Genomic DNA, 115,343 nt, shown 5'->3' with positions numbered 1-115,343 from the left:
TAACAACCATCGAAGATGCTGCATTTTTTGATTGTTATAGTGTTAAGAATGTGACGATAAAAGGAACTGATATTACATTTGGATCAAATGTGTTTTATAATTGTTCAGGGCTGACATTACGCGGAACAGTCGGTTCTGCTGTTGAGACTTATGCAAATGAAAATGGAATTGCATTCAGAGATATTCAGGAACCTCCAAAGAATGGGTTGTATCAGGAAGGGGATTCCTGGAACTATTATGTGGATGATGAGATTGCAGAAGACGTTACTACGCTGGTAGCCTACAACGGTGACTGGTGGTATGTAGAAGATGGAAGAATTAATTTTAATAAATGGGGATTGTATGAATATAACGGAAGTCTATGGTACATTGAGAATGGAAAAGTAAACTTTTCTGAGACGACAATCTGTTATTATGAAGGAGAAGACTGGTATGTAAAAAATGGTTGTGCGGATCCTCAGTACAATGACGTGATTTGTATGAATGACGATTGGCTGGCAGTCAGAAACGGAAGGATTGATTCGAGTTTTAACGGGATTGCAAGCAATGCATCCGGAGAATGGTATTGTGAATATGGCCAGGTACAGTTTGCTGCAAGCGGCCTTGTAAAATCGGAGAATGACGCATTTGACGGCTGGTATTATGTTCGGAATGGCTGTGTGCAGAAAGGCCAGGAGACCGTAGTGCAAAACAGCAGTGGCTGGTGGTATATCGGAACAGACGGAAAGGTTGATTTTCATAAGAATACAGTAGCACCGAATGAGTATGGCTGGTGGGCTGTGCGAAACGGAGCAGTAGATTTTCAATTGAACGGAATCGCATCCAATGAGTCTGGAGACTGGTATTGCAGAGGAGGTCAGGTAGATTTTGGCGCAGCCGGTGTGCTGGAATCAGAAACAGAAGGATTCAGTGGCTGGTATTATATTCAGAATGGCTGTGTGCAGAAAGGGCAGGAGACAGTAAAACAAAACAGTAATGGCTGGTGGTATATCGGAACAGATGGAAAGGTTGATTTTCATAAGAATACAGTAGCACCGAATGAGTATGGCTGGTGGGCTGTGCGAAACGGAGCAGTAGATTTTCAATTGAACGGAATCGCATCCAATGAGTCTGGAGACTGGTATTGCAGAGGAGGTCAGGTAGATTTTGGCGCAGCCGGTGTGCTGGAATCAGAAACAGAAGGATTCTGCGGCTGGTATTATATTCAGAATGGCTGTGTGCAGAAAGGGCAGGAGACAGTAAAACAAAATAGTAATGGCTGGTGGTCTATCGGAACAGATGGAAAAGTTGATTTTGGATTTTCTGGAATTGCATCCAACGAAAACGGTACCTGGTATATTGAAAATGGAAAGGTTAATTTTACTTACTCCGGTACTTATGAAGATGAGAATGGACGGATTTATGACATTAAATCTGGCAATGTAGCCTGACGGAAATTTTGTGTAGAACCGGATTTGTCCCTTGCGAAGTTTTCACAGATTATGTATAATGATATTGTTAATCAATCAAAATATTTGATATGCAAAATATTGGAGGAGCGCATTGGAAGGATACGATACACTTCATGACCTGCTGGTCAAATTATTTAATGAAATTATGAATATTGAGGAAAAGGCAATCATCACGGAGGAGTTCAAAGATATTTCCAATAATGATATGCATATCATTGAGGCAATCGGTTTGGATGAACCGCGGAGCATGTCTTCGGTAGCAAAGGATTTGTCTGTTACTGTGGGAACACTGACGATTGCGATCAATAATCTGGTGAAAAAAGCTTATGTCAAACGTGTCAGAAGTGAGAAAGATCGTCGTGTTGTTCTGATCTCTCTGACAGAAAAAGGTGTGAAGGCATACCACCATCATGCAGAGTTCCACGATGAGATGATAAAAGCTACACTGAATGGCCTTGACGAAGAACAGACAAAAGTGCTGGTTAAAGCATTGACGAATCTGAGCACATTTTTCCGCACCTATGGAAAATAATAGGCGCATTGGAACTCGCAGTCAGACCGTCTGTAAAAACTGTTTCAGGTGGATTTGTGAGTATGGAAAGATAAAACAGTAATAAGTGTTTGTGATTCAGCATACGTTGTTAGAAAGCCCGGAAGGGAACTGACAGCGTATGCTGAATTTTTTATGGATTTTTATGATTCTGGCAGGAATTGTATATGCGGCATTCACCGGTAATCTGCCGGCAGTAACGGACGCGGCACTGGATGCAGCGCAGCAGGCGGTGACGCTGTGTATCACCATGGCGGGAGTGCTGGCGTTCTGGGTCGGTCTTATGCGGATCGCAGAAAATGCCGGGATGATGCAGCGGGCGGCAGACCGGATCTACCCGTTGCTTCATTTTTTGTTTCCGCGTATTCCGCGGGAACATGCAGCATGCAAATCCATTGCAGCCAACTGTATCGCCAATTTTTTCGGACTGGGCTGGGCGGCGACGCCGGCGGGGCTGCGGGCTATGGAAGATCTGGATGAACTGGAAAAGGAACGGACGCTGTTACAGGCAGTTCATCAGCCTTATCGGAAAAAATTTGATTTTACTTCCGACCGTATCCGGCACACACATGTAAAGCAGGAAAAAGTGGCTTCCACAGAAATGTGTACATTTCTGGTGCTGAATATTTCGTCACTTCAGCTGATTCCGGTGACCGTGATTGCTTATCGCAGCCAGTACGGCTCACCGAATCCGACGGGTATTGTGGGAGCAGCCATTGTGGCTACGGCATTTTCTACGCTGGCGGGAATTATCTTTGCAAAGATCATGTCAGCAGCAGACCGGAAACGGGGATATTGAACGCAGATAAAAAAATCAAAAGATGTGGATGAGTGAGGACTGGATGTTATAAAAAACAGAAGGGATGGAGATACTATTTGTATATGCAGCGTATATTACTGTTTCTGTCAGATGTTATCATTCCACTTTTTATTGTGGTGATTCTTATGGCCGGACTGCTGAACCGGCGGAATGCCTATGAAGATTTCGTAAAAGGTGCGAGAGACGGTCTGAAGACGGCGGTGGATATTTTACCCACCCTTGCCGGTCTGATGGTTGCTGTAGGCATTCTGCGCGCTTCCGGTCTGCTTGATGCACTGGCCGGAGTACTTGGAAACTGTGTAGACCGTATTGGATTTCCGTCACAGCTGGTTCCACTTGCGGTGGTGCGGATGTTTTCTTCCTCAGCCGCCACCGGCTTGCTGCTGGATGTCTATGAGCAGTTCGGAACCGATTCCAGACTGGGGCGGATCGCATCGGTCATGATGAGCAGCAGTGAGACGATATTCTATACGATGAGCATTTATTTTATGATAGTAAAAGTGAAAAAGACACGCTGGACTCTGGCCGGGGCATTGGTAGCGACCGTGGCCGGGATCATGGCCAGCGTGTTGCTGGTTGGGTGAAAGAAGAATATGTCAGGTGTGCAAAATTGTAAAGCGGACATTCGCAATCCGCTTTCGCTACTTGCTTATTCTGCGTTCAAATTATACCGTCAGCTCCTGCATCAGTTTTGGTACTGTAGTGATTTCCCGGATTTCGCCCACCCGGGAACCACAGAAGATCAGACCGTTATCAAGATCGCCCACAACGGCATTGACCAGTGCCTGCGTGATGCAGTAAGGGGCTGTGGCCGGATTGCATGCTTTCAGACAGTTGAAGCAGTGGGAGATTTTGTCCGGTGCTGCAAGCATACGCTGGATAAACGCATTTTTGATAGCGCGGCCGGGCATTCCCACCGGGCTTTTGATAATGATAACATCTTCTTCGGAGGCGTTGACGTAAGCTTGCTTGTAAGCATCACTGGCATCACATTCCTCAGTGGCTACGAAACGTGTGGCAGCCTGAATGCCATCGGCACCGAGTTCCAGGACATGTTTTACATCTTCGGCAGTGAACATACCTCCGGCGACAAATACCGGAATTGCAGTCTGATACTTTTCTTCATATGTTTGTTTTAATGTAATGATATTTCGGATCTCGGTGTCATAATCAAGTCCCGGAATATCCTCCAGCTGTTCTCTGGAAAAACCGAGATGTCCGCCGGCCAGTGGTCCTTCAATGACCAGAAAGTCGGCGGTGCGATGGTACTTTTTATCCCAGAATTTCAAGATAACATTGGCAGATTTTGTACTCGAAACGATGGGTGCCAGTGCGACATCATATCCTTCTGCAAATTTCGGGAGTTCTGTCGGGAGTCCTGCTCCGGAGATGATGGCATCCACACCGGCGGCACAGGCGGTTTTGACATAGGTTTCATACAACTGTGTAACGGCCATGATATTGACAGCGACCATACCGTTGCCGCCGGCGATTTCTTTCGCTTTTCTGATCTGCTCCGGCAGTACACGCAGATTTGTTTCTTCCGGATGTTTCGTAAAATCTGGATCGTCATAACCAATCTGGGCGGTTGAGAGTACCCCCATGCCACCTTCTTTTGCAACTGCACCGGCCAGACGACAGCGGCTGACTCCGATGCCCATGCCTCCCTGAATGATCGGGAGTTTCAGGAACTTATCTTTCAGATTCAGTGATTTCATTAATTTCATCTTTAAAATCTCACTTTCCATTAATAATACTATGATCATATGTGTGTTACGGTTCTTCTTTTTATATAAAAAAGTTTGATAATCAAAGTAAAATTATTTTACATCAGACGACAGAGCAAGTCAATACAAAAAGGATGAAAAACGAGCAGAAGTAGTATTAAATACCAGATGCAGATTTTGACGAATTACTTGTCATTTCATGGAAAATAGTATATGATATCATACAGATTTATAGGAAATCTTCGGGTAAATGTGTTGGGAGGTTATTTGGATAGTATGGAACAGGATAAGACGTTTCTGGGAACAGAACCAATAGGAAAATTGTTGATGAAGCTGGCGGTTCCGACGGTTATCGCACAGCTGGTAAATATGTTGTACAACATCATAGACCGGGTTTATATCGGTCATATTCCGGGAGAGGGCAGCATGGCGCTGACCGGCGTAGGGGTGTGCATGCCGCTGATCCTGATCATTGCGGCATTTGCGGCGCTGGTAGGATCTGGTGGTTCTCCGAGAGCATCTATTTACATGGGAAAAGGCGAGCACGATACGGCAGAAAAAATCCTGACAGGCTGTCTGAGTCTTCAGATCATCGTTTCCATTATTCTGACCGTGATCTTGCTGATCTGGAACGAAAATCTGTTACTCATGTTTGGTGCCAGTGAAAATACGATTTCTTATGCGACGGCATATATGAATATTTACGCGATTGGTACGATTTTTGTACAGATTACCCTTGGTATGAATACATTTATCACTGCCCAGGGAAAAGCCATCACAGGTATGATGACGGTTCTGATCGGAGCGGTTGCGAATATTATACTGGATCCGATTTTTATCTTCGGGATGCATATGGGAGTGCGCGGCGCAGCACTGGCAACCGTGATTTCACAGGCTTTGTCCTGCATCTGGGTGTTGTCTTTCCTCTCCGGGAAAAAGACGCTGCTTCGGATCAAAAAAGAAAATATTATGCCGGGACTTCAGCTGGTTCCGCCATGCGTGGCACTTGGTGCATCCATGTTTGTTATGCAGGCCAGTGAGAGTGTGATTTCCGTCTGCTTTAATTCATCGCTGCTAAAATATGGCGGAGATATTGCGGTGGGAGCCATGACGATCCTTACCAGTGTCATGCAGTTTGCCATGCTTCCTCTGCAGGGAATCGCCCAGGGGGCGCAGCCGATCACCAGTTACAATTATGGTGCAAAAAAATTGTCCAGAGTAAAGCAGAGTTACAAGATCCTGCTTTGTGTCTGTGTTATTTATTCCGTTGTTCTGTGGGCAATTATCATGGCATTTCCACAGGTATTTGCAAAATTGTTTACCACAGATGCTGCACTGATCGATTTTACGGCAAAGGCACTTCGGATTTACTGTCGTGTATTGTTTGTGTTCGGTATACAGATCGCCTGCCAGATGACCTTTGTGTCCATAGGGAATGCACCGTGTTCCATTATCGTGGCAATCCTGCGGAAATTCATATTGCTGATTCCATTGATCTACATATTACCGCATGTTATGGAAAATAAAACCTATGCCGTGTATATGGCAGAACCGGTGGCTGACATCATAGCGGTGAGCTGTACGTTGATTCTGTTTATGGTACAGTTTCGGAAATCTTTGCGGCGTTTGACGGAATAGCTGGTTGTCGGATTTGGCTAAAATTTGATTTTTAATACGAAAACGAAGCATCCTGTCGGGACGCTAGACGCTCACTACCCTCGTTTCACATCGTTTTCATCGCGCTCGTTCCCACGCCTGAAAAAGAGGTCGTTCCCACTCGCGCAAAAACTCGTGAAACTCGGTCGTTTGCTTAATCGCTTACCCTGACAGGATGCTTCGTTTTCTCTATTTACACTGTGAAATTAAAAACAGTTTTCATCTTCCTGCTAAGTTTTGCAACGTAAATCTGCGTGCGAGTTCGCGGGAGGAGGCGGAGATAAGCGGCACGCAGTGCAGTGCGGCTGAAAATTTATGATAAACAAAACTTAAAAGAACGCCAGTCAGGCAATCTTTCCTCGGCAAGCGATTGCTAGCTGCAGAGGTAAGATTGATGACTGGCGTTTTCACAGATTAAATTTTCAGCTACACAAACAAGACTTTACTTGCGTTTCCGCAGAAACATCCAGATCGCAATGACCACCACAATGAGAATCAGGAAAATATCCCAGAATCTCTGTGTCAGATTCAGATGAAGTGCTTCGATCATACCGATAAAGATGACAAATGCACCGAGGATCAGCTGCAGCATGGAGCGTTGAACCAGTCCGGCTTCATTGCTGCCGCGGGACTGCAGAAGTCCGAAAATACCGTATACAAGGCAGAGAGCACCCAGAACCGGAAGTACATATATGGTGTCGATGGCATCAGTAAAAATAATGGCAAAGATAACTACGACGCCGATCAGTGTGACATAAGTGCCCCAGTTAAAGGGATTCTTTTTTTTCATAAGTATAAACCTTTCTGTTGATTTCTGTTACTAAGATGAAAAACGCTGCTTCAATGTGAAGCAGCGTTTCTATATGGCTTAACTTTCTTTCACTACGAAGATAATTGTCGAAAATGATGTTGGTTTATGCCAGTCCCGGTGCAACAGTAAGGATGACAGCACAGAGGATTGTTCCAACTAATGTCATGATAACTGTCTGTAAGAACATCGGTAAGTATGCATCTTTGATCTTAACCTGAGCAAGTCCGGTTGTGATTAGGATCAGTCCGTTAACCGGCAGTGTCTCGAATGTGGAAACTGCGATAGCAGCACAACGAGCAAGTGCGTTCGGATTCAAAATCGGGTTAGCTGTCCAGATATAAGCTGCAGCAACCATCGGAAGTGCAATACTTAAAGCTGCTGGCGGTGAAGATGTAAATGCTACTACGATGATAGCAAGTACGATACCGATTACTAACGGAGAAGCTTTCATGCCAAAGAGGATTCCAACGAAACCGTTGAAAGCATCTGTGTGCTGTACAACTGCTGCGAAACCAGCTGCAGCTGTCAGAGTCATGATTGCGCTTGCACCATTTGCAGCACCAATGTTTAAGGAATTGAGAACGTTTCCTGCCCATGCCGGAAAGCCTTTTTTCTCATTGTCTTTGAAGTGCGGAGCCATCAGGATGATTACTGCTGCGATACCGGATACCAGAGCTAAGGAAGCAATCTGTACGATAGCGAAAAGCAGGAATACAACTACTAACGGAATCATAGCAAGTGCAAAATGCGGAAGTTTTTTTGCATTGTCATCTGGAATCGGCTCACAGTTACCATAATCAAATGTCTCGCCTTTTCTCATCTCTTTGATGATGAAGGTGGAGCAGATGAAGTATACACCAACTTCGATTACGATGAAGGAAATAAATCCCGGGATTGGAGCAGCACCCGGGCTTGTCTGCAGGATGCTCATACAAATGATGTTATTGATACTTAATACGAATGGAGCAGAGTTAGCACCACAGCTTAAAGCCAGCATAGCCGGAACCATACGTCTCGGAATACCAATGCGGCTTGCCATGTACATACAGATCGGGAATGTAGCGAAGATAGCTACGAAACCATCTACACCACCGTATGTAAGGATACACTCGATAAGTAACATAATTAAAACGGCACGTTTTGCCTGTTTTTCTTTATTGTTTACCGGCATAACGAATTTGTTTACTAATGTGGAAGCGATAGACTGAGCAGCACCACTGTCAGCTAATACTTTACCAAATAAACCGCCTAAGAATACAGTCGGGAAAATTGCTGTGATCATTCCGCAGACACCGCCGATTTCCCATACGCCGGTTGCTGCATTTTCTTCAACGGCACCAACATACAGAGATGTGAATGCATCGTTTGCGTTCAATCCGTTTGTTACTGCTACAATAACGCCGCAGAGCGGAGCCAGATACAGTACGGATACGTTTTTGTAGGCGCCATACAGGAAAATAGCAAGAGCGACTACAATACCAATAATACCTAAAGCCATAAATCAAACCCTCCTAAATTTTAAAAAAGTTAAGCAAATGTGAAATTCATAAAGAAAATATAAATTCCATGAGCTTATTATACATAGATGGTAAGACCATGTCAATAAAAACACACAAAATGCACAATAAAAAGTGCAAATGAAAGTGATAAGTTGGACAAAATGCTTTGAAATGTTGCAAAAGTATCGTTCTATGAAGAATGATTTGTAAAAAGTGTTTAGAAAGTGTGCAACATAACATCGAAAAGTGTTGCATGATAGTATAGAATTACTAAAATATGGAAAGATACAGTTCAAGTCGAACGCACGTGAGACTTGGTGCGTGATTCTGGTCAGCGTAAGCTGACATATTCTTCTCAGAATCACTGCACATCCTCGCGGAGCGTTTATCTCAGTCGGAGATTGTACTCCCACTGAGAAAGACTTGTTATTACTCACCACTTGCAGAAGTGGGAGTCTTCTCGACTGAGATAAAAAGACCTGAGAACTGTCGGAAAAGACAGATGCTCAGGTCTTAACATAGCAGGAAATTACTGATTCATGAAAAAGACAGAGGAATCACGGTTATTCCGGTCAATCAGTGAATTGTATACAAGGCAATGGTACTGATAGAGCAGGTCATCGTATTTGCTGTTTTCGGAATGCGTATAGTAATTGTTATCTGCATCCACATAACCAACCGTGTTAATGATAGGAAGCTTCTGATACAGGGAGGCCAGATAACGATTGTACTGCGTCAGTGGAAGTCCGGCAGTCTGAAGTACCAGTGTAGACAGATAGTTTGCACTGATCTGATTCAGTGTCGCTTCCGGAATATCATAATTTGCCCAGATCACAAATGGTGTGGTGTAACGAAGCTGTTGCTGTTCCGTGGTCAGATGATCGAGACTGGTACCGAACAGTTCTTCATAAAATCCATCTTCAATGGAGGGCAGATGATCCCCGAACATACAGAGGATGGTCGGTTCTGACACGTTGCTGAAATAATCTACCAGCTCCTGAAATGCTTCATCAGAGCGTTTTACCAGGGACAGATAGCGGTTAGCCTTTGGGTAGATGCCATTCATGTTTGTGACATATATTTCCTGTGAAAAGTTTGTATAGGACATGGCGTAGCCGCCGTGGTTCTGCATGGTGACGTTAAAAAGGAAGAACGGTTTGGATGTATCCCGATTCTCATACATGTTTTCTACCATGGAATAATCATAGCTGTCACTGACAAAACGACGCAGCAGCATGTTGCGGTCCGGATACCGTTCATTCAGCAGCATCTCATACTCGGTGACGTCATTGTTCTGCTTGTAAGTATCCAGAATGTCCTGATCGACAAAATCTTCGATACTGATATAGTTTTCAAATCCCAGCAGTGGATATACATTCCTGCGGTTCCAGCCTTCGCCGTAATACGGATGAAAAGCGGTCCTGGAATAACCAAGTGCACCAAGGGTGGATACCAGGGAAGGAACAGTATCCTTTACATAGGACTGATATACGTTGCACCCGGTGGGCAGGAAGGAGATGGAATCTCCGGATAAAAATTCAAATTCACTGTTACTTGTTCCTGCACCGAATACCGGCATGGACAGGGAACCTTTGATGGTATTTTCTGTCAGACTGTGAATGAATGGCATGTAGTCTTCATTGGTTTCCAGATTGCCGAGAGCACCTGGATCAGACAGAGATTCATTCATGATACAAATGATATTCGGCATGGTGCCATCCGTATTTGCTGTGTAATCGTTCTGGCCGGTCAGCAGATTGGTGCTGACCGTATGATCATCAGGATCTACGCCGGCATCTTTCAGCGTTTCTGCCACATAGTCGCTGACATTGGCGGCATTGTAGTCAGAGGGCTTCCGGATAATAAGATACTTGGTGTTCAGACAGAAATTAAAGAAGGAACCTGTGCGGTGATAGCCTCTGGACTGATCCCAGAAATCCGGTTTGTATCCGAGATTTGCAGCATAATCCGTAAAAAAGAGGGAAATTACAACAACTGCGATATAAGCTGCCGGAGCAAGTTTTGCCAGCAGTTTGAATTTTAATTTTTTCGGTTTGATGTTGACACTTTTTTTGTTTACCAGATAGATCAGGAAAAACATGATAGAACCGAGGATCAGTTTCCAACTAAGCTCATAAGTATAACCGTCTGATACACTCAGACCAGTGCCGAAACTCAGTACGTCCAGCGGAACAAAAGGAGAACCGCGGAACAGTTCAATGAAATAATTCAGCAATGACCATACATATAAAGAAATATTTACAATCAGCCCTACCATATGATAACGTCCGGTGATCAGATAAAAGAACAGGTAGAACACCAGGTAAATCATATAGTTTGCGAGGAAAGTTGGTACAGAAAACCACCATATATAGTTTTCGTTAAATACCTCTACCATCTGGATGGTAAGAACCGGCATGATAAAAAACAATGCCGTGTTGGCCAGTGCTTTATATTTGTCATCCACGGATGGTTTGAATATAATGAGAAATCCAGCAACCGGTCCTGCCAGAAGAGACAGAACAAACAGAATGGTCCCACATGTCAGATCCAGTGTCGGATCCAGATAGAGCCGCCAGTTGGCGGATACAAAAATAATCATAAAAATAGTGACCGCAAGTGCAAGCAGCCGGATTTTTTTTCCTGCGAATGAAATATGCATGTTTTTATCTTCCCGTTTCTATAATATAGTGTGATGACAGGTCGCAAAGCGACTGCGTTCATGAGCAAGTAGCGAAAGCGGATTGCGAATGTCCGCTTTACATCACGATGTGCAGACACAGTCGGATACAGATTTTCCGGCATTGTAATCCTATTATGTTAATTGCCGCTAAGATATATTAAATATCACGAAAGAAAATATGTCAACTGTTAAAAGTGTGAAGAAATTATGAAAAAACATTTTACGAATGGTGCGTGTGGACTGCAAGAATGCCAGGTGGGGATTTTTGTACTTGCGAAGGTGCGGATAAAATGGAGTTGCTATTTTTTTTCACGCAGTATACTATAAAAACAGAAACGAAGTGCAGTGTACAGTGATTCTGAGAGGAATCATTTTGGAAGGAGCGGAACAGATGGAAAAATCAGAATTATTAAGACAGTGGATCGCAGATTCAGATAATATCGTGTTTTTCGGGGGAGCCGGTGTGTCAACAGAGAGCGGAATACCGGATTTCCGAAGTGTGGACGGTCTGTATCATCAGAAATATGATTATCCACCGGAGACAATTCTGAGTCATACTTTTTATATGGAAAAAACAGAAGAGTTTTATCGGTTTTACCGGGATAAAATGCTGGCCCTGGATGCAAAACCAAATGCGGCACATTTAAAACTTGCCGAACTGGAAGCAAAAGGAAAGTTAAAGGCAGTGGTTACACAGAATATCGACGGACTTCATCAGGCGGCAGGCAGCAAAAATGTGCTGGAACTTCACGGCAGCGTACACCGCAATTACTGCAGAAAATGCGGAAAATTGTATGATGCACAGTATATCAAGAATTCTGCCGGGGTTCCGATGTGCAGTTGCGGTGGTCAGATCAAACCGGATGTCGTATTATATGAGGAAGGACTGGATTCTTCCACGATGCAGGCAGCCATCCACGCGATCAGCCAGGCAGAAGTGTTGATCATTGGAGGAACAAGCCTCGCAGTATATCCGGCAGCGGGACTTATCGACTATTACAGAGGTAATAAGCTGGTACTGATCAACAAATCCGCAACCCCATTGGACAGCCGTGCCGATCTGGTCATCCAGGCACCGATCGGAGAGGTTTTTTCGGCAGTATGTTAAAATCAGATGGGAAACTGCGTTCGACTTGAATAAAATTATAAAAGAATCGTGGAGTATAAAAGTAGAGTGAGGTGACAGAATGACATATCAATATGAAGTGGGAGATATTGTAAAACTGAAAAAGAAACATCCCTGCGGCAGTTTTGAATGGGAAATCCTGCGTGTCGGGGCAGATTTCCGGTTGAAATGTCAGGGGTGCGGTCATCAGATCATGGTGGCACGAAAGATTGTAGAAAAAAACACAAAAGATTTAAAAAAGCACTTGCCTGAAGCGTAAAAATATGGTAGTATTGAAAATCGTGATATACAATATCCTTGCTCTCTACAGGATGAGCAGAGGGCCAAAAGACCACAAGGAGGTAAGAATAGCATGAACAAGTATGAATTAGCATTAATTGTTAGTGCCAAGATCGAAGATGACGCCAGAGCAGCAGTTGTTGAGAAAGCAAAAGAGTATATTACTCGTTTTGGCGGTACAGTAACAGAAGTTGAGGATTGGGGTAAGAAAAAATTAGCTTACGACATCCAGAAAATGAGCGAAGGCTTCTATTACTTCATTCAGTTCGATGCTGCAGCAGAAGTACCTGCTGAGTTAGAGCAGAGTGTTCGTATCATGGACAATGTGCTGAGATTTTTATGCGTTAGAAAAGACGAGGCATAATTTCACAGTAGAGAAGGAGTTATCCTTATGAATAAAGTAATTTTGATGGGACGTTTGACCCGTGATCCTGAGGTTCGTTATTCTCAGGGTGAACAGGCAACCGCAATCGCAAGATATACAGTTGCAGTAGATCGTAGATTCCGTCGTGACGGCGACAGCCAGACAGCAGATTTTATCGGTTGTGTAGCATTCGGACGTCAGGCAGAGTTCGCAGAGAAATATCTGCGCAAAGGAACTAAGATTGCCCTTACAGGCAGAATTCAGACAGGCAGCTATACCAACCGTGACGGACAGAAAGTTTACACCACGGACGTAGTTGTTGAGGAGCAGGAGTTCGCAGAGAGCAAAGCAGCAAGCGCTGAGCATGCAGCAAATTTTGCACCGGCAGACAGACCTTCCCCAAGCAATGCGGTAAGCGATGGCTTTATGAATATTCCGGACGGAATTGATGAGGAATTACCATTTAACTAAACAGGAGGTAAACTATCATGGCTTATAATAAAGATGGAAAAAGCGATTCTCCGATGAAGAGAAGAGGCGGCCGCAGAAGAAAAAAAGTTTGTGTATTCTGTGGAAAAGACAATGTGATTGATTACAAGGATACAAATAAATTAAAGAGATACATCTCTGAGAGAGGAAAAATCCTTCCGAGAAGAATCACAGGAAACTGTGCAAAACATCAGAGAGCTATCACAGTAGCAATCAAGAGAGCACGCCACGTAGCATTAATGCCATACGTACAGGATTAATTTTGACAACAGACTCCCCGGATTTTTCCGGGGAGTTTTCTGTATTCTTCAGAGACAAATATGAAAAAAATAAAGAACGTTTTTCGTTACTTGCATTACACATTCGGATTATTAAAATTGAATATAGGCACGCTTCTTGTGTTTGAACTTTTATATAAATTTGCATCTATGGCGGTATTTAAACCGTTACTTACGGGAGTAATGAAGCTGGCACTGAAGGCACAGGGGCTGAGTTATTTGTCAGATGAAACCATCGGAACTTTTATCCGGTCCCCGCTGACCTGGTTTTTTCTGCTTTTGATCGTGCTGGGAATGGCATTTTTTACGCTGTTTGATATCTGCTGTATCATTACCTGCATCCATGCCTCTTTCCGGAAGCAGGCGATGCCGCTGCTGGCACTGATGCGAAAGGGATTGAAAACGTCTTTGCGGGTCATCTATCAGAGAAATATCGTGATGATCCTCTATCTGCTGATCATTATCCCCATGACCCATGCATTGGTAATCTCCGGTTATATTACAAAATTTACGGTGCCGCAGTTTATTGTGGATTATATTATGTCCCATACCTGGCTGGCGATTTTATATATTGGATTCTGGATTTATATCGGACTTCGCTCCTTTCATTGGATTTACAGTCTGCATTATTTCTGCCTGGAAAACTGTAACTTCAAGCAGGCGAGAAAGCGCAGCTGGAAACTGCAGAAAAATCATTACTGGACGGATCTGATCATTGTGCTGGGATGGAGTGCAGCCTGCATCGGTATTTATTACGGCGTGATCCTCTCTGGATCCTGGCTGGTGTCCAGAGTCAATCAGGCGTTACCGACACAGGATCTGTTCAGCAGTCTGACCCTTTCCGGGATTTCTTTGCTGATGGATGTGTGCGGTGCACTGTTTTTCTGTTTTGATCTTCCGTTATTTTTTATCTGCATCAGTCTGTTGTTCTATTATCGTAAGGCTGCCGCCGGTGAGCGGATTCCACGGGTTTTCCGGGATCTGGACAATGCTTACCGGGTTACCAATACGAGATGGGTAAAGAAAATTTATATGTATCGGAAACGGATCATTGCCCTCAGCATCGTAGTGGTGATCGGGGTCAATTTTGCATACAATTTTGCAGACCGGCGCGGTGTATTACATATGGGGCTGGGCAATCCGGTGGAAGTGACGGCGCATCGCGGGTATTCTGCAGCCTATCCGGAGAATACAATTCCGGCATTCAAGGGAGCCATTCAGGTGGGAGCTGACTGGGCGGAACTGGATGTACAGCAGACAGCAGACGGTGAAGTGATCGTTATGCATGATTCTAATCTGAAACGGACGACAGGACTGGATAAGGAAGTCTGGCAGGTGACCTGGGATGAAATCAAAGACCTGGATAATGGCAGCTGGTTTGATAAAAAATATCAGACTGTGCGGATTCCGACACTGGAAGAAGTGCTGAAAGTCTGCCGTGGCAAGATCCATTTGAATATCGAGATCAAGCCCAGCGGACATGACAAGGATCTGGAGGAGCAGGTGGCGAAACTGCTGAAAAAGTATCATATGAGGGATACTTGTGTGGTTTCTTCCCTGAAGTATGATTCTCTGCGCAAGATCAAGGAGGCGGACGATTCCATCGAAACCGCATATATTACATCTGTATCGTATGGAAACTTTACAGACCTGGAATATGCAGACGGTTACAGTGTGGAGTCAACACTGCTGAGCAAGAGTTTCGTAAATAAGGCACAGAAGGCCGGGAAACAGATCTATGTCTGGACAGTGAATTCGGAAGAACGCCTGGAAAAAGTCGTAGGTATGGGAATTGACAATGTGATCACGGATGATCCTGTCATGGCAAAAGAACTGATCTATGAACAGGAACACAGCACGTTCTGGGACAGATATGTGAAACAGCTGCTTCAGATAGGAAAGTAGTGATGTGTGGATTGAGAATGTCCGCTTTACTACATATGATGAGTGAACTGTAACGAAACATATGAACAGTTAGCAATATAAAACAGGGGCTTTCTAATGAGGGGGAAATGTGGTATACTATGTTGAATAGTATCGGTTTTGTATACCGGCCGGAAGAATAATTTCGGCAGTATAAAGGAGTTAGCATGAGACAGGATGTTAAGTTGAAGGGTAAATTAAAAGGATATACACAGACACCGCTGGTACTGACGGCACTGTTTGGAGCCATGGATGTCTGGATGTATGTGCTGAATATCAAGGCGGGTGTTCTGGGAAGTGTTTTCGTAGGCATTTATTTTTTTGTGATGCTGTTTGTGTACTGGCGGAACAAACCGATCCTGATGAATGAGCTGATCGATTTTGCCACACAGTACGGTACGGTACAGAAACGTCTGCTGAATGAGTTTGAAGTGCCGTATGCGGTGATGGATGCCACGGGAAAACTGTTGTGGATGAACCGTCAGTTTGAAGCATTATCGGAAAAAAATAAAGGATATCACAAATCCATCACGACGATTTTTCCACAGATCACAAGAGAACTGATGGAGAAAGAGGATGAGTTGGAGCTTGTTGTGGAGCGGGAAGAATGTGTGTACCGCGCTTCTGTGCACAAGATTCATTTTACAGATATTCTGCATGAGAGCAGCAGTATTGAGCTGACAGAGAAAGTGCAGTATCTGCAGGTCATCTATCTCTTTGATGAGACGCAGCTGACCCGGTACCGCATTGAAAACCAGGAAATGCAGATGGTACCTGCGTTAGTATATATTGATAATTATGACGAAGTCCTGGATACCGTGGAAGAGGTAAAGAAATCTCTGCTGGTCGCACTGGTAGACCGTAAGGTGACCAAATTTTTTGCATCCATCGACGGTCTGGTAAAAAAGACTGAGAACGACAAGTACTTTGTCGTGTTCCAGCATAAATATCTGGAAAAAATGGAAGAGGAAAAATTCAGCCTTCTGGAGGATGTCAAAAGTATCAAGGTTGGAAATGAGATGTCTGTCACTCTCAGTATGGGAATCGGTTATGTGGGAAATGATTATACGAAGAATTACGAGTATTCCCGTATGGCCATTGACCTGGCACTGGGACGCGGCGGAGATCAGGTGGTCGTAAAGACCAGAGATAAAATATCTTATTTTGGCGGAAGCAACCGTCAGGTAGACAAATCTACCCGTGTAAAGGCCAGAGTGAAAGCACTGGCGCTGCGCGAAATTATGATCACCCGTGACAAATTCTTTGTCATGGGACATAAGATTGCAGACATTGATTCTTTTGGTGCGGCCATTGGCATTTACTGTGCAGCCCGTCAGCTGGGCAAAAAGGCACAGATTGTAATTGATGAGGTCAATACGACACTGCGTCCGCTGAAGGAATGTTTTACACCGGAGAATGGCTATCCGGACGACATGTTTATCCCGAGCCAGCTGGCACTGGATGAGATTGATTCCCACACGGCATTGATCGTGGTGGATACAAACCGGCCGAGTTATACGGAATGTCCGAATCTGCTGAACCGGGCAAAGGCTATCGTTGTCTTTGATCATCATCGTCAGTGTGAGGATGTGGTGAAAAATGCGGTGCTTTCCTACACGGAGCCGTATGCTTCCTCCACCTGCGAGATGATCGCGGAAGTGTTACAGTATTTTGATGAAGATATCAAACTTTCCACACAGGAGGCAGATGCTATTTATGCGGGAATTTTGATTGATACCAATAATTTTGTATCCAAAACAGGTGTCCGTACTTTTGAGGCAGCAGCATATCTGCGCCGGTGCGGAGCAGAGGTTACCAGAGTGCGCAAGATGCTCCGGAATGATATGGATGCGTACAAAGCGAGAGCGGAAGCCGTGCGGCATGCAGAAGTGTTTCACAATATGTTTGCTATCAGCGTGTGCCCGGCGGACAATATTGAGAGCCCGACGGTGGCGTGTGCACAGGCGGCGAATGAGCTGCTGAATATCATCGGTATCAAGGCTTCTTTTGTGCTGACGGAGTACCATGACCGGATTTATATCAGCGCGCGGTCGATTGATGAAATCAATGTGCAGCTCGTTATGGAACGTCTGGGCGGCGGCGGTCATATGAATTCCGCAGGAGCGCAGCTCACCGGCTGTACGCTGGAGGATGCGAAGCGGACCATAGAAAATACACTTGATGAGATGATCAGGGAAGGAGATATTAAGTAAATGAAAGTGATTTTATTACAGGATGTAAAGTCTCTCGGTAAAAAGGGAGAGATTGTAAACGTAAGTGATGCTTATGCAAGAAACGTTATTTTTGCAAAAAAACTGGGGCTGGAAGCAACCGGAAAGAATTTAAATGATCTGAAGCTTCAGAATAAACATGCAGAGAAAGTTGCAGAAGAACAGCTGGAAGCAGCTCAGGAACTTGCCAAGGATCTGGAAGATAAATTTGTGGAAGTTAAGATGAAAGCCGGTGAGGGCGGACGTACCTTTGGTTCTGTTTCCACAAAAGAGATTTCTGCAGCAGTTAAAGAACAGCTTGGTCTGGATATTGACAAAAAGAAAATGTCTCTGAACATCCCGATTAAATCCTTTGGAACTTTTGATGTGGTTATCAAACTGCATGCAAAAGTAACCGGATCGCTGAGAGTGAAAGTAACAGAGGCATAACGCAGTTAAGCCATAACTGTATCGGCAGTGTCGGAAATGATGCCGGTGATACGAAAAAGAAAATGTCACTCATATAGAAAGGAATGGCAGAATATATGGAAGAGGCTCTGGTAAAACGGATCATGCCTCACAGCCTGGAGGCAGAACAGTCCGTCATCGGATCCATGATCATGGACCGGGATGCGATCCTTACGGCCTCTGAACAGCTGGTGAAGGATGATTTTTATCATCAGCAATATGGAATCCTGTTTGAGACGATTACGGAGCTGTTCAACAGTGGTGCACCGGTGGATCTGATTACTCTTCAGAACCGTCTGCGGGAGAAGAATGTACCGCCGGAGATCAGCAGTCTGGAATATGTCGGTGATCTGGTAACTACAGTTCCGACGTCTGCAAACGTAAAATATTATGCGGAGATCGTAAAAGAGAAAGCGGTGCTTCGCAAACTGATCAAAATCAACGAACAGATCGCAGATACCTGCTATCTGGGAAACGAAAGTCTGGAAGTAATTCTGGAAGAGACCGAGAAAAGCATTTTCAATCTGCTTCAGAGCCGGAGCAACAGTGATTATGTACCGATCAAACAGGTGGTGTTAAATGCTCTGGACAAGATTGAAATTGCATCCAGGACCCAGGGAAATGTCACTGGCATTCCTACCGGTTTTGTGGATCTGGACTACAAATTGTCCGGTCTGCAGCCGTCAGATATGATACTGGTGGCAGCACGACCGTCTATGGGTAAAACAGCCTTTGTGTTGAATATTGCCCAGTATGCAGCATTTCATGAGGATATGGCCACTGCAATCTTCAGCCTGGAGATGTCAAAAGAGCAGCTGGTAAATCGTCTGTTTTCACTGGAATCCCGGGTGGATGCACAGCTGCTCCGTTCCGGTAACCTGTCCGACGCAGACTGGGAGAAGCTCATCGAAGGCGCGGGAACCATTGGAAAATCACATCTGATCATCGACGATACGCCTGGTATCTCAATCTCAGAGCTTCGCAGCAAGTGCAGAAAATATAAACTGGAACATGATCTGAAGCTGGTTATCATCGATTACCTGCAGCTGATGTCCGGATCCGGCAGAAGCGATTCGCGCCAGCAGGAGATTTCAGATATCTCCCGTTCATTAAAGCAGCTGGCCAGGGAGTTGAACGTACCGGTTATCGCACTGTCACAGCTGAGCCGACAGGTAGAGCAGCGTCCGGATCACAGACCGATGCTTTCGGATCTGCGAGAGTCCGGAGCCATCGAGCAGGATGCCGATGTGGTTATGTTTATCTATCGAGACGATTATTACAATAAAGATTCAGAGAATAAAGGAATTGCGGAGATCATCATCGCCAAGCAGCGTAACGGTCCGATCGGAACAGTCAATCTCGTATGGCTGCCGCAGTATACGAAATTTGCAAACATGGAGAAATAAAAAAACAACAGGGAGGTATAGGGAATGCAAATTCATCAGTCAGCAGAAGATTATCTGGAGTGTATTTTAAAATTAAGCAAACAGCGTCCGGTGGTTCGTTCCATTGATATTGCCAATGATATGAACTACTCCAAACCGAGTATCAGTGTTGCAATGAAAAATCTGCGTTTAAACGGTTATATCAACGTGGATGAGAGCGGATTTATCACACTGACAGACAGTGGTATGGAGATCGCTTCCAATATTTATGACCGTCATCTCATTCTGAGAAAATGGCTGGAATTCCTGGGAATTTCACCGGAGACGGCAGAACAGGATGCGTGCAAGATTGAGCATACGCTGAGCAAGGAGACGTATGCAGCACTGCGTAAACACATCATCGAAGAGATGGGCGAAGAGTAAGAAACGGCAAAACGCATATTGATAAAAGCAAGGAAAGACTTTGGGCTTGTGCATAATAATGCATGGTCACAAGGTCTTTTTTTGTGGAAAAAGAAACGGAAATCAGATAGAAATTTTTGTACTGCACAACAAAAATGTTGTGCTGGATGATGGAAAATGTTTCAGATTATGCAAAAAACGTGTACAAACACGTCTGAATGTGAAGAAAATGACAAAATTGAAAAAAAATGTTGCACAATCCTTCATAACATAATAAAATAACTACGTTGAGATTATTAAAAAAAAGGAGATACGAGATGAGCTACGTAGACGAAGTACTCGCACGAGTAAAAACAAAAAATGCTGCTGAACCGGAATTCCTTCAGGCAGTAGACGAAGTATTGGAATCCATCAGACCAGTTGTAGAAGCTAATGAGGAGCTTTACAAGAAAGAAGCAATCTTAGAGCGTATTACAGAGCCGGACAGACAGTTCAAGTTCCGTGTGGCATGGGTTGATGACAATGGTCAGGTACAGGTAAACACAGGTTACCGTGTACAGTTTAATAACGCAATTGGACCGTACAAAGGTGGTCTGCGTCTGCATCCATCTGTATATCTTGGAATTATTAAATTCCTTGGTTTCGAGCAGGTTTTCAAGAACTCCTTAACAGGTCTTCCAATCGGAGGCGGTAAAGGTGGATCTGATTTCGATCCTAAGGGTAAATCTGATCGTGAAGTTATGGCATTTTGCCAGAGTTTTATGACAGAACTTTCCAAATACATCGGAGCTGATGTCGATGTACCGGCTGGTGATATCGGAACAGGTGCAAGAGAGATCGGTTACCTGTATGGTCAGTACAAGAGAATCACAGGCCTGTATGAAGGCGTTCTGACAGGTAAAGGACTTTCTTATGGCGGATCCCTTGCACGTACAGAAGCAACAGGTTATGGTCTGTTATACATGACAGAAGAACTTCTGAAATCCCATGGACAGGATATCGCAGGCAAGACATGTGTTGTATCCGGTGCCGGTAATGTTGCTATCTATGCAATCCAGAAAGCACATCAGTTAGGCGCTAAATGCGTAACATGCTCTGATTCCACAGGCTGGATTTATGATCCGGAAGGAATTGATGTAGATTTACTGAAAGAGGTTAAAGAAGTAAAACGTGCACGTCTGACAGAGTACGCAGCAGCAAGACCAAGTGCTGAGTATCATGAAGGCCGTGGCGTATGGAGCGTAAAATGCGATATCGCACTTCCATGTGCTACACAGAACGAGCTGCTTATCGATGATGCAAAAGCATTAGTTGCAAACGGCTGTATCGCAGTTTGCGAAGGTGCTAACATGCCTACAACGCTTGACGCTACACAGTACTTACAGCAGAACGGTGTATACTTTGTTCCTGGTAAGGCTGCAAACGCAGGTGGTGTTGCTACATCCGCACTTGAGATGTCTCAGAACAGCGAGCGTTTAAGCTGGACATTTGAAGAAGTAGATGCAAAACTGAACCAGATCATGGTAAACATCTACCACAACATCGACGATGCTGCAAAACGTTATGGCAAAGAGGGCGACTATGTAGCAGGTGCTAACATCGCAGGCTTTGAGAAAGTCGTAGATGCTATGCTTGCACAGGGTGTATGCTAATACAGGATTACAAAGAGAAAAATTTTCCTGATTGGCATGTGATTTGCTTAATGAATAAGTGAAAAGGTTATGGGACAAGACGATTGTTCCATAACCTTTTTTTGAGAAAAAAAACGACTAAGAAATAATGAAAAATGCGTGACAATTCAGTAAAAGTAACGGTTTTTGAAAAGATGCTTGTAAAATTGCGGAATAAGGGCTAAACTACAATAGTATTAGACGGAGGTTAGGAAAAGCGTATGAGTAAGAAAGAAATTGTCATTGCAGATGTCGTAGACAAGTACGATAATCCAATTGCAGAGCTGGTACAGGTAGCCTGCCAGTTTTCAAGCTCACTGTATTTAGTACGGGGAAATCATCGGATTAATGCAAAAAGCATTATGGGAATTATGGCATTTAACCCGCACAATGGTGTAGAAGTTGAGATTGAAGCTGATGGAGCAGATGAGGCAGAGGCATTGACTGCCATGGAGAAATTTTTGCTCTGCATGTAACTTATAGTATATCAACAGTTTAAAAAAGCATCAGAATGTCTGATGCTTTTTTTGTTTGAGAGGAAATTATGATAAATTTCCTCTCAAACAAAAGCACTTCGTGCAAACATAAAAAAAGAGCACCTTGACAGTGCTCTTTTTATATATGTGCTTTTTGATTCTGTTCGGATTACTCTTCCGCAGGAATCTCACCCTTGTATTTTGCAACCAGAGTCTGGATTCTCTGATATGGATCAAGCAGATCGCTGATGGATGCATCATGATTTAAGGTATCAATGATGTAAGCAATGTATTTGCTCATGTCACAGCTGATGTAGTAATCTCTGCTTAACAGTTCCGGTGTCTGGTATGCAAGGTTTGTAGTAACCACTTTATAGATCAGTCCGTCTTCTACCGCTTTGTCGAATTTCTCAAGACCGTTTGTGAACAGACCGAAAGTAGCGATTACAAAGATTCTTCCGGCATTTCTCTTCTTTAATTCACGGGCAACATCGATCATACTTCCGCCGGAAGAGATCATGTCATCTACAACCCATACATCCTTGCCATCCAGAGAAGAACCAAGGAATTCGTGAGCAACAATTGGGTTGGTACCGTCTACGATATGACTGTAATCACGACGTTTGTAGAACATACCCATATCTACGCCAAGTACGCTGGCAAGGAATACAGCACGGCTGGTAGCTCCCTCATCCGGGCTGATGATCATCAGATGATCATTGTCGATCTTTAAGTCATCTACAGCATTCAGGATACCTTTTACAAACTGGTAAGCTGGCTGAACAGTGTCAAATCCGTGAAGCGGGATTGCATTCTGTACACGAGGATCATGTGCATCGAAAGTGATGATGTTGTCAACACCCATGCCGATCAGCTCCTGAAGTGCAAGTGCACAGTCCATGGACTCTCTTGCGGTACGTCTGTGCTGACGGCTCTCATACAGGAATGGCATGATAACTGTGATTCTTCTTGCTTTACCGTTTGCAGCAGCGATCATACGTTTCAGATCCTGATAGTGATCATCCGGTGACATGTGGTTCTCATGTCCACAGAGTTTGTAAGTCAGGGAGTAGTTGGTTACATCTGTCATGATGTAAAGGTCATATCCACGAACGGATTCATGGATCATACCTTTTGCTTCGCCACTTCCGAAACGCGGGCAGGATGCATCGATAATATAGGAGTCACGCAGGTAGCCTTTGAACGCGATGTCGTTCTCATGCTCGTGCTCACGTACACATCTCCATTTTACAAGATATTTGTCTACTTTTTCACCGATCTCACGGCAGCTCTCCAGCGGAATCATTCCGAGAGCGCCGGCCGGGATTGTTTCTAAGTTTCTCTGATCGTTATGCATTAGAAAAGTTCCCTCCATCAAATCTTTTCATTTGTTTTTATAAATACGAAGGCATTATAGCACTGAATCCCCTGTTATGACAAGGGATTTCTTGTGATATGGGCATTTGCACATATAATTAAGGAAAAAATCTTATTTTTCGGTTAGTTTTTTGCAAAGTCGGATATCATTGCCAAACAGATGCAGGATGATAAAGCTGTTCGAAATCCGGGAAAAGATACGTTCCGAATAAATAGATGCAATATCGAAGAGCTCCAGATTCGTGGAAATCAGCGTGGATTTCTGCTTGCGGATCCGCTCATTCAGGCATACAAAAAATTGTGATGTCGTGAAGGTGTTGGTCAGCTCTGTACCCAGATCATCGATGATGAGCAGATCACAATCGAAGATATTGCGGTAACTTTCTGCTGCCTGCGGTTCTCTGGTAAAGGTTTTCTGAGCCAGCAGTTCAAACAGGTGGTGAGCGGAAAAATAAATTACAGAGTGACCGGTATCCAGCAGCTCTTTTGCGACGCAGTTGGACAAAAAAGTTTTGCCGACGCCGGTGTCACCGAAAAGCAGCAGATTCTCAAAGGTATCATCAAAGGTATCTACAAAACGATGGCATTGAACTACGGCGTTTCTGGCAGCTTCCAGGGAGGAAAGTTGTGTGTTGTCGTAAATGTCATCGGCATAATAGTCGTAGGAAAACGTGTCAAAATTTTCCTTTTCCAGAATGCCCTGCAGATTGGACTGGGTGTAGACCAGGTCAATGGCGGCCTGCTTCAGACAGTGGCAGCGTTTCTGGCCGATATAGCCGGTGTCCTGACAGTCCGGGCAGGTATAGGGTGGCTGAAAGTAATCTGCCGGATAACCGGCATTTTGCAGACATTCCTGTTTACGGGCAGAAAGGGTCTGGATTTGATCGTGCAGATCCGTCAGGGCAGAGGCATCGCCATCCAACAGCTGTCTGGCCCGTCTGACGCTTAAAGATGCGATCTGTGCATCCAGTTCGGTAATCTTTGGAATCTTTGCGGCAATCTCTTCCCGACGGGTATCGATGAGCTGCTGGCGTTTTAACTGCCGGTCCTGATAGCCCCGCATGATCTGATCATATTGTGTATTGGTAAGTGGCATAATATTTTTCCTTTATAGTTGGTCTAGGATTGTGGTTTGTTTTCGGTAGCAGACATGGATTTCTGAAGCAGTTGCTGCTGCAGATCCTGATAATTGTTATTCCGCTGTTTGAAATTTGTAAACTGGCTGGCTGTGGCCGGCTGCTGCGAACGTTCCGGTCTGGATTTTTGCTGCTGATATACCTCATCCGCTTTTGCCACCGCGTCCATGGTATGGATCCCCGCTTTGTGCCATTTCTCGAGAATGGAATTTGCATATCCAAAGTTCGGTTCATGGATGGCACGGATGGTTCGGCTGCATGCTTCTGCAATCAGTTCTTCCGGAAAACCAAATTTTGTACTCCACTGTTTCAAAAAGTTCATTTCAGGAGGTACAAGGTTACGTCCGCGGATACCGAAGGCTTTTATGACGGTATGGTACAGAGAACTGTCCTGGTTGAGCATCTGTCTGGCCTCTTCCACGGTACGGATATTGTGATCAGCAAAATCTTCTGCGATACGCTGCATATAATGAAGGCTGGTGTGTCCTTTGGAAACACAGTTTTCAATGAGAAATTCAATGAGTTCTGTGGAAAAATGCAGTTCATCGTACCAGAAGAAGATCATATTCAGATCGTTTTGGTTCAGTGTGCGTCCCAGATATTTTTCAGTGATAAAGATCAGTTCCCGGACATCGGATTTTTCACAGAACGCACGGGTGTCATCCAACGTGTAAGCTGGGCGTTTGCGGGTTGCTGCCTGAATAAAATGATCTGTGACGTTTTCAGTGGAAGCACTCTGCTCCTGAGCGGTATTCTTTTTCGGATAAGGTGTTGAAATATTCTGCCGGTTGGATACGACAGGGGAAGGAGATATTTTTTTCTCCTGCTGAGCAAGGTCTGCCGTGTCGTTCACCTGTGCAGCAGAGTACGCACTGTTAAGCATCCGGATGCCGGAGAGGTTGTCATTGGCATCGTATTCCAGATGGAACAGCCGCAGCTTTTCCCAGTATTTTAAAGCCCGGAGAATATCCCGTTCTGTGCAGTCGAAATGATCTGCCAGACCGGAAAGGGAAAAATCCGCAGAGGGCTGCGCAAAACAGCGGAGCAGGTACAGATAGATTTTAACGTACTCTCCGTTGGCGCGGGTCATGTATTGATCAATAAAAATATTCGGCACGCAGGTTGCTGCCGCCGACTGGTCATGATATAACGTAATTTTTGCCATAGTTGTATCTCACTTTCGCCTTGAAGTATATCATATCGATTTGAAAAAGAGAAGAAAAAGATATCCACATCACAGCGGGGATAATCCCGTCTGAAATGTGGATATCGTATTTTGAACGCAGTCGCTTTGCGACCTGCGTTCATGAGCAGGTAGCGAAAGCGGATTGCGAATGTCCGCTTTGCTTTAGCGTCTGCCCAGCAGATGCTCGCCCACCTGATAAATGTCGCCGGCTCCCATGGTAAGGATCAGATCGTTGTCGGTACATGTCTCCAGCAGGAAGTTTTCGATGGCATCAAAGGACGGGAAGTAGTAACTTTCCGTTCCTTTGCGGCGGATGTCGTCTGCCAGATCTTCGCAGTGAATTCCGAGAGTATCTGTCTCCCGGGCTGCATATACATCAGCAAGGACAACCACATCAGCCAGAGTCAGAGCATCGGAGAACTGATTCCAGAATGCTTTGGTACGGGTATAAGTATGCGGCTGGAAGACACAGATAATACGACCGTGCGGATAATTGCGTGCAGCAGTCAGTGTTGCAGCAATCTCTGTCGGATGATGTGCATAATCATCAATGATAGTGATGCCGCCGAGTTTTCCTTTGTATTCGAATCTTCTGGCAGTACCGCCGAAAGCCTGCAGACCGCGGATGATGGTGTCTGTATCAATACCGGCTTCTGTCGCAAATGCGATAGCAGCCAGTGCGTTGGCGATATTGTGTCTGCCCGGAACGTTTAAGGTCACATGTCCGGCAGCCTGTCCGCGTACCAGGAACGTAAAGGATGGGCAGGCAGCTTCATTATAAGTAATGTCAGAAGCAGAGTAATCTGCCTCTTCTGTCAGTCCGAACGTAACGACACGTTCTTTTAAGTCTGCGATAATCTCTTCCGGATGCTCAATGGCTGCGTTCAGGATCAGGACACCATCTGCAGCTGTATTCTGAGCAAATTTATGGAACGAATTCCGAATGTCATTGATATCCTTGAAGAAGTCCATATGATCTTCTTCGATGTTCAGGATAATGCTGTATTTCGGATGGAAATTCAGGAAACTGTTGGTGTATTCGCAGGCTTCTGTCAGAAATACATCTGAACCGCCCACGCGGATATTTCCTCCGATGGCTTCCAGCATACCACCCACAGAGATGGTCGGATCAGTTTTGGCTTCCAGCAGAATGTGGGAGATCATGGATGTTGTGGTTGTCTTTCCGTGGGTACCGCTGACAGCGATGGATTTGGCATAGTTGTCCATGAGCTGTCCCAGGAACTGGGCACGGGTCAGCATGGGGATGCCTGCGTCATTTGCGGCTTTCCACTCGGCATTGTCCGGATGGATGGCTGCCGTGTAAACGACCAGCTGAATGTCCTTTGTGATATTGGCTGCGCGTTGACCGATGAAAATCTTTGCGCCATTTTTTTCCAGCTGTTCTGTCAGAGCGGAGGCTTTATTGTCAGAACCGGATACGGTAAAGCCTTCCTTTAATAAAATTTCAGCGAGACCGCTCATGCTGATGCCGCCGATTCCTATAAAATGAATGTGAATAGGTTTTTCGAAATCAATTTTGTACATATTTATCTACCACCTGTATATAAAAGATGTGTTATGGAAAAAGATTACTTTCGCATTGTGGTTTTCCGGATAACACGGATTATTACTTTAAAATATTATACCCCATTGATGGTGGATTGGCAACGCTTTTGCATTCGAGTCGAAAATATCTGTTTCGGAAGTTCGGGAGTAGTTGCATTCAAGTTGAATTTTAGGTTTACTCGGAGACATGGTATTACCGCTTGTGAGATTTGTCAAAAATTACCGATAATTTACATAAAAATTGTTAAATGTGTGGTGTACAGCAACGAAAAATATGTTATAATTCTGATATCAAATTTAATTTTTAAATAGCAGTGTGTCTGATCATGCTGTTATTGGCAAGAGGTGATTTACATGATTCGAAAGGAAATGATTGCGATGCTTCTGGCGGGAGGTCAGGGAAGCCGTCTCGGCGTGCTGACTGCAAATGTTGCAAAACCGGCAGTTGCATTCGGAGGTAAATATCGTATTATCGATTTTCCGCTCAGTAACTGTATTAATTCCGGAATCGACACAGTCGGTGTACTGACCCAGTACCAGCCGCTTCGGTTAAATACGCATATCGGTATTGGTATTCCGTGGGATCTGGATCGTAATAACGGTGGTGTTACGATTTTGCAGCCATATGAGAAAAGTGGCGGAAGTGAATGGTATTCCGGTACAGCGAATGCTATTTATCAGAATATGAAATACATAGACAGTTACAATCCGGAATATGTACTGATCTTGTCCGGAGACCATATCTATAAGATGGACTATGAAGTGATGCTTGATTTCCATAAGCAGAACAATGCGGATGTTACCATCGCAGTTATGCCGGTGCCGATGGAGGAGGCAAGCCGTTTTGGTATCGTAGTGGCCGATGAGGAGAACCGTATTTGTGAGTTCCAGGAGAAACCGGCAGAGCCAAAGAGCAATCTTGCGTCCATGGGAATTTATATTTTCAGCTGGAAAGCACTGAAAGAAGCGCTCATTGCAAACGAGGATGTGGAGAACTGTGACTTTGGTATGCATGTGATCCCATACTGCTTTGATAAGGGGGAGCGTATTTTTGCATACGAATACAACGGATACTGGAAAGATGTAGGAACCCTTGGTTCTTACTGGGAAGCTAATATGGAGCTCATCGATCTGATTCCGGAGTTTAATCTGTATGAAGAATACTGGAAAATCTATACCAAGAGTGATGTCCTTGCACCACAGTATATTGCTGCTGATGCAAAAGTGGACAAGAGTATCATTGGTGAGGGTACGGAAGTGTACGGTGAAGTACATAGCTGTGTCATCGGTGCTAACGTAACCATCGGAAAAGGAAGCGTTGTCCGTGATTCCATTCTTATGGAAGGTGTGACCATCGGAGAGAATGTTGTGATCGACAAGGCGATCATCGCAGAGGATACCCTGATCGGAGACAATGCTGTGCTTGGTGTTGGTGAGGAAAAACCGAACAAATTAAAAGAGAGCGTTTATGCATTTGGCCTTGTGACCATCGGAGAAAAATCCGTGATTCCGCCAGATGTAAAAATCGGCAAAAATACTGCAATTTCAGGTGTGACAACACCGGAAGATTATCCGGATGGATTGCTTGACAGCGGGGAATATATTGTTAAGGCAGGTGGCAAATAATGAAAGCATTAGGTATTATTTTAGCAGGTGGTAATAATTACAGAATGAGAGAGCTTTCCGAAAAGAGAGCCATTGCTGCAATGCCGGTAGGCGGTGGATTCCGTGCCATTGACTTTGCACTGAGCAATATGAGCAATTCTCATATCCAGCGTGTTGCGGTTCTGACCCAGTATAATTCCCGTTCCTTAAATGAGCATCTGAACTCTTCTAAATGGTGGGATTTCGGACGTAAGCAGGGTGGCCTGTATATTTTTACACCGACGATTACGGCAGAGAACGGAAACTGGTACCGCGGAACAGCGGATGCCCTGGCACAGAACATTGATTTTCTGAAGCGCAGCCATGAACCGTATGTTATTGTGGCAGGCGGCGACTGCGTATACAAACTGGATTATAATAAGGTACTGGATTATCATATCCAGAAGAAAGCGGACATCACCATTGTGTGCAAAGATGTACCGATGACAGAGGATGTCAGCCGATTTGGTGTTGTTCAGATGAATGAAGAATCCCGTATCGTGGATTTCGAGGAAAAACCGATGGTGGCTCAGTCCCATACAGTTTCCACCGGTATTTATGTGCTACGCAGAAGACAGCTCATTGAGATGCTGGAGAAGAGTATGCAGGAGCACCGGTTTGATTTTGTTACAGATATCCTGATCCGTTACAAGAATCTGAAGCAGATTTACGGATACAAACTGGAAAATTACTGGAGCAATATCGCCAGTGTGGAATCTTATTATCAGACAAACATGGATTTCCTGAAACCGGAGATCCGCAATTATTTCTTCCATCAGGAACCATATATATATTCCAAGGTGGATGATTTGGCTCCGGCAAAATATAATACGGGAGCAGAAGTCCGCAACAGTCTTGTGGCGAGCGGATGTATTATCAATGGAACAGTGGAGAACTCCGTACTGTTCAAACAGGTATTTGTAGGCAAGAACTGCGTAATTAAAAATTCTATTATTTTGAACGATGTTTACATCGGTGACAATACGCATATTGAGAATTGTATCGTGGAGAGCCGTGATACAATTTGTGCCAATACTTATTTATGCGGCGAAGATGAGGTGAAAATTGTGCGCGGGCACAATGAACGTTATATCATGTAGTCACGCTGTACGCGGCAGAGGGGAAAAGACCGGCATTGATGTGACAGCTCAGCATACGAACCGACCTGCTGTGAAGAAAGAAATATACACAGGGGAAAAGAAGTATGAACATTACAGATGTGAGAATTCGAAAAGTTGACAAAGAAGGAAAAATGAAGGCTGTTGTATCGATCACGATTGATAACGAATTTGCAGTGCATGACATTAAGATCATCGAGGGTGAGAAGGGTGTATTCATTGCAATGCCAAGCCGGAAAAACGCAGAAGGGGAGTATAGAGATGTAGCCCATCCGATCAATTCTGATACAAGAACACAACTTCAGGAAATGATCATGGAAAAATATCGTGAAGAAATTGCGGAAGCATAAATAATTGTGGTATACTATCCACAACTGCACAGAAGGAGAATCCTGCATTGCACAGGATTCTTTCTTTTTGATTTGCAAGAAATAAAGAAAAAATAAAGATGCGACCAAAAAGAAACAGGAGGAAAAATAGAAATGTACCTCATCGTAGGACTTGGAAATCCAACCGCAAAATATGAAAAAACACGGCACAATGCAGGTTTTGATGTTATTGATGCCATTGCAGATAAATATGGAATTGAACTGAATTTACGAAAAGGGAAAGCTTTTTGCGGAACCGGTTATATTGAAGGGCAGAAAGTGATGCTGGCAAAACCGCAGACGTATATGAACCTCAGTGGTGACAGTGTCAGTGCCCTGGTGAATTTTTACAAGCTGGATCCGATGGAAGATCTGATTGTTGTTTTTGACGATATCAGTCTGGTCCCGGGCAATCTGCGGATCCGGAAAAAAGGAAGTGCGGGCGGACACAACGGTATCAAAGATATTATTGCAAAAACCGGGACGGATCAGTTTGCCCGGGTTAAAGTCGGTGTGGGAGAAAAGCCGGCAGGCTGGGATCTGGCAGATCATGTGCTGGGACGGTTTTCGCCGGAGGACAGAGAAAAATTCGACGATGCAGTGAAAGAGGCTGTGGATGCTGTTACGTTAATGGTTCAGGACAGAACTGATGAGGCAATGAACCGATATAATCGGAAGAAATAACGAGAGTGTAGACTTGCAGAGATGCACAGAAAAATATGTCATGCATTGCATGACGTGCATCTCGCAGTAAGAATGCCGGGGGCATTCTTGAATAAATGTAAAGGAGGAATGACATGGATGCTTTTGTAAGTCCGCTGCATGAACTGGGCAGTTTTGAGGAACTGGAGCGGGCCTCGGCAGAGGAGGGCACGGTGCTCTCGGCAACCGGCTGTATGGATGCACAAAAACCACATATGATGTACGGATGGAACAATGGCAGGGGTATGCGTGTCATTGTTACTTTTAATGAACAGAAGGCACGGGAACTGCTGGATGCTTACCGGTATTTTGACCGGAAAGCGGTATATTTTCCGGCAAAGGATATTCTGTTCTATCAGTCGGATATCCGTGGTAATGCACTGACGCAGGAGCGGATGCAGGCATTCAGGACCTTGTTTGAGGAAAAGGATGCGGCCATCATCACTACTTTTGATGCATTGTTGGACCGACTGGTGCGGCCGGAAGTGCTGCGTGGATTTTTGCTGCGGCTGAAGAATGAGGATACGGTAGATCTGGAGGTGCTGCGCAGACGTTTGGTAGGGCTGGGTTATGAAAGTGTCTATCAGGTAGAAACACCAGGCGAATTTGCCATCCGTGGCGGTATCGTGGATATTTTTGCACTGACGGAGGAACTCCCTTACCGTATCGAACTGTGGGGGGATGAGGTAGATTCCATCCGTACTTTTGATCCGGACAGCCAGCGTTCCGTGGATACCATGGAAGAGATCGTGGTGTATCCGGCAGCGGAACTTGTGCTGACAGGGGAGCAGAAAAGTGAAGGATTGGACCGCATTATAAAGGATGGAAAAAAAATCACAGAACGTTTCCGAAAGGAGATGAAAACCCAGGAAGCACACCGGTTACAGGAAGCGGTAGATTTGCTGAAAGAGCAGGTGGAGGAACTTGGAAGCCTCAGGGCGGCAGAGAGTTATCTGACGTATTTTTATCAGGATACTGTGGGATTTCTGGAGTTTGCCTCCCGTTGTGCCAAGGCACAGGAGCAGAAACTGCTGATCTTTATAGATGAACCGGCTCGCTGTCTGGAGAAAGCGTCTGCAGTGGAAAAAGAATTTTCCCAGAGTATGACGCAGCGTCTGGAGAAAGGCTATATTTTGCCGGGACAGGCAGATATTCTATATACCCATCAGACGGTGACAGCACAGATACAGCAGTTTGGCTGTATCCTGATCTCGGCCATGGAACTGCGGGCAGAGGGACTGACACCGGCGCAAAGCTGCTTTTTCCAGGTGCATTCTGTCAATGCTTACAACAGCAGTTTTGAACTGCTTTCCAAAGATCTGAAAAGTTATAAAAAACGCAAATACCGGGTGATCCTCATGTGCAGCTCCCGGACCCGTGCGGAGCGTATGGCGGAGGATCTGCGACAGGAGGAACTGAATGCATTTTTTACGACTGATACAGACCGTGCGGTGCAGCCGGGAGAAGTCATGGTGCTGTATGGCAAGCTGAAACGCGGATTTGAATATCCGGATATCAAATTCGTCGTGCTGACAGAGACCGACATTTTTGGTGGGGAAAAGAAGAAACGGAAAAAGAAAAAGAAGATTTACGAGGGTGAGCATATCCAGAGTTTCTCCGAACTGAAACCGGGAGATTATGTGGTGCATGAGAATCACGGTCTCGGTATTTTCCGCGGCATAGAGAAAATCGAAGTCGACAAGACCATGCGGGATTACATGAAGATTGAGTATGACAAAGGCGGCAATCTGTATGTGTTGGCGACACAGCTTGATCTGATCCAGAAATATGCCGGTGCGGATGCGAAGAAACCGAAGCTGAACCGTCTGGGCGGACAGGAGTGGACAAAGACCCGGCATCGGGTACAGAAAGCGGTACAGGAAGTGGCGCAGGAACTGGTGGAATTGTATGCCATCCGGCAAAGTAAGGAAGGCTATGAGTATGGACCGGATACGGTATGGCAGCGGGAATTTGAGGAAATGTTTCCATATGATGAGACGGAGGATCAGCGTCTTGCCATCGAAGCGACGAAGGCGGATATGGAAAGCAGGAAGATCATGGATCGTCTGATCTGCGGTGACGTTGGTTTTGGCAAGACAGAGGTGGCAATCCGAGCGGCTTTCAAAGCAGCGCAGGAGGAAAAACAGGTTATTTATCTGGTGCCGACGACGATTCTGGCACAGCAGCATTACAATACATTTGCACAGCGGATGAAGGATTTTCCGATCAATGTGGAACTGATGTGCCGGTTCCGTACTCCGAAGCAGCAGAAAGCGACTCTGGAGGGGCTGAAGCGTGGAACCGTGGATATCGTGATCGGAACCCACCGCCTGCTGTCTAAGGATGTGGAGTGCAAAAATCTCGGTCTGCTGATCATTGATGAGGAACAGCGGTTTGGCGTGACACATAAAGAAAAGATCAAACAGATGAAAAAGGATGTGGATGTGCTGACGCTGACAGCAACCCCGATTCCGAGAACGCTGCATATGAGTCTGATCGGTATCCGTGACATGAGTGTATTGGAAGAGCCGCCTCAGGATCGTATGCCGATCCAGACTTATGTTATGGAATATGATGAAGAAATGATCCGGGAAGCCATTGAGCGTGAAATGGCCAGGGACGGTCAGGTGTACTATGTATTCAACCGGGTCAACCAGATTGCAGAAGTGGCAGCAAGGATTGCAGAACTGGTGCCGGATGCAGAAGTGGCATATGCGCACGGTCAGATGAGTGAGCGGGAACTGGAGCGCGTGATGTATCAGTTCATGAACGGGGAAGTGGATGTGCTAGTGTCGACTACTATTATTGAAACCGGACTGGATATCGGAAATGTCAATACTATGATCATTCACGATGCGGATAATCTGGGACTATCCCAGTTGTATCAGCTGCGAGGAAGGATTGGACGTTCCAACCGGACAGCCTATGCGTTCCTGATGTACCGCAGAAATAAGATGCTGAAAGAAGTGGCAGAGAAACGGCTGTCTGCCATCCGGGAATTTACCGATCTGGGAAGCGGGTTCAAGATTGCCATGAAAGATCTTGAAATCCGGGGGGCCGGGAATCTGCTGGGTGAGCAGCAGCATGGTCATATGGAAGCCGTCGGATATGATCTGTACTGCAAGATGTTGAATGAAGCGGTAAAAACGGCAAAGGGAGAAGCAGTGGAAGAATCCTTTGAGACATCCATCGATATTGAGCTGGATGCCTATATTCCAAACGGTTATATCGCAAATGAATATCAGAAGCTGGATATTTACAAGCGGATCGCAGCCATTGAAAATGAGGAAGAAAAGGATGAGATGCTGGATGAACTGATCGACCGTTTTGGAGAACCGCCGCGGCCGGTACAGAATCTGCTGCGAGTGGCACAGTTGAAAGCAGAAGCTCACAGCCTGTATTTTGTGGAAATCAAAGAGTCTTCCAATGACATTATCTTCCGGATGTTTGAACGTGCGAAAGTAAATGGAAGCAACATTCCGCTGGTGGTGGAGAAAAATAAACCATTGTTGTCTTTTGTTCCGGATAAAAAAGAACCGTATTTTTATTATCGAAAACAAAAAAACAGTCCTGATACGATTGAGGTGATCTGTCGTGTGCTGGCAGACTGCCGGGAATTGTTGACGGAGCAGGATTTGTAATGTAAAAATACCTTGCGGTGACGGGGAATCTACGTTATACTTGACAAATGAAAGTATCCGCTATGTGCAGTGATTCTGAGAGGAATATGTCAGATTACGCTGACCAGAGTGATGCACCAGGTTTCACGTGCGTTCGACTTGAATCATTATATCATGCACAGGCCGGATATCGGAAAACAGACAGAATTTAATTATAAATAGTATTAAGAGACATAATATCACATGCGGTACAGATTTTCGGTGGAAACATACGAGGAAGCTGATGACCGTTATAGATGGAGGAAACCATGAGATTTAAGAAATTTGCTGCAATTATCCTGATGAGTACCATGATTGGAACGATGAGTCTGAGCGGATGCGGTGGCGTGAACAAAGATGCAGTGGCAATTACGATGACAAGTGATGACAAAGATGCCATCGAAGTGACAATGGGATATGCAAACTTTGCGGCACGTATTCAGCAGGCCGGTTATGACAGTGTTTTTGCTTCTTATTATGGAGATGACTACTGGACAAATGACTCCTATGCAAAGGATGGAAAGAACATGCAGGAATCTATAAAGGATAGTGTACTGGAAAGCATTGAGACACAGTATCTGCTGGAGAAACATATGTCAGATTACGGTGTGGAGATCACAGAGGAAGATCAGGCAGCCATCAAAAAAGCAGCAGAGCAGTTTATGTCTGACAACTCCAAAGCAGCACTCAAAGAAGTGGGAGCTACACAGGAGTATGTAGAGCGTTATCTGTATCTGCAGACAGTAGAGAAGAGAATGAAGGCAGCCATCAGCGCGACTGCTGATACAAACGTATCCGATGAGGAAGCAGCACAGAGAACATTCAGTTATATGAAGATCAGTCTGACAACTTATACGGATGAGAGCGGCAAACAGCAGACTTATAGCGCAGATGAGACCACTGTAGTGAAGAAAAATGCAGACGATGCAGCACAAAAAGCACAGAGCGATTTTGATGGAACCGCACAAGAATATTCCTATGATGTAAAGACATATTCTTATGGAAGCGATGAAAAGAGCGAGGCAGATGGCGGTTTCTGTGATGCGGTCATCGCAGCGGCAAACAGCATGACAGCCGGACAGGTATCCGGTCTGATCGAGGGTGCCGACTGTTATTATATCATCCGACTGGACAGCGAGTTTGATGCAGATGCAACAGAAAAGAAGAAAGAAAGTATCATCAGTGACCGTCAGGATCAGCTTTATCAGGATGTAACGGATGGATACAAAGACGCTGTAAAGATCAAAGTTGATGAGGATGAGTGGGCGAAAGTGAAATTTGATAATATCTTTACTGCACCGCCTGCTGCGGACAACAGCGATTCCAGCGCGACAGCAGAATAAGATGCCGGTTTTACAGATCAGAAGGTGTACATTGGAAAGATCATAGACCGGATATCAGAAATTCAGATAAAACAGACAGAGCGGACATTTGTCCGCTTTGTTTCACGGGTTACAGGATAGAAGTTTACAGAGAAAGATTTAGTTGAGAGATGAAAAAGGAAAATATTGTTTTAATAGGCATGCCGGGTGTTGGAAAAAGTACCATCGGTGTCGTTCTGGCAAAAGTTCTTGGATATGAGTTTATTGATGCAGATCTGCTGATCCAGAAAGCAGAGGGCAAGCTGCTCCGGGAAATCATCGAGGAGAAGGGAACGGACGGTTTTATCGAAGTGGAGAACCGTGTAAACAGCCAGATCCGGACAACACACAGTGTGATTGCGACCGGCGGAAGCGTCGTGTATGGAAAAGAAGCGATGGAGCATCTTGGTTCCATCGGAACAATCGTATATCTAAAACAGAATCTGAAGCCACTGGAGCGTCGGCTGCGCAACATCAAAGGACGTGGCGTTGTATTGAAACCGGGTCAGACATTAGCCGGACTGTACAAAGAGCGTGTGGTCTTATATGAAAAATATGCCGACATCATTGTGGATGAATATAAACTGAATGTAGAACAGACATTAGATGCTGTTTTACAGGCATTAAAAGAAAAGAATGGAACCGAAAAGGCTGAAGATGAATAAAATAAAGCAAAGTTTCTTTTCTAAGAGAGAATTTCATGATACAATAGGTGAAAATGAAAGATTTTCTTGACAATTTTTTTAAGATATAGTTATAATAGCGTGTTTAAATATATAGCATAGAGGTGCAAAATGGATCAATATGTAATTAAAGGTGGAAATCCGTTAGTCGGAGATGTGGCAATCGGCGGGGCAAAGAATGCAGCGCTGGCGATTCTTGCCGCAGCAGTGATGACGGACGAAACCGTTACAATAGATAATTTACCAAATGTCCGTGATATCAATGTCATGCTTCAGGCAATCGAGAACATTGGTGCGACTGTCGAGCGGATCGACGTTCACACGGTAAAGATCAACGGCTCAACCATTCATGAAACGAGCGTTGATAATGAATACATCAGAAAAATCCGTGCGTCCTATTATCTTCTGGGCGCCTTACTTGGAAAATATAAAGATGCAGAAGTAGCACTGCCGGGCGGATGTGCGATCGGAAGCCGTCCGATCGACCTGCATCTGAAAGGATTCCGTGCTATGGGTGCGGAGATTGACATTCACCATGGTCTGGTAGCAGCGAAGGCAGACCGCCTTTGTGGTACCCATATTTATATGGATAAGGTTTCCGTAGGAGCCACCATCAATATCATGATGGCAGCAGCTATGGCAGAGGGAAAGACGATCATCGAGAATGCAGCGAAAGAGCCGCATGTCGTTGATGTGGCAAATTTCCTGAACCGAATGGGAGCTAATATCCGCGGAGCCGGAACAGATGTGATCCGTATTTCCGGTGTTGAGAAACTGCACAAGACGGAATATTCTATCATTCCGGATCAGATCGAGGCAGGTACATTTATGTTTGCGGCAGCCGCAACACATGGTGATGTCACAGTAAAAAATGTCATTCCGAAGCATCTGGAGGCAACCAGTGCGAAATTGATCGAAGTGGGATGTGAGATTCAGGAGTTTGATGATGCAGTGCGTGTCATCGCAAAGAATCCACTGCATCATACGCAGGTGACTACACTGCCGTATCCGGGCTTCCCGACAGATATGCAGCCACAGATGGGTGTGGTACTGGGTGTTTCCGAGGGAACAAGCACCATTACCGAGAGCATTTTCGAGAACCGTTTCAAATATGTGGATGAACTGGAGAAGATGGGTGCCAATATCAAAGTGGAAGGTAATATCGCGATCATCAACGGTGTGGAGCGTTATACCGGCGCGAGAGTCAGCGCACCGGATCTTCGTGCAGGCGCAGCTCTGGTCATTGCAGGACTGGCAGGCGACGGCATCACTATCGTAGACGACATCTACTATATTGAACGTGGATATGAGGCGTTTGATGAGAAATTCAGAGGCCTTGGCGGCATGATGGAAAAGGTAAGTTCTGAGAAAGAGATTCAGCAGTTCCGGTTAAAAATCTGATCCGTGACAGAAGACTGATATCCGGCAGAAGTGAGAAAAATGAATAGCAGGCGGGCGGGCAATATGGACTGCCCGCTTTTTATTTGATAGGAAATTACGTTGAATTTCCTATCAAATAAAAGCACTTCGTGCAAACAATGCACACTCGCACGAGAAGAAATGATTGCTTCGCAAGCGTGCTCGGCGCGGACAAGAAAGATGTGCTGTTGATGCTTTTGTCCGCGAGAGTGTGTGATAGCACACTTTCTTGTGTCTCCATATAGATCAGATGAAAAAATATGGATTTTTCCAGCTTTTTGACGATTTGTTCAACATTTTCGGGGGAATCTGTTGGTTGACTTTTGCTACTTTCGAATGTATGATACATAAAGTATGACTGCAATAACGTGAACAGTGGGAGTTCACATGTTTCAATTTAGATTAGAATGAGAGAGAAAGAACGGAGGATAATTATGGAAAAATTATTATTTACTTCTGAGTCAGTTACAGAGGGACATCCGGACAAAGTCTGCGATGCCGTATCTGATGCAATTCTGGATGCCTGCATGGCACAGGATCCGATGAGCCGTGTTGCCTGCGAGACAGCTGCTTGTACAGGTTTCGTATTAGTAACAGGTGAGATCACTACAAAAGCACAGCTTGATATCCCGTCTATCGTTCGTCAGACTGTAAACGAGATTGGTTACAATGATGCAAAGACAGGTTTCGATGGAAATACATGTGCAGTTATGGTTGCTCTGGATCAGCAGTCCGCTGATATCGCTATGGGTGTTGACAAAGCACTGGAAGCAAAAGAGGGTGCACTGACTGACGATCTGGATACAGGTGCCGGCGATCAGGGTATGATGTTCGGTTATGCAACAAACGAGACACCGGAGTTAATGCCTTACCCGATCTCTCTTGCTCACAAAATGGCTCTTCAGCTTACAAAAGTTCGTAAAGACGGCACATTAAGCTACTTAAGACCAGACGGAAAAACTCAGGTTTCCGTAGAGTACGATGAGAACGGTGCACCGAAGAGATTAGAGGCTGTTGTTCTTTCCACACAGCATGATGATGATGTAACTCAGGAGCAGATCCATGAGGATATCAAAAAATATGTATTCGATCCGATCCTTCCGGCAGAGCTGATCGATGATGAGACAAAATTCTTCATCAACCCGACAGGACGTTTCGTAATCGGTGGACCGCACGGTGATGCAGGTCTGACAGGACGTAAGATCATCGTTGATACATACGGTGGAATGGCTCGTCACGGCGGCGGAGCTTTCTCCGGAAAAGACTGTACAAAAGTAGACCGTTCTGCAGCATATGCAGCACGTTATGTTGCAAAGAATATCGTTGCAGCAGGTCTGGCTGACAAATGCGAGATCCAGCTTTCCTACGCAATCGGTGTAGCACAGCCGACATCCATTATGGTAGATACATTCGGAACAGGCAAACTGTCTGATGAGAAACTGGTTGAGATCGTTCGTGAGAACTTCGATCTTCGTCCGGCTGGAATCATCAAAATGCTTGACTTAAGAAGACCGATCTACAAAGCAACAGCTGCTTACGGACACTTCGGACGTACAGATGTAGATCTTCCTTGGGAAGCAACTGACAAAGTTGATGTATTAAAGAAATATCTGTAAGATAAATAATTATGGAATGAGATAAAAATCTCCGTCGTTTGTTGAAAAACAGCGGCGGAGATTTTTTTACGTTCTATATCAGAATCTGAGAAAAACAGATTATCCATCGGCCTCATAAGCGGAAATGTCTTCTTCAGATACTGATCAGTTAACGATTGATATATTCAATTGGAATCTGATAAACCTATGTTGCAGATTTGTAGTTAGCAGTTAAAAATGAAAAGTCGTTACATTTTGATATAAAGATATATCGGAATGTAGCGATTTTTCCTTTTTCCAGACTTTTGATTTGAGAGTGTCTATGCTACAATAGTTAGCAGAAGAAGTAGCAGAAGATTTTTTGCGTCAGGAGGCTATACGATGGGAACATATCTGAATCCGGATAACAGTAAATTTCAGGAAAGTATTAATTCTGATATTTATGTAGATAAAACGGGATTGATTACCTATACCAATTCTGTGATACACACGCAGCAAAAATGTATCTGTGTCAGCCGGCCACGCCGGTTTGGAAAATCTATGGCCGCCAATATGCTTTCAGCATATTACAGCCGTGGCTGTGATTCAAAAGAATTATTTCAAAATCTTGAGATCGCTGAGGATGATCAGTTTGAAACATATCTGAATCAGTATGATGTGATTTTCCTGAATGTGCAGGAGTTTCTGAGTCAGAGTAAAAATATCGATGAAATGATCTCTCTGATTCGCAGAAGCGTATTGTGGGATTTGTTGGGGGAATATCCGGAGTTTCGGTATTTTGATACTTCCAATCTGACACGGACGATGCAGGATGTTTATCAGCAGACGAAATGCCCGTTTGTAGTGATCATCGATGAGTGGGATTGTGTGTTCCGGGAATATAAAACAGATCGGGAGACGCAGGAATGGTATCTTGATTTCTTACGGGATCTGCTGAAAGATAAAGGATATATTCATCTGGTCTATATGACAGGAATCTTACCGATAAAAAAATATGGAACACATTCTGCATTGAATATGTTTGATGAGTTTTCGATGATTGAGCCGGGACCATTGGCGTCTTATGTTGGTTTTACAGAAACAGAAGTTCAGAAACTGTGCGGTCAGTACGACATGGAGCTTGAGGAAGTGAAAAACTGGTACGATGGATATTCTTTTGATAAAGCTTTATCAGTGTACAGTCCGCGTTCGGTTGTAAGCTGTATGCGTCTCGGAAAGATAGGGAATTACTGGAATCAGACGGAGACATTTGAGGCATTGCAGGTGTATATTGATATGAATTTTGACGGCCTGAAAGATGATGTACTCAGTATGATTGCGGGAAATCAGGTTCCTGTCAATATCGGAAGTTTTACGAATGACATGACGACATTCCGGTCGGAAGATGATGTGCTGACATTGCTGATTCATCTTGGCTATCTCGGATATGACAGCGATAATAAAGCTGTATTTATTCCAAATGGAGAGATTCGGTCAGAGTATGTGAATGCAGTGTCTGTATCTGACTGGGGAGAAGTCTCCAAAGGTTTGAAAAATTCTGCGGACACGCTGCAGGCTATCTGGGAAAATCGACCGTTGCAGGTGGCAGAAGGAATTCGGCAGGCGCATTTTGAAACATCACATATCCAATATAATGATGAGAATGCTCTGAGTTATACGGTATCGCTTGCTTTGTATGCAGCAAGAAATTTTTATACGGTGCACAGAGAATTTCCTGGTGGAAAAGGATTTGCAGATCTTGTGTTTATTCCACGGAAGAAGTTTTCGGAGAAACCGGCACTGGTCGTGGAATTGAAATGGGATAAGACTGCCAGAGGGGCGATCACGCAGATAAAAGAAAAAGAGTATTGCCGCAGTCTGGAAGAATATCACGGAAATCTGTTGCTGGTAGGAATTAATTATGACCGTAAAACCAGAGAACATACATGTTGCATAGAAGAAATGGAGCGATAGAAATTGCAACCTTTTGATTTCGTATTTTCTATGCTATAATGAAAAAACAAGTGAAAATTAATGGTTTAGAAAAAGGAAAGGAGAGAGAAGACATGAAAAAAAGAAACAGAAGACTGCTTGCCGTATTGTGTGCTGTCGTTACTGCGGCAGGTATCGCAGCACCGGCGATGACTCCGGTGTACGCGGCACAGAATGAAGTAACGAATGAAGAAGCTGTAAATGCTGAAGTTATGAGTGCCGGAAACACGAAGGATGATGTGGATGACTCCGGAAAAGCGGATGAACAGGAGGATGTTTATTCGCTGAAATATATCACTGTGGATGGTCGTACAACATGGTATTATGCAAATGAAAAAGGCGAAGTGGATAAGGATTACATCGGTGTGACAGATAATGACTATGGCTGGTGGTACGTCAAAAACGGAGAAGTTGATTTCTCCTATACCGGACTTGGCTTTAATGATGCAGGCTGCTGGAGAATCGTGGATGGAGCCGTGGATTTTGGCTGTACCAGTGTGGTAGACAGTGAGTATGGCTGGTGGTATGTCCGTGACGGTCACGTAGACTATTCTTACACAGGAATTGCACCGAATGAGTATGGTTGGTGGAGAATCGTCAACGGTCAGGTTGATTTTACCTGCAACAGCGTTGAGTCAAATGAATATGGCTGGTTTTATCTCAGAAACGGTCAGGTTGATTTTTCTTATACAGGGCTCGGATTCAATGATGCTGGATGCTGGCGTATTGTAAACGGAGCAGTTGATTTTGGCTGTACCGGCGTGGTAGACAGTGAATATGGCTGGTGGTATGTGCGGAATGGTCAGGTGGACTATTCTTATACCGGAATTGCTCCGAATGAGTATGGCTGGTGGAGAATCGTCAACGGTCAGGTTGATTTCAACTGTAACAGTGTTGAGTGCAATGATGCAGGCTGGTTCTGCATCCGTGGTGGCAAAGTAGACTTTGATTTTAACGGAATCGCATCTAACAGTTCAGGAAACTGGTGTATCTGGGGCGGCAAGGTCAACTTTGGCTACGACGGTGGCGTGAAATATCTGGGAAGTACTTATCTCGTTCTGGATGGAGAGGCTTTCTGTATAGATGAACAGATCGGAAAAGGCAGTGTGGGATTTCTGGAGCTGATCAATCCGACGATTAGCGGCCTGTTTAAATGTGGTTATGCTTATGATCAGTATACGGTCATAGGAGCAGCAGATGATGCGACATCTCTGGAGAATATGAGACAGGCGCTTTACGGAATCTTAGAGTGCAATGAGCTGAGAAAGGCTCATGGTCTTCAGGAACTAAAAATATCAAATAGCCTGATGGCAATTGCAGAGTATGATACCAATGCATCTGCATATGCGATGGATCATATCGGAGTCTTTAACGTTGGAGAGAACCTTGCATGGGGACCTTCCTTCTGGGATCCGTTTGACGGATGGTATACACAGGAAAAAGCGGACTTCGATCAGGGCAATTATGCGAATGTAGGACATTATCTGAATATTATTGATGACAGTTATACGATTACCGGATTTGCCGTAAATCAGAAAAGTGCATATGGTAACACATATGGTCAGGTATTTTCTGGTATGGAATATGAGGGTGACAGCTTCAGCGTAGATGATTATTGTGGATTTTTTATGCTTTATTACAATGCAGTTTATAACCCGGTAGTACTTGGTTAATCAGTCTGTGATTCTGAGAACAATACATGCAGCAGACAGTATAGAACAGATCTTACATAGACAGTAGAAAGGGCAGCCTTTTGTATCAGTATGATACGTGAAGGCTGTCCTTTCCAAGTCATTTTATAAAAAGTTTACGATTGCAGAATGTAAATCATCGAATATCCGTGTTATAATGAAAAAAGCAATGAGCAGTGCTATATGAATGAAAATAGAGTACGTAATAGATATTCATGAAAGACTGCAGAGGTGGAGAATACGATGAAACTGAAAACACGTTTGATGGTTGCATTTTGCATTATTATCATTTTGCCGATCGCATTGGCCGGAGCGGCAATTCTCGGATTATACCGGATACAGACAAAGGCGATCCAGAAAAATTATGGTCTGGAGGCATCGGATACCCAGGGGGTATTGTCGAATTCCCTGCAGCTGATGAGCCGCTATACGAAAACGGAATATGATGAGATCTGCAAACAGGCAAAAGCAGATCCGGAAAAACTCGAATCTGTCAGTTATCTGACGGAAGTAAATACAAAACTGCAGGAGAAGAGCTCTTATCTGATTTTTTGCAAAAACGGAATTCTGGTTTACAATGGATATCATGGAGATTCAAGCATCAGTGACGAGCAGTGGGAAAAACAGCTCCCTTCCTATGGCGAGGGTGACAGCAGCACAGGTGCGGCATATTATGTGGACAATGATGCGCAGTCGCTGCTAAAACAGGTTGACTTTGAAAGCAGCAGGGGAGATCAATGCAGTGTCTATATCATTACATCATCAGAGAGTATACAGCCGGAGATTAAGAAACTGATGATAGACATTGGTTTGTCGGTACTTCTGATCCTTGCATTGACTGCCGGGGTGATGACAATCTGGATCTATCGGGGAACGATGGTTCCGATTAAAAAGCTTCAGGTTGCCACAAAAAATATCAAAGAAGGAAATCTGGATTTTACCATTGACTATGATGAACCGGATGAGATGGGAGATCTGTGCCGGAATTTTGAGGATATGCGTAAGCGGCTGAAGGAATCGACGGAAGAGAAGATGGCAGCTGAGAAGGAAAACCGTGCATTGATCAGTAATATCGCCCATGACCTGAAGACTCCGATCACAGCGGTGAAAGGATATTCCGAAGGTATTCTGGATGGTGTGGCAGATACACCGGAGAAACAGGAGCGTTACATCCGCACGATTTATAATAAAGCAAATGAGATGGATCGTCTGTTGAACGAACTGACGCTGTATTCGAAAATTGATACAAACCGTATCCCATACAATTTCAAGAAGATCAATGTGTCAGATTATTTCAATGACTGTATCGAGGAAATTGGTCTGGATCTGGAGACCAGGGGTATTGGTCTGACTTATTTTAATTATGCGGATGAGAATATTGTGATCATTGCAGATCCGGAGCAGCTGATGCGTGTGGTTAACAACATCGTGACAAATGCGATCAAATATATGGACAAGCAGAAGGGACAGATCAATGTCCGGATCAAAGATGTAGGTGATTTTATCCAGGTTGAGATCGAGGATAATGGAAAAGGCATTTCGGCCCGTGATCTGCCGTATATTTTTGACCGTTTTTACCGGACGGATTCTTCGAGAAATTCTTCCACCGGAGGCAGCGGTATCGGTCTGTCTATCGTAAAGAAGATTATTGAGGATCACGGTGGAAAAATCTGGGCGACAAGTAAAGAAAAGACAGGTACAACTATGTACTTTGTCATTCGAAAATATCAGGAGGTACCAAATGAGTAAGATTTTAATAGTAGAAGATGAAGAGGCAATCGCAGATCTGGAGAAAGATTATCTGGAGCTGAGCGGCTTTGATGTGGAGATAGAGAATGACGGAACCAGCGGTATGGAGCGGGCGCTGAATGAAGATTTTGATATGTTTATCCTGGACCTCATGCTGCCGGGGACAGACGGATTTGAAATTTGTCGAAAAATACGTGAGAAAAAAAACACACCGGTGCTGATGGTTTCTGCGAAAAAAGATGATATTGATAAAATCCGCGGACTCGGACTTGGTGCGGATGATTATATCACAAAGCCATTTTCGCCGAGCGAACTGGTTGCCCGGGTAAAAGCACATCTGGCACGGTATGAACGCCTGATCGGCAGTACGGCACAGAAAAATGATATCATTGAGATCCGTGGCATCCGTATTGATAAAACTGCCCGTCGTGTATGGGTCAACGAAGAAGAAAAACAGTTTACTACGAAAGAGTTTGACCTGCTGACATTTCTGGCAGAGAATCCGAACCATGTATTTACCAAAGATGAACTGTTTTCCAAAATCTGGGATATGGAATCCATCGGTGATATTGCAACCGTTACTGTCCATATCAAGAAGATCCGTGAAAAAATTGAGTTCAACACTGCAAAACCACAGTATATTGAGACAATCTGGGGTGTTGGATACAGATTCAAATTGTAAAGAATAATGTATATTGGGACGGACAGATTTACAAAAACAGGGGTAGATACTGTCCGTTCTGTTTATCAGAAAAAAGATAGGAATACATGGAAGATGAGAGTAAAACAACCGGAAATTATTTTTGAGGATGACGCAGTCATTGTCTGCCGCAAGGAGGCCGGTGTGGCGGTTCAGACTGCCCGGGCCGGACAGGCAGATATGGTGAGTCTGCTGAAGAATTATCGGGCGAAAAAGAAAGAGGAGCCTTATATCGGTCTGATCCACCGTCTGGACCAGCCGGTGGAAGGTGTGATGGTGTTTGCCAAGACAAAGCAGGCAGCGGCGAAGCTGTCAGTTCAGGTGAGCAGCCGAAGTATGGAAAAAGAATATCTGGCAGTGACAGAAGGCATTCCGCAGCCGTCAGAAGGAGAACTCTGTGACTGGCTGCTGCGGAACGGACGTACAAACACTTCACAGGTGGTAGAGCCGGGGACACCACAGGCAAAGGACGCAAAATTGCGTTATCAGGTGGAGCAGACGGATGAGGAGCAGCAGAAAGCGCTGGTGCATATCTGGCTTCACACCGGGCGGCATCATCAGATCCGGGTACAGTTTGCACATGCGGGATATCCGTTGATGGGCGATACAAAATACGGAAGAGAAGCAGTTGCTGGCAGATACTGTCCGGTGGCGCTGTGTTCCTGCCGGATTGCTTTTATACATCCGGTGACGGGAAAAGAGATGGAATTTACGATCCGGCCCAAGGGAAACGTGTTTACGCAGATGGCGTGAAAAGTAATATGAAATATGGTCGTAAGACTTGCATTTTACCAGTGCTTTATTGTATGATAAAAAATACAAAACATGTAAAGAATATGTGTCATAGGGGTATGAAAAATGGAGATCAAAAGTGTTACGATTTTACAGGAGACAGATCAGGCAGGCTTATTTATCAGCGGAAGTGCAGCCGGACGGAATGTGTTGTATACCTGCGAGGAACTGGAGCGACAGGAAAAAAATAAGTGCTGCCGTTTTTCTGTTTATGATAATCATGAAGATGCGGAAAGCAAGGATATTGAGGAAGGGCGTGGTTTCCCGCTGCAGAACTATCTGGATGCTGCATGTGTGACAGATACCGAGGAAATTCGTCTGAAAAGTGTAGATGGGTTTGAATCAATTGTGACAGAACTGAAGTCAAAAAGGTATTATTTCCCGAAACTGAGAGAGGGGATGTCAGAGGGACGGGAGCCACGTGAGGCTTTTATTTCTTTCTATAAAAACGGTATACCAGTGAAATACTATCCGCATCCCACAATTATGTTTGGACAGCAGGGACTGGATGACAAAAACAAAGACTATTTTTCGAAAGGAATCCGTATGCTGGTGGCAGGAAGTCAGGAGCAGGGATTCTGGGTGCGTGGAAACGGACTGCGTTGTAACCGCTATTTTTCACTGGGCAGTTTTTTTGAATTAAATAGAGCGGAGGCAGGAACCATATACTGGATGGAATTGAAGTATGCAGACGGAAGTCATCAAAAGGCTCCGGCAATCCGGCTGACGCGATCCTTCTGGGAGGAGCAGGCAGAGTGTGCGCCGGAATATATGGATCAGCTGCGTGCAGTGGATCATGCGGGAGAAACCATCGGAAACGTAACGGATGCGATATGGCTGTTTTTGCTGGATGAAACATATAAAAGGATCGGATATTATGATGGAACTACGGTTTCAGAAGATTTTGCAGGTATCGTGGCTGGCGAATTGGAGCCGATAGTTTCCCGGTGTGAAAAACGTGTGCCGCAGACAACGGTAAAGGATAGTGATTTTTACATCCGGATCCGACGACAGGGTCAGGAATTGGCAACCTGGTATTACAGCTTTGCAGAACTCCAATCTGCATACGGTGATGTTGCATCTGAGGAAGAATATTGTTATTATAATCATAATATGAACAACGGCCGGGGCGGACAGCGCAAGGTAACGGCACATGGATGGCTGTTATTGAACTTGCTGGAGTTTTTGCCGCAGATTCCGGACCGTGAGGAGATTGAAAACGGATCGGTGTTGTTTCAGATTTTTACCAATGACAATTACAAGGAAAAAATTGTGCTTTCAGCGGACGAACTTTCGGCGTATCGTTTTATCCTGGCTTATGAACAGGATCAGCGGACGCAGACAGGAGCGGAACCTGGTGATACCAGTCTGTGGGAGGATGCAGAAAGACGGTTTGTACCAATCAGGGGTACAACGCCATTCCGTGTGTACTGTGGAAAAGAAAGTGCAAATCCTTCTGTATATAAGAACGTGGCTGGGATGCAGGTGGAACTGTTGTTCTGAACGCAGGACAACTGATGGCTGAAGATATGGATTCAGTGGAAAGGAGAGGATGTATGATTACGGATCATTACAATAGAAATATTGATTATATCAGAATATCCATTACGGACCGCTGTAATCTGAGATGCAGATATTGCATGCCGGAGGATATTTCATTTGTCGGACATGACAAGATTTTACGTTACGAGGAAATTACACAGATTGTGCAGATTCTGGCGCAGCGGGGGATTACAAAGGTAAAGATTACCGGTGGGGAGCCGTTGGTGCGGCACGGATGTACGGATCTGATCCGTGAGATTAAGGAAATACCGGGCATTGAGATGGTGACGCTGACAACCAATGGGATTTTACTGCAGTCCATGCTGCCGAAGCTTCTGGAAGCAGGCGTGGATGCGGTGAATGTCAGTCTGGACACATTTCAGAGGGCACGGTATGAGCATCTGACCGGAAAAGATGCTTATGAGATGGTGCTTGCCGGAATTCAGGATGCATACAAAAGCGGAATTCCGTTAAAACTAAACTGTGTTCCAATCGAGGGGGAAAATACGGATGAATTGTCAGAATTCTTTTCCTGGGCGAAGAGGAAACAGATTGCAGTACGTTTTATTGAGATGATGCCTATCGGATATGGAAAGACCTATAAATCAGTTCCGTCGGATGAGATTCTGCGGCAATTTTTTGAAGCATATCCGGATGCCTATCGTCTGGAAAAATCGCTGGGAAATGGTCCGGCTGTATATTACAGTGCACCTGGTTTTGCAGGGGAAATCGGTGTGATCGGAGCAATTCATGAGAAATTTTGCAATACATGCAATCGGATCCGGCTGACATCAGAAGGATTTTTGAAATTGTGTCTGTATTCCGGGGAAGGACTGGACCTGAGAGCTATGCTGCGGGGTGGTTGTTCCGATGAGGAGATTGCGGAGGCTGTTACAAAGGTGATTGAGCGAAAACCAAAGGAACATCATTTTACAGAAGATGGACTGCATTTGCCGGGAATCGGACCGGCAGATGCGGATACCCGGAAGATGTCACAGATCGGAGGGTAAATAATCATTGCATATTTTACAGAAACGTATTATACTACGCTTAGTAAAAAATAAGGAGGTACAATAGAATGGCACAGATTACCAAAGACACCATGATCGGTGAATTATTACGTGATCAGGAGCATATCGACAGCATTGCAGAAGTATTATTCGGTATTGGTATGCATTGCCTGGGCTGCCCGTCTTCCCAGATGGAGACAATCGAGCAGGCTGCTATGGTGCATGGCATTGAGCCGCAGGAATTAGTAGACCGCCTCAATGATGTTGTAGCATAAGGCTGCGTTCGGCTTGAAATAATTTAAAAAAAGAATGGTTCTGATAAGAGCCATTCTTTTTGTTTGTATACAGAAAATTGCTGTCAATTTCCTGTAGGTCCTGTCGATTTACAATATTATCAAGTAATCTTGCCAAGCTGCTGTAAAGCATTTCCGCGGATGATCTTCTGGAAATGTTCCTCATAAAAAGCTTGAAGTCCTGCCGTATATTTCTGTGGTTTCAGATAGGAACAGATCAGGTTGATTACACGGTTAAACTCAGAAATCGTATGCTGACTCTGATGTACGATCAGATGATAGGTGTGTTCCTGAGGATTTTTGTATAATGTATTTTTGCCCTGATAAAAACCATGCAGTGCCTCAGCAGCCAGAATAATGGCATCGAGATCAGCACAGGTGAACATGCGGACCAGATTGGATGGCAGTTCTCTGTCTGTTTCTGTCGTTTCTTTTTCTTCTGTTTTGGAAGCATTCTGTTCCTGTCTCAGACGCTGCAGAAGCTGCAGAAACTGCGTTGCAGTGTCATCAACATCGGATGTATCAATGGAATCGGCATCCAGATCAAGCGGAAGACCGTCGTCTGATTCATCTTCCTCGGTCTCAAATTGCGTAAAGTTTGAGAATCGTGTATCCAGTTCATCCGGAGATTCTACTTTTGTGATGATGACAACAATTTTTTCAGAGGAAAGCGGAATGGCTTCTACCATTAATGGAATATCCTCTGCCTCAAATCCAAAATCCATGGCAGCCTGCTGCATCATATCCCGGAATAAAGCGCGGGTCTTTTCTGAGCCATAGGCGAGTTCACTTAATTTTATATTGCGTGTAGCCAGATCTTCGCTGGTAAGTGTGCAGCGAATCTGATGATCGTTCATTTTTTCAATTTTCATGCTATCACTTCCTTTTACCTGTTAGAAAAGTATATATAATCTTGTGTTTTTCGTCAAGCATCCATTCATAAACAATCTATGAAATTACTGCCAGATTTATCTTGGTTCAAGAAGGCAAATGTTTACGCTGCTACGTTTGCTCATAAAAAAAGGTGCTCCCTTCATCATAATGTATCCAAAGATATAAAAATATATAAAAACGACGAAAACAGTTGAATTTTTAATATACATGTGGTATATATATTACATGAGTTATCCGTGTATACGGACAGAGAGACCACATAGTGCGGCAGTTTTTCTTAAAGTCAATGCATCGTACAATTCTGTACATTAAAAGATGCAGCTGTTGCAGAGGGATTTTCCCGTTGATCGATCTAAGGTGATACACCTTTCTAAGTTTTTCCAGAATTTGTGTAGAAAATAGTTTGAGAGGCAGATTTTTGCTGTTTTTGTTATGGGCAGATTACAGGCAGGAATATCATAGTTTTCGTTGGATTATCTGACCATACAGCCTGATATCTGCAGGAAAAAACGCTGTCTGTACCGGAGGACTCTTTCAGAACAGTTTTTGTTAGTATATGTGAAAATCACAGAACTGACAATCGAGGAAAGGGGGAATGTACGGCACTGAGCTGCATGCAGAGCAAAAGCCGGTGGAAGAAAAAATCCTGCAGGTTTTGCAGGTACTAAAAAATACGGAGGTAAAAGGAAAGATAAAGACGAAGACAGTATCAGAGCCGGTGGCGTTCCAGGGGCAGGACAGTGCATTCACACACAGCAAGACCGGTAAAATCAAGTGAAAGAATAATTGGCGGATTTGTATATCACGACTTACTTCCGCACAGGTCAGAGAAGAGGTATTTTTATGCAGCAAAGATATGCAGATTCCGGACAGACTCTTCTGATCGAACTCCAAAATTATGAACAACAAGGCATTTCTATCTGGCTGGAGGGGTTTCCCAGCAGTTCTGTGGAAGTGTCAGAGGTCATGTGTGTCCGGGAAGACACGAATTATATGAGGGATTATGTGTTCCGGCAGGGTGCACTGTCCCAAGTGAGATTTGACAAAATTACAAAAAAATAAAAAGCAGGATTTCTCAAATACCGGAAAACCCTGCAAAACAGGAAAAAAGGCGCATGTTACCATAAAACAGTGGACTTTTTGAGTGCTATATCGAACCCGTGGAGGGAAAACTAAAGCATTTATCTCAGTCTGAGTTGACACTCCCACTTTTGCAAGTGGAGAGTAATAGCAAATCATTCTCAGTGGGAGTTCAATCTCCGACTGAGATAAACGCTCCGCGAGAATGTGCAGTGATTCTGAGATGAATATGTCAGTTTACGCTGCCCAGAATCACGCACCAAGTCTCACGAGCGTTCGACTTAAATAAGTCTGGGTCAGAAAGGTTGCATCGCCTTTTTTTTTCATGTATACTGATTGCAAAGACTTTGTAACAGGCAGACATATTCCGAAACTTTTTCGGAGGAAATCTGGTAATATATGCAGAAGAAAAGGAGGAAGCAATGGCTTCGCAGAGACAGGCGCACAATAGAAAGAGACAGAAAGCAATTCTGGTGATGGCAGTGGCGCTGCTGATCATTGTGGTGATCGCGATCATCGGACTGACCACTTTTTTGAAAAAATATTCGGCTTCCAAGGAAGTTACAGATTACAGCAAGTATTACAAACTGGAGCAGGAGGACGAAATGTTTGTCGTTTTCGACAATGAAAAGATGGAGCAGAAAGCAATCCTGCAGAATGATGAAGTGTATATGGATTACCGGATTGTACACAAATATCTGAACAAACGGTTTTACTGGGATGCGACAGAGCAGGTGCTGCGTTATGTTACGCCGGAAGGACTTATCAATGTGACACCGGATACAGCGTCCTATCTGCTGGGGAAGGCGGCGCAGACAGCAGATCACGTGATCGCTTTGGTGCGGGACGGTGAGATGTATCTGTCCATGAGCTTTGTACAAAAATATACGGATATCCATTATGAATCCTATGAGGATCCGAATCGTGTTGTGATCTCGGATCATTGGGATGATGTGACATATCAGAGCATTAAGAAAAAGACTCAGATCCGGCAGAAGGGCGGCGTGAAGAGTCCTATCCTGACAGAAGTGAAGAAAGGCGATCTGGTGACTGTACTGGATACTGCCGGCTCCTGGAGCAAGGTATGCAGCCAGGACGGATTTATCGGTTATGTAAAATCCAAGACCATAGGCGGAGAACAGGATGTGCTGTATGATCATAATTTTACGGAGCCGGTATTTTCCCATATCAGTCGTGAATCACGGATCAATATGGCATGGCATCAGGTAACGACGCAGGCCGCGAATGCAAATGTAGCAGCGGTGCTTGGCAAGACCAAGGGTGTGAATGTGATCTCACCGACCTGGTTTTATCTGAATGACAACAATGGCGGTATTATGTCTCTGTGTAGCCAGGATTATGTAAATTACTGTCATCAGCAGGGGATAGAAGTCTGGGGACTGGTCAGCAATCTGGAAAACCAGGATGTGGACGATACCAGTGTGTTTAGTCTGACATCCAGCAGAGATAATCTGGTCAATAATCTGGTGGCAGAGGCAATAAAATACGATCTGGATGGCATCAATCTGGACTTTGAACTGCTTCCGGCAGAGGCAGCGGACGGATATCTGGAGTTTATCCGCGAACTGTCCATCAAGTGTGAAAATAATGATCTGGTGCTGTCTGTGGACAATTATGTACCGGCAGCTTATAACGCCTATTATGACAGGGAAGAACAGGCTGTGTTTGCAGATTATATCGTTGTGATGGCATATGATGAGCATTATAACGGATCAGAGGAAGGTTCCGTGGCATCCATCGGATTTGTAGAGCAGGGAATCAAGGATACGCTGGAGGAAGTTCCGGCAGAGCAGGTGATCCTTGGTGTGCCGTTCTACACCAGAGTCTGGGAGCTGACACCGGTGGCTGAAGGTACGGATGCGGAAATCAGTGAGGAAGATGCATTAAGAGGTTATTCGATCAGCAGTGAAGCGGTAAGTATGAGCGAAGTGGACAGCCGCGTGGCAGCAAACGGTGTCAATCTGGAATGGCTGGAAGACTGTGGACAGTATTACGCAGAGTATCAGTATGATGGAAAAACCTACAAAATCTGGGTGGAGGATCAGAAATCCATCGGAGAAAAACTGAATGTGATGAAAGAGAATCATCTGGCAGGCGCATCCTTCTGGAAGCTTGGATATGAAAAAAATACCATTTGGGATACGATCGCGGAAGCAATGCAGCAGTAAGAATTCTAGTGTGTATTTGACAGGAAGCCAGTTTGCGAAGATGTGTATAGATGAAAGATTCCCCGAATACATTGTAAGTAAGATTACAGGTATTCGGGGTTTTTTTGAAAAGAAAGATTAGCATAGGAATTTTATTGACCGTGCTGGTGATTGCGGGAATCCGCATGTCCGGGTCGGCACAGTTCGCAGTTATGACAAAGAAGGCGGAACGGGCAGAATATACGGTATGTATAGACAGCGGACATGGCGGAAACGATCCGGGGAAGATCGGTGTCGCGGGAACAAAGGAAAAAGAAGTCAATCTGACGATCGCTTTGAAGTTGAAGAAGCACCTTGAGAGGCAGAATATCCGGGTCATCATGACCCGGACCGATGATCGGAATCTGGCAGATGCGAATGCAACAAATGAAAAAATATCGGACATGAAGCAGCGTGTAGCAAAGATGAATTCCGAACAGCCGGATGCAGTGATCAGTATCCATCAGAATAGCTACACAGACAGTTCTGTAAAAGGAGCGCAGGTGTTTTATTACGAAGGATCGAAAGAAGGAAAAATGCTTGCGGAACTATTGCAAAAGAGTCTGATCGACAATGTGGATCCACAGAATCATCGAGTGGCAAAAGCAAACTCCGGTTATTATATTCTGAAAAATACTTCCGCACCGACGGTGATCGTGGAATGCGGCTTCCTCTCAAACCCGGAAGAAGAAAGCCTTCTGATAAGTGCCGCATACCAGGAAAAACTGGTGGAAGCCTTGCAGAAGGGGATCTGCGCGTATCTGGTGGAGCATTAATAAAAGTTCTGTCAGGGGCAGTGAACGTCTAGCGACCTGACAGAAATTTTCATTTTCGTATTAAGATATTAAAGTTTCAGCCAATACCCTAATATTCCCAGGAGTGTTTCTCATACGCATTGATGATCTGGGTATTGTTATACTGCATAGTGCGATGCAGGGAATGATCATACTGCAGATGCATATGTCCATGTACCATATATTTGGGCTGATACTTGTCCAGCAGCCCCAGAAATGTCTGATATCCCTGATGAGCATGATCATCGCCGTCTCCCAATCCCTGTGCAGGCGCATGGGTCAGCAGGATATCAAAGCCCCGGTAGAAGATCAGCTGATGTTTGATATGTAACAGGCGTCGTTTCATTTCTTTCTCTGTATACATATATTTTCCCGGTTTGTAGGGCATGCATCCACCCAGTCCGAGGATGCGGATGCCCTCGTGTACATATATTTTATCATCAATGCAGATGCATCCTTCCGGTGGTGTCTGATCATATTTCTCGTCATGGTTGCCGTGCACATACAGCAGCGGGAGATTCGTGCAGCTGACAAGAAAGGACAGGTATTGCGGATTCAAATCCCCGCAGGAGAGGATGAGATCGGTATTGGTGATCTTATTACTGTTATAGTGATCCCAAAGTGCTGTGGATTCTGTGTCTGAAACAGCTAAAATTCTCATGTCGTAGGTTCCTCCTTGCGAATGCCTTCCTGACGTACCACATTCTGTGCATCTTCCCGCAGCTCGTTGGCAGTCGGAATCCGGCCAATGATGTTATCGAGCAGCCAGTCAATGGAAATGATTTCCCGTGGAGTCAGTGCGTGATTGGCATCCTTTGAAATCAGTCCCTGTTGTGCATGAAGGATTCCATCAAATGGGTTGAAATCGTAATTCCGGATGGCATTGCGCAATGTATCCAGCAGATGGCGGGTTTCGTCAGGGACTGCGGAAGACCAGATTACATCAATGACATCTGCGGACATGCCCCACCAGTAGTGAAGTGCTTTGTTTGCATCAGATTTTTCCTCTGTATTCCAGATACCGTTCTGCACATTACGGATGATACGTTCATAATATTTTCCCCAGTTCCATGCAGGAAATGCCAGGTTTACCGGTGTTTCACCATTGACCCGGAACAGTCCGAACTGGCGGGAGATTTTTCGTGGAATGATCATATCCTGATGGGAGATATACGTTGCACCCATGGAATATAACTTTGCAGTGAGATCAATATGTTCATTTTCCTTCAGCGTGGACCATTCCAGATAAATTTTTGCTTTTGGATTGACCATTTTGACACCCAGGGCAAACGCGTTGATATTGGCTGTCATGCCGAAGATCGGATAATCTGCAATATAACCGATTTTGTTCGTGTCTGTCATCACACCGGCCAGAACGCCGATGAGAAATTTTGCCTCATACATTCGTCCATAATAAGTACGGATATATTTGTGGGAGGCATTCAGGGAACAGTTTAGGATCTTGATTTCCGGATGGTTAACTGCTACCCGCAGGCTGGCACTTAAAAATTCCGGTGAGGTGGTGAAAATCATTTCATTTCCGTCTGCAATGGCCTGTTCGATAGCTGCCACAGCATCTTCGGTATCAGAAATATTGTCGTAGGCTTTCGTGCGTACACGGCCATGGAACGCATCTTTCAAATAGAGTCGTCCAAGTTCATGGGCATATGTCCAGCTGGAGGTCTCCGGTGTTTTCTTGTTGATAAATGCAATGTGTGTGACATTTTCTTCCTCAGAGGCTGTCAGAAATTTGGCCAGGATATTCTTCTTTTGTTCCGGTGCCGGATCAAATTTGACGGAAGGTTTTTCCTGGGCATTTTTCAGCTCAAATTCCGCCCACATTTTCCGCAGGTTTTCCTTGATCGCGGAAGGTGTCTCATCCACCAGCTGGCTGTAATCGAACAGATCCAGATAGATGAGCAGTGCGTCGCCGGTAGTCATGTTCAGTTTGTCACCGCCAAGTTCCTTGAAAGCGTCAGCAAAGCGGTTGTAGCAGGAGCGGAACAGAATCCGGTCATCCATGCTCCAGCGTTCATATCGGCGGTGGCCAAGGTGAAAGGCAAGATGTGCATAGGAGCCTTCCTTGCTGAAAAACAAGTAGTTGATATTTGTGGCATTGTAAAAATCAAGAAATTCGTAGTAAATACGGCTTTCCGGTGTATCCTCACGGGCAGGAATGATGCGGGTCACATAGCCCGGAATGCTGATGGCATCAAAATATTTCAGGACACTGACACGCTTGTTGCCCTCCTGGATATAATAATGATTCATGTATTCGTATGCCACGATAGGATCACGGATACCTTCCTTTAAGTGTGCATCACACAGGGAAGACCATTTAGCCGCAAACTCTGTGTTTTCTCCAAGGATCGGCATAAAGTTGGGCGCAAAAGAAGAAGCGCGCCCACAGGTCTTTGTACCGACAATGAGTTCTGTAGGAATATCTACCAGTCCGAGAGGGACTTCACCACTGATGTCTACATGTTCCAGAATAGCATCCAGAGCAGGCATTTCAACAGGAAGTTTCTGTGAAGTCCGTGTTTGCAAGTCTTTTTTTCCTGCCTTTTGGGCAGCACGATAATGTTCCATTGACATCAAAAATCACTCCTTATCGTTTGGAAGATGTTACGGAAAAATGAAATAATGTTTTTGATTTAAAGGTATCCCCTGCTTTCAAAATAACAGAAGGGAAATTCGGGTGGCTGGTTGCATTCGGAAAATGCTGTGTCTCCAGGCATGCACTTCCGTAAGCCGGGTAAGCAATGCCGTTTTTACCATGCTCAGCAGGAGACTGCGCCGGTACATACAACTGTACCCCAGGCTGATCCGTAAAGCAGGTCAGACGGATGCCGGATTCCTTTGCATATAAAGTGGCAGCCTCTTTTAAACCACTGCCGTTTAATACAAAGTTGTGATCGTATGTTTTGGAATATTTTAGCTGCGGATGCGCGGCAAAGATATCCTGCCCGATCGGTTTTGGTGTTCGGAAATCAAATGGTGTACCGGTTACATCGGTGATCACGCCGGTGGTGAGATCATTCTCGTCCGTCTCAGTGAATGAATCTGCATTGATCATCAGAAGATGTTCCAACACAGAACCGGATGCTTCACCATTTAAATTAAAATAGGAATGGTTGGTTGTGTTGAATACGGTATCCTGGTCACTGGATGCTTCGTAGGAAATGGAAAGTTCATTATCTTCACTCCAGGAATAAGTGACGCTCATGGTCAGTGTCCCCGGATAACCTTCTTCACCGTCCGGTGAGACACGGGTAAAACGGACAGAATTGCCGGACTGTGCGGATTCCCAGTTGTAATAATGGAAACCACGGATACCACCATGCAGATGGTTTGGTCCATTGTTGACGGCAAGGTGATAAGTTTTATCATTTAAAATAAAGACACCTTTTTCAATGCGGTTTGCATGTCTTCCTACTACGGCACCAAAGCTTGCGGTGTCCTTTTCATATTCTGCAAGTGTGTCATAGCCAAGGCAGACATCACGTAATTCGCCCTCTCTGTCCGGTACGCAGATGCTGACAATGCGGCAACCGAAGCTGGTAATGGTCACATAAGCACCGGATGTGTTTTCCAGACGATAAAGAAACGCTTCTTCGCCGTCATTTGTGATTCCAAAAGAACTTTTTGTAATAGCCATTTCAAAACCCTCATTCTTTCTTTAAAAAATTAATTCAGACGCGCGTTACACTTCTCTTTTGTGTACGAGCATACCTAGAGTATACTCGCAGGTGACAGGTGCTGACAAGTAAAATCTTTTGTGGTATACTGTTTCCTATGAGTACATTAAATGATCATCAGGAAAATAAAATTCTGACACAGGTAAAAAAAGTGGATGCACAGCATCCGGATATGACTATTATACGGGAAGCCGCTGAAATTATCCGTACAGGCGGGCTGGTTGGTTTTCCGACAGAAACGGTATATGGACTGGGAGCAGACGCATTACTGCCGGAAGGGGCGAAAAGAATTTATGCAGCAAAAGGGCGTCCGTCTGACAATCCATTGATTGTACATATTGCTGAATTTGAGGCGTTGGATAAGATCACTGCGGATATTCCGCCGCAGGCAAAGGCACTGGCAGATGCATTTTGGCCGGGACCGCTGACCATGATCTTCCGGAAAAGCGAAGCGGTGCCATATGAGACCACCGGTGGACTGGATACGGTGGCTGTCCGTATGCCATCCCATCCGACTGCACTGGCGTTGATCCGTGAAAGTGGCGGTTATATCGCTGCACCGAGCGCGAATACATCCGGCAGACCAAGCCCGACACTGGCGGAACATGTCTATGAGGATCTCAACGGCAAGATTCCGATGATCCTGGATGGCGGAGCCGTAGGTATCGGCATTGAGTCTACGATCATCGATCTGAGTGAAGAAATTCCGATGATCCTGCGTCCGGGTTATATTACAAAAGATATGTTGGCGGAGGTGATCGGTGCAGTAAAGGACGATCCGGGATTTGTAAGTACGGATCCGAATGTACATCCGAAGGCTCCGGGGATGAAGTATCGCCATTATGCACCGAAAGCAAATTTGATCATTGTCTCCGGTGAGGCAGAGGCTGTTGTGATGCGTATCAATGAACTGACCGGAGAATACCGGAAAAAAGGCGAAAAGGTCGGCATCATCTGTACGGATGAAAGCCGGGCACAGTATATCGGTGATGTGATCGAGAGCATTGGAAGCCGTCAGGATGAGGACAGTATCGCACAGCATCTGTATGCAATCCTGCGTGATTTTGACGAGATGGATGTCAATGTCATTTTCTCAGAAAGTTTTGCAACACCGCGGATCGGACATGCGATCATGAACCGTCTGCTGAAGGCAGCCGGACATCAGGTGATTGAAGTATAGAGAGCAATTTATAGTCTGAAAAGAGGTGGAAGTTTGGATAGAATCGAGAAGATAATTTTTGTGGGGAAACGTGCAATCTGTCGGGAACCGATGGCTGCTGCGATCCTGCAGCGGGAACATCTGAATTTCCCGGTGAAGATACTGGCACGGGGATTTGTGGTATTATTTCCGGAGCCACTGAATCAGAAAGCGGAGGCTGTGATGATCAGCAACGGTATTGCACTGGAAAATTATATGTCCAGTCAGCTGGAACCGACAGATTTTGGGGATACGACGCTGATACTGACCTTTGATCAGGCAGCGAAAGAAAAAGTGTTGGAGATGGAAGGTGCACAGAATGTGGAAGTGCTGACAGATCTGACCGGCGATGAGCTGGAGATTCTGGATCCGTATGGGGCGGAGCTGGTGACTTACGGCATCTGCTATGAGACCTTGTCCAACACGATACATAAGCTGGCAGAGTTATTAAACGAAGAAAATATGGAAGTTTAGTGGACCTGAACATAGGATATTAAATTTTTGCTTGTAAGAAAAAAGGAGTTGGCACTCAATGAATGGTGTGTGTCAGCTCCTTCTTTTTCATAACTATTTTTGTTTAAAGATGTAACGATTAATCAAATAAAAAATAACATTGAATGTTAAGTTTTCTGCGAATTTTTGCAGAAAAATAGTAATTAATATCATTGGTTTTATCTCCTTCCGAATTTTTTGCATGTTCAAATGCACAATAAATATGAAAGATAAAAAATTTTTGACTGAAAAAATGTTGTTGAACAAATGAGATGCAAAATCAATACAAATGTATTGAAGTATATATTATATAGATATATAATTAAGAAAAATTGGAAAGGAGTAGATAGAATGGCAAGTACAATACAGGTAAGAGTTGATGATGATATAAAAACAAAAGCAGATATGTTGTTTAAAGATCTTGGAATGGACACTACAACTGCGATTAGAATATTTTTGGTGCAGGCAATAGCAAATGACGGATTCCCCTTTGAGATAAAGAAAAAAACGATTAATCCGTATAGGACTCTTTCTGAAAGTGAATTTATGGATAAACTTGAGATTTCACGTATGCATGCAAACCAGGGTGATTATCGTGATGCGGATGATGTGATTGCAGAAATGAGGAATCGGTATGGGTTATAAAGTTGTTGTTACATCAGATGCAGAAAAGGATTTTGATCGGTTTATCCAGTACCTGCTTTTTGAAAAGAAAAACGTTCAGGCAGCACAAAGTGTTCTGAATGATTTTGAAGCAACAAAAAAGAGTTTGGCACAAGTGGTAGGAAGTCTTAAATTATGTGAAAATCCACGTTTACAAATGTTTGGGTATAGGCGTATTAATTTTTTGTCACATCGGTATTTTATGTTATATCGAATAGAGGAAGACATTGTATTTATTGATAATATTTTCCACGAATTACAAGACTATGAAAATCGTATGATGTAGTTGATGTTATAGGGCATAAATGAAAAGAGCTAATTATTTTGCTGTACGCTATATTGTATTTTTTAAAAACTGCCATGTAAAAGTATAAATATAAAACGTAAATAGAAGAGAGCAGGCTGTTTTTTCTCAAGGAGCGATTGCTAGCGACTGAGACAAAACAGCCTGCTCTCTTTTTCAAAATCTACAACTTAGCCACAAAAGAAGCTAGAAAATCAAAGCACACGTTCCAGACCATACAGTGCCGCACCCAGCGCCCCGACGATCTCCGGTTCACCGGAGATATAAAGCGGTGCTTTCAGCTGTTCTTCCAGCACTTTGACCACACCCGGATTCTTGGCGACGCCACCGGTCATCATATAACCCGGTTCCAGTCCGACGCGGCGCATCAGGGAAATCGCTTTTGCGGCAATAGCCATATGGATGCCGTGCGCGATATCTGATGTCTCCTTGTTCTGCGCGATCAGGGAAATGACTTCGGATTCTGCAAATACGGAGCACATACTGCTGATTTCGATGTTTTCTGTGGACTTCAGAGACAGCACTCCAAGATCTTCAATATCAACTTCCAGTGTGCGTGCCATCATTTCCAGAAAACGACCGGTTCCGGCTGCACATTTGTCGTTCATGACAAAATCGGTGACATCTCCTTTTTCATTCAGATGGATGGCTTTACTGTCCTGTCCTCCGATATCGAGAATGGTGCGGATCTGCGGATTCAGATAATGAGCTCCCTTTCCGTGACAGCTGATCTCGGTTACGTTTTCATCGGCAAAAGGAATGCTGACACGGCCGTAACCGGTGGACACAATTTTTATCAGGTCAGAGCGTTGCAGTCCGGCTTTTTCTAAAATCTCTTTCAAAATGCGCTGTGCACTTTCGCCGCTTTTGGCACCGGTGCGGATGACGGCAGATGCGATCAGTTCCCTGTTCTGGTTTAAAATCACTGCATTGGTGGACGTGGAGCCGCTGTCAATGCCCATGACATAGACCGGTGCAGAAGCGGAAGCTGCTGCGGGATGGTCTGCGGCTGCAGTTTTATTATTTGAACTGTTATCAGCTGTCTGCCGGGGAATGCCTTTGCTCTCCGGCGACTGTCGTTTGCTTCTAAATAACATGTTTTCTCCTTTTTTTACACGAAGGGATTCTAAAAATGCTTCCAGACGGGTCAGAATCTGACCGGCGCATTGAGCGGTGGCATCAGTTTCTATTTTCAGAATCGGCAGATCGGAGGTCTCGTGCAGTTTTGTATATTCATAGGCGTAGATATCACAGAATTTGACGGTGTGATAGATAATGCCGTCTATGCGTTTTTCATAAGCTTCCAGAATCCTCTGCCGGTTGGAGGCTGCAGCCATGCGCATGCAGGGAAGCTGATCCAGCAGGGCATGTGCGTAGGCGGGGAGGATTTGTGCTGCATGCAGGTCATAGTTGCGCTGAATGCCGGTGCAGGTCAGATCCAGAATGACTTTAGCCTGATGATCTGCGATCAGTTGCCGAATCTCGGATCCGGGGCGGGCACCGGCCAGGGCAATGTGGAGTTTGCCATCCTGTGAAGATGTGGACGAGTCATTCGTTGAAATTGTTGGGGCTGGTGAATGATCAACAATAGCTGCTGATCGCCAGGCGGATGCATCAAAATCCCGAGAAACATTTGTACGTTTCTGCTCTGTGGCACGTTTCCTGCAGATTTCCAGAAGTTTCTCTTCAGAAAATGTTTTCCCGGAAAAAGCAGTGTAAGCCTCAATAAGCTTTTCCAGCTGCCGGGTGTAAAGCGTGACGGCAAAGTCATTGATCTTGCGGGGCAGATCCAGGCAGAAGAAAAATTTGTCCGGAAACAGGTGACGGAGAATATCATAAAGGCGGCGGGAACTGTCACAACAGGAGGTGAAGATCATTCCGTCATAATCCTGTTTTTCAAATTCTTCCAGAACCGCTTTGGAAAAAGAGCACATATTCGGATGCATCAGGGCATCTGCCTGGGTGAAAGTTGTGACATGAGGTTCCATGCAGGTGATGTTCGTACCGAAAGCCTGAAATAATTCTTCCGGAACATATTTGCAAAAATAAGCCAGCATTATGCTTCCTCCTTTCTTTGTCGAAGTACTTCGAGAAATGCCTCAAAGCGGGTGCGGATCTGACCGTCGTGGCTGTTGCGGCGATCCATGCCATCGCCGTCCAGAACCAGGAGCGGAATATTTTGCCGGTCCAGTTCTTCTTTCAACAGCATGACTCCGCCGGAGGACTGCTTGCAGCCCCAGTGACAGAAATTGATGACACCGTCAGAATGCAGATCCTGTGCCAGTTCAGATACCAGTTTTGCTTTGCGTTCATATGGTCCGTTGTAGATATTCTGAACCATTTTTTCCGCCAGTGCATCCAGTGGATGTTCCGTGTTCAGTGGTGTGCGGTAATCCAGGTTCATCTCAATGGCCTGAATCTGGTAATTATCCGACAGATTGAAGTATTCCCGTAATGTTTCCTGATAGTAAGGCAGCAGATGCACCCAGAGAATATTAGTTCCGTGAAATTCCGGAGCAGCGGCCGCTTCAGCTTCCATCTGCTGATAAAAATGCAGGATTTCCGGTGTTCCGATATTCATGTGGGAGGCAAACAGCATATACATCTGCAGTGTCAGTGTGGACGGATAATGGTGGGTCTGCATGTGCTTTAAAAACCGTTCATAGCAGGCTTTCGATTCATTTTCCCGCTGCAGTACAGCGGTCAGTTCTTCCGGTTGGAATTTTTTGTGGAAGGTATCCTCCAGCATGGAGACCAGTTCTTTTAATTGCCCGGTAACGTATGCTGCCGCATCTGGTGTATCACATTGTGGGATATCCAGCAGAAAAGACGGTACATGATGCTTTTCAGACAGATGTCGGAACGTGTTGACGTTTCCGTCACAGATGGTTGACGTGGTGACCGCAAAGGCCGCCGGCGGGATGATGCCGCTGTCGATGGCACCAATGAAATTTTTGTGATAAGAGCACAGTGTGGAGGCCAGTCCTTCATTTTCCGCATAGTCAAGGAAATAGTCCTCAATGGTAAATCCGGACAGAAATGAAGACAGACATTCGATGGACAGGCTGTGCAGACCAAAGCATTGCAGCAGCTCCACCGGGGCAAAAATATTTGCCCAGACGGAAGTTTCCGGATGTTTCAGTGCTTCCAGTACTTCCCCTACGGCATAGGTGTTCAGATACTGGTAAGCACCTGGCAATTTCTTATCAGCAAGGTTCCGGCTGCGAAATTGCTCCAGTGCCAGACCGGCTTTGATCATGCGAAAAGCGGCCAGTGGATGATCCGGAGCATATTTTTTTATGATATTTCCATAAGTACGAATGATTTCCATAAATTTGGGTTCTCTTTCTGTTTCATATTAAAACAATATTGAAAATGATTTCCATAGCATTATACAGGAAAACATCTTTTTTGGCGAGAAATACTTCTGAGGTGTAGCGGTGCAGTGATTCTGAGATGAATATGTCAGCTTACGCTGGCCAGAATTACGCACCAGGTCTCACATGCGTTCGACTTGAAGATAACGTCAAATGGGGATGGAGTTAAGAAAATTTTAACTGTAAAGAAAAGAGCGATTATGGTAAACTGAAAGTGGATGTCACTTCCCAAAAAATATTGATCTCAGTCTGAGTTGAGACTCCCACTTCTGCAAGTGGTGAGTAATAACAAATCTTTCTCAGTGGGAGTTCAATCTCCGACTGAGATAAACGCTCCGCGAGGATGTGCAGTGATTCTGAGAAGAATATGTCAGCTTTCGCTGACCAGAATCACGCACCAAGTCTCACGTGCGTTCGACTTGATTATACGGATTGCTAAGTGCATCTATTAAGCGAGGAGTTAGAACAATGGAAAAATCAAAAGTATATTTCACATCATTTAAAACAAGTTTTACAGAAAATCTGATGCAGAAGCTGGCACGGCTGGTAAAGACTGCTGGTATCGAAAACATTGATTTTCAGGATCATTATGCAGCAATCAAAATTCATTTTGGAGAATATGGAAATCTGGCATTTCTGCGTCCGAATTATGCAAAAGTCATTGCAGATATCGTAAAAGAACAGGGTGGAAAAGCGTTTCTGACAGATTGTAATACACTGTATGTAGGAAGCCGTAAAAATGCGGTAGATCATCTGGAGACTGCATATATGAATGGATTTACTCCGTATGCTACCGGCTGCCCGGTTATCATCGCGGACGGACTGAAAGGTACCGATGAGGTACTTGTTCCGGTGGAGGGCGAGTATGTCAAAGAGGCAAAGATCGGCCGTGCGCTGATGGATGCGGATATCCTGATCTCCCTGACCCATTTCAAAGGACATGAGTCAACCGGTTTCGGCGGTGCCATCAAAAATATCGGTATGGGCGGCGGATCCCGGGCAGGAAAAATGGAGCAGCACAGTGCAGGCAAGCCATATGTGAACAAAAGACTCTGTGTGGGCTGCGGTATGTGTACGAGAGTATGTGCCCACGATGCCATTACCATTGACGAACGCAAAGCACAGATCAATCATGATAAATGTGTGGGCTGCGGCAGATGTGTTGGTGTCTGTCCGAAAGATGCAGTGACACCGGGGCTTTCCGAGTCCAATGATATCTTAAACTGCAAAATGGCAGAGTACACGCTGGCAATCTGCAAGGATCGTCCGTGTTTCCATATTTCACTGATTTGTGATGTGTCACCGAACTGTGACTGTCATCCAGAAAATGACCGCCCGATCATTCCGAACGTTGGTATGTTGGCATCTTTTGATCCGGTGGCTCTGGACATGGCTTGCGCGGATTTGTGTAATCAGCAGCCGGTATTGTCAAACAGTGTGCTGGCTGAAAATATAGAGCAGCATAAACATGAGCACGGAGAATGTGACTGCGGACACGGACACGATCATTTCTATTTTACACATCCGGATACAAACTGGAGAAGCTGCATCGAGCATGCGGTCAAGATTGGTCTTGGTACTGACCAGTATGAACTGATCGAAGTATAAAAATTCAAGTAGAAAAGAAGAAGGAATGAGGACAGGAAACTATGAGCCCACAAGATAAAGTAGAGCGGGTATTAAAAGAAATCCATGTGGCATTTTCAAAAAGTGAAACATACAATGGACACCCGGATAAAGTAATCATAGACCGCAAGCAGTTTTTGAATCTGTTGGATCGGCTGAATCAGGGGATTTACGATATGATGGATCAGTATGAGCAGACACGGCAGAGCAGAAGCAATGCGGAGCGGGCTTTTCGTAAAAAAGGGGATGAAATCATTGAGGCGGCCAATGCAAACGCGGAGGATGTGTATGCTGCATCTGTCATTTATACGGCAGATATGATCGGTGCGATCCGGGAACTGATGGATCATACCAACGATTCCATGAATGATTTGTTTTTGCAGTTCCGGAAAGATCTGCGGGAACAGAAGGACAAGCTGCAGGCACATGAAAACGAATTGCAGGGGCAACTGGCGGATCTGACGGACACAAAGAAATACCTGTCCATTATTGATGATATCAATAAAGAGCGGGCACGAAAAAAAAGGGATTTGGATGCTGAGCGGGAAACCGGAGTACAGTATGCAAAAAACATGATCTACACACCGCCTTCCAGTCCGGAAATCAAAGTGAATGAGCAGTATTTTGAAAATTCCGGAACAAAGAAACCGGAGGATATACTGTGCGAACCGGCACCGGCGGAAAAACCGGATATTAAGATCAATACAAATGCAGCTTATTTTAAATGGCGGGAAAGTCAGAACGCAAAAGCGGATGGTCAGGAGCAGACAGCAGATGCAGCGGATGGTTCCGGAGGAGAGAGCGTGCATCCAAATCCGGAATTTCCGGATGAAGAATCCATCCGTCAGGCGGTTCTGGCAGATGAATTTGCGGCAGAGCAGGCACAGAATACAGCCCGGAAAAAGGAAAAACGGGATGCAGGTTCGCTGTTGAAAGATCTGATTTTTGGAAAGGAGTAGGAGAGATTTTGTTGAACAACATATTAGTGTGTGATGATGATACAGCAATTGTAGATTCCATTGAGATTTATCTCCAGCAGGAAGGATATCATGTGATTAAGGCGTATGATGGTGTGCAGGCTCTGGAGGTACTTCACAAGGAAGAGATACAGCTTGTCATCATCGATGTAATGATGCCGCGTCTGGACGGAATCCGTGCAATCTTAAAAATCCGGGAAGAGAGTAATATGCCAATCATCGTGCTGTCAGCAAAGACAGCAGATTCAGACAAGATTCTCGGATTGAATGTAGGAGCGGATGATTATGTCTCAAAGCCATTTAATCCGCTGGCACTGGTGGCAAGGGTCAATTCCCAGATGCGCCGTTATACAAAGCTGGGCAACGCGGCAGAGTCCAGCAAAGTATTTCAGAGCGGCGGACTGGCGATCAATGACGATCTGAAGTCCGTCAGTGTGGATGGAGAGGCAGTCCGTCTGACTCCGATTGAATATAACATTTTACTGCTTCTGGTGAAAAATCAGGGCAAGGTATTTTCTATTAATCAGATTTACGAAAATATATGGAATGAAGAAGCCATCGGAGCGGACAATACGGTAGCGGTACATATCCGCCACATCAGAGAAAAAATAGAGATTAATCCAAAGGATCCGCAGTATCTGAAAGTGGTCTGGGGAGTTGGATACAAGATTGAAAAAATAGAACCGAGGTAATCGATGGAACAGAACAGAAAGCGCTATTCATCACTGGCAAAAGCCATTGTGATCGGTCTGCAGATGATTGCGGCGGTGGTGGCCTCAGTCAGTATCGTGTTGTTCAGTACCTGTGTCAATCAGAATATGCTGAATATGGGGGATCTGCAAAATTCTTCTTTCGTGGAATCCGGTTATTTTGAGCGGACGTTTTCGAAACAGATGATGCAGCTGCTGGATTATCTGAATCTGCGGGAAGCGTTTGAAACGGACGGAGTATTTGATGAGAACCGTCCGGAGACCGTGAACGCATCACCGGAAAAAATTGCGGATTACAAAGTTTACAACAACAAATATGACCAGAATAATACCAATGTATATTACTGGCTGGGTGATCTCAGGGATAATACATATGTGACAAATATGAAAGAAACCAAAACGCAGGAAGATGCCTATGATCAGGCGGTAAAATACGGACGGTATCTGAGTTATAACAACAAAACGTTCCGCTTTGAGACAAACATTGGCGGAATGGAAAATAACTATTATCAGAACATGGCACAGTATAACGAACTGCAGAAAGGCGACTTCAGTCTGATCGTAGCGGTGGATGTGAAATTCCCACAGGAGGATGATCTGGCTGTGGCAAAGCGGGAGTTTGATAAATTGTATCCCTGGGCGCAGCGGAGTCTTGTGCTGGCAGCAGTCGGTATTGTGGTGTGGCTGATCGGACTGTGTTATATGACAGTAGCTGCGGCAAAACGGAGTGAAGATAAGGAAGTGCATCTGACGAATTTTGACAAGATCCGGACGGAGCTTCCCATTGCGTTGTTATTTGTGTTCAGTATCTGCCTGACGGCACTTGGCATGCGGGTGCACAGCCAGAGTTATGGTGTTATGAGCCGTATGGTTATAGTAGGAACCTTTGCCGTATTAGCGGATTGCTGTTTTATGGGCATGTACCTGAGCCTGGTGCGTCGGGTAAAGGCAGATACATTTTTTGAAAACAGTTACCTGCACTGGCTGCTGGTCAATTTGAAAGACACTATGCATAACCGTTATCTGGGCAACCGGATGACTCTGGTAATCTGGGGGATTGTACTGTCAAATGTCGCCATAGCCTATCTGGCTTTTCACTGTGGGTACATCTGGGCATACATTCTGCTGGCAATCTTCCTGGTGTTCACGCTGATCTATTTTTCACAACGTGTGATACAGCGAAGGAAGATTCTGGAAGGTATTGAACAGATCACCCAGGGAAAATTTGATTATAAGCTGAATCTGAGTGAATATCAGGGCGATGAATATCAGCTGGCGGAAGGCATCAATCATATTGGCGAGGGTCTGGCCAATGCCATCGGTGAAAGCGTACGGGATGAGCGGATGAAAGCGAATATGATCACGAATATTTCCCATGATATCAAGACACCGCTTACATCCATCATTAATTATATAGGTCTGCTGCGCCGGGAAAAAATCGATAATCCAAGTGCGGAATCCTATATAGAAGTATTGGAATCGAAAGCGATGCGCTTAAAACAGTTAATGGAAGATCTGTTGGATGTGTCCCGTATTTCTTCCGGAAATATTACACTGCAGATGGATGACATTGATCTGGTGGAACTGGTGCGTCAGACCGGTGGTGAATTTAATGAAAAACTGGAGCAGAAAGGGCTGAATGTCATCAGTAAATTCCCAAAGGAAGCGGTGATGATCTATGCAGATGGAAGACAGCTGTGGCGTGTCATCGGAAATTTGTATAATAATACAGCAAAGTATGCGATGCCGGACACACGGGTGTATGCGGAGGTGGCTAAGGATGGCTATGAGGCAACCTTTACCATGAAAAATATTTCTGAAAAACTGCTGAATGTGGATGCAGATACGCTGGCGGAGCGGTTTGTGCGGGGAGATGAATCCCGCAGTACCGAAGGAAGCGGTCTGGGACTTTCCATCTCAAAAATGCTGACGGAACTTATGGGCGGCAAATTTGAGATTGATCTGGAGGATGATCTCTTCCGGGTGAAGCTTACGTTCCGCTGTAAGGAATAACATTAATGGTACGATTTACAACTTTAATTGACTGAAGTGAAAAACCTTGCTTTTTATGAGGCACCTTATTATAATAGAGAAGAATTATTGTCAAAATCACTGACAGAACAACAGAGAGTGTAAAAAAGAATTTTCTAAGGAGGGCACAGAACCATGAAATTACATGAGAATGGTGTATATCTGCTCAATGGAACGGAGATTATCGAAGATAATCAGGAGGCTGCTGCATGTCTTGCGGCAAAAACAGGAAAAACAGTGACCGCTGCAGAAGCTGCAACGGGTACAATGGCATATCGTATTTTGAAAGCACATAATACTTCCGGAAATATGGAACAGCTGCAGATTAAATTTGATAAGCTGACTTCCCATGACATTACTTTTGTCGGTATCATTCAGACTGCCCGTGCATCAGGTCTGGAGAAATTTCCGGTTCCGTATGTACTGACAAACTGTCACAACAGTTTATGCGCTGTTGGTGGAACCATCAACGAGGATGACCATATGTTTGGTCTGAGCTGTGCAAAGCGATATGGTGGAATTTATGTACCGCCTCATCAGGCAGTCATCCATCAGTTTGCCCGTGAAATGCTGGCAGGCGGCGGAAAAATGATTCTTGGTTCTGATTCTCATACAAGATATGGTGCACTGGGTACCATGGCAATGGGCGAGGGTGGACCGGAGCTGGTAAAACAGCTGCTCTGCAAAACATATGACATCAAAATGCCGGGTGTGGTAGCGATCTATCTGACCGGTGAGCCGATGAAAGGTGTCGGACCGCAGGATGTGGCTCTGGCAATTATCGGTGCCGTATTTAAAAACGGTTATGTGAATAATAAAGTTATGGAGTTTGTCGGACCTGGTGTGGCATCTTTGAGTGCTGATTTCCGTATCGGCGTGGACGTTATGACCACAGAGACCACCTGCCTGTCCTCCATCTGGGTAACGGATGACAAAATCAGAGAATTTTATGATATCCATGGCAGATCTGCAGATTATGCAGAACTGAAACCAGAGAAAGTTGCTTATTATGATGGCTGTGTAGAAGTGAACTTAAGCGAAATCAAACCAATGATCGCTATGCCATTTCATCCGAGCAATACATATACGATTGAAGAAGTAAATGCAAACCTGGAAGACGTTCTGGCAGAGGTTGAGAAGAACGCGTTGGTAAGTCTGGACGGAGCCGTAGAATATAAACTGCGTGACAAGATCCGCAATGGAAAACTGTATGTAGATCAGGGTATTATCGCAGGATGTGCCGGCGGTGGATTTGAAAACATCTGTGCAGCAGCAGACATTCTGAATGGCAAGAGTATCGGACCGGATGAGTTTACCTTAAGTGTATATCCGGCAAGTATGCCTGTTTATATGGAACTGGTAAAAAATGGTGCAGCAGCGAAGATCATGGAGACCGGTGCGATCATGAAAACTGCATTCTGTGGACCATGCTTCGGAGCTGGTGATACACCGAACAACAATGGATTCAGTATCCGTCATACAACGAGAAACTTCCCGAACCGGGAAGGCTCCAAACTGCAGAACGGTCAGATCGCTTCCGTAGCACTGATGGATGCACGTTCCATCGCTGCAACCGCTGCAAACAAAGGATATCTGACACCGGCAACGGATCTGGATGTAGAATATACAGGACCGAAATATTTCTTTGATAAATCAATTTATGAAAACCGTGTATTTGACAGCAAGGGTGTAGCTGATCCGGATCAGGAACTGAAATTCGGACCGAACATCAAAGACTGGCCGGCAATGAGTGCACTGACAGACAACCTGGTACTGAAAGTAGTATCTGAGATCCACGATCCGGTTACTACAACAGATGAGCTGATTCCGTCCGGCGAGACTTCTTCCTACCGTTCCAATCCGCTGGCACTGGCTGAGTTTGCCCTGTCCAGAAAGGATCCGGAATATGTCGGCCGTGCGAAAGAAGTACAGAAGGCAGAGAAAGCAAGAGTCAACGGTGAAAAACCGACGGAAGCATTACCGGAACTTGCACCGGTGATCGAGACAATCAAGACAAAATATCCGGATCTGAACCGTGAAAACTTTGGTATCGGAAGTACGATTTTTGCAGTAAAACCGGGTGACGGTTCCGCCAGAGAGCAGGCTGCTTCCTGTCAGAAAGTATTAGGCGGATGGGCGAATATTGCAAATGAATATGCAACAAAACGTTACCGTTCCAACCTGATCAACTGGGGTATGCTTCCATTCCTGATTCCGGAAGGAGACCTGCCATTTGCAAACGGTGATTATCTGTTTGTCCCGAATGTACGCAAAGCCATTGAGGACAAGCTGACAGATATCGAGGCATACGTGGTAAAAGACGGCGGGTTAAAATCGTTCACACTGAAAATGGGTGATCTGACAGACGATGAGAGAACCATTATTCTGAAAGGCTGCCTGATCAATTATTACAGAGATTAAGATCCTCAAACAGAAAAGAAACGAAAGTGTAGAGTACAGTGATTCTGAGAAGAATATGTCAGCTTTCGCTGACCAGAATCACGCACCAAGTCTCACGTGCGTTCGACTTGAAAAATATCTGATGAATAAAGTCAAAAAGAATCCTGGAAACGGGATTCTTTTGATTTTTTTGTGAACAATTCTGTTATGTACAGAAAAAGTATGGTATACTTATTTCATATTTTCAGTGGAGTCTGCAACCGGATTCCCGGATTTTTAGAAAGGCAGTTTTAGCATGCAGGAAGAGACAAAAAAAGAATATACTGCAACTCAGAAACAACCGGAGAAAAAGAAAGTAAATCTGGATATCCGCCCTTACCTGGCAATTGGTCTGACGGCCATTCTGGTGGTAATGGTGTGTATCGCAATCTTTTTTGTGGTATTGAGATTTGACGGGTTATTTTCCGGTTTTCAGGAGATTTTTCAAAGTCTTCAGGCTATTATTGTGGGATTGATCGTGGCATATCTGCTCAATCCGATCATGAAATGGTTTGAACGTTTTTTATATAAAAAAAGCAGACAGAAGTCAGAAGAACTGACACATAAGCAGTGTCAGAAAATACGAGCTGCATCGGTAGCGTTTGCCATGGCGGTATTTCTGACAATCATTGTAGTGCTGATCTGGCTGATCATACCGCAGCTGATCGTATGTATCGAGGATATTGTCCTGAGCATGAATGAAAAAGTGCAGAACCTGACCGAGTGGGTAGACCGCTTCTTAAAACAGGACAGCCCACTGGCCGGTCCGCTGGATACATTTATCGCAGATGCGTCCAAATATCTGGAGGAATGGCTGCGCAAGAGTGTACTGCAGCAGTCTGATTTTATTGCGAGTATTACGACCGGTGTCTATAACGTGGTGAAAGCTATATTTAATGTGATCATTGGATTTATCGTTTCCGTATATGTCCTGATGACAAAGGAAAAATTTATCGGGCAGTTAAAGAAAATCATTTATGCAATTTTCCGTCCACGTTACGGCAACGTAGTGATGGAAGTTGTCCGGAAAGCAGACGAGGTGTTTGGTGGATTTTTTATCGGAAAGATCATTGATTCCCTGATCATCGGGTGTATCTGCTTTGCAAGTCTGGCAATTTTGCGGATGCCGTATGTGGCACTTGTCAGTGTAATTGTCGGTGTGACAAATGTCATTCCGTTTTTCGGACCGTATATCGGAGCTATTCCAAGTGCAATCCTGATTTTTCTGGTAGATCCGATGAAGGGAATTTACTTCATTATCTACATTATCATTTTGCAGCAGGTGGACGGAAATGTCATCGGACCGAAAATCCTTGGCAACACGACGGGACTGTCACCGTTCTGGGTTATTTTTGCAATTCTGCTTTTCGGCGGAAGTTTCGGTGTAATAGGAATGCTGTTTGGTGTACCGATTTTTGCGGTACTGTACTATATCATAAAACGAGTGGTAGAACATGTGCTGAGAAAACGGCAGCTGCCGGAGCAGACGAAGGAATATATCGAGCTTGATACGGTGGATACCGTGACTAATCAGGTGAAGATGAAAGATCCAGAGAAAGAATTTGCAGAAAAAGCAGAAGAAAAAGAGTCAAAAACAAAGCATATCAATTTTAAAAAGAAAAAATAACATCTGAAAAATCAATAAAATACAGACATGAGGTGAATAACGGTGGATAAGTATGAGTATAAACTGAAACTGGAGCAGATTCAGAATCTGTTCGCAGCAGGAGATTATCTAACAGCAGCGGAGATGGCAGATACCATCAATTGGAAAAAGGTCCGCAGCAGCACAACGCTGTGCATGGTTGGCGAGATTTATGAAAAAACAGGCAAATACGATGCATGCCGTGAAGTATTGCTGCAGGCATATGATCATTCTCCGATTGGCAGAAATATCGTGTGCCAGCTGGCAGAGGTAGCCATTAAGGCAAAACATGTGGATGAGGCAGAGGAATATTACAACGAATTCCTTGAGATTGCACCGAAAGATAATATGCGTTATGTGCTGGCTTATGAGATTAGCTGTCTGAAAGATCAGCCACTGACAGACCGTATTGCAATCCTGGAAGAACTCAAAGAACATGAATATACAGAAAAATGGGCTTATGAGTTGGCAGTTCTGTACGGACAGGCAGAACTGCGGGACAAGTGTGTGGAAACCTGCGATGAACTGATCCTTTGGTTCGGCGATGGTGAATACGTGGAGAAAGCACTGGATCTGAAGCGTCTGTATCAGCCGTTGACTCCGGCACAGGAGGATAAATACAAGCAGTTCCGTGAGAAAAAAGGCATGGTGGAGATCAGTCTGCCGCAGAGTACAGAGCGGAAAAATGTCATCAAAGAGATGGTAAAGACAGCGGAGTGCGCATCCGAAGAAGCATCGGAGACAACTGTAACGGCAAGTAAATTTAATACTTCCAAGCTGCAGGAAGAACTGGCGAAAAGCATGCGTCAGATCATGAATGCTACAGAAAAAGAAACCGTTGCCGATACGATGGAAAATATCAAAAAGATTGTCAGTGATATTCCATATCTGAATGGCGAGCATGAAGAAGAGGCAGAGCATGCTTTTGATCAGGAAAAAATCAACGCCCAGGTAGACCGTTCCCTGAAAAAAGATTTCCATGCTTTAATGAAGGAACAGGAAGAATCGGAAAAAGAAGAGCAGGAGACTCAAAAGCAGGATATTGCAAAAGAAGAAGTAAGAGAAAATGCAGATGATACACAAAGTGAGATAAAAGAAATCAAACATGCCGGTGAAAAGGCAGATGCCGAGGAAGTCGCTTCTGCACAGGCAAGTATTGAGGAAGTACTGGAAGAGTGGAAGAAGACAAAGCGTGCGGCGGAAGCTGCCATGGCAGCAGCAGATCAGAAGAAGCTGGAAATGTCCAAAGAAAATGCATTGTTGGAAGCCGGTCAGATCATGGAGCGTCTGAAGACACTGATCCCGATTCTGTCTGCGACACCGGGAGAAGATCTTCCGGTTCCGGAAGATACCGTAGCTGCAAAACTTGCTTCTGGTGATGCGATGAAGGCAGCCGATGAAGAAGCGGCAGAAAATGAGAGCGCAGCAGCTCCTGAAGAGACAGAAAACGTTGAAGCATCGGATGATATATCGTCTGAAGATGAAACGGCAACAGCAAAAGCAGAATCCACAGATTCTGATGTTGATGCAGTTATGAAATCTACATCCGCAGAAAACAACGCTGATCAGGCAGAGACTTCCGTTGTTGAGGAAGCTGATTCTGATTTTGCAAGAGAAATGGCACAGGAAAACAGTGAAGCGGATGATACAGCCGATGATACGGTATCTACAGATACATCTGATTCTGTAGTAGAAGAGGATATTGCAGCAGCTGCATCAGCTGATATTTCCGGTGTTACAAGGGAAATGCCCGACCTTTCTGCATATCAGAACAGAGTGAGTGCAGAAACTCCGGATGAGTCTGGACATACAGAAGCAGGAGATGCAGAAACTACAGACACAGAAGCTGCGTCAGAAACAGTATCTGTATCCATGGAGGATCAAGCAGATGAGGATGAACTGCATGTGGTAGAATCTGCGCCGGATGAAGAACTGGAGAAAATGCTGGCACAGGCGACACAAATGTTTGTGGAGAATGCCAATGTGGAAGTACCGGTAGGCGAAGCAGCAGCGGTTTCACAGGATACCGGTGTTTTGCCGGAGATCAAACTGCCGGATGATCTGAAAGAAGAGCAGAAAGCATATGAGCTGACGGAAGAACAGAAAGAACTGTTCTCTTATTTCCTTCCGGTTCCGGGTATGGAAGATCAGATCAGCCAGATTTTACTGGGAACAAAATCCAGACTTGGTAATTCGGTTACATCTTTGACAGGCAACATTCTGATCCAGGGTGAGGAAGGCAGCGGTAAGACCGTATTTGCCACCAGCCTGATCAAAGCTATTGAGAAAGAAGTTGGAAATGAAGATGCCAAGATTGGTAAGATCAGTGCATCATCATTGAATGGAAAAGATTTTGCGGCACTGATTCCGCAGATCGACGGTGGTTATCTGATCATTGATAAAGCAGGAGAACTGAACCGTGAGACCGCACTCCGTATGTCTCAGTTGATGGAACAGAATACAAGAGGTATGGTGATCCTTCTGGAGGATACGAGAGCTGGAATCCGCAAGGCAATGCAGCTGGATTTTGGTTTTGCAAAGAAATTTACCGAGAAAGTGGACATCCCTATTTTTACGATCGATGAACTGGTAGAATTCGGAAAATCTTATGCAAAAGAGATGGAGTGCACCATTGACCAGATGGGGGTACTCGCTTTATACAATCGTATCAACAATATCCAAAAACTGGAGCGTGCAACCACACTGGCCGAGGTCAAGGATATTGTGGATGAGGCGATTGAAAATGCAGAAGGCGGCGGAATCAAGAAGGCGTTTGGTTCTATTTTCTCAAAGAAATATAATGAGAATGATTATCTGATTCTTCATGAAAAAGATTTTGAATAATCGCAATAAAAGTGAGTGGTTTTTAAGGAGGAAAACACTATGGGGAACATTTCTGAGTATGATATGTATCTGTTCGGCGCAGGTGTACATTATGACATGTATATGAAACTGGGGGCGCATCCATGTAAAAAGGGCAGATGGCAGGGTGTCAACTTTGCGGTATGGGCACCAAATGCAAAACGTGTATGGGTCATTGGTTCTTTCAATGACTGGAATGAGACCTCTCATGAAATGAAACGTCTGGAGCCAAATGGAATTTATGAACTGTTTATCAGCAATGTAAAGATTGGTGATATGTACAAATATCTCATTGAAACCCAGGATGGCAGAAAACTTTATAAGGCAGATCCTTATGCAAACTATGCGGAACTGCGTCCGGGCACTGCATCAAAAGTCGCAGATATCAGTAAGCTGAAATGGTCCGATGAAAAATGGATGGAAGCACGTGCGGCACATAAGGATGACGAGGTGTACCGTCAGCCAATGTCCATTTATGAAGTGCATCCGGGTTCCTGGAAACGTCATGCAGGCTATGAGGAAGACACCGGCTTTTATACATACCGTGAACTGGCAGTAGAACTGACAAAATATGTAAAGGAAATGGGTTACACCCATGTAGAAATGATGGGAATTTCCGAGTATCCGTTTGACGGTTCCTGGGGATATCAGGTAACAGGATATTTTGCACCGACGTCCCGCTACGGAACACCGGAGGATTTTGCATATATGATCAATTACCTGCACAGACATAAGATCGGTGTTATCCTGGACTGGGTTCCGGCGCATTTTCCGCGGGATGCCCACGGACTGGCTGAGTTTGACGGAACTTGCCTCTATGAGTACGCGGATCCGAGAAAAGGTGAGCATCCGGACTGGGGAACCAAGATTTTTGACTATGGTAAGACTGAGGTCAAGAATTTCCTTCTGAACTCTGCATTACTGTGGGTAGAGAAGTATCATATTGATGGTCTTCGTGTGGATGCGGTTGCTTCCATGCTGTATCTGGATTATGGTAAAGAAGCCGGACAATGGGTTCCAAATCAATACGGTGAAAATAAAAACCTGGAAGCGATTGAATTTTTCCGCCATCTGAATACACTGGTCTGCGGCAGAAATCCGGGAGCAGTTATGATCGCAGAGGAATCCACCGCATGGCCGATGGTAACCGGAAAAGCCGAGGACGGCGGACTGGATTTCACTTATAAATGGAACATGGGATGGATGCATGATTTTCTGGATTACATGAAACTGGATCCATATTTCCGCAAAGACAATCATAATAAGATGACATTTGCCATGAGTTACAATTATAGTGAGAAATACATTCTCGTACTTTCTCACGATGAGGTTGTTCATCTGAAATGTTCCATGTTGAATAAAATGCCGGGACTTGGCATTGACAAATACCGCAATCTGATGGCAGGATATGCGTTTATGATGGGACATCCGGGCAAAAAGCTGCTGTTCATGGGTCAGGACTTCGGACAGCTCCGGGAGTGGAGCGAAAAACGGGAACTTGACTGGGAACTTTTAAACGATGAAAATCACAGCCATTTACAGGCATTTGTAAAAGAACTGCTGACTATTTATAAAAAATATCCGGCAATGTATGAACTGGATGATCAGCCGGACGGATTTGAATGGATCAATCCGAATGACGGATATCGCAGTATTTTCAGTTTTGTTCGTCACGGAAAATCCGGCAGAAACAACCTGTTGTTTGTATGCAATTTTACACCGATGGCACGTCCGGATTATCGTGTGGGTGTACCGAAAAAGAAAAAATATACGTTATTGCTGAACAGCGATGATGCAAAATTCGGTGGCGAGGGCACAGAACGTCCGACTGTTTATCAGTCTGAAAAATCAGAATGTGACGGAAGACCGTATTCCTTCGCATACGAACTCCCACCATACGGAGTGGCAATCTTTAAATTCTGATAAATATTATGGAGTCCCACTGATACCTGCTTTTGTACAGTGGGACTTTCTTTACTGGAAAATTACGGTGAAGTGTGTGATAGCACACGTTTTTTATTGATAAAACAATCTGGAAAGGAAAGAGAGCAATGATAACGCTGGATACCGTTATTCAACAATTACATATATGGGATGGGCAGATTCTGCTTTTTATTCAGGAACATCTGCGTATGGAAGCACTGAATCCGATTGTGATCGCCATCACGAATCTTGGCAACACGGGAATCGTATGGATCGTGTTATCCATTGTTCTGCTGTTTCCCAAAAAGACCAGACGTGCGGGACTCCTTTCTCTGCTGGCATTATTGGGTTCCCTCTGCGTGACGAACTTCCTGCTGAAGAATTATGTGGCACGGGTCCGTCCTTATGAAGTGGTAGCAGGATTGCAGTGCCTGATCGCAGCACAGCCGGACTGGTCATTCCCTTCCGGTCATGCATCTGCTTCTTTTGCATCGGCAGTTGTGATCTATAAAAGCTGTCCGCGTGGAATCGGTGTGCCGGCATTGGTTCTGGCTTTTGCAATTTCGCTGTCCAGACTCTATGTGGGCGTGCATTATCCGAGCGATGTCATTGTGGGCATGGTGATCGGAACACTGATCGCACTGATCCTGTTCTGGATCTTCGGCGAGAAGAAATATAAGGCGCGGGCACGGCGACGTTAAGAGGCATGGCGTAAAAATTTTTGCATTGTAACGTAAATGCGTCCCATTTTATTTTTTCTTGGCAAGCGATTGCTAGCTGACAAGAAAAAATAAAATGGGACGCTTTCATTATTTTAAAGTTTTAGCCATGCAAACAAATTAGCATTTTTCCGGTTCCGGATAATCTACACCAAATGTCTCAACGGTTACTTTTGCCATTTTCTGCTGAGCCATTGGGCGGTCACTGTAATCGCAGCGAACTTCTGCGATCTTATTTACATTTTCCATACCTTCGATGACCTTACCGAAGCCTGCATATTCGCCATCAAGATGCGGAGCAGCTGCATGCATGATGAAGAACTGGCTTCCGGCGGAGTTTGGCATCATAGTACGTGCCATGGAAAGAACACCCGGTGTATGTTTCAGGTTGTTTGTGAAACCATTGTTGGAGAATTCGCCGTGGATGCTGTATCCCGGTCCGCCGATACCGGTTCCTTCCGGATCTCCGCCCTGGATCATGAAACCTCTGATGACACGGTGGAAGATCACACCGTCATAAAATCCTTTGTTTACCAGAGAGATGAAATTATTTACTGTATTTGGGGCGATTTCCGGATAAAGCTCTGCTTTGATGATATCGCCGTTTTCCATTTCAATTGTTACGATTGGATTCTGTGCCATAATTGCCTCCTTATCATTGCCAAAAATTATAGTAAATTGGCGTTTCTACTAAGCATTGTATCTGAAAAGTAGTTTGTTTTCAAGAAAATTCAAAAAAATGGCTATTTTTTTGTAAAATCGTGTGATACTCTAAAAAGTAACAATTAAGTTACCGTCGGTATGGCGTTGATGGCGGTAACAAGCAGCATCTGCATTTGGAAAGCGTTGCAATTTATAATAAATTTCATTATAATGTTGGAATAGGTGGGATCGAGATGGAAACAAAAGAAAAAAAGATAATTTCAGAAAACAATAACATACCGCGGACGAAAATGCAGATTGATGAAGCTGCGCTTCAGTCAATTGAGCCGGCAGCCGTTCTGGACTCAGCGATCGTTCCAATCAGGGATTTTGTCAGTCCGGAGGAATTGCATCGGGATCTGATTGAGATTATACAGAAATATCATCCGTCAGCAGATATTTCCATGGTGGAAAAGGCATATCAGATTGCTGCGGAAGCACATAAGACGCAGGTGCGTAAATCCGGAGAACCGTATATTATCCATCCATTATATGTGGCCATTATTTTGGCGGAGCTTGAGATGGATAAGGAAACAATCGTGGCGGGACTGCTTCATGACGTAGTGGAAGATACGGTCATGACTGATGAGGAGATCAAAGAAGAATTTGGCCCGGAAGTGGCATTGTTGGTGGATGGTGTGACAAAGCTGGGACAGATTGCCTATGATGCGGATAAGATTGAAGTGCAGGCAGAAAATCTGCGAAAAATGTTCCTTGCCATGGCAAAGGATATCCGTGTCATTATTATCAAGCTGGCAGACCGTCTGCACAATATGCGTACGCTGAAATATATGAAGCCGGAGAAACAGAAGGAAAAAGCCCGTGAGACCATGGATATCTATGCACCGATCGCACAGCGGCTCGGTATTTCCAAGATCAAGATCGAGCTGGAGGATCTGTCGTTAAAGTATCTGGAGCCGGAAGCGTATTATGATCTGGTAGAAAAAATTGCTGTCCGGAAATCTGCCAGAGATGCGTATGTCCACAGACTGATGAATGATGTGGAGGCCTGTCTGAAGGATGCGGGTATCAAGGCTACGGTTATGGGAAGGGCAAAACATTTTTTCAGTATTTACAAGAAAATGGTAAACCAGAACAAAACCCTGGATCAGATCTATGATCTGTTTGCAATCCGTATTATTGTGGATGATGTCAAGGACTGTTATGCAGCACTGGGTGTGATCCATGAGAAATACAAACCGATTCCGGGACGTTTCAAAGATTATATCGCAATGCCGAAGCCAAATATGTATCAGTCTCTGCATACGACGCTGATCGGACCAACCGGTCAGCCATTTGAGATTCAGATCCGTACAGAAGAGATGCATCGTACTTCTGAATACGGTATTGCTGCTCATTGGAAATACAAAGAAGCAAATAACGGAAACAGCATCAACGGTGAGGAAGAAAAGTTAAGCTGGCTGCGCCAGATCCTTGAATGGCAGCGTGACATGTCCGATAACCGGGAGTTTATGAGCCTGTTAAAGAGTGATCTGGATCTGTTTTCTGACAGTGTATTCTGTTTTACGCCAAGCGGTGATGTTAAGAGTCTTCCGAAAGGCTCCACACCGATTGATTTTGCCTATGGGATCCATTCGGCCGTGGGCAATAAGATGATCGGAGCCAAGGTAAACGGACGGCTGGTAACCATAGATTATAATATCCGCAACGGTGACCGGATCGAGATTTTGACGTCGGCAAATTCCAAGGGCCCGAGCCGTGACTGGTTAAATCTGGTAAAAAGTACCCAGGCGAAGAATAAGATCAATCAGTGGTTCCGTAATCAGTTTAAAGAAGAAAATATCATCAAGGGCAAGGAGTTATTAACGAATTACTGTAAAACGAAAGGCATTAATTTTGGTGATATCAATAAGCCGGATTATCAGGCAAAGGTACAGCGGAAATATGGTTTCCGTGACTGGGAATCTGTGCTGGCTGCTGTGGGACATGGTGGTCTGACGGAATCACAGATCATAAACCGTATGATGGAAGAGTACCGTAAGGAGCATGCACAACAACTGACCGATGCACAGGTAGTGGAAAATGCTTCCGAGCAGAAAGAGAAACATGCGGAAGTCGAGCGGACAACCCACAAGAAGAGTGGTATTATTGTCAAAGGTCTGACGGATGTGGCAGTACATTTTTCCAAATGCTGCAGTCCGGTTCCGGGAGACGAGATCGTCGGATTCGTGACCAGAGGCCGTGGTGTGTCCATTCACAGAACAGACTGTGTTAATATCATGCAGCTGCCGGATTTTGACAGGCAGCGTCTCATTGAGGCAGAGTGGCAACAGGGAGCATCAGACGAAGAAAACGGCGGACATGGCCGTTACCTTGCAGAACTTAAAATTTTTGGAAACAATCGTACCGGCTTGTTGGTAGATATTTCAAAAGTGTTTACGGAGCGTGGCATTGATATTGATTCGATCAATTCACGGACCAGTAAGAAAGGAATTGCAACGATCGTGGTTTCCTTCTATACCAAAGGAAAAGATGAGCTGAGTATGCTGAGCGAAAAGCTGCGCCAGATTGAAAGTGTATTTGAGATTGAACGTACCACAGGCTGATAAATACAATGAAATAGGAGTGTATATGGCAGATTTAAGAATTGAAGAATATAATGTTGGCGATATCGGAACAAACTGTTACTTTATCGTAAACGCAGATACAAAAGAGATGGTGATCATTGATCCGGGTGGAGACGGTGCAGACCTGATCCGCCGCATCAAAGAGCGCGGGTTGAAACTGCAGGCAGTATTGCTGACACATGGACATTATGATCACGCACATCATGCACGGATGGTGGCAGATGCCTTTGGCGTTCCGGTGTATGCAAGCGAGAAAGAAGAAGCTACCATGCACGACATTCAGAAAAATGTATCTGCAATGTTTGGCAACCCGGAGACATATGATGCTGATGTGTATGCAAAAGACGGTGATGTACTTGATCTGGCAGGATTTAAGATCAAAGTGATTTCTACACCGGGGCATACCGAGGGTGGATGTTGCTATTATTTTGATGGAAACAAAGTGCTGGCAAGCGGAGATACGCTGTTTTGCGGCTCCGTCGGCAGAACGGATTTCAAAGGTGGCAGCATGTCGGAACTGGTGCGTTCCGTGAAAGAAAAACTGTTTTTACTTCCAAATGATACGGCTGTCCTTCCGGGACATGAGGCACGTACTACGATTGGATACGAGAAACAGTATAATATGTACTTAGCATAATGATTTTAAAAGGAATTTTCATAATTATGAAAATTCCTTTTATCACGAAAGGGTATAAAGATGATCACAGTACAATTAAATGAACCAAATTTTGAATATGATATTCATTCTCTGGTAAAAGCATTTTATCCACAGCATGATGTGCTTGTAAAAGCCATGCCGCGGGAGGAGTTTCCGGAAAGTGTATTTCATCTTGTGGTGAATTATGACCGGAAAAACCACATGATTGATTTTAAGTTTTTTGAACATAATCAGAAAGAAACTCAGGAAGAGGATGATGTAGCAAAAGAAGAAACCGTTGCACAGGATCATGAGAATCGTGCAATGAAAGAAAAAATAGCACTGGACGGTAGTGTTCAGGTTGATTTTGAAGATCGGAAAAAGACGAAAAACGAGTTAAAGCAGCAATTGTATTACCTGCTGACTGTGTATGCAGGAAAGACACTTCCGTGGGGAACTCTGACCGGTATCCGCCCGACGAAGATTCCGATGGAACTTCTGGAGGAGGGAAAAAGCGAAGATGAGATTCGTTCTTATATGAAGGAAACATATCTTGCTTCTGATGAAAAGATCGATCTGAGTCTGTCAGTTGCAAAGCGGGAGCTGGAACTGCTGAGCCGTATTGATTATGAGAACGGATACAGTCTGTATGTGGGCATTCCGTTTTGTCCGAGCACCTGTCTGTATTGCTCTTTTACCTCCTATCCGCTGGCAAAATGGGCGAACCGCATGGATGAATATCTGGATGCACTGGAAAAAGAAATTGCCTTCACGGCAGAGGTATGCAAGCATAAAGTATTGAATTCTGTTTATATCGGCGGAGGTACACCGACAACACTTTCCGCAGAGCAGATGGACCGCCTGCTGACTATGATCGGAAGCTATTTTGACATTGCGGATGAGCAGGGCAGAATGATCTATGCAGATGAACATGTGAATGAAATAGATGTGATAGATGAAGCGCAGAATCCTATGGATGGAGCTGGAACTGAAAATGCTTTAACAGATGCCGACAATAAAATGGAAAAAGCGCGGAAACAGACGCAGCTTCTGGAATTTACGGTAGAAGCCGGCAGACCGGACAGTATCACAAGAGAAAAACTGGAAGTCATCCACAGACACAATATTTCCAGAATTTCTATCAATCCTCAGACGATGAAAGAAGAAACATTACGTCTCATCGGCCGCCAGCATACGGTGCAGCAGACCATCGACAGTTTCAAACTTGCACGGGAGGTTGGTTTTGACAATATCAATATGGATCTGATCGTGGGACTTCCGGAGGAAACCATCGAGGATGTGCGTGAGACGATGCGACAGCTGGAAGAACTGGATCCGGATAATATCACAGTTCATTCTCTGGCCATCAAACGTGCGGCCAGACTGCGGATGCAGAAAGAGCAGTATGAGAACCTGCACATTGAAAATACTGCGCAGACTATTGATCTGACCGCTGGGTGCTGCCACGAGATGGGACTGGAGCCATATTATCTGTATCGTCAGAAAAACATGGCAGGTAATTTTGAAAATGTCGGCTACGCAAAACCGGGAAAAGCCGGTGTGTACAACATTCTGATCATGGAAGAGAAACAGACCATTATGGCACTTGGCGCAGGTGCCACCACAAAAGTTGTTTTTGAAGATGGCAAGCGTATCGAGCGTGTGGGAAATGTAAAAGATATTATAAATTACCTGGATCGTGTGGATGAGATGGTAGAGCGGAAGCGGGAATTGCTGAAAAACTGTGGTCAGCTCTGATAAAACACTTGCTATATCAAACACACAAACGTATAATAAACTATGTATGTGAACACAGAAACTGGAAAAGACGTCTGTGTCTGGCAATGGATACGAAAGCAGATATCGGAATCTGTTTTATAAGGTAATATAAAATACAGAGCAATCTGTATGGAATGGAGGATATACAGTGGCTTTAAAGAAAAAACCGGTAAACGGTATGAAAGATATTATGCCGGATGAGATGCAGATCCGTGATTATGTGCAGAGCGTAATCAAGGAGACGTATCGTGCATTCGGATTTACTCCGATTGAGACTCCGTGTATGGAAGACATTGCAAACCTGAGCAATAAGCAGGGCGGAGAAAATGAGAAACTGATTTTCAAAGTATTGAAACGTGGTGAGAAACTGAAATTAGAGACAGCACAGAGTGAGGCAGATCTGGTTGATTTCGGTATGAGATATGATCTGACCGTACCGCTTTGCCGTTACTATGCGAACCATGCAAATGATCTGCCGTCCCCGTTTAAGGCACTTCAGATGGGAAATGTATGGCGTGCAGACCGTCCGCAGAGAGGTCGTTATCGTCAGTTTATGCAGTGCGATATTGATATTCTTGGCGAGCCGTCCAACCTGGCAGAGATCGAGCTGATTCTTGCTACGACTACCACACTTGGCAAACTTGGATTCAAAAATTTTGAAATCCGTATCAACGAGCGTCGTATCTTAAAAGCAATGGCGGCTTACAGCGGATTTGCAGAGGAAGAGTTCGATACCGTATTTATCATTCTGGACAAGATGGACAAGATTGGTCTGGAAGGCGTTGCAGAGGAACTTGCAAAAGAAGGCTACGCACAGGAAGCAATCGACAAATATCTGTCTCTGTTCACCGGTGTGGAGCAGGCAGAGGATGGCATCAGCTATCTGGCAGATACTTTAGGTGACTATCTGGATGCAGAGATCGTTCAGAACATGAAAGAAATCGCATCTGCAGTAAATGCGACAAAAACAGCATCCTTTGAACTGGTATTTGACCCGACTCTGGTACGAGGCATGTCTTACTATACAGGAACTATTTTTGAAATTGCGATTCCGGAGTTTGGCGGAAGCTGCGGCGGCGGCGGACGTTACGACAAGATGGTTGGAAACTTCACCGGAAAAGATGTTCCGGCCTGCGGATTTTCCATCGGATTTGAGCGTATTATTCTGCTTCTGATGGAAAACGGATTTCAGATTCCGGAGCAGCCGAAGAAGACGGCATATCTGATTGAAAAAGGATATCCGGGAGACAAACTCAGCGAAGTGATCGGACAGGCACAGCAGGCCCGTGCAAACGGCGAGCAGGTACTGGTTGTCCGCATGAATAAAAATAAAAAATTCCAGAAAGAGCAGCTTTCAAAAGAAGGTTATGAGGATTTTGTAGAATTTTTTAAATAAGAAATGAAACTGATGTAAGATGCAGATTTTTGAAAAACAGAAATGCATCGTGCATGAGTGATTACAGGAGGAATAAATTATGGCAGAGTCCATGCGTGGATTGAAAAGATCCCATAGATGTACAGAGGTATCCAGCGCAGATATCGGAAGTACCGTTACCGTTATGGGATGGGTACAGAGAAGAAGAAATCTGGGCAGCCTGATCTTTATTGATTTGAGAGACCGTTCCGGTCTGCTTCAGATCGTATTTGATGAAAACAGTGTAGGAAGCGACGGATTTGCAAAAGCAGAGACACTCAGAAGTGAGTATGTTATCGCAGTTGTTGGTAAGATCCAGAAACGTTCTGCAGCAGTAAATGAAAACTTAAAAACCGGTGATATTGAAGTGATCGCAGAGAGTCTTCGTATCCTTTCTGAGTCCGATACACCGCCGTTCCATATCGAGGAGAATTCCCAGACAAAAGATGAGATCCGTCTGAAATACCGTTACCTGGATCTGCGTCGTCCGGATTTACAGCGTAACCTGATGCTCAGAAGCAAAGTGGCTTATCTGATGCGTGATTTTATGGCAAAAGAAGGATTTATCGAGATTGAGACACCGGTTCTGACAAAATCTACTCCAGAGGGAGCAAGAGATTACCTGGTACCGAGCCGTGTACATCCGGGAAGCTTTTATGCACTTCCGCAGTCTCCACAGCTGTTCAAACAGCTGCTGATGTGCTCCGGATATGACCGTTATTTCCAGATTACCAAATGTTTCCGTGATGAGGACTTACGTGCTGACCGTCAACCGGAGTTTACACAGGCGGATATGGAGTTATCTTTCGTAGATGTAGATGATGTATTAGACGTAAATGAGCGTCTGTTAAAATATGTATTCAAAGAGGCAATCGGTGTGGATGTGCAGATCCCGCTTCCGCGTATGACATGGCAGGATGCGATGAACCGTTACGGTTCCGACAAACCGGATACCCGTTTCGGCATGGAATTACACGATGTATCTGAGGTTGTAAAAGACTGTGGATTCGGTGTATTTACCGGTGCATTGGAGAACGGCGGCAGCGTACGAGGTATCGCTGTTCCGGGCAAAGCGTCCATGGGACGTAAACAGATCGACAAACTGGTTGATCTGGCAAAAACATATGGAGCAAAGGGTCTGGCTTACCTGTGCGTAAATGAAGATGGCACATACAAATCTTCTTTTGCAAAATTCATGACAGAGGAAGAACTGGCAGCATTAGTAGAAGCTATGGAAGGAAAACCGGGTGATCTGCTGTTATTTGCTGCAGATAAAAATAAAGTCGTATGGGCAGTTCTTGGTGCATTGAGACTTCATATGGCAAAAGAGCTGAACCTGCTTGATCCGAATCAATATAATTTCCTTTGGGTAACAGAGTTCCCGTTACTTGAGTGGTCTGACGAAGAGAATCGCTATATGGCAATGCATCATCCGTTTACTATGCCAATGGAAGAGGATTGGGATAAGATTGATTCTGAACCGGGCGCTGTCCGTGCAAAAGCATACGATATCGTGTTAAATGGTACTGAGCTTGGCGGTGGTTCTGTCCGTATCCATCAGGATGATATTCAGGAGAAAATGTTTGAGGTACTTGGATTTACAAAAGAGCGTGCATGGGATCAGTTCGGTTTCCTGCTTTCTGCATTCAAGTATGGTGTACCGCCACACGCAGGGCTGGCTTACGGTTTAGACCGTATGGTAATGCATATGGTACATGCAGATTCCATCCGTGATGTCATTGCATTTCCGAAGGTAAAAGATGCTTCCTGTCTGATGACAGAGGCACCGGGCACTGTAGATGAGAAACAGTTAGAAGAACTTGGACTTGCCATCAACCTTCCGGAAGAGACAACCGAAGAGGAATAATTATAAAGATAGAATTGTGGGAGTACGAAGTACGGAACAATTCGTATGGCATCTTTTGCCCCTAACATTTTATAAATATAGACGAAAATGAGTAAAAAACAGGAGTGGAAAATCCGTAGATTTTCCGCTCCTGTTTTTTGCATGTCTTGAAAATAAAGGATTTGTGGGAAAAAATGCGTGTTGTGCAATTTGTATAGTGGAAGAAATGCGGAAAAATTTATGGTTGACGGTCAAGGGAAAGTGGTATATATTCATGCTATTGTTCTTCAAACAAATCTGATTCAAATAAAATTGCATAGTTATCAGAGGGGTGATAGCTTACGAGCAGTCTAAATATTGTTGCACCGATTCGGTAAATATCAAGAAAAACAGAGTGATACATTGTATTAGTCAAACTATGAAAATAGAAAAAGAAGAAAGCTAATGAAACTTGAAATATGTAAATATTTCGTATGGAGGAGGTTGTTTGTAATGACAAAAAAGTTACGAGATTATTTTCCTATGCTGCAGACCAGAGAAGCAATTTTGAAAGAGATTAACAATAACGAAAAGATGTGGAGTACGTTTTATTCGTGGGAAGAAGAACGGCAGGAGGAATTTCTTGATTTTTGCACTGGAGCGCGGGGAGTAAAAGTGATGTATGATTTTGTGAGTAAAGAGGTTTTGAATCCAGAGTCAATACCAGAGCGTATTGATGAGTTATTGTCTCTGTTATTAAAGCAGGAGGTTCATCTCAGTCTGAGTTGAGACTCCCACTTCTGCAAGTGGTGAGTAATAACAAATCTTTCTCAGTGGGAGTTCAATCTCCGACTGAGATAAACGCTCCGCGAGGATGTGCAGTGATTCTGAGAAGAATATGTCAGCTTTCGCTGACCAGAATCACGCACCAAGTCTCACGTGCGTTCGACTTGAAGTGATGGAAGTTTTACCAAATGATGGAACACGACTGGCAGATGAATCATCACTTGTTATTATGGATATTGTAGTGCAGCTTTCAGATGGAAGTATTGCAAATCTGGAAATTCAAAAGATTGGATATAAGTTTCCGGGAGAGAGAAGTGCCTGTTATTCAGCGGATTTGTTGTTACGACAATATAAGCGGGTAAGAAGTGAACGAAAGAAAAAATTCAGCTATAAAGATATCAAAGACGTATATACAATAGTGTTGTTTGAGAACAGTCCGGCAGAATTTAAGAAATTTCCAGATGTATATATTCACTCTTTCGGGCAAAAATCAGATTCGGGATTGGAATTTAATCTGCTGCAAAAATATGTATTTGTAGCGCTTGACAATTTTAAAAATATTCAGCACAATAAAGAAAATAAGTATCTGATAAACAGTCGACTTGATGCATGGATTGCGTTTTGTTGTATAGATGATCCGGAAATGATTATTGCGATTATTGAGCAGTATCCAGAGTTCAGAGCATACTATGAACAAATCTATGACATCTGTCGAAATATCGAAGGAGTGATGGAGATGTTTTCGAAAGAATTGCAGGAACTTGACCGGAATACTGTGCAGTTGATGATTGATGAGATGCAGGAGGATTTGAAACAAAAAGGAAAAGAACTGGATCTTATAAATCAGAAATTAGGTGAGAAGAATCAAGAATTGGATGAGAAGAATCAGGAATTGGATGAGAAGAATCAGGAACTGAATGAAAAAAATCAGGAATTACAGGCGGCTTTAGCGCGTATTCGTGAGCTTGAAGAGGAAAAGGAAAAAGCAAATCAATAAAGTGGAAAATGAAAGCAGAATAAGCAAAGCGACTGCGTTCATGAGCAAGTAGCAAAAGCGGATTGCGAATGTCCGCTTTACTTCAAAACAGAAAGCCGGCAATTGCTGGCTTTCTGAAAAACATGCTAAAACTATACTATTCATAATCCACCCGGAAGGATGCAAAGTCCAGATCAGTTTCGGTGCCATCCTCGAGATGGAGATATGGTGTGACTTCCAAAGCGGTGAAGTCCTGTGTTAATGCTGGAAGCAAAATATTCGTGTGGAAACAATAATTTCCGTCATCATCAACATAGGTACTTTCTCCGGAAGTGTTCCAATGATCATCTCCGGTGTCGTTTGAGTCAAAGTAGATGGAGGAGAAGGTCTCTGAATCTGTCTTTGTATCAAAGGTATTTCCATTGGAATCAGTAATGCGGCAGTAAATCCAGTTATGAATCGTATTACCGGAGATGATTTTATGGAACTTTTCATAGGAGGCTTTGTCCTGGCCAAAATTCCAGGTCAGACTGAGATAGGTTCCGGAAGCGGAAACTTTACTTTCTCCAACCGTTACCGTTGCACCGTTTTTGGAAGAAGCAGTGACGGAAGGTTTGATATTAGCATTACCGGAAATATCAAAACTGATGGTCTGCATATAGAAATATCCGGTCTTCGGATCTCTGGCGGTCGTCAGTGGAACCTGCACTTTGCATGTATCTGGAAGATTTACATCAGAAAGTTCTACCGTAGCATGGAATGCACCGCGTTTATATTGTGGGTCACATCCGTCACCATAGATACCATTGATGTTCCAGGTAGCCAGATAAACCGTATCATTGATGACAATACGATCAGGAAGAAACCAGTCTCCCAAGGTTTTGATACCATATGGGGTTGCTTCACCGTAGATGGAAAGTAATCCACCATCATAATAAGCATCCATAACATTCATATATTGATTTGGCTGTTTTTGGTACTCACTGTCATAATCATACATTTCCAGCATAACATCCGGCCAGGTATCAGAAAAAGTAGTAATAAGTCCGTTTTCTTCAGATACAATGGTAGCTGGTGATACGGAATCTGTGTTGTCGGAAATAGCAGGAGTTTCTTCTTCGGAAGAAGTTTCCGGAGCAGTGATACGTCCTGTTTCCTGCAAATACTGTTGTGATCTTGCCTGATACTGTTTTACTCCTGCATATGCGCCGGTAGTGCCTACGGCAGCGCAGACAATCACGGCAGCGGCAACTTTTGCAGGAAAATATTTTTTGCGTGCTCTGTGCTTTACAATAGATGCCTTGCTTAACTCTTTTGTTACCTGAGCTGCAACAAATTGTTTAAAATGTTCCGGTGTTTTTGGATAATTTTCTTTTTCATATTCAAACTCATTATATTTCGGATCATGGTTCATATGGCAGCCTCCTTTTCAAACATGGTTCGCAGTTGGATTTTTCCGCGATTTAACCGCATTTTTATCGCACTTTCACTCATTTCCAGAATATCAGCAATTTCCCGTATTTTAAATCCGTCAAAATAATACATGACCAGTGGCAGTCGGTAGGAGATATCCAGCTGCATCAGATTCTGATACAGATCGGAGTAATCCAGCTGTGCGGCTTCTTCAGTCAGTACACGTTCCTCATAAGCGACTTCCCTTTTACGTTTCCGCAGGATCATCTGACATTCATTGATCAGTATGCGTGAAAACCATGTTTTTGCATATTCTTTCTGTTTTAATGTGCAGATTTTGCTAAACCCTTTTACAATCGCAGACGACATGGCATCTTCACAATCAGCATCTTCTTTCAGAATTGCCTTTGCAATGCGATAAAAGTCATCTGTGAAAGCAATGATTAAATCCCCTAATTCTTGTTTTGTCATAACTTCCCTCGTTTATGTTTTCTTTTCCCTGTTCGATTGATCTCAATTGCTCCGACATTTTTGGAATCGTTGTAATGGATGATCGAAGCAGTTACTGTAAATAGTTTCTGTAATAGCTATTACACCCATTAGATGTAGTTTAGCATAAAAAAGTCACAATATTATCCAATAAGTTTTGAAAATGAATGAGAAGGAATATTTGTTACGATCGTTGTGTGTGAACTGCTGATGATGTTCTGAAATTTTACCAACAATTTACAAGAACCTGATTCTGGATTTTACCAGATGATCATATGCTGAAAATGTTGCAAAGAAGTATGCGAATATTGGGTAGAATTGTGGGAGTACAAAGTACGGAACAATTTGTATGGCATCTTTTGATTCCAACATCAATTAATGACAGGAAAAATATAAAAAAGTGGTCATAAATCAAACGATTGTGCATATATTATAGAGTGTGCAAAGAAAGGAGAGATGTATATTTGAAAGAAGAAAAGGTGAAAGAGATAAAACAAAACGCGGAAAGTTTAAAAAATGCAAATGGAGATACAGTAGTTAAGATAGCTGCTGAAATAAATAAGAATGAGAATACAACAGACCAGACAGAAAACGCAACAGATACGGTAGATAAACTGAACGGTAAAAAAGAGAAAGGTAAGAAAACCACAGAAGAGGATAGCACTCAGCTAGGTGCAGATCTGGTACTTTTGGATGAACCAAATCTGCGGAATGAATATCTGGATTGTATGAAATATCTGTTGACGCAGATTACAGATTTTGGATTTCAGCAGGAGGAAGAAATCGGACGGAGCATTATCAGTCATACAAAGTACCGATTAAAAGACCGGGAAAGTATCATTGCAAAAATGGTAAAAAAGAAGAGAGAACTCACAGAGGAAAATGTGTTTACATACATCAACGATCTGGCAGGAATTCGGGTAATTTGCCTGTTTCTCGATGATATTTATCGTGTGCGGGATTTTATTTACCAGATACCTGGGATTTCCATTGTGAAAGAAAAGGATTTTGTGAAAAAACCGAAAAACAGTGGCTATCAGAGTCTGCACGTAATCGTGCAGTTTACAGATGGAAAAAAAGTAGAAATTCAGCTGCGGACGATTGGAATGGATTTCTGGTCGGTGCTGGAATATCAGTTGCAGTATAAGAAACATCATAAAAAGGAAAAAGCGTTGAAAAAAGAACTGTTTTCCTGTGCCATTGATGTGCGGAATATGGATCAGCGAATGCTGGATCTGAGACAGTCAATTGAAAATGTATAAAAGGTGTGCCTTCCCGGAAAGCACACCTTTTTAAATAAAATATAAAATTGTTTTTTATTTTATTCAAGTCGAATATATGTGAGATTTGATGCATGATTCTGGTCAGCATAAGCTGATATATTCTTCTCAGAATCACTGCACGCTACATTACTCGATTGGTTTCAGATCATCAGCGATGATCAGTTTTGCTTCTGTAGCAGCCTGGATCTCTTCAACAGTGAATTCCGGGTTGTACTCTTTTAATACGATTCCTTCCGGAGTAACCTCCATAACACCCATCTCTGTAACGATCAGGTTTACCTGAGCTTCTGCTGTCAGCGGTAAAGTACACTCTTTTAAGATCTTTGGTGCACCTTTCTGTGTGTGCTCCATAGCAACGATAACTCGTTTAGCACCTACTACAAGGTCCATAGCGCCACCCATTCCAGGAACCATTTTTCCAGGAATGATCCAGTTTGCGATGTTACCTTTCTCATCTACCTGAAGAGAACCAAGGATTGTAGCATCTACATGTCCACCACGGATGATGGAGAAAGATGTAGCACTGTCAAAGAACATACCGTCTTTCTCGATACCAGCCGGCTGTCCGCCTGCATTTACGATGTATGCAGCATCCGGATCTTCCGGATCAACAGCTGCAAGACCGATGAATCCGTTCTCAGACTGTAATGTAAGTTTAACAGATGGATCAAGGTAATCCGGAACCATAGTAGGAAGTCCGATACCGAGATTTACAACATCACCATCATGTAATTCTTTTGCAACACGTTTCGCGATATATGGTTTGATTTCACTTCTTTCCATCTTATGCTTCCTCCTTTACAACTAAATAATCAACATAAATGTGTGGAGTTTCCACATAGTTTGGACCGATTTCGCCAGCCGGAACGATTTTCTCAACTTCGGCAATAACGATATCAGCTGCAGAAGCCATCATTGGGTTGAAGTTACGGGTAGATCCTTTGTAACGGATATTTCCGGATTCATCAGCAATATATCCCTGGATGATTGCAACATTACCGCGGATTGCTTTCTCGAGAAGGTACTCTTTACCATCTAATTCGATGACCTGTTTGCCTTCCAGAGTTGTCGGTGAAGTACTGTCAGCAACGATAGTACCGATACCTGTTGGTGTAAGGAAACCTGCAAGACCAGCTCCGCCTGCACGTACCTGCTCAGCAAGTGTACCCTGTGGCTGAAGTTTTAACTCAATTTCGCCTGCGTTGAATTTTGCAGCAACTTCTTTGTTCAGACCTACATGTGTAGCGATCAGTCTTTTGATCAGACCGTTGTGAAGTAAACGACCTGTTCCTTCATTCTCGAATCCTGCGTCGTTACATACAACAGTAAGGTCTTTTGCTGTTACTTCATTTACGATAGATTTTGCTGTTCCATTTGTCATGAATCCGCCGACTAATACAGTATCGCCATCTTTGATCAGTGCGGCAGCTTCTTTTGCAGAAATAACTTTTGTTCTAGCCATTTCTTTCCCTCCTATTAATTACATAATAATAATTTTGCTCTGTTGACAACGTCATACGTCCACATAGCCTGTTTCCATTATAACACCTTGCCCGGCAAAATCCAGAGATATTTCACAAAAAAAATGAAAAATATGTGAATTGTTTGTAAAAAAGTCAAATTAACGCTTTAAAGCGATAAAATATTTTTGTTGATTTTTGGTATAAAGTAGGATAAAATGACAGAAGTGATTTTGAAATAAAGGAGACAGAAGACAATGATGGAAATCAAAGGAAACATGATGTCAGTACGTGAAGATGTCCGTGTACTGGACGCAACGCTGCGTGATGGAGGTCTGGTGAATGATTTTTATTTTACGGATGACTTTGTGTACGATTTATATAAAGCAAATCTGGCGGCCGGTGTGGATTATATGGAGTTTGGATACCGTGCGGACAAAAAGCAGTTTGATGTAAATAAATTCGGAAAATGGAAATTCGCAGAGGATGAGGATATCCGTGCAATCGTTGGGGATAATGATACGGATATGAAGATTTCCATTATGGCGGATGTGGGACGCTGCGATTACAAACACAGTATCAGAGACCGTGCGGACAGCCCGGTAGATCTGATCCGTGTGGCTACTTATATCAACACGATGCCTGAGGCGATCGCAATGATCGAAGATGCAGCGGCGAAAGGTTATGAGACAACCTGCAACATTATGGCAATTTCCAAATGTCAGGAGCGTGATATCCAGACAGCATTGGAGATGCTGGCAAAATCTTCTGTCAAAGGTGTCTATGTGGTAGACAGTTATGGTTCCCTGTATCCGATCCAGATCCGAGAGATCACGGATATGTATCTGAAAGCGATGGCGGAGAGTGAAAAACTGGTGGGAATCCATGCACATAATAATCAGCAGTGTGCTTTTGCAAACACCATTGAGGCGCTGTCGATCGGTGCAAGTATGGTGGACGGAACCGTCATGGGAATGGGGCGTGGTGCAGGAAATAGTTCGCTGGAAGGTCTGCTTGGTTTCCTGAAAAATCCGAAATATGAGATCGCACCGGTTCTTTCTTTTATTGAGAAACATATGTTGAAGCTTATTGAGGATGGTGCAGTATGGGGCTATAATATCCCGTATCTGCTGACCGGTCTGACGGATCAGCATCCGAGAACTGCCATTGCAGCAACAAAAAATCATGATACAAAATATCTGGATTTTTATCATATGCTGCTGGATGACTGATATAGAAAAGTAGAAAAATCTGAAAAAACGTTAGTATTTATCTCAGTCGAGAAGACTCCCACTTCTGCAAGTGGTGAGTAATAACAAGTCTTTCTCAGTGGGAGTACAATCTCCAACTGAGATAAACGCTCCGCGGGGATGTGCAGTGATTCTGAGAAGAATATGTCAGCTTTCGCTGACCAGAATCACGCACCAAGTCTCACGTGCGTTCGACTTGAATGGATTGTAATGCAAGAGAAACGTAGGAATATAAAAGCTGTGAGAGTGGATAACACATTTCTCACAGCTTTTTTGGAACCAATGATGTTGCTAAGAGCTCCCATTTTTGATATGGGAAGTCTTAATAATGTTAATGTAACGATTGGTCTGCTATATGCAACTTTTTATAGTAGAGAAATCCTGTTAAATCGGCCAGAATCCATCCGATCGGAATTGCCCACCAGATAGCAGTGATACCCAGCGGAGTCGTTGGTGCCAGAGCATAGGCCAGAGCCACCCGGGTGCCTAGTGACACGATGGTGAGCACCAGTGACATGGCAGGGCGTTCAATGGCACGATAAAGTCCATACAGCAGAAACAGACAGCCGATTCCCCAGTAAAAAGTGCCTTCAATGTGCAGATAATGGACACCTTCTGCGATGATGGATGTTTCATCTGCATCCACAAAAATCTGCATCAGCGGGCGGGCAAAAATCCAGATGATGGCAGAAATGACAATGCAGAAAGTAATGGATACCTGAACGGCGGTGTGAATTCCAACTCTAACCCGATCCTGGTGTTTTGCACCATGATTTTGTGAGATAAACAGCGAAAATGCATTGCCGAATTCCTGTACCGGCATATAAGCCAGTGTGTCGATTTTTACCGCAGCGGCAAAGGCGGCCATAATAGCAGTACCGAAACTGTTTACCAGTCCCTGGATCATTAAAATTCCAAAGTTCATAACGGATTGCTGCAGGCAGGTAAAAAATGCATAACGGCTTACTTCAGAAAGTGTACTTTTTTGAAAAATACGCTGTTCTTTTGACGGAAACAGCTGTGGGTTTTTCCAGAGTACAGCAATCGTAATACCGATGCCGGATACCGCCTGGGCAATTACCGTGGCACCTGCCGCACCTCCTACACCGAAATGCAGTCCGATGACAAACCAGAGATCCAGTGCAATGTTTAAAAGACTGGAGATTGCAAGAAAAATCAGTGGAAGGACGGAATTTCCCACCGCCCGCAGGACAAATGCAAAGTAATTGTACAAAAACGTAAAGCCAATGCCAAGGAATATAATGCGGGAATATGTCCGCATCAGACGGTAAATGTCTGCCGGAGTCTGCAGGAGATTCAGAATGCCGTCTGTGCCGGGAAATACGATCAGGTACATAATGACGGTCACCAGCAGGATCAGCCAGAAGGAGATCCACATGCATTCTTTCATTTTGTTCTGATGACCAGCACCATAATGCATGGAAAACAACGCGCCGCATCCCATGCAGAGCCCGATCATGACGGAAGTCAGAAATGTCATCAGTGTGTAAGTGCTGCCAACGGCAGCCAGGGCGCCGGAACCGAGCACACGACCGACGATAATTGTATCTGTAATATTATAAATCTGCTGCAGCAGGTTTCCGAGCATCATCGGGAGCGCAAACAGCAGAAGTGTTTTTAGGATAGGTCCTTTTGTTAAATCTTTTTCCATATCTTAAATGTTTTTCTCAGTGATCTTTTTCTGAATTATAAAAATTAGGATTGTTCAGAACCCGCGTCACCTGCACTCTGGAGCATCCGATCAGTTCCGCCATCTGCTGGTGTGTGAGTTCACTGTTATAGTAAGTGCGGACACGTCCCTCACAGTCATCCAGGGCGACCGTAGCCAGCTGAAGTACATTTGTATGAGTTTTTCCGGCCAGCATGCTGACATACTGGCGCATCAATCCAAGTTCTAACACTCTGTTAAAAAATACTTCAATGTTGCACTTATGTACAACAGTATTATTCTTTAGTGCGATACAGGTCAGACCGCATGGGTCACCGTATAGCGCTTCAATTTCTCCTACAATACTGTCCGGATAGTGAAATGCGACGACCTGTTTATGTCCCTGTTCATTCGTAATAAAGACTTCAACCATTCCCTGCGAAACCCAGAAAACATCGGTTAATATCTGCTCGGTGGCATAGATACATTCGTTTTTCTTTAATGTAATCGTAGGGCAGTCAGCAAACAGCTTTTCCATATTTTCCTTTGCAAAAAAATTTCTCATGTTTGTGATGTTAAATGATTGTTCTTTTCCCATATTTCCCTCTTATACCAGGATAAATATCGTCTGTTATTTTATCAGATAAACCGATATTTATCGTCCAATTTTGTGCGTAAAATCATGTCTCTATTTATAAATATAGCACAACGTAAAACGAATGAAAACTAAAAAATAATGGTCATAATGTATAAAAAAATGTATCGGGTGATACAGAAATTGGAACATGTAACCTATGATACAGAAAAATAAATATACGGATGGTATCATCGAGACATCAAGTGAGTGATAGTAACCGGGAGGAGGGATATAGATGATAAATGCAGTCGGGCGTGAAATCCCGGATGAAATACTTCGAAAGATGAAGAAACCAGTTTTTACAGGAGCCTATTCCCAAAAAAAAGATGTGGTAATAAGAACAACTGCAAAAAGCAGATGTGCTGCAATTGAAAAAGGCAAACCAGCTGAATCAAAACTGCTTGTTTCTATCGAAGATGTAATTGAAAAAACAGGAATTAAAGATGGTATGACAATTTCTTTTCACCATCATATGAGAAATGGTGATGAGGTTGTGAATCTGGTCATGGAAGCTATTGCTAAAAAAGGGATTAAGGATATACATATCGCGGCATCGGGATTGTTTCAATGTCATGAGCCACTGGTGAAACTAATGGAAGAGGATGTGGTGACCGGAATCACCGTAAGTACTATTTCACCAGGGCCTCTGGCAAAGGCGATTACAAATGGAAAACTGAAACATCCGGCTGTGTTTATGAGTCATGGCGGAAGACCAAGAGCAATCGAGGCAGGAGAATTACATATTGATGTAGCATTTATATCAGCACCCTGCTGTGATGCATATGGCAACATGAATGGTGCATACGGAAAATCAGCCTGTGGAGTTTTATCTTATGCATATGCGGATGCACAGTATGCGGATCAGGTGGTCGCTGTGACGGATAATCTGGTGGAATTTCCAGCGTGCCCCATTGAGATATCACAGGAAAAAGTTGATTACGTGGTACAGGTAGAAAGTATCGGAAATCCGGAAGGAATATCTTTCGGACCAACCAAGCCGACCACGGATCCGGAAAATCTCAAAATCGCGGATATGACAGCTCAGCTTTTAAATGAGACAGGATATATTAAAAATGGAATGTCGATGCAGACCGGAGCCGGAGGGACTTCGATTGCAGTAGCAGCCGCAGTGGGACAGATTATGAAAGAAAAGAAGATCAGAGGATCTTTTGCATCCGGCGGAATTACTTCTTATTTTGTTGAAATGTTAAAAGAAGATTTGTTTCAGGGGCTGCTGGATGTACAGTGTTTTGATTCTGTGGCCATTGAATCCTGCCGGGATAATCCGAGGCATATGCCCATGAGCGCTTCACAATATGCCAATCCAAATACAAAGGGCTGTCTGGTAAACCAACTTGATATCATGATCCTTGGAGCGACAGAAATTGATGTGGATTTTAATGTCAATGTTGTAACCGGATCAAATGGAGTGATTTTAAGCTCTTCCGGTGGAAACAATGACTGTGCAGCCGGTGCAAAGATTGCAGTGGTTGTCACAAACCTGGTGAAACGGGATATGTGTATTCTGCGGGAACGGGTGACAACGGTGGTGACACCGGGAGAAACCGTAGATGTACTGGTGACAGAATATGGTATCGCAGTTAATCCAAACCGTACAGATCTGATGAAGCTGCTGAAACATTCTCAACTTCCGGTTATGAATATTCATGAACTGAAGGCTATTGGAGATCAGAAAGCAACAAAAATCGTAAAACCGCAATTTACAGATAAAATTGTAGGAATTGTAGAATATCGGGATGGTTCCGTTATTGATGTGGTGAAAAAACCCATACAGGAGTTTTGAAAATTTTAAGCAGAATGTCAGCAATGATGATGTATATATCTGACAATAAAAACTATAACAATAAAACATGAACTTGGGAGGAAGCAAAATGGCAGTGAGAAGAACAGACTTATATTTACCGGCAAATTCAGAAAAATTTATCCTGAAGGCACCAACACTCGGGGCAGATGTCATCACATTGGATATGGAAGATGCAGTACCACCGGCAGAGAAAGAGACGGCCAGAAAAATGGTACGTCAGCATATCAAAGCAATGAGTGTTCATGGGTCTGAGGCATGGGTAAGAATCAATGCATGGGATACAGGACTTACTATGGATGACCTGAATGCAGTTGTGATCGATGGACTGGATGGCATCACACTTCCGAAATGCTCAGGTGCAGATGATGTAAAACGTCTGGACTTTATCGTAACAGATCTGGAGGAAAAAAGAGGACTTCCGGTTGGAAAAATCAAACTGGCAATTCTCATTGAGACAGCCATCGGTGTTATGAATGTAGATGAAGCAGTATTTGCCAGCGACCGTCTTGTAGCCGTTATCTTTGGTGCCGTAGATTATACAAGAGATATGCGTGTAACAAGAACGGATACAGCAGAGGAGCAGATTTATGCGCGTGCAAAAATCGGTGTGGCAGCCAGAGCAGCAGGTCTGGTAGCAGAAGATGCACCGTTCCCATCCTACAAAGATGACGCAGCATTTGAATACAACACAAAGACCGGAGCACAGCTTGGCTTTGAAGGCAGACAGATCATTCATCCGAGCCAGATCCCGATCGCAGAGCGTGTATATTCTCCGGATCCGGAACGTGTAGCATGGGCGAGAAAAGTAACAAAAGCGTTTGAGGAAGAAGGAATCGCAAAAGGATCAGCATCCGTTCCGGTAGACGGACAGATGGTAGATACTCCGGTTTACATCAATGCGAAAAACGTTCTTGAGCGGGCAGAAGAAGTAATGAAAAAAGATGCACTGAAAGCAAGCCTGAAGTAGGGTCAGAAGGAGGAAGAACAGATGGAATGGGTAACAGGGGTTCCGGAAGAATTTAAGACAAGAATTCGTTTCCCGATGAGCGACCGGGAGATGAAGCGCCGCTGGTCCACAGTGCAGACTGTTATGCAGGAGCAGGGAATTGATGTGCTGATAGCACAGAATGCAGATCAGTATCTGGGCGGATATTTCAGGTATTTTACAGATCTGCCGACAGAACAGGCATATCCGATGAGTGTTTTGTTCCCGGCTAAAGGAGAGATGACGACAATTACAAGCTCTTCACCGTATAATCCACTGCCACCGGCATGGTTCCGGCGTGGAATCGGGAACAGACTTGGTGCACCGTATTTCAGAACTTTCCGTTATACAGATCTGTATGATGCGAAACTGATGGAGGCATATATCTGTGATCATAAATGTAAGACTGTCGGACTGATCGCACCCTCTTTGCTGAATTATAAACTGGTAAATTATCTCAAAACGGCGTTGCCGGATGTGACATTTATTGATGCGACAGAGTTGATCGATGAAATTAAGGCGGTAAAGAGTGAAGATGAGATCCAGGCAATCCGAAGAACGGTAGCTCTGCATGATCAGGTACTGCAGATGGTGCCGGGTATTCTGCATCCGGGTATGTATGAATATGATCTGAGAGCAGAAGTAAACAAATTCCTGATCAGCAAAGGAAGTGAGGAAAATCTGGTTATGATGGGTTCCGCACCGCAGGGAACACCGACACCGAAATTACACAGTTTTTATCAGAACCGTCGTATCGAAGATGGCGATGATCTGGTATTTATGATAGAAGCAAACGGTGGTGGCGGTTATTATGCAGAAATTGTAAGGGGGTTCTGTATCGGACATCAGCCATCCAAGGAACTTCAGTATGCGTGGGATCTGTCCAGAGAACTGCAGGATTTTACAGCAGAACTGGTAAAGCCTGGTTCCGATTGTGCAGAAATGCTGGAAATTTATAACAATAAACTGGTTTCCTATGGATTACAACCAGAGACACGATTGTTTGCACATGGACAGGGCTATGATCTGGTGGAGAGACCGGCTTTCTTCAAGGGTGAGACAATGAAAGTTAAAGAAAATATGTTCTTTGCGATCCATCCTGAAATCAATACCGGAAAAGCATTTGGTAATTATTGTGATCAGTATCTGGTCACAAAAGACGGTGCAGTCAGAGTAGAGACAACACCGCGACAGATTTATGTGATATAAAAACAAAACGTACTACAAGAGAATTTAATTTAGTATCAGAAAATATTGAGGGTACATTTATACTAGAGAAGGAGAAAAATCATGAAAAAAAGAGTCGTAAGCATGTTATTGATCGGTTGTCTGGGAGCTGCTTTGCTGGTGGGATGCGGAAATGAGAAAACAGATGCAAACGCAGGCGGAGATACTAATGCATCTGTTGGGACAGAAGCAAAAGCAGATACATCCGGAAAAGATTTTGGAGAATATTCTGCAGATCATCCGTTGGAGTTAAAATTAAGCCATTTCGCAGCCAGTGAAGAAAATCAGCTGGCAATTCTGGCAAATACATTTGCAGATTATGTATCGCAGGAATCCGGTGGAGCCGTAAAAGTAACCGTATATGGTGGGGGAACACTCGGTAATGATCAGGAATCACTGGACTCTGTTATTGCGGGAACACTGGATTGTGCAGTAAATAATACACCGATCATGAGCGGATATGACGCCGGATTATCTGTACTGGATCTTCCATACCTGTTTGAAAATTACGATGATATTTACACATTCCTGGATTCTGATGTATGTCAGGAAATGCTGGATGATTTCTCATCTACGGGTGCAAAAATTCTGAATCTGCAATGTGTAGGTTTCCGTAACCTGGAATCCTCCAAAGGTTTTGTAGAGAAACCATCTGATCTGAAAGGGTTAAAAGTTCGTGTAACAGGTTCTGATGTATATATCAATACGTGGAACACATGGGGTGCAAGTGCACAGACGATGCCAGGTAACGAAGTATTGACCGCATTACAGCAGGGAACCATTGATGCCTGTGATAATGTAAATAACGTGTGTATTGCGGACGGTTATCAGCAGTATGCAAAATATATTTCTGTGATGGAGTATGCAACACACTTTAACGGCATTACAATGAACGAGAAAAAATTTGAATCTCTGACACCGGAGCTTCAGGATGTAATCACAAAGGCTGCAAAAAAAGCGGCACTTGATTGTACAAAGAAACTTGAAACGAAAAATGCTGAGCAGCTGGAAGAGATGGTTGCAGGTGGTGCAGAGAAGACAGATAACGTGGACAAAGCGGCATTCAAAGAAGCGGCACAGAGTGTTTATGATAAGTTCCTTTCCAACAATGAGCAGGGTGCAAAATACTATGAGGCAATCACAGCATTAACAGCAAAATAGGACTGTCAGAAGTGAGAGGTGTAATTATGCAGGTTTTGCAAAAAATTAACAAGTATATTTCACAGATCCTGAAAGTTGCTTTGATCGCGTGTTTTACTTACATGACAGTAGTGCTGTCACTGCAGGTATTCGGACGTTATCTGTTCCATAAAGGTTTTTCGTGGACAGAAGAAACTGCACGTTACATCATGATATGGGCCGTCTTTCTCGGTGCGGCCTATATCGCACTTAATCTGGAACATGTGAAAGTTTCCATTATTGAGGATCTGATGAAAAAACAGAAACATAAACAGATTCTGGAACTGGTACAGCATATTGCAGGATTTATATTTGTAGTAATCGTATTAAAATATGGATTTATGCAGATGACAATTGCAAAGTTATCAAAATCAGCAAATACGGGACTCAGCATGATGTTTCCATATCTGGTATTTCCGGTGGCCTTTGCATTGTTAAGTTATGCGTATTTTTATCGGGCATTGGATGATATTGTGAAACTGACAAAGAAAGATCAGACGGAAGGAGGAGAGGGACAGTGACCGGACATATAATTATTTTTCTGATTGTAGCCATTGTGCTGCTGCTGATCGGTGTACCGGTGGCAGCAACTCTGGGACTTTCATCCATTCTGTTTTTTGTATTGGAAGGCATTCCGGCCATGACCGTTGTTCAGCGCCTGTTCTCCGGATGCGATGTGGCAGCACTGATGTGTATTCCATTTTTTATTCTGGCAGGAGATCTGATGGCCAAAGGCGGTATTGCAAAGCGTCTGGTAAATGTATGTAATATGGCAATCGGTAATGTGACCGGCGGACTTGCTCTTGTAACCATCGTAGTATGTGCAATCTTTGCGGCAATGACCGGATCCGCAATGGCTTGTTGTGTAACCATCGGTGCCATTATGCTTCCTTACATGCTGGAAGCCGGTTACAGCAGAGAGTTTTCTACTGCTGTATTTTCCGCAGGCGCGGTTTTAGGACCGATCATTCCGCCATCGACGGCAATGATTATTTACGCAGTAAATACAAATGTATCTCTGACAGATCTGTATCTGATGGGAGTTCCGGCAGGAATCTATATGGCAATCGGACTTGGTATCGTGGCATGGTTTGTCTGCAGGAAAAACGGCTGGAAAGGTGTGGGGCGTGGAGAAAACGGTTCCCAGGAAAAATTTCATCTCGGTGCGTTTTTGAAAGCATTGTTAAAAGCAATTCCGGCTATCGGTTCCCCGGTTATCATTCTGGGCTCCATTTATTCCGGAATCTGTACACCGACAGAATCAGCTGTACTGGCTGTGTTATACTCATTGATCATCGGAATCTTTGTATATAAAGAAATCAGTATTAAAGATATCCCACAGATTTTATTTAACTCCGCAAAAGGAACCGCAAATATCATGTTTATTGTAGCCGGTGCAGCTTTATTTGCTTTCGTCGTATCTTATGCACAGCTGCCACAGATGCTGGTACATGGTCTGCTTGGTATTTCCGATAATAAATATGTCATTTTGTTTATTATTCTGGTAATCTTACTGATCATGGGATGCATTATGGATGCAACACCGATTCTTCTGATTACGATTCCGATGTTTCTTCCGGTGATCCAGCAGCTTGGAATCAGTACACTGCAGTTTGGTATTGTGATGTGTACCGCAGTTTGTATTGGATTTGTAACGCCGCCATTTGGTACCTGCCTGTTTACCGGAATGTCCGTATCCGGAGTATCCATGCAGAAGCTGGTAAAAGCAATTTTACCATTTATTATATCCATGCTGGTGGTATTGTTGTTAATTACATTTATACCACAACTTACACTATGGATTGCAAAATAAGGGGAGAAAGTCATGGCAGATGTATTGGTAATGTATAAAAAAAGTGATATGATCCCGATGGTGGTAACAGAAAAACATATAGAGGAGATTGAAAAATGTATTTCTGGTAAGGTATACTGGTGTGGAAGTGAGGAGGAAGCACTGGAGAAAGGATACGATGCAGAGATACTGTTTATATGGGGTGGCAGCGGGAAAATGCCGGAGACATACTGTAAACAGTCCAAAAGGCTGAAATGGATCAATTCTTTTTCAGCTGGTGTGAATCCGATCATGGATGGTTCTATCAGTGAACTTCCGGTGAGACTGACAAATGCAAAAGGTATTCATGGAAAAACGATGGCTCTGACAACTGCAGGCTATATGATCAGCTTTATGAGAAACTCATCCGAGCTGTATCGCAGACAGTTAAAACATGTATGGGATAAGAAATTTGAATGCCAGCCGTTAGAAGCAGAGGGAATGACTGTGGGAATCATCGGAGCCGGTGCAATCGGATGTGAAGTGGCACGGTTATCTAAGGCTCTGGGAATGACGGTGCTTGGGGTAAAGCGCCGCGTGACACCGCTGGAATATTTTGATGAGGTATATTCTGATGATGATTTGGACAAGGTATTGCCGTTATGCGATTTTGTGGTGATTGTAACACCGTTGACCGATGCGACGAGACACATGTTCAACATGGATAAGTTCCGTATAATGAAAAAGACAGCAGTGGTGATCAATATCGCCAGGGGACCGGTTGTAAAGGAAGATGATCTGATTCGGGCTCTTCAGACTGGTGAAATCGGCGGCGCAGCACTGGATGCAGTAGAGGAAGAACCATTGAGCAGCGACAGTCCGTTGTGGGATATGGATAATGTGATTATCACACCGCATTGTGCAGCAGACAGCAAGTTATATATTGACAGAGCCATTGCCCAGTTCTGTGAAAACCTGAAATTGTATGAGGCAGGAAAACCGCTGTTGAACGAAATTGATATGAAGCAGAGATATTAGGCAGAAGAAAAGCCGGAAAGCGAGAAAAGTGATATGAAATTAGTAATTATTGAGCCTCTTGGAGTGGAGAAAGACAAACTTTTGTCTATAGCCCGGAATGCATTAAAGGATTCTGTGGAGATTATTTATTACGATACAAAAACAACAGATACACAGGAACTGATAGAACGCGGAAAAGATGCGGAGATTATCGTGGTAGCAAATAATCCCCTGAATGCGGAAGTTATCAATGGATGTAAAAAATTAAAATTATTATCGGTTGCATTTACCGGTATCGATCATATTGCCATGGATGCATGCAAGGCAAATGGTGTCATTGTATGCAACTGTGCAGGATATTCCACTGCAGCAGTTTCGGATCTTGTATTTGGCATGTTGATTATGTTTTACCGTAATTTGGCGGCCTGTGATGCTGCAACCAGACGGGAAGGTACGAAAGACGGTCTGATCGGCTGTGAACTGGAGGGCAAGAAGTTCGGTGTTGTAGGAACCGGCGCTATTGGAATGAACGTAGCAAGAATTGCGGCAGCTTTTGGCTGTGAGGTGCTTGCGTACAGCCGGACAAAGAAGGAGATGGACAATGTCCGCTATGTGTCACTGGATGAGCTGATGGCAGAGAGTGATATCATCTCCTTACATGTGCCGTCAAATGCAGAGACAAAAGGTCTGATCAGTGCAGAGAAGATTGCCCTGATGAAACCCAATGCTGTACTGATCAATACAGCGAGAGGACCGGTTCTCGACAGTCAGGCACTGGCAGATGCATTAAATAATGACAAGATTGCAGGCGCTTGCATTGATGTGTTTGAGACAGAACCGCCAATTGCAAAGACACATCCGCTTGTGAATGCAAAACATACCATTTTGACACCACATGTGGCTTTTGCAAGTAAGGAAGCTATGGTGAAACGGGCAATAATTGTATTTGACAATGTAGTGAAATATTTGAATGGAACACCGCAGAATATAATGTAGGATTGCTGGTGGTAAAAAAAGGAACACAGATATGACGATCAATGAAAAAGCACTCAAATTACATGAAGAGTGGAAAGGAAAACTAGAAATCAGTTCAAAAACCCCGGTAAAGACACGGGAAGATTTAGCAATTGCATATACACCGGGTGTAGCAGAACCTTGTAAAAAAATAGCAGAAAATGAAGAGGAAGTATACCGCTATACGATGAAAGGCAATACGATCGCAGTTGTATCAGATGGAAGTGCGGTGCTCGGTCTTGGAAATATCGGTGCAAAAGCAGCTATGCCGGTAATGGAAGGAAAAGCAGTATTGTTTAAAGAATTTGGTGGTGTAAATGCGATTCCAATCTGTCTGGATACACAGGATACAGAGGAAATCATCCGTATTGTAAAAGCACTTTCACCGGGATTTGGCGGTATCAATCTGGAAGATATTTCCGCACCGCGTTGTTTTGAAATTGAGGAACGACTGAAACAGGAACTGGACATTCCGGTATTTCATGACGATCAGCACGGAACAGCGATTGTGGTGCTGGCAGGTATCATTAATGCGCTAAAGGTGGTCGGAAAACAGAAAGAGAAGTGTAAAATTGTTGTAAACGGAGCAGGTTCAGCAGGTATTGCCATTACAAAATTGCTGTTGCTCTATGGTTTTCCAGAGATCACCATGTGTGATATTAACGGTATAATCAACAGCCATTCTGCGAATCTGAACTGGATGCAGAAAGAAATGCAGAAGGTGACGAATCTGGAAGATAGGACGGGTACACTGGCAGATGCACTGAAAGGCGCGGATATCTTTGTCGGTGTATCAGCACCAAACATTGTGACCGCAGAAATGGTTGCAGGTATGAACAAAGATGCCATTCTTTTTGCCATGGCAAATCCGGTACCGGAAATTATGCCGGATGTGGCAAAAGCGGCAGGTGCAAGAGTTGTTGGAACGGGACGAAGTGATTTCCCGAATCAGGTAAACAATGTGGTGGTTTTTCCAGGGATCTTTAAAGGTGCATTGGAAAGCCGGGCCACAAAGATCACAGATGAGATGAAGCTGATTGCAGCGAATGCGGTGGCAGGACTTGTGGCAGAGGAAGATCTTTCCGAGGATAATATTTTGCCGGAAGCTTTCGATGAGCGTGTGGCAGAAGCTGTCAGTGCTGCTGTAAAAGCTTGTGTAAAACATTGATTACAGTAAAATAAGTGAAAACTTTCAAACCCTCTCCAAAATAAAATTAAAAAGAAGCTACTCTGAATATATCATCAACTATCATGTCAGGGTGGCTTCTTTGTGTATTTTGGAAAAACATCAGATGTAACAGTAACCAATCGGAAACTTTTTTTCAACCATGGATTGACTTTTTATGAGCTATTCTGTATACTATAAGCATCTGAATAGAACATTTAAGTGTCATGTATTTTGTATTGATACAGAACTGTGGGTATGAGTCAGTTCAAAGCAATGAAGCGGAAATACGTGAAGAATAGTGAATCCGGTCAGAATCCGGAACGGTACCGCCACTGTATGCATGGAGGCGCTGCATGAGACGAAAGTCAGTCATTGGGAACAATCCTGAGAAGGCAATGCAGAGACGCTGTTGATATGTAAGTCAGGAGACCTGCTTAAATGGAAATGCTTATTCATTTTCGGAATTGGAATGAATGGGTTTAGTATGTATGTTTTGCAGAAAATCGGCTGCGGCAGTCTGAAATGGCTTGCCGCAGTTTTTATTTGCAAAATTCAATTCCTGGAGAAGAATTTTTAGTCAGGAGGGCAAGTATGAAACGAAACGAAAAACCAATGAAAGAACGAATACTGGAAGAAGCGTTACAGCTTTTTTCACAGAATGGGTACACCGGAACCTCAATGAATGACATTGCAGCAAAATTAGGAGTGACAAAAGCTGCATTGTACAAACATTATAAGAGTAAACAGGAAATTCTGGACAGCATTGTCGAGAAAGCATCCGAGTATGGTCTGCCGGAGGAACAACAGGGTGAGGATTTTCTAAGTGAAAGACAGGTATCTTATGATGATATCAAGACATATACGAAGGAACAATTTTCTTATTGGACCAGCGAAGAATTCCCAAGTTGTTTCCGGAGAGTGCTGACGCTGGAGCAGTACCGCGATCCGCGGATGGCAAATCTCTATCAGAGATATCTGGCAAAAGGGCCGGTGTCTTATATGGAGCCGATTTTTGAGCAGCTGACCAAAGACAGCCAGAAGGCACGACAACTTGTACTGGACTTTTACGGGCCGATTTTTCTGCTTTACAGTATTTATGACGGAGCAGAGGAGAAGGAGAGTGTGGTGGATATTCTGGATCGTCATGTGGACAGTTTTTCCCAGATATTTCAGCAGAAAGCAACCGCAGTAAAATAACGTGCGACGGATCTGGTTTGTATAAGCAGCAGATTCGTTTGACTTGAATTTAAATTGATAGAAAAAGAGTGGGAAAATAGATAAGTTTCATTATTAAGTATCATGTAGGAGGTTATTATGAAGAAAGAAGGATTTGATTTTTTTCAGAATCGTGCATGTGAGTATTTCCCATGTCACAAAGGGGTTGCAGATGAGGATTTTAACTGTCTGTTCTGTTATTGTCCGCTGTATCTGCTGGGCGATGAGTGCGGAGGCAATTTTGAGTATCTGCCAAATGGTATTAAAAATTGTTCCAACTGCACGCTTCCTCATTGCAGAGAAGGATATGCACATGTGATGAACAAATATCTGTTGATCGCAGAACGGATCCGCAAAAAGCCAAGATGTATGGAGGCCTGATTATTTTCAATTCTTTTGTGAAACAAACATGAAGAGTCTGTGTTTTTCGATGGAAGAACACAGATTTTTCTTTTTGTGCATATGTTGTGATAAGAAATAGATTTCTTTTGGAGTGTAATATGAATTTCGGACAGGAAAGATATTCATGGATGGAACAGGATCCGTACACTGGGGATAAAATGCCCTTTTATATGACATATCCCATGCAGAATACGCTATTTGAGGAGACGGAATATGAGAAGGATTGCAGGCGGATGCAGGAACTGTATCCGAGGGACGCGCGGCAGATTCAGAGTCTGGTAGACCGGGAGTGTGACCGGATGGAATATGAAGGCAGCATGATGTATGATCGTTATCCGGACCGGCTGATGCTGGAAATGCTCTGCAGGAAAATATACCGGGAGCTGAATCCGGATCATATAGACGAGGAGGGACGGCTTCAGGTAGAGGAACGTTATTTTCATCTGATCCAGGTGATGCTGATGCAGGAAATGTATCGAAGAAGATGCAGGCATTATCGGTGTCGGAGATGGTATTAGGGCTTGTATGACGCAAAAAGATACCCTATAATTAGCACAGTAGAAACTCTTGTAGCGAATACCATGGATAATAACGATAGAAAAGAGATATATTATGATAAATGAATGGAAAGAGATACTGGCGGACTGTATGGATCAACATCTGGCAAAAATCATCATCAGTGGTCCGCGGAAAAAAGATAGTGTAAGAAAGATTGAAATCCGTCCGGTGCTGCTGAAGGAGCAGTTGGTGTTTCAGGCAAGTGCCTATACGGAAAAACAGGTGCAGCACTATAATCTGACAGAGGAAGAAGTGTATGAAAAGGTGGCGGGCTGGATGGAAGGATTTCGGCAATTGGAAGTCCTTCATCCGAAAAAACAGGTGCAGGTTCTGGTCAGTAAAAAAGGTAAACGGACGGTGCGCCAGCTTAAGAGCGGCTGCCCGGTGCCTGCTGCCCCACTGGAGCATAACCGCCGGAAAAAATATATTTTGGATCCGGATATTCCGGTACCGTTTCTGCATGACCTTGGGGTGCAGACAAAAGAAGGGAAAATTGTTCATTCCAGATATGATAAGTTTCGCCAGATGAACCGTTTCTTAGAATTTATTGAAGATATTGTTCCGGAGCTTCCAAAAGACAGGGAATCTGTTATTATAGATTTCGGATGTGGAAAATCCTATCTGACATTTGCCATGTATTATTATCTGCATGAGTTGAAACACTATGATGTAAGGATCATCGGGCTGGATCTCAAGGCAGATGTAATCGTACACTGCCAGCAGCTGGCAGAGGATTACGGCTATGAGAAGCTGACATTTTTGACTGGTGATATCGCGGATTATGACGGCGTGGATCATGTGGACATGGTGGTGACGCTGCATGCCTGTGATACGGCGACCGATTATGCTCTGGATAAAGCAGTGCGCTGGGGAGCAAAGGTCATTTTGTCTGTACCATGTTGTCAGCATGAGGTAAATCGTCAGATTGAAAATGAGTTGCTGCAGCCGGTGTTGAAATACGGGCTGATCAAAGAGCGGATGTCTGCGCTGCTGACAGATGCCATCCGGGCAAATTTGTTGGAGGAGGCTGGATATCAGGTGCAGGTTCTGGAGTTTATTGATATGGAACATACACCGAAAAATATTCTGCTCCGTGCAGTGAAATCCGGCAGACAGAAACGGGCGGAGGAACTGACAAAGATGATGGAGGAACTGCATGTTTCCCCAACACTGGCGGCACTGATGAGAGAAGAAAGGGATGCAGCAGATGCGTAGAGGAATACAGAAAATTTTGATTTTGCTGGCAGTTTTTATTGTAGCATTGTTTACTTTTTCAAAGCTGACGAATCATGAGACAAAGGATCTGACCACAGATCTGGCGGCACCGACGCTTCCGGTGGTTTATTTTGAGGATAATGGGCATCCGTTGAATGAACTGCATGGTTATGTGGAGGAAATGTCAGTCATTTCCATGCGGGATACAATTACACCGTTGCCGGAGAACGGAAAACTGTCTCTGCGGATCGATCCTTATGATAATAAGATTAAAGAAGTATCATTCCAGATCCGGAGTCTGAACGGAGACCGGCTGGTACAGGACGGAAACGTCCAGGTGTCCGGAGACAAAACGGCGGTGACCGGAACCATCAGCGTAGAAAATCTGTTGGAAGAGCAGACGGAATATCAGCTGATCCTGCAGGTGACAGCCGGAGAGCAGACCAGCTATTACTATACGAGAATTATGGAAGTAGGAAAGAGTCAGATTGACGCATGCGTGGATTTTGTGGAGGAGTTTCATGCCATTACTATGAATAAGGAACGTCAGTCTGAACTGAGTTCCTATATGGAACCATCTTCCGCAGCAGATAATACGACACTTCAGAAAGTGACAATTAATAACAGTCTGTCTCAGGCATGCTGGGGAGATTTTGTGGGAACGGAAGTGACGACACCGGTGGTTTCCATCAAAGAAATGAATGATGATTATCAGGTGATTCTGCTGGAATACATTATGTCTTCCGTGGGTGACAGTGGAAATTCTGAATATTATAATGTGGAAGAATATTACCGGGTACGTGTCGGCGCGGAAAAAATCTATCTGCTGAGTTTTGAGCGTACTATGGAAGAGATTTTCCGTGGTGAGGGGGATCAGATCAGCAAGGACATGATTGATCTGGGAATCCGATCTGAAAATGTGTCATATAAGACAAATGAGACAGGAAATGTCATCTGTTTTGTGCAGCAGGGAGAACTGTGGAGCTACAATCAGATTGAAAACAATTTGACGAGAGTTTTCAGTTTCCGGAGCCAGGAAGGCATGGATATCCGGGAAAATTATCAGGAACATGATATTCGTATCCTTCGGGTAGACGAGGGAGGAAGTCTGGATTTTGTCGTATATGGTTATATGAACTGCGGTGAGCATGAAGGACAGGTGGGAGTCAGTGTCTGCCACTATGACGGAGTAACTAACACGGTGGAAGAGATGCTGTTTGTACCGACGACACTGTCTTATGAGATTGTAAAAGAGCAGATTGGAAAGTTGATGTATGTGTCTGACAGCGGTGTGTTTTATCTGACAGTTTCCAATCAGGTATACAGGATCCAGATGGACAGCCGTAAGGCGGAAGTGTACATTGACGGTCTGAAATCCGATATGCTGGTAAATTCTGAAGATGGACGGTATATCGCCTGGTCTGAGGATGGTACAACGATGCATGTGACAGATCTTGAAAAAGGAGAGTCCTTTGATATTCATGCAAATGAGAACCAATTGCTGAAACCGCTGGGATTTCTGGGCAGTGACTGCATCTATGGCTGGGGTTACCGTACGGATATTTTCAGTACTCAGACTCAGACGGATACACTGGCACTAAGCCAGGTGCTTATTGTGGATACATCGGACAGCGCACATTCTGTGCTGAAGACTTATGAGACACCAGGTATTTATGTGACCGGTATCCGGATTCAGGACGGAAGTATTTACCTGAGCCGTGTCATGAAAAATGGTGACATTTATGTGGATACTACCGAAGATACGATCATGAACCGGGATCTGCAGGAGAAGGATCAGGTGAATATCGATACTGTTGTATCGGATGTAAAACAGAAGGAAGTTGTTCTGAAGCTTCTGGAGGAGACTTCCGGCAGCACACCGAAAACGCTGATTCCAAAATTGATCGAAAACGAGGAGCCAAATACGCTGGAAATAAAAAATCTGAATGCTTCCAGTGCTTATTATGTATATGCAAAGGGAAAAGTGGTGCTGGCAACGGACGATATGGCAGCGGCTGTGCAGAGCGCAGATGCAAATAAAGGTGTTGTGATCGGAAATAATCTGTTGTATGTATGGCGGTTGGGGCAGAGTCAGACTCAAGAGCCTCTGACTATTGAATAACAGCAGAGGATAGTGTATAAGAAATAAAATAAAAGTACCTGAAAGCGGAAGAGTGCCGCTGACGTGTGGAAAATCTCATACGTCAGCGGTATTTTTTGTCAAATGAAAAAAGATTCTTATTTGTTAATAGTTCAGTATTCTTCAAATGTACATATCGTAAACATGGAATGTTTTACTTGTTACAGTGTAAGTGCGTGACAAGAAAACTGTATGAAAAATAGCATAAAATTCCACAAAAATAATATATTACAACAAGAGAAAACATGGATATGACAGTATGGAGCGAATGTATGGAATTGCAGCCATAACCAGTGTCTGTATTCTGGTAATCTTAATTGGTGTATTGAAGAAAAATGCCGAAGTTCTCTTGAATTTCGCGGCTCGGACGGTGGTGTGTTTTCTATGTTCCCACTTTCTGAACAGCTTCTTTCTGGCACGGGGGCTGGATGTGGCGGTAGGGATTAATCTTATCAGCTTTTTGACATATGGAACCCTTGGTATCAGTGGAATGGCAGCACTTTATGGCATTTTATTTTTACAATTGTTGTGATATTGCACAAAGGGAAAAATGGCATAAAAAAGAGGGGTAGACAGTAGGGAAAAAACATCCTATAATCGGTCTCACAAAGGAGGCGGAACGTATGTGAGACTTATTCAGATTAGTGTGACATCGGTCTGGCTGCTTCGGGCAGTGGAAATGGATTTTGCCCGGGGAAAGATCAGAAATCGATGGTTGATGATGGGAATACTACTGGGCGTGGTGCTTTGGATTCCCGGAATGAAAGAGGCAGGTTTTCCGGAATTACTGGGAGGACTGTTATTGCCGGTACTTATCTGTTGGATCCCGTTTCGAATGCGGGGCTTGGGAGCCGGTGATATTAAATTATTATGTGTAGTTGGCTGCTTAAATGGCAGTCGGGATATTATCTATTGTATCTGTATTTCTTTCCTGCTTGCAGCAGGATTCTCATTCGGCAGATTGCTGAATCGAAAGCAGTTTCGGACAAGTATGCGAAGCTGTATTCAATATTTTCGACGAATTGCAGCACTTGGAAAAATTGTTTCTTATGACGGAAGAAAAGTGCCCGGACATCAAATTCATTTTTCTGCATTTATCCTTTTGGGATATGCAGCAGTTCTGGGGGTGAATCTGTGCAAATTTATACCATTGTAATTGGTGGTCTGGAAAAATCTTATATGCAAAAGCTGGTGTTGTATCTCAATGAACGACTGGGGAAAAGTGCCCGGGTGGAACTGTTGGAACACTGG

The 115,343-nt window shown here is 44.1% G+C and carries 98 protein-coding genes and 1 riboswitch (2 of these 99 only partly in view); of the genes, 77 read left to right on the top strand and 21 right to left on the bottom strand.

Features of this window, described 5'->3' with window-relative positions:
- The 4 genes from ACIRUQ_RS12585 to ACIRUQ_RS12570 form a co-directional block, all read left to right on the top strand.
- Window positions 1-1,430, top strand: the 3' portion of a protein-coding gene (locus ACIRUQ_RS12585; RefSeq protein ID WP_055289345.1) for a leucine-rich repeat domain-containing protein. It extends 1,312 nt beyond the left edge of the window; 1,430 of the gene's 2,742 nt are visible here — the last part of the coding sequence; its start codon lies off the left edge, out of view; it ends in the stop codon at window positions 1,428-1,430.
- 166 nt (window positions 1,431-1,596) lie between these two features.
- Window positions 1,597-1,983: a MarR family winged helix-turn-helix transcriptional regulator gene (locus tag ACIRUQ_RS12580; protein WP_082432682.1), complete on the top strand. Its 387-nt coding sequence runs from the start codon at window positions 1,597-1,599 to the stop codon at window positions 1,981-1,983.
- A gap of 139 nt (window positions 1,984-2,122) precedes the next feature.
- Complete coding sequence (locus tag ACIRUQ_RS12575) at window positions 2,123-2,800, top strand: hypothetical protein (RefSeq protein WP_055289339.1); 678 nt, start codon at window positions 2,123-2,125, stop codon at window positions 2,798-2,800.
- Between the two features lie 83 nt (window positions 2,801-2,883).
- Window positions 2,884-3,405, top strand: coding sequence for a spore maturation protein (locus ACIRUQ_RS12570; protein ID WP_055289337.1), 522 nt, complete (start codon window positions 2,884-2,886; stop codon window positions 3,403-3,405).
- A gap of 81 nt (window positions 3,406-3,486) precedes the next feature.
- On the opposite strand, the gene ACIRUQ_RS12565 is transcribed toward ACIRUQ_RS12570, so the two are convergent.
- Window positions 3,487-4,548, bottom strand: a complete 1,062-nt coding sequence (locus tag ACIRUQ_RS12565) for a nitronate monooxygenase family protein (protein WP_055289421.1) — start codon at window positions 4,546-4,548, stop codon at window positions 3,487-3,489.
- Between the two features lie 276 nt (window positions 4,549-4,824).
- On the opposite strand from ACIRUQ_RS12565, the gene ACIRUQ_RS12560 reads away from it, so the two are divergent.
- Window positions 4,825-6,186: an MATE family efflux transporter gene (locus ACIRUQ_RS12560; RefSeq protein WP_055289335.1), complete on the top strand. Its 1,362-nt coding sequence runs from the start codon at window positions 4,825-4,827 to the stop codon at window positions 6,184-6,186.
- A gap of 460 nt (window positions 6,187-6,646) precedes the next feature.
- Here the strand turns inward: ACIRUQ_RS12560 and ACIRUQ_RS12555 are convergent, their stop codons facing one another.
- The 3 genes from ACIRUQ_RS12555 to ACIRUQ_RS12545 form a co-directional block, all read right to left on the bottom strand.
- The gene (locus ACIRUQ_RS12555) at window positions 6,647-6,994 is read right to left on the bottom strand and encodes a hypothetical protein (protein ID WP_022035668.1); all 348 of its coding nucleotides are present in this window, start codon (window positions 6,992-6,994) and stop codon (window positions 6,647-6,649) included.
- A gap of 124 nt (window positions 6,995-7,118) precedes the next feature.
- On the bottom strand, window positions 7,119-8,513 hold the full coding sequence (locus tag ACIRUQ_RS12550) for a GntP family permease (protein ID WP_055289333.1): 1,395 nt from the start codon (window positions 8,511-8,513) through the stop codon (window positions 7,119-7,121).
- Window positions 8,514-9,043: 530 nt separating this feature from the next.
- Window positions 9,044-11,176, bottom strand: coding sequence for an LTA synthase family protein (locus ACIRUQ_RS12545; protein WP_055289331.1), 2,133 nt, complete (start codon window positions 11,174-11,176; stop codon window positions 9,044-9,046).
- A gap of 412 nt (window positions 11,177-11,588) precedes the next feature.
- Between ACIRUQ_RS12545 and ACIRUQ_RS12540 the strand changes: the two genes are divergently transcribed.
- The 12 genes from ACIRUQ_RS12540 (at window position 11,589) to ACIRUQ_RS12485 (ending at window position 22,267) form a co-directional block, all read left to right on the top strand.
- Window positions 11,589-12,305 carry an NAD-dependent protein deacylase gene (locus ACIRUQ_RS12540; RefSeq protein WP_044963045.1) on the top strand — a complete coding sequence of 239 codons (717 nt, stop codon included), beginning with the start codon at window positions 11,589-11,591 and terminating at the stop codon, window positions 12,303-12,305.
- Between the two features lie 79 nt (window positions 12,306-12,384).
- Window positions 12,385-12,582: a DUF951 domain-containing protein gene (locus ACIRUQ_RS12535; RefSeq protein WP_022035672.1), complete on the top strand. Its 198-nt coding sequence runs from the start codon at window positions 12,385-12,387 to the stop codon at window positions 12,580-12,582.
- Window positions 12,583-12,675: 93 nt separating this feature from the next.
- Window positions 12,676-12,966, top strand: a complete 291-nt coding sequence (rpsF, locus tag ACIRUQ_RS12530; protein WP_021738499.1) for a 30S ribosomal protein S6 — start codon at window positions 12,676-12,678, stop codon at window positions 12,964-12,966.
- A 27-nt stretch (window positions 12,967-12,993) separates the two neighbouring features.
- On the top strand, window positions 12,994-13,437 hold the full coding sequence (locus tag ACIRUQ_RS12525; RefSeq protein WP_021738500.1) for a single-stranded DNA-binding protein: 444 nt from the start codon (window positions 12,994-12,996) through the stop codon (window positions 13,435-13,437).
- A gap of 17 nt (window positions 13,438-13,454) precedes the next feature.
- Window positions 13,455-13,715 (top strand): 30S ribosomal protein S18, encoded by a 261-nt coding sequence (gene rpsR, locus ACIRUQ_RS12520; RefSeq protein WP_021738501.1) that lies wholly within the window; start codon window positions 13,455-13,457, stop codon window positions 13,713-13,715.
- 90 nt (window positions 13,716-13,805) lie between these two features.
- Window positions 13,806-15,638 carry a glycerophosphodiester phosphodiesterase family protein gene (locus ACIRUQ_RS12515; RefSeq protein WP_404856492.1) on the top strand — a complete coding sequence of 611 codons (1,833 nt, stop codon included), beginning with the start codon at window positions 13,806-13,808 and terminating at the stop codon, window positions 15,636-15,638.
- A 185-nt stretch (window positions 15,639-15,823) separates the two neighbouring features.
- Entirely contained in the window at window positions 15,824-17,869 is a 2,046-nt protein-coding gene (locus ACIRUQ_RS12510; protein WP_022035674.1) for a DHH family phosphoesterase, read from the top strand.
- Window positions 17,870-18,316, top strand: a complete 447-nt coding sequence (rplI, locus tag ACIRUQ_RS12505; protein ID WP_022035675.1) for a 50S ribosomal protein L9 — start codon at window positions 17,870-17,872, stop codon at window positions 18,314-18,316. It abuts the gene before it with no gap.
- Window positions 18,317-18,411: 95 nt separating this feature from the next.
- A complete protein-coding gene (gene dnaB, locus ACIRUQ_RS12500; RefSeq protein ID WP_022035676.1) occupies window positions 18,412-19,740 on the top strand; it encodes a replicative DNA helicase in 1,329 nt (442 codons plus the stop codon).
- 24 nt (window positions 19,741-19,764) lie between these two features.
- Complete coding sequence (locus tag ACIRUQ_RS12495) at window positions 19,765-20,142, top strand: metal-dependent transcriptional regulator (protein ID WP_022035677.1); 378 nt, start codon at window positions 19,765-19,767, stop codon at window positions 20,140-20,142.
- A gap of 296 nt (window positions 20,143-20,438) precedes the next feature.
- Window positions 20,439-21,773 (top strand): NADP-specific glutamate dehydrogenase, encoded by a 1,335-nt coding sequence (gene gdhA, locus ACIRUQ_RS12490; protein ID WP_021738508.1) that lies wholly within the window; start codon window positions 20,439-20,441, stop codon window positions 21,771-21,773.
- Window positions 21,774-22,012: 239 nt separating this feature from the next.
- Window positions 22,013-22,267 (top strand): HPr family phosphocarrier protein, encoded by a 255-nt coding sequence (locus ACIRUQ_RS12485; protein ID WP_021738509.1) that lies wholly within the window; start codon window positions 22,013-22,015, stop codon window positions 22,265-22,267.
- A 169-nt stretch (window positions 22,268-22,436) separates the two neighbouring features.
- On the opposite strand, the gene ACIRUQ_RS12480 is transcribed toward ACIRUQ_RS12485, so the two are convergent.
- The 4 genes from ACIRUQ_RS12480 to murC all read right to left on the bottom strand — a co-directional run bounded on the left by ACIRUQ_RS12480 (window position 22,437) and on the right by murC (window position 27,511).
- On the bottom strand, window positions 22,437-23,624 hold the full coding sequence (locus tag ACIRUQ_RS12480) for a ribose-phosphate pyrophosphokinase (protein WP_022036707.1): 1,188 nt from the start codon (window positions 23,622-23,624) through the stop codon (window positions 22,437-22,439).
- A 132-nt stretch (window positions 23,625-23,756) separates the two neighbouring features.
- Window positions 23,757-24,740: an ATP-binding protein gene (locus ACIRUQ_RS12475; protein ID WP_021738512.1), complete on the bottom strand. Its 984-nt coding sequence runs from the start codon at window positions 24,738-24,740 to the stop codon at window positions 23,757-23,759.
- 23 nt (window positions 24,741-24,763) lie between these two features.
- On the bottom strand, window positions 24,764-25,945 hold the full coding sequence (locus ACIRUQ_RS12470) for a DnaD domain protein (protein ID WP_021738513.1): 1,182 nt from the start codon (window positions 25,943-25,945) through the stop codon (window positions 24,764-24,766).
- A 183-nt stretch (window positions 25,946-26,128) separates the two neighbouring features.
- Window positions 26,129-27,511, bottom strand: coding sequence for a UDP-N-acetylmuramate--L-alanine ligase (gene murC / locus ACIRUQ_RS12465; protein WP_022036708.1), 1,383 nt, complete (start codon window positions 27,509-27,511; stop codon window positions 26,129-26,131).
- 375 nt (window positions 27,512-27,886) lie between these two features.
- Here murC and ACIRUQ_RS12460 point away from each other — a divergent pair, with 375 nt between their 5' ends.
- The 17 genes from ACIRUQ_RS12460 (at window position 27,887) to ACIRUQ_RS12380 (ending at window position 49,811) form a co-directional block, all read left to right on the top strand.
- Window positions 27,887-29,158: a glucose-1-phosphate adenylyltransferase gene (locus ACIRUQ_RS12460; protein WP_055289326.1), complete on the top strand. Its 1,272-nt coding sequence runs from the start codon at window positions 27,887-27,889 to the stop codon at window positions 29,156-29,158.
- Window positions 29,158-30,276: a glucose-1-phosphate adenylyltransferase subunit GlgD gene (gene glgD, locus ACIRUQ_RS12455; RefSeq protein WP_021738516.1), complete on the top strand. Its 1,119-nt coding sequence runs from the start codon at window positions 29,158-29,160 to the stop codon at window positions 30,274-30,276. Before ACIRUQ_RS12460 ends, glgD begins: the two co-directional genes overlap by 1 nt.
- 104 nt (window positions 30,277-30,380) lie before the next feature.
- Window positions 30,381-30,644, top strand: coding sequence for a septation regulator SpoVG (spoVG, locus tag ACIRUQ_RS12450; protein ID WP_022036709.1), 264 nt, complete (start codon window positions 30,381-30,383; stop codon window positions 30,642-30,644).
- Window positions 30,645-30,776: 132 nt separating this feature from the next.
- The gene (gene pth / locus ACIRUQ_RS12445; protein WP_022036710.1) at window positions 30,777-31,346 is read left to right on the top strand and encodes an aminoacyl-tRNA hydrolase; all 570 of its coding nucleotides are present in this window, start codon (window positions 30,777-30,779) and stop codon (window positions 31,344-31,346) included.
- Between the two features lie 113 nt (window positions 31,347-31,459).
- On the top strand, window positions 31,460-35,005 hold the full coding sequence (gene mfd / locus ACIRUQ_RS12440; protein WP_055289324.1) for a transcription-repair coupling factor: 3,546 nt from the start codon (window positions 31,460-31,462) through the stop codon (window positions 35,003-35,005).
- 287 nt (window positions 35,006-35,292) lie between these two features.
- Complete coding sequence (locus tag ACIRUQ_RS12435) at window positions 35,293-36,366, top strand: peptidyl-prolyl cis-trans isomerase (RefSeq protein WP_055289322.1); 1,074 nt, start codon at window positions 35,293-35,295, stop codon at window positions 36,364-36,366.
- 149 nt (window positions 36,367-36,515) lie between these two features.
- Window positions 36,516-37,049, top strand: a complete 534-nt coding sequence (locus ACIRUQ_RS12430; protein ID WP_055289320.1) for a shikimate kinase — start codon at window positions 36,516-36,518, stop codon at window positions 37,047-37,049.
- Between the two features lie 129 nt (window positions 37,050-37,178).
- On the top strand, window positions 37,179-38,468 hold the full coding sequence (locus tag ACIRUQ_RS12425) for a UDP-N-acetylglucosamine 1-carboxyvinyltransferase (RefSeq protein ID WP_021738525.1): 1,290 nt from the start codon (window positions 37,179-37,181) through the stop codon (window positions 38,466-38,468).
- 452 nt (window positions 38,469-38,920) lie between these two features.
- Window positions 38,921-40,102, top strand: coding sequence for a methionine adenosyltransferase (gene metK, locus ACIRUQ_RS12420; protein ID WP_022036716.1), 1,182 nt, complete (start codon window positions 38,921-38,923; stop codon window positions 40,100-40,102).
- 360 nt (window positions 40,103-40,462) lie between these two features.
- Window positions 40,463-42,034 carry an AAA family ATPase gene (locus tag ACIRUQ_RS12415; RefSeq protein WP_022036717.1) on the top strand — a complete coding sequence of 524 codons (1,572 nt, stop codon included), beginning with the start codon at window positions 40,463-40,465 and terminating at the stop codon, window positions 42,032-42,034.
- 92 nt (window positions 42,035-42,126) lie between these two features.
- Window positions 42,127-43,725: a CAP domain-containing protein gene (locus ACIRUQ_RS12410; protein ID WP_055289318.1), complete on the top strand. Its 1,599-nt coding sequence runs from the start codon at window positions 42,127-42,129 to the stop codon at window positions 43,723-43,725.
- 261 nt (window positions 43,726-43,986) lie between these two features.
- The gene (locus ACIRUQ_RS12405; RefSeq protein ID WP_022036202.1) at window positions 43,987-45,492 is read left to right on the top strand and encodes a cell wall metabolism sensor histidine kinase WalK; all 1,506 of its coding nucleotides are present in this window, start codon (window positions 43,987-43,989) and stop codon (window positions 45,490-45,492) included.
- Window positions 45,485-46,174, top strand: a complete 690-nt coding sequence (locus ACIRUQ_RS12400; protein WP_021738533.1) for a response regulator transcription factor — start codon at window positions 45,485-45,487, stop codon at window positions 46,172-46,174. The genes ACIRUQ_RS12405 and ACIRUQ_RS12400 overlap by 8 nt, the downstream gene beginning before the upstream one ends.
- Window positions 46,175-46,267: 93 nt before the next feature.
- On the top strand, window positions 46,268-46,945 hold the full coding sequence (locus ACIRUQ_RS12395) for an RluA family pseudouridine synthase (protein ID WP_022036201.1): 678 nt from the start codon (window positions 46,268-46,270) through the stop codon (window positions 46,943-46,945).
- 105 nt (window positions 46,946-47,050) lie between these two features.
- The gene (locus tag ACIRUQ_RS12390; protein WP_022036200.1) at window positions 47,051-48,487 is read left to right on the top strand and encodes a hypothetical protein; all 1,437 of its coding nucleotides are present in this window, start codon (window positions 47,051-47,053) and stop codon (window positions 48,485-48,487) included.
- A gap of 53 nt (window positions 48,488-48,540) precedes the next feature.
- Window positions 48,541-49,536 carry a GTP 3',8-cyclase MoaA gene (gene moaA / locus ACIRUQ_RS12385; RefSeq protein ID WP_022036199.1) on the top strand — a complete coding sequence of 332 codons (996 nt, stop codon included), beginning with the start codon at window positions 48,541-48,543 and terminating at the stop codon, window positions 49,534-49,536.
- A 68-nt stretch (window positions 49,537-49,604) separates the two neighbouring features.
- Complete coding sequence (locus ACIRUQ_RS12380; RefSeq protein ID WP_021738537.1) at window positions 49,605-49,811, top strand: DUF1858 domain-containing protein; 207 nt, start codon at window positions 49,605-49,607, stop codon at window positions 49,809-49,811.
- Window positions 49,812-49,930: 119 nt separating this feature from the next.
- Here the strand turns inward: ACIRUQ_RS12380 and ACIRUQ_RS12375 are convergent, their stop codons facing one another.
- Entirely contained in the window at window positions 49,931-50,701 is a 771-nt protein-coding gene (locus tag ACIRUQ_RS12375; protein ID WP_022036198.1) for an adaptor protein MecA, read from the bottom strand.
- A gap of 617 nt (window positions 50,702-51,318) precedes the next feature.
- On the opposite strand from ACIRUQ_RS12375, the gene ACIRUQ_RS12370 reads away from it, so the two are divergent.
- The 4 genes from ACIRUQ_RS12370 (at window position 51,319) to ACIRUQ_RS12355 (ending at window position 54,786) form a co-directional block, all read left to right on the top strand.
- Window positions 51,319-51,501, top strand: coding sequence for a hypothetical protein (locus ACIRUQ_RS12370; protein ID WP_021738540.1), 183 nt, complete (start codon window positions 51,319-51,321; stop codon window positions 51,499-51,501).
- A gap of 65 nt (window positions 51,502-51,566) precedes the next feature.
- On the top strand, window positions 51,567-51,785 hold the full coding sequence (locus ACIRUQ_RS12365; RefSeq protein ID WP_021738541.1) for a hypothetical protein: 219 nt from the start codon (window positions 51,567-51,569) through the stop codon (window positions 51,783-51,785).
- Between the two features lie 440 nt (window positions 51,786-52,225).
- Entirely contained in the window at window positions 52,226-53,992 is a 1,767-nt protein-coding gene (locus ACIRUQ_RS12360) for a glycosyl hydrolase family 18 protein (protein WP_055289316.1), read from the top strand.
- 104 nt (window positions 53,993-54,096) lie between these two features.
- Window positions 54,097-54,786, top strand: coding sequence for an N-acetylmuramoyl-L-alanine amidase (locus ACIRUQ_RS12355; protein ID WP_055289313.1), 690 nt, complete (start codon window positions 54,097-54,099; stop codon window positions 54,784-54,786).
- Window positions 54,787-54,874: 88 nt separating this feature from the next.
- Here the strand turns inward: ACIRUQ_RS12355 and ACIRUQ_RS12350 are convergent, their stop codons facing one another.
- From ACIRUQ_RS12350 to ACIRUQ_RS12340, 3 genes are read right to left on the bottom strand one after another with little or no spacing between them, the layout of a single operon-like run.
- Window positions 54,875-55,465: a metallophosphoesterase family protein gene (locus ACIRUQ_RS12350; protein ID WP_055289311.1), complete on the bottom strand. Its 591-nt coding sequence runs from the start codon at window positions 55,463-55,465 to the stop codon at window positions 54,875-54,877.
- Window positions 55,462-57,399: a BMP family ABC transporter substrate-binding protein gene (locus tag ACIRUQ_RS12345; protein ID WP_055289309.1), complete on the bottom strand. Its 1,938-nt coding sequence runs from the start codon at window positions 57,397-57,399 to the stop codon at window positions 55,462-55,464. The genes ACIRUQ_RS12350 and ACIRUQ_RS12345 overlap by 4 nt, the downstream gene beginning before the upstream one ends.
- A gap of 13 nt (window positions 57,400-57,412) precedes the next feature.
- Window positions 57,413-58,462 carry an aldose epimerase family protein gene (locus ACIRUQ_RS12340; protein ID WP_055289307.1) on the bottom strand — a complete coding sequence of 350 codons (1,050 nt, stop codon included), beginning with the start codon at window positions 58,460-58,462 and terminating at the stop codon, window positions 57,413-57,415.
- 212 nt (window positions 58,463-58,674) lie between these two features.
- Between ACIRUQ_RS12340 and ACIRUQ_RS12335 the strand changes: the two genes are divergently transcribed.
- The 4 genes from ACIRUQ_RS12335 to ACIRUQ_RS12320 all read left to right on the top strand — a co-directional run bounded on the left by ACIRUQ_RS12335 (window position 58,675) and on the right by ACIRUQ_RS12320 (window position 61,141).
- Window positions 58,675-59,682 carry an L-threonylcarbamoyladenylate synthase gene (locus ACIRUQ_RS12335; protein ID WP_404856555.1) on the top strand — a complete coding sequence of 336 codons (1,008 nt, stop codon included), beginning with the start codon at window positions 58,675-58,677 and terminating at the stop codon, window positions 59,680-59,682.
- Between the two features lie 33 nt (window positions 59,683-59,715).
- Window positions 59,716-60,174: a phosphotyrosine protein phosphatase gene (locus ACIRUQ_RS12330; RefSeq protein ID WP_055289305.1), complete on the top strand. Its 459-nt coding sequence runs from the start codon at window positions 59,716-59,718 to the stop codon at window positions 60,172-60,174.
- A gap of 369 nt (window positions 60,175-60,543) precedes the next feature.
- The gene (locus ACIRUQ_RS12325) at window positions 60,544-60,837 is read left to right on the top strand and encodes a type II toxin-antitoxin system RelB/DinJ family antitoxin (protein ID WP_055289303.1); all 294 of its coding nucleotides are present in this window, start codon (window positions 60,544-60,546) and stop codon (window positions 60,835-60,837) included.
- Complete coding sequence (locus ACIRUQ_RS12320; protein ID WP_055289301.1) at window positions 60,827-61,141, top strand: type II toxin-antitoxin system RelE/ParE family toxin; 315 nt, start codon at window positions 60,827-60,829, stop codon at window positions 61,139-61,141. The genes ACIRUQ_RS12325 and ACIRUQ_RS12320 overlap by 11 nt, the downstream gene beginning before the upstream one ends.
- A 212-nt stretch (window positions 61,142-61,353) precedes the next feature.
- Here ACIRUQ_RS12320 and ACIRUQ_RS12315 read toward each other — a convergent pair whose 3' ends face one another.
- Both ACIRUQ_RS12315 and ACIRUQ_RS12310 read right to left on the bottom strand, forming a co-directional pair.
- Window positions 61,354-63,216 carry an acyl-CoA dehydratase activase gene (locus ACIRUQ_RS12315; protein WP_055289299.1) on the bottom strand — a complete coding sequence of 621 codons (1,863 nt, stop codon included), beginning with the start codon at window positions 63,214-63,216 and terminating at the stop codon, window positions 61,354-61,356.
- Entirely contained in the window at window positions 63,216-64,490 is a 1,275-nt protein-coding gene (locus ACIRUQ_RS12310) for a 2-hydroxyacyl-CoA dehydratase family protein (RefSeq protein WP_055289297.1), read from the bottom strand. Before ACIRUQ_RS12310 ends, ACIRUQ_RS12315 begins: the two co-directional genes overlap by 1 nt.
- Before the next feature lie 514 nt (window positions 64,491-65,004).
- Between ACIRUQ_RS12310 and ACIRUQ_RS12305 the strand changes: the two genes are divergently transcribed.
- The 9 genes from ACIRUQ_RS12305 to ACIRUQ_RS12265 all read left to right on the top strand — a co-directional run bounded on the left by ACIRUQ_RS12305 (window position 65,005) and on the right by ACIRUQ_RS12265 (window position 79,450).
- Entirely contained in the window at window positions 65,005-66,144 is a 1,140-nt protein-coding gene (locus tag ACIRUQ_RS12305) for a DUF362 domain-containing protein (protein ID WP_021738555.1), read from the top strand.
- 41 nt (window positions 66,145-66,185) lie between these two features.
- Window positions 66,186-67,121: a hypothetical protein gene (locus ACIRUQ_RS12300; RefSeq protein WP_021738556.1), complete on the top strand. Its 936-nt coding sequence runs from the start codon at window positions 66,186-66,188 to the stop codon at window positions 67,119-67,121.
- An 11-nt stretch (window positions 67,122-67,132) separates the two neighbouring features.
- Window positions 67,133-67,831 (top strand): response regulator transcription factor, encoded by a 699-nt coding sequence (locus ACIRUQ_RS12295; protein ID WP_055289295.1) that lies wholly within the window; start codon window positions 67,133-67,135, stop codon window positions 67,829-67,831.
- 3 nt (window positions 67,832-67,834) lie between these two features.
- Window positions 67,835-69,862, top strand: coding sequence for a sensor histidine kinase KdpD (locus ACIRUQ_RS12290; protein WP_055289293.1), 2,028 nt, complete (start codon window positions 67,835-67,837; stop codon window positions 69,860-69,862).
- A 153-nt stretch (window positions 69,863-70,015) separates the two neighbouring features.
- Entirely contained in the window at window positions 70,016-72,301 is a 2,286-nt protein-coding gene (locus ACIRUQ_RS12285) for a hydratase (RefSeq protein WP_021738559.1), read from the top strand.
- Window positions 72,302-72,575: 274 nt separating this feature from the next.
- Window positions 72,576-73,946 (top strand): AI-2E family transporter, encoded by a 1,371-nt coding sequence (locus ACIRUQ_RS12280; RefSeq protein WP_021738561.1) that lies wholly within the window; start codon window positions 72,576-72,578, stop codon window positions 73,944-73,946.
- Window positions 73,947-73,988: 42 nt separating this feature from the next.
- Window positions 73,989-76,808: a hypothetical protein gene (locus ACIRUQ_RS12275; protein WP_021738562.1), complete on the top strand. Its 2,820-nt coding sequence runs from the start codon at window positions 73,989-73,991 to the stop codon at window positions 76,806-76,808.
- A gap of 39 nt (window positions 76,809-76,847) precedes the next feature.
- A complete protein-coding gene (gene glgB / locus ACIRUQ_RS12270) occupies window positions 76,848-78,749 on the top strand; it encodes a 1,4-alpha-glucan branching protein GlgB (RefSeq protein ID WP_044962993.1) in 1,902 nt (633 codons plus the stop codon).
- 128 nt (window positions 78,750-78,877) lie between these two features.
- Window positions 78,878-79,450, top strand: a complete 573-nt coding sequence (locus ACIRUQ_RS12265) for a phosphatase PAP2 family protein (RefSeq protein ID WP_021738564.1) — start codon at window positions 78,878-78,880, stop codon at window positions 79,448-79,450.
- A 138-nt stretch (window positions 79,451-79,588) separates the two neighbouring features.
- Here ACIRUQ_RS12265 and ACIRUQ_RS12260 read toward each other — a convergent pair whose 3' ends face one another.
- Window positions 79,589-80,110: a peptidylprolyl isomerase gene (locus ACIRUQ_RS12260; RefSeq protein WP_021738565.1), complete on the bottom strand. Its 522-nt coding sequence runs from the start codon at window positions 80,108-80,110 to the stop codon at window positions 79,589-79,591.
- 311 nt (window positions 80,111-80,421) lie between these two features.
- Between ACIRUQ_RS12260 and ACIRUQ_RS12255 the strand changes: the two genes are divergently transcribed.
- From ACIRUQ_RS12255 to ACIRUQ_RS12225, 7 genes are all read left to right on the top strand, one after another.
- Window positions 80,422-82,737 carry a bifunctional (p)ppGpp synthetase/guanosine-3',5'-bis(diphosphate) 3'-pyrophosphohydrolase gene (locus tag ACIRUQ_RS12255; protein WP_044963074.1) on the top strand — a complete coding sequence of 772 codons (2,316 nt, stop codon included), beginning with the start codon at window positions 80,422-80,424 and terminating at the stop codon, window positions 82,735-82,737.
- A 25-nt stretch (window positions 82,738-82,762) separates the two neighbouring features.
- Window positions 82,763-83,395 carry an MBL fold metallo-hydrolase gene (locus ACIRUQ_RS12250; protein WP_022036188.1) on the top strand — a complete coding sequence of 211 codons (633 nt, stop codon included), beginning with the start codon at window positions 82,763-82,765 and terminating at the stop codon, window positions 83,393-83,395.
- Between the two features lie 60 nt (window positions 83,396-83,455).
- Window positions 83,456-85,153 (top strand): coproporphyrinogen dehydrogenase HemZ, encoded by a 1,698-nt coding sequence (gene hemZ, locus ACIRUQ_RS12245; protein WP_021738568.1) that lies wholly within the window; start codon window positions 83,456-83,458, stop codon window positions 85,151-85,153.
- A gap of 169 nt (window positions 85,154-85,322) precedes the next feature.
- On the top strand, window positions 85,323-86,570 hold the full coding sequence (gene hisS / locus ACIRUQ_RS12240) for a histidine--tRNA ligase (protein WP_021738570.1): 1,248 nt from the start codon (window positions 85,323-85,325) through the stop codon (window positions 86,568-86,570).
- Window positions 86,571-86,649: 79 nt separating this feature from the next.
- Window positions 86,650-88,455: an aspartate--tRNA ligase gene (gene aspS, locus ACIRUQ_RS12235; RefSeq protein ID WP_021738571.1), complete on the top strand. Its 1,806-nt coding sequence runs from the start codon at window positions 86,650-86,652 to the stop codon at window positions 88,453-88,455.
- Between the two features lie 471 nt (window positions 88,456-88,926).
- Window positions 88,927-89,202, top strand: coding sequence for a hypothetical protein (locus ACIRUQ_RS12230; RefSeq protein WP_055289291.1), 276 nt, complete (start codon window positions 88,927-88,929; stop codon window positions 89,200-89,202).
- A gap of 169 nt (window positions 89,203-89,371) precedes the next feature.
- A complete protein-coding gene (locus ACIRUQ_RS12225; protein WP_242853571.1) occupies window positions 89,372-90,196 on the top strand; it encodes a PD-(D/E)XK nuclease family transposase in 825 nt (274 codons plus the stop codon).
- Between the two features lie 136 nt (window positions 90,197-90,332).
- On the opposite strand, the gene ACIRUQ_RS12220 is transcribed toward ACIRUQ_RS12225, so the two are convergent.
- Together ACIRUQ_RS12220 and ACIRUQ_RS12215 are read right to left on the bottom strand one after the other, a co-directional pair.
- Entirely contained in the window at window positions 90,333-91,589 is a 1,257-nt protein-coding gene (locus tag ACIRUQ_RS12220) for a hypothetical protein (protein WP_021738574.1), read from the bottom strand.
- Window positions 91,586-92,059: an RNA polymerase sigma factor gene (locus ACIRUQ_RS12215; RefSeq protein ID WP_021738575.1), complete on the bottom strand. Its 474-nt coding sequence runs from the start codon at window positions 92,057-92,059 to the stop codon at window positions 91,586-91,588. Before ACIRUQ_RS12215 ends, ACIRUQ_RS12220 begins: the two co-directional genes overlap by 4 nt.
- 482 nt (window positions 92,060-92,541) lie before the next feature.
- Here ACIRUQ_RS12215 and ACIRUQ_RS12210 point away from each other — a divergent pair, with 482 nt between their 5' ends.
- The gene (locus tag ACIRUQ_RS12210; protein ID WP_022035044.1) at window positions 92,542-93,339 is read left to right on the top strand and encodes a GTP pyrophosphokinase family protein; all 798 of its coding nucleotides are present in this window, start codon (window positions 92,542-92,544) and stop codon (window positions 93,337-93,339) included.
- Between the two features lie 147 nt (window positions 93,340-93,486).
- Here the strand turns inward: ACIRUQ_RS12210 and ACIRUQ_RS12205 are convergent, their stop codons facing one another.
- Window positions 93,487-94,143: a 3-oxoacid CoA-transferase subunit B gene (locus tag ACIRUQ_RS12205; protein ID WP_021738578.1), complete on the bottom strand. Its 657-nt coding sequence runs from the start codon at window positions 94,141-94,143 to the stop codon at window positions 93,487-93,489.
- Between the two features lies 1 nt (window position 94,144).
- On the bottom strand, window positions 94,145-94,822 hold the full coding sequence (locus ACIRUQ_RS12200) for a CoA transferase subunit A (RefSeq protein WP_021738579.1): 678 nt from the start codon (window positions 94,820-94,822) through the stop codon (window positions 94,145-94,147).
- A 255-nt stretch (window positions 94,823-95,077) separates the two neighbouring features.
- Here ACIRUQ_RS12200 and ACIRUQ_RS12195 point away from each other — a divergent pair, with 255 nt between their 5' ends.
- Window positions 95,078-96,052 carry an aldolase catalytic domain-containing protein gene (locus ACIRUQ_RS12195; RefSeq protein ID WP_021738580.1) on the top strand — a complete coding sequence of 325 codons (975 nt, stop codon included), beginning with the start codon at window positions 95,078-95,080 and terminating at the stop codon, window positions 96,050-96,052.
- Window positions 96,053-96,401: 349 nt separating this feature from the next.
- On the opposite strand, the gene ACIRUQ_RS12190 is transcribed toward ACIRUQ_RS12195, so the two are convergent.
- Window positions 96,402-97,742 carry an MATE family efflux transporter gene (locus ACIRUQ_RS12190; protein ID WP_021738581.1) on the bottom strand — a complete coding sequence of 447 codons (1,341 nt, stop codon included), beginning with the start codon at window positions 97,740-97,742 and terminating at the stop codon, window positions 96,402-96,404.
- Between the two features lie 16 nt (window positions 97,743-97,758).
- The gene (locus tag ACIRUQ_RS12185) at window positions 97,759-98,304 is read right to left on the bottom strand and encodes a Crp/Fnr family transcriptional regulator (RefSeq protein WP_167618630.1); all 546 of its coding nucleotides are present in this window, start codon (window positions 98,302-98,304) and stop codon (window positions 97,759-97,761) included.
- Window positions 98,305-98,611: 307 nt separating this feature from the next.
- On the opposite strand from ACIRUQ_RS12185, the gene citF reads away from it, so the two are divergent.
- The 17 genes from citF to ACIRUQ_RS12100 form a co-directional block, all read left to right on the top strand.
- The gene (gene citF / locus ACIRUQ_RS12180; protein ID WP_021738583.1) at window positions 98,612-100,180 is read left to right on the top strand and encodes a citrate lyase subunit alpha; all 1,569 of its coding nucleotides are present in this window, start codon (window positions 98,612-98,614) and stop codon (window positions 100,178-100,180) included.
- An 88-nt stretch (window positions 100,181-100,268) separates the two neighbouring features.
- The gene (locus ACIRUQ_RS12175; RefSeq protein WP_022035045.1) at window positions 100,269-101,168 is read left to right on the top strand and encodes a CoA ester lyase; all 900 of its coding nucleotides are present in this window, start codon (window positions 100,269-100,271) and stop codon (window positions 101,166-101,168) included.
- Window positions 101,169-101,189: 21 nt separating this feature from the next.
- Window positions 101,190-102,395, top strand: coding sequence for a M24 family metallopeptidase (locus ACIRUQ_RS12170; RefSeq protein ID WP_021738585.1), 1,206 nt, complete (start codon window positions 101,190-101,192; stop codon window positions 102,393-102,395).
- Window positions 102,396-102,476: 81 nt separating this feature from the next.
- Entirely contained in the window at window positions 102,477-103,574 is a 1,098-nt protein-coding gene (locus ACIRUQ_RS12165) for a TRAP transporter substrate-binding protein (protein WP_022035046.1), read from the top strand.
- Between the two features lie 26 nt (window positions 103,575-103,600).
- The gene (locus ACIRUQ_RS12160; protein ID WP_021738587.1) at window positions 103,601-104,113 is read left to right on the top strand and encodes a TRAP transporter small permease; all 513 of its coding nucleotides are present in this window, start codon (window positions 103,601-103,603) and stop codon (window positions 104,111-104,113) included.
- Entirely contained in the window at window positions 104,110-105,405 is a 1,296-nt protein-coding gene (locus tag ACIRUQ_RS12155; RefSeq protein ID WP_021738588.1) for a TRAP transporter large permease, read from the top strand. Before ACIRUQ_RS12160 ends, ACIRUQ_RS12155 begins: the two co-directional genes overlap by 4 nt.
- Window positions 105,406-105,417: 12 nt before the next feature.
- Window positions 105,418-106,401 carry a D-2-hydroxyacid dehydrogenase gene (locus tag ACIRUQ_RS12150; protein ID WP_021738589.1) on the top strand — a complete coding sequence of 328 codons (984 nt, stop codon included), beginning with the start codon at window positions 105,418-105,420 and terminating at the stop codon, window positions 106,399-106,401.
- Between the two features lie 33 nt (window positions 106,402-106,434).
- On the top strand, window positions 106,435-107,376 hold the full coding sequence (locus ACIRUQ_RS12145) for a 2-hydroxyacid dehydrogenase (protein WP_021738590.1): 942 nt from the start codon (window positions 106,435-106,437) through the stop codon (window positions 107,374-107,376).
- Window positions 107,377-107,407: 31 nt separating this feature from the next.
- On the top strand, window positions 107,408-108,562 hold the full coding sequence (locus ACIRUQ_RS12140; RefSeq protein ID WP_021738591.1) for an NADP-dependent malic enzyme: 1,155 nt from the start codon (window positions 107,408-107,410) through the stop codon (window positions 108,560-108,562).
- Window positions 108,563-108,806: 244 nt separating this feature from the next.
- Window positions 108,807-109,015: riboswitch (cobalamin riboswitch) on the top strand.
- Between the two features lie 138 nt (window positions 109,016-109,153).
- A complete protein-coding gene (locus tag ACIRUQ_RS12135) occupies window positions 109,154-109,759 on the top strand; it encodes a TetR/AcrR family transcriptional regulator (RefSeq protein WP_022035047.1) in 606 nt (201 codons plus the stop codon).
- Between the two features lie 117 nt (window positions 109,760-109,876).
- A complete protein-coding gene (locus tag ACIRUQ_RS12130) occupies window positions 109,877-110,158 on the top strand; it encodes a cysteine-rich small domain-containing protein (protein ID WP_021738593.1) in 282 nt (93 codons plus the stop codon).
- 119 nt (window positions 110,159-110,277) lie between these two features.
- The gene (locus ACIRUQ_RS12125; protein WP_021738595.1) at window positions 110,278-110,697 is read left to right on the top strand and encodes a hypothetical protein; all 420 of its coding nucleotides are present in this window, start codon (window positions 110,278-110,280) and stop codon (window positions 110,695-110,697) included.
- A gap of 94 nt (window positions 110,698-110,791) precedes the next feature.
- Entirely contained in the window at window positions 110,792-111,952 is a 1,161-nt protein-coding gene (locus tag ACIRUQ_RS12120) for an SAM-dependent methyltransferase (protein ID WP_021738596.1), read from the top strand.
- Complete coding sequence (locus tag ACIRUQ_RS12115) at window positions 111,945-114,074, top strand: hypothetical protein (RefSeq protein WP_156330944.1); 2,130 nt, start codon at window positions 111,945-111,947, stop codon at window positions 114,072-114,074. Before ACIRUQ_RS12120 ends, ACIRUQ_RS12115 begins: the two co-directional genes overlap by 8 nt.
- A gap of 277 nt (window positions 114,075-114,351) precedes the next feature.
- Window positions 114,352-114,624 (top strand): pro-sigmaK processing inhibitor BofA family protein, encoded by a 273-nt coding sequence (locus ACIRUQ_RS12110; protein WP_021738599.1) that lies wholly within the window; start codon window positions 114,352-114,354, stop codon window positions 114,622-114,624.
- Window positions 114,625-114,717: 93 nt separating this feature from the next.
- Window positions 114,718-115,248 (top strand): prepilin peptidase, encoded by a 531-nt coding sequence (locus ACIRUQ_RS12105; protein ID WP_021738600.1) that lies wholly within the window; start codon window positions 114,718-114,720, stop codon window positions 115,246-115,248.
- Window positions 115,227-115,343, top strand: partial view of a hypothetical protein gene (locus ACIRUQ_RS12100; RefSeq protein WP_055289284.1) — the 5' portion only. 924 nt of this gene lie beyond the right edge of the window; 117 of the gene's 1,041 nt are visible here — the first part of the coding sequence; it begins with the start codon at window positions 115,227-115,229; its stop codon lies off the right edge, out of view. The genes ACIRUQ_RS12105 and ACIRUQ_RS12100 overlap by 22 nt, the downstream gene beginning before the upstream one ends.

It is taken from the genome of Eubacterium ramulus (genome assembly GCF_045002895.1).
GTDB lineage: Bacteria > Bacillota > Clostridia > Lachnospirales > Lachnospiraceae > Eubacterium_I > Eubacterium_I ramulus.
The sequence above is the reverse complement of the archived record's forward strand: the minus strand, read 5'-3'. Positions and strand labels throughout refer to the sequence as shown.

What these genes read in the sequence shown, in the direction of transcription:
- ACIRUQ_RS12175 (WP_022035045.1), top strand. Translation starts at nt 100,269, where the DNA reads ATGGCAGTGAGAAGAACAGACTTATATTTACCGGCAAATTCAGAAAAA.
- ACIRUQ_RS12470 (WP_021738513.1), bottom strand. Translation starts at nt 25,945, where the DNA reads ATGGCAAAAATTACGTTATATCATGACCAGTCGGCGGCAGCAACCTGC.
- ACIRUQ_RS12165 (WP_022035046.1), top strand. Translation starts at nt 102,477, where the DNA reads ATGAAAAAAAGAGTCGTAAGCATGTTATTGATCGGTTGTCTGGGAGCT.
- moaA (WP_022036199.1), top strand. Translation starts at nt 48,541, where the DNA reads ATGATTACGGATCATTACAATAGAAATATTGATTATATCAGAATATCC.
- ACIRUQ_RS12130 (WP_021738593.1), top strand. Translation starts at nt 109,877, where the DNA reads ATGAAGAAAGAAGGATTTGATTTTTTTCAGAATCGTGCATGTGAGTAT.
- ACIRUQ_RS12380 (WP_021738537.1), top strand. Translation starts at nt 49,605, where the DNA reads ATGGCACAGATTACCAAAGACACCATGATCGGTGAATTATTACGTGAT.
- rpsF (WP_021738499.1), top strand. Translation starts at nt 12,676, where the DNA reads ATGAACAAGTATGAATTAGCATTAATTGTTAGTGCCAAGATCGAAGAT.
- ACIRUQ_RS12120 (WP_021738596.1), top strand. Translation starts at nt 110,792, where the DNA reads ATGATAAATGAATGGAAAGAGATACTGGCGGACTGTATGGATCAACAT.
- ACIRUQ_RS12575 (WP_055289339.1), top strand. Translation starts at nt 2,123, where the DNA reads ATGCTGAATTTTTTATGGATTTTTATGATTCTGGCAGGAATTGTATAT.
- ACIRUQ_RS12480 (WP_022036707.1), bottom strand. Translation starts at nt 23,624, where the DNA reads ATGCATAACGATCAGAGAAACTTAGAAACAATCCCGGCCGGCGCTCTC.
- ACIRUQ_RS12280 (WP_021738561.1), top strand. Translation starts at nt 72,576, where the DNA reads ATGCAGGAAGAGACAAAAAAAGAATATACTGCAACTCAGAAACAACCG.
- ACIRUQ_RS12390 (WP_022036200.1), top strand. Translation starts at nt 47,051, where the DNA reads ATGGAGATCAAAAGTGTTACGATTTTACAGGAGACAGATCAGGCAGGC.
- ACIRUQ_RS12560 (WP_055289335.1), top strand. Translation starts at nt 4,825, where the DNA reads ATGGAACAGGATAAGACGTTTCTGGGAACAGAACCAATAGGAAAATTG.
- ACIRUQ_RS12565 (WP_055289421.1), bottom strand. Translation starts at nt 4,548, where the DNA reads ATGAAATTAATGAAATCACTGAATCTGAAAGATAAGTTCCTGAAACTC.
- ACIRUQ_RS12200 (WP_021738579.1), bottom strand. Translation starts at nt 94,822, where the DNA reads ATGGCTAGAACAAAAGTTATTTCTGCAAAAGAAGCTGCCGCACTGATC.
- rpsR (WP_021738501.1), top strand. Translation starts at nt 13,455, where the DNA reads ATGGCTTATAATAAAGATGGAAAAAGCGATTCTCCGATGAAGAGAAGA.
- ACIRUQ_RS12190 (WP_021738581.1), bottom strand. Translation starts at nt 97,742, where the DNA reads ATGGAAAAAGATTTAACAAAAGGACCTATCCTAAAAACACTTCTGCTG.
- ACIRUQ_RS12325 (WP_055289303.1), top strand. Translation starts at nt 60,544, where the DNA reads ATGGCAAGTACAATACAGGTAAGAGTTGATGATGATATAAAAACAAAA.
- ACIRUQ_RS12535 (WP_022035672.1), top strand. Translation starts at nt 12,385, where the DNA reads ATGACATATCAATATGAAGTGGGAGATATTGTAAAACTGAAAAAGAAA.
- ACIRUQ_RS12365 (WP_021738541.1), top strand. Translation starts at nt 51,567, where the DNA reads ATGCAGCAAAGATATGCAGATTCCGGACAGACTCTTCTGATCGAACTC.
- ACIRUQ_RS12150 (WP_021738589.1), top strand. Translation starts at nt 105,418, where the DNA reads ATGGCAGATGTATTGGTAATGTATAAAAAAAGTGATATGATCCCGATG.
- glgD (WP_021738516.1), top strand. Translation starts at nt 29,158, where the DNA reads ATGAAAGCATTAGGTATTATTTTAGCAGGTGGTAATAATTACAGAATG.
- ACIRUQ_RS12185 (WP_167618630.1), bottom strand. Translation starts at nt 98,304, where the DNA reads ATGAGAAATTTTTTTGCAAAGGAAAATATGGAAAAGCTGTTTGCTGAC.
- ACIRUQ_RS12305 (WP_021738555.1), top strand. Translation starts at nt 65,005, where the DNA reads ATGGAAAAATCAAAAGTATATTTCACATCATTTAAAACAAGTTTTACA.
- ACIRUQ_RS12495 (WP_022035677.1), top strand. Translation starts at nt 19,765, where the DNA reads ATGCAAATTCATCAGTCAGCAGAAGATTATCTGGAGTGTATTTTAAAA.
- ACIRUQ_RS12115 (WP_156330944.1), top strand. Translation starts at nt 111,945, where the DNA reads ATGCGTAGAGGAATACAGAAAATTTTGATTTTGCTGGCAGTTTTTATT.
- ACIRUQ_RS12220 (WP_021738574.1), bottom strand. Translation starts at nt 91,589, where the DNA reads ATGAACCATGATCCGAAATATAATGAGTTTGAATATGAAAAAGAAAAT.
- ACIRUQ_RS12335 (WP_404856555.1), top strand. Translation starts at nt 58,675, where the DNA reads ATGACTATTATACGGGAAGCCGCTGAAATTATCCGTACAGGCGGGCTG.
- ACIRUQ_RS12225 (WP_242853571.1), top strand. Translation starts at nt 89,372, where the DNA reads ATGGAAGTTTTACCAAATGATGGAACACGACTGGCAGATGAATCATCA.
- mfd (WP_055289324.1), top strand. Translation starts at nt 31,460, where the DNA reads ATGGATGCTTTTGTAAGTCCGCTGCATGAACTGGGCAGTTTTGAGGAA.
- gdhA (WP_021738508.1), top strand. Translation starts at nt 20,439, where the DNA reads ATGAGCTACGTAGACGAAGTACTCGCACGAGTAAAAACAAAAAATGCT.
- ACIRUQ_RS12250 (WP_022036188.1), top strand. Translation starts at nt 82,763, where the DNA reads ATGGCAGATTTAAGAATTGAAGAATATAATGTTGGCGATATCGGAACA.
- ACIRUQ_RS12460 (WP_055289326.1), top strand. Translation starts at nt 27,887, where the DNA reads ATGATTCGAAAGGAAATGATTGCGATGCTTCTGGCGGGAGGTCAGGGA.
- ACIRUQ_RS12485 (WP_021738509.1), top strand. Translation starts at nt 22,013, where the DNA reads ATGAGTAAGAAAGAAATTGTCATTGCAGATGTCGTAGACAAGTACGAT.
- ACIRUQ_RS12540 (WP_044963045.1), top strand. Translation starts at nt 11,589, where the DNA reads ATGGAAAAATCAGAATTATTAAGACAGTGGATCGCAGATTCAGATAAT.
- ACIRUQ_RS12345 (WP_055289309.1), bottom strand. Translation starts at nt 57,399, where the DNA reads ATGTCAATGGAACATTATCGTGCTGCCCAAAAGGCAGGAAAAAAAGAC.
- ACIRUQ_RS12550 (WP_055289333.1), bottom strand. Translation starts at nt 8,513, where the DNA reads ATGGCTTTAGGTATTATTGGTATTGTAGTCGCTCTTGCTATTTTCCTG.
- ACIRUQ_RS12430 (WP_055289320.1), top strand. Translation starts at nt 36,516, where the DNA reads ATGAAAAAGGAAAATATTGTTTTAATAGGCATGCCGGGTGTTGGAAAA.
- metK (WP_022036716.1), top strand. Translation starts at nt 38,921, where the DNA reads ATGGAAAAATTATTATTTACTTCTGAGTCAGTTACAGAGGGACATCCG.
- hemZ (WP_021738568.1), top strand. Translation starts at nt 83,456, where the DNA reads ATGATCACAGTACAATTAAATGAACCAAATTTTGAATATGATATTCAT.
- ACIRUQ_RS12525 (WP_021738500.1), top strand. Translation starts at nt 12,994, where the DNA reads ATGAATAAAGTAATTTTGATGGGACGTTTGACCCGTGATCCTGAGGTT.
- ACIRUQ_RS12255 (WP_044963074.1), top strand. Translation starts at nt 80,422, where the DNA reads ATGCAGATTGATGAAGCTGCGCTTCAGTCAATTGAGCCGGCAGCCGTT.
- ACIRUQ_RS12230 (WP_055289291.1), top strand. Translation starts at nt 88,927, where the DNA reads ATGACAAAAAAGTTACGAGATTATTTTCCTATGCTGCAGACCAGAGAA.
- ACIRUQ_RS12405 (WP_022036202.1), top strand. Translation starts at nt 43,987, where the DNA reads ATGAAACTGAAAACACGTTTGATGGTTGCATTTTGCATTATTATCATT.
- ACIRUQ_RS12395 (WP_022036201.1), top strand. Translation starts at nt 46,268, where the DNA reads ATGAGAGTAAAACAACCGGAAATTATTTTTGAGGATGACGCAGTCATT.
- glgB (WP_044962993.1), top strand. Translation starts at nt 76,848, where the DNA reads ATGGGGAACATTTCTGAGTATGATATGTATCTGTTCGGCGCAGGTGTA.
- ACIRUQ_RS12205 (WP_021738578.1), bottom strand. Translation starts at nt 94,143, where the DNA reads ATGGAAAGAAGTGAAATCAAACCATATATCGCGAAACGTGTTGCAAAA.
- ACIRUQ_RS12400 (WP_021738533.1), top strand. Translation starts at nt 45,485, where the DNA reads ATGAGTAAGATTTTAATAGTAGAAGATGAAGAGGCAATCGCAGATCTG.
- rplI (WP_022035675.1), top strand. Translation starts at nt 17,870, where the DNA reads ATGAAAGTGATTTTATTACAGGATGTAAAGTCTCTCGGTAAAAAGGGA.
- murC (WP_022036708.1), bottom strand. Translation starts at nt 27,511, where the DNA reads ATGTACAAAATTGATTTCGAAAAACCTATTCACATTCATTTTATAGGA.
- ACIRUQ_RS12290 (WP_055289293.1), top strand. Translation starts at nt 67,835, where the DNA reads ATGGAACAGAACAGAAAGCGCTATTCATCACTGGCAAAAGCCATTGTG.
- ACIRUQ_RS12125 (WP_021738595.1), top strand. Translation starts at nt 110,278, where the DNA reads ATGAATTTCGGACAGGAAAGATATTCATGGATGGAACAGGATCCGTAC.
- ACIRUQ_RS12320 (WP_055289301.1), top strand. Translation starts at nt 60,827, where the DNA reads ATGGGTTATAAAGTTGTTGTTACATCAGATGCAGAAAAGGATTTTGAT.
- ACIRUQ_RS12425 (WP_021738525.1), top strand. Translation starts at nt 37,179, where the DNA reads ATGGATCAATATGTAATTAAAGGTGGAAATCCGTTAGTCGGAGATGTG.
- ACIRUQ_RS12435 (WP_055289322.1), top strand. Translation starts at nt 35,293, where the DNA reads ATGAGATTTAAGAAATTTGCTGCAATTATCCTGATGAGTACCATGATT.
- aspS (WP_021738571.1), top strand. Translation starts at nt 86,650, where the DNA reads ATGGCAGAGTCCATGCGTGGATTGAAAAGATCCCATAGATGTACAGAG.
- ACIRUQ_RS12415 (WP_022036717.1), top strand. Translation starts at nt 40,463, where the DNA reads ATGGGAACATATCTGAATCCGGATAACAGTAAATTTCAGGAAAGTATT.
- ACIRUQ_RS12375 (WP_022036198.1), bottom strand. Translation starts at nt 50,701, where the DNA reads ATGAAAATTGAAAAAATGAACGATCATCAGATTCGCTGCACACTTACC.
- dnaB (WP_022035676.1), top strand. Translation starts at nt 18,412, where the DNA reads ATGGAAGAGGCTCTGGTAAAACGGATCATGCCTCACAGCCTGGAGGCA.
- ACIRUQ_RS12475 (WP_021738512.1), bottom strand. Translation starts at nt 24,740, where the DNA reads ATGCCACTTACCAATACACAATATGATCAGATCATGCGGGGCTATCAG.
- ACIRUQ_RS12140 (WP_021738591.1), top strand. Translation starts at nt 107,408, where the DNA reads ATGACGATCAATGAAAAAGCACTCAAATTACATGAAGAGTGGAAAGGA.
- ACIRUQ_RS12580 (WP_082432682.1), top strand. Translation starts at nt 1,597, where the DNA reads ATGAATATTGAGGAAAAGGCAATCATCACGGAGGAGTTCAAAGATATT.
- ACIRUQ_RS12370 (WP_021738540.1), top strand. Translation starts at nt 51,319, where the DNA reads ATGTACGGCACTGAGCTGCATGCAGAGCAAAAGCCGGTGGAAGAAAAA.
- ACIRUQ_RS12145 (WP_021738590.1), top strand. Translation starts at nt 106,435, where the DNA reads ATGAAATTAGTAATTATTGAGCCTCTTGGAGTGGAGAAAGACAAACTT.
- ACIRUQ_RS12310 (WP_055289297.1), bottom strand. Translation starts at nt 64,490, where the DNA reads ATGGAAATCATTCGTACTTATGGAAATATCATAAAAAAATATGCTCCG.
- ACIRUQ_RS12265 (WP_021738564.1), top strand. Translation starts at nt 78,878, where the DNA reads ATGATAACGCTGGATACCGTTATTCAACAATTACATATATGGGATGGG.
- ACIRUQ_RS12315 (WP_055289299.1), bottom strand. Translation starts at nt 63,216, where the DNA reads ATGCTGGCTTATTTTTGCAAATATGTTCCGGAAGAATTATTTCAGGCT.
- ACIRUQ_RS12570 (WP_055289337.1), top strand. Translation starts at nt 2,884, where the DNA reads ATGCAGCGTATATTACTGTTTCTGTCAGATGTTATCATTCCACTTTTT.
- ACIRUQ_RS12510 (WP_022035674.1), top strand. Translation starts at nt 15,824, where the DNA reads ATGAGACAGGATGTTAAGTTGAAGGGTAAATTAAAAGGATATACACAG.
- ACIRUQ_RS12215 (WP_021738575.1), bottom strand. Translation starts at nt 92,059, where the DNA reads ATGACAAAACAAGAATTAGGGGATTTAATCATTGCTTTCACAGATGAC.
- ACIRUQ_RS12360 (WP_055289316.1), top strand. Translation starts at nt 52,226, where the DNA reads ATGGCTTCGCAGAGACAGGCGCACAATAGAAAGAGACAGAAAGCAATT.
- pth (WP_022036710.1), top strand. Translation starts at nt 30,777, where the DNA reads ATGTACCTCATCGTAGGACTTGGAAATCCAACCGCAAAATATGAAAAA.
- spoVG (WP_022036709.1), top strand. Translation starts at nt 30,381, where the DNA reads ATGAACATTACAGATGTGAGAATTCGAAAAGTTGACAAAGAAGGAAAA.
- ACIRUQ_RS12195 (WP_021738580.1), top strand. Translation starts at nt 95,078, where the DNA reads ATGATGGAAATCAAAGGAAACATGATGTCAGTACGTGAAGATGTCCGT.
- ACIRUQ_RS12555 (WP_022035668.1), bottom strand. Translation starts at nt 6,994, where the DNA reads ATGAAAAAAAAGAATCCCTTTAACTGGGGCACTTATGTCACACTGATC.
- ACIRUQ_RS12300 (WP_021738556.1), top strand. Translation starts at nt 66,186, where the DNA reads ATGAGCCCACAAGATAAAGTAGAGCGGGTATTAAAAGAAATCCATGTG.
- ACIRUQ_RS12110 (WP_021738599.1), top strand. Translation starts at nt 114,352, where the DNA reads ATGGAGCGAATGTATGGAATTGCAGCCATAACCAGTGTCTGTATTCTG.
- citF (WP_021738583.1), top strand. Translation starts at nt 98,612, where the DNA reads ATGATAAATGCAGTCGGGCGTGAAATCCCGGATGAAATACTTCGAAAG.
- ACIRUQ_RS12135 (WP_022035047.1), top strand. Translation starts at nt 109,154, where the DNA reads ATGAAACGAAACGAAAAACCAATGAAAGAACGAATACTGGAAGAAGCG.
- ACIRUQ_RS12410 (WP_055289318.1), top strand. Translation starts at nt 42,127, where the DNA reads ATGAAAAAAAGAAACAGAAGACTGCTTGCCGTATTGTGTGCTGTCGTT.
- ACIRUQ_RS12160 (WP_021738587.1), top strand. Translation starts at nt 103,601, where the DNA reads ATGCAGGTTTTGCAAAAAATTAACAAGTATATTTCACAGATCCTGAAA.
- ACIRUQ_RS12285 (WP_021738559.1), top strand. Translation starts at nt 70,016, where the DNA reads ATGAAATTACATGAGAATGGTGTATATCTGCTCAATGGAACGGAGATT.
- ACIRUQ_RS12340 (WP_055289307.1), bottom strand. Translation starts at nt 58,462, where the DNA reads ATGGCTATTACAAAAAGTTCTTTTGGAATCACAAATGACGGCGAAGAA.
- ACIRUQ_RS12350 (WP_055289311.1), bottom strand. Translation starts at nt 55,465, where the DNA reads ATGAGAATTTTAGCTGTTTCAGACACAGAATCCACAGCACTTTGGGAT.
- ACIRUQ_RS12545 (WP_055289331.1), bottom strand. Translation starts at nt 11,176, where the DNA reads ATGCATATTTCATTCGCAGGAAAAAAAATCCGGCTGCTTGCACTTGCG.
- ACIRUQ_RS12260 (WP_021738565.1), bottom strand. Translation starts at nt 80,110, where the DNA reads ATGGCACAGAATCCAATCGTAACAATTGAAATGGAAAACGGCGATATC.
- ACIRUQ_RS12170 (WP_021738585.1), top strand. Translation starts at nt 101,190, where the DNA reads ATGGAATGGGTAACAGGGGTTCCGGAAGAATTTAAGACAAGAATTCGT.